At 27.9% G+C, this 115,343-nt stretch carries 93 protein-coding genes, 2 riboswitches and 1 other annotated feature (2 of these 96 only partly in view); of the genes, 79 read left to right on the forward strand and 14 right to left on the reverse strand.

Annotated features, from left to right (window positions below; genetic code table 11):
• On the reverse strand, positions 1-380 hold the 5' portion of the coding sequence (locus E5347_RS01210; RefSeq protein ID WP_136003760.1) for an acyl-CoA thioesterase. Its footprint begins 61 nt before the window's first position; the window shows 380 of its 441 coding nt (coding positions 1-380); it begins with the start codon at positions 378-380; its stop codon lies off the left edge, out of view.
• Between the two features lie 26 nt (positions 381-406).
• Complete coding sequence (locus E5347_RS01215) at positions 407-871, reverse strand: GreA/GreB family elongation factor (protein ID WP_136003762.1); 465 nt, start codon at positions 869-871, stop codon at positions 407-409.
• Between the two features lie 312 nt (positions 872-1,183).
• On the opposite strand from E5347_RS01215, the gene E5347_RS01220 reads away from it, so the two are divergent.
• The 5 genes from E5347_RS01220 (at position 1,184) to E5347_RS01240 (ending at position 4,939) form a co-directional block, all read left to right on the forward strand.
• On the forward strand, positions 1,184-1,726 hold the full coding sequence (locus E5347_RS01220) for a cysteine hydrolase family protein (RefSeq protein WP_136003764.1): 543 nt from the start codon (positions 1,184-1,186) through the stop codon (positions 1,724-1,726).
• Between the two features lie 342 nt (positions 1,727-2,068).
• Complete coding sequence (locus E5347_RS01225) at positions 2,069-3,043, forward strand: alpha/beta fold hydrolase (protein ID WP_136003766.1); 975 nt, start codon at positions 2,069-2,071, stop codon at positions 3,041-3,043.
• A gap of 95 nt (positions 3,044-3,138) precedes the next feature.
• Positions 3,139-3,366 carry a hypothetical protein gene (locus E5347_RS01230; RefSeq protein WP_136003768.1) on the forward strand — a complete coding sequence of 76 codons (228 nt, stop codon included), beginning with the start codon at positions 3,139-3,141 and terminating at the stop codon, positions 3,364-3,366.
• A 43-nt stretch (positions 3,367-3,409) separates the two neighbouring features.
• Positions 3,410-4,048 (forward strand): membrane protein insertase YidC, encoded by a 639-nt coding sequence (gene yidC / locus E5347_RS01235; protein ID WP_136003770.1) that lies wholly within the window; start codon positions 3,410-3,412, stop codon positions 4,046-4,048.
• Positions 4,049-4,162: 114 nt separating this feature from the next.
• Positions 4,163-4,939: a Tim44 domain-containing protein gene (locus E5347_RS01240; protein WP_136003772.1), complete on the forward strand. Its 777-nt coding sequence runs from the start codon at positions 4,163-4,165 to the stop codon at positions 4,937-4,939.
• 73 nt (positions 4,940-5,012) lie between these two features.
• Here the strand turns inward: E5347_RS01240 and E5347_RS01245 are convergent, their stop codons facing one another.
• Complete coding sequence (locus E5347_RS01245; RefSeq protein WP_136003774.1) at positions 5,013-5,663, reverse strand: glycosyltransferase; 651 nt, start codon at positions 5,661-5,663, stop codon at positions 5,013-5,015.
• Between the two features lie 216 nt (positions 5,664-5,879).
• Here E5347_RS01245 and E5347_RS01250 point away from each other — a divergent pair, with 216 nt between their 5' ends.
• The 4 genes from E5347_RS01250 (at position 5,880) to E5347_RS01265 (ending at position 9,573) form a co-directional block, all read left to right on the forward strand.
• Positions 5,880-6,221: a zinc ribbon domain-containing protein YjdM gene (locus E5347_RS01250; protein ID WP_136003776.1), complete on the forward strand. Its 342-nt coding sequence runs from the start codon at positions 5,880-5,882 to the stop codon at positions 6,219-6,221.
• 50 nt (positions 6,222-6,271) lie between these two features.
• Positions 6,272-6,523, forward strand: a binding site (T-box leader).
• A 100-nt stretch (positions 6,524-6,623) separates the two neighbouring features.
• Complete coding sequence (brnQ, locus tag E5347_RS01255; protein ID WP_136003779.1) at positions 6,624-7,970, forward strand: branched-chain amino acid transport system II carrier protein; 1,347 nt, start codon at positions 6,624-6,626, stop codon at positions 7,968-7,970.
• A gap of 590 nt (positions 7,971-8,560) precedes the next feature.
• A complete protein-coding gene (locus E5347_RS01260; protein ID WP_341472506.1) occupies positions 8,561-8,977 on the forward strand; it encodes a GNAT family N-acetyltransferase in 417 nt (138 codons plus the stop codon).
• A gap of 176 nt (positions 8,978-9,153) precedes the next feature.
• Positions 9,154-9,573 (forward strand): PPC domain-containing DNA-binding protein, encoded by a 420-nt coding sequence (locus E5347_RS01265; protein WP_136003783.1) that lies wholly within the window; start codon positions 9,154-9,156, stop codon positions 9,571-9,573.
• Positions 9,574-9,973: 400 nt separating this feature from the next.
• On the opposite strand, the gene E5347_RS01270 is transcribed toward E5347_RS01265, so the two are convergent.
• From E5347_RS01270 to E5347_RS01280, 3 genes are all read right to left on the reverse strand, one after another.
• Positions 9,974-10,552, reverse strand: a complete 579-nt coding sequence (locus E5347_RS01270; protein ID WP_136003785.1) for a 5' nucleotidase, NT5C type — start codon at positions 10,550-10,552, stop codon at positions 9,974-9,976.
• Between the two features lie 225 nt (positions 10,553-10,777).
• Positions 10,778-11,818 (reverse strand): tRNA dihydrouridine(20/20a) synthase DusA, encoded by a 1,041-nt coding sequence (gene dusA, locus E5347_RS01275; protein ID WP_136003786.1) that lies wholly within the window; start codon positions 11,816-11,818, stop codon positions 10,778-10,780.
• Positions 11,819-11,991: 173 nt separating this feature from the next.
• Positions 11,992-12,273: a hypothetical protein gene (locus E5347_RS01280; protein ID WP_136003788.1), complete on the reverse strand. Its 282-nt coding sequence runs from the start codon at positions 12,271-12,273 to the stop codon at positions 11,992-11,994.
• A gap of 385 nt (positions 12,274-12,658) precedes the next feature.
• Here E5347_RS01280 and licT point away from each other — a divergent pair, with 385 nt between their 5' ends.
• From licT to E5347_RS01370, 18 genes are all read left to right on the forward strand, one after another.
• Positions 12,659-13,507 carry a BglG family transcription antiterminator LicT gene (gene licT, locus E5347_RS01285; RefSeq protein ID WP_136003790.1) on the forward strand — a complete coding sequence of 283 codons (849 nt, stop codon included), beginning with the start codon at positions 12,659-12,661 and terminating at the stop codon, positions 13,505-13,507.
• Between the two features lie 104 nt (positions 13,508-13,611).
• Positions 13,612-15,513 (forward strand): beta-glucoside-specific PTS transporter subunit IIABC, encoded by a 1,902-nt coding sequence (locus tag E5347_RS01290; RefSeq protein WP_136003792.1) that lies wholly within the window; start codon positions 13,612-13,614, stop codon positions 15,511-15,513.
• Between the two features lie 21 nt (positions 15,514-15,534).
• Complete coding sequence (locus tag E5347_RS01295) at positions 15,535-16,959, forward strand: 6-phospho-beta-glucosidase (RefSeq protein ID WP_136003794.1); 1,425 nt, start codon at positions 15,535-15,537, stop codon at positions 16,957-16,959.
• 561 nt (positions 16,960-17,520) lie between these two features.
• Positions 17,521-18,891: an MATE family efflux transporter gene (locus E5347_RS01300; RefSeq protein WP_136003796.1), complete on the forward strand. Its 1,371-nt coding sequence runs from the start codon at positions 17,521-17,523 to the stop codon at positions 18,889-18,891.
• 33 nt (positions 18,892-18,924) lie between these two features.
• Positions 18,925-19,674, forward strand: coding sequence for a YoaK family protein (locus E5347_RS01305; protein WP_136003798.1), 750 nt, complete (start codon positions 18,925-18,927; stop codon positions 19,672-19,674).
• A 50-nt stretch (positions 19,675-19,724) separates the two neighbouring features.
• A riboswitch (purine riboswitch) is annotated at positions 19,725-19,826 on the forward strand.
• A 100-nt stretch (positions 19,827-19,926) separates the two neighbouring features.
• Positions 19,927-21,273: a nucleobase:cation symporter-2 family protein gene (locus tag E5347_RS01310; RefSeq protein ID WP_136003800.1), complete on the forward strand. Its 1,347-nt coding sequence runs from the start codon at positions 19,927-19,929 to the stop codon at positions 21,271-21,273.
• Positions 21,274-21,526: 253 nt separating this feature from the next.
• Positions 21,527-22,414 carry a hypothetical protein gene (locus tag E5347_RS01315; protein ID WP_136003802.1) on the forward strand — a complete coding sequence of 296 codons (888 nt, stop codon included), beginning with the start codon at positions 21,527-21,529 and terminating at the stop codon, positions 22,412-22,414.
• The gene (locus E5347_RS01320) at positions 22,414-22,956 is read left to right on the forward strand and encodes a hypothetical protein (protein ID WP_136003804.1); all 543 of its coding nucleotides are present in this window, start codon (positions 22,414-22,416) and stop codon (positions 22,954-22,956) included. Before E5347_RS01315 ends, E5347_RS01320 begins: the two co-directional genes overlap by 1 nt.
• A gap of 64 nt (positions 22,957-23,020) precedes the next feature.
• Positions 23,021-23,299 carry a hypothetical protein gene (locus E5347_RS01325; RefSeq protein ID WP_136003806.1) on the forward strand — a complete coding sequence of 93 codons (279 nt, stop codon included), beginning with the start codon at positions 23,021-23,023 and terminating at the stop codon, positions 23,297-23,299.
• 300 nt (positions 23,300-23,599) lie between these two features.
• Complete coding sequence (locus tag E5347_RS01330) at positions 23,600-27,547, forward strand: sialidase domain-containing protein (RefSeq protein ID WP_136003808.1); 3,948 nt, start codon at positions 23,600-23,602, stop codon at positions 27,545-27,547.
• A 178-nt stretch (positions 27,548-27,725) separates the two neighbouring features.
• Positions 27,726-29,600 (forward strand): carbohydrate-binding domain-containing protein, encoded by a 1,875-nt coding sequence (locus E5347_RS01335; protein ID WP_136003810.1) that lies wholly within the window; start codon positions 27,726-27,728, stop codon positions 29,598-29,600.
• Positions 29,601-29,846: 246 nt separating this feature from the next.
• Complete coding sequence (locus E5347_RS01340; protein WP_136003812.1) at positions 29,847-31,475, forward strand: glycoside hydrolase family 13 protein; 1,629 nt, start codon at positions 29,847-29,849, stop codon at positions 31,473-31,475.
• Positions 31,476-31,680: 205 nt separating this feature from the next.
• Complete coding sequence (treP, locus tag E5347_RS01345; protein WP_136003814.1) at positions 31,681-33,102, forward strand: PTS system trehalose-specific EIIBC component; 1,422 nt, start codon at positions 31,681-31,683, stop codon at positions 33,100-33,102.
• 24 nt (positions 33,103-33,126) lie between these two features.
• Positions 33,127-34,794: an alpha,alpha-phosphotrehalase gene (gene treC, locus E5347_RS01350; RefSeq protein WP_136003816.1), complete on the forward strand. Its 1,668-nt coding sequence runs from the start codon at positions 33,127-33,129 to the stop codon at positions 34,792-34,794.
• 202 nt (positions 34,795-34,996) lie between these two features.
• Positions 34,997-35,701, forward strand: coding sequence for a trehalose operon repressor (treR, locus tag E5347_RS01355; RefSeq protein ID WP_136003818.1), 705 nt, complete (start codon positions 34,997-34,999; stop codon positions 35,699-35,701).
• A 24-nt stretch (positions 35,702-35,725) separates the two neighbouring features.
• A complete protein-coding gene (locus E5347_RS01360; RefSeq protein WP_243109698.1) occupies positions 35,726-37,012 on the forward strand; it encodes a glycoside hydrolase family 125 protein in 1,287 nt (428 codons plus the stop codon).
• A gap of 139 nt (positions 37,013-37,151) precedes the next feature.
• Positions 37,152-37,478: a PadR family transcriptional regulator gene (locus tag E5347_RS01365; RefSeq protein WP_136005820.1), complete on the forward strand. Its 327-nt coding sequence runs from the start codon at positions 37,152-37,154 to the stop codon at positions 37,476-37,478.
• Positions 37,468-38,763, forward strand: a complete 1,296-nt coding sequence (locus tag E5347_RS01370; RefSeq protein ID WP_136003822.1) for a DUF2812 domain-containing protein — start codon at positions 37,468-37,470, stop codon at positions 38,761-38,763. The genes E5347_RS01365 and E5347_RS01370 overlap by 11 nt, the downstream gene beginning before the upstream one ends.
• 136 nt (positions 38,764-38,899) lie before the next feature.
• Here E5347_RS01370 and E5347_RS01375 read toward each other — a convergent pair whose 3' ends face one another.
• Together E5347_RS01375 and E5347_RS01380 are read right to left on the reverse strand one after the other, a co-directional pair.
• Complete coding sequence (locus E5347_RS01375) at positions 38,900-39,589, reverse strand: DUF4956 domain-containing protein (RefSeq protein ID WP_136003824.1); 690 nt, start codon at positions 39,587-39,589, stop codon at positions 38,900-38,902.
• Positions 39,583-40,329, reverse strand: coding sequence for a polyphosphate polymerase domain-containing protein (locus E5347_RS01380; RefSeq protein ID WP_136003826.1), 747 nt, complete (start codon positions 40,327-40,329; stop codon positions 39,583-39,585). The genes E5347_RS01375 and E5347_RS01380 overlap by 7 nt, the downstream gene beginning before the upstream one ends.
• A 241-nt stretch (positions 40,330-40,570) precedes the next feature.
• Between E5347_RS01380 and E5347_RS01385 the strand changes: the two genes are divergently transcribed.
• The 8 genes from E5347_RS01385 (at position 40,571) to E5347_RS01420 (ending at position 49,904) form a co-directional block, all read left to right on the forward strand.
• Positions 40,571-41,152, forward strand: a complete 582-nt coding sequence (locus E5347_RS01385; protein WP_136003828.1) for a hypothetical protein — start codon at positions 40,571-40,573, stop codon at positions 41,150-41,152.
• A gap of 238 nt (positions 41,153-41,390) precedes the next feature.
• Positions 41,391-41,999, forward strand: coding sequence for a C40 family peptidase (locus E5347_RS01390; protein ID WP_136003829.1), 609 nt, complete (start codon positions 41,391-41,393; stop codon positions 41,997-41,999).
• A gap of 81 nt (positions 42,000-42,080) precedes the next feature.
• Positions 42,081-42,599 (forward strand): RNA polymerase sigma factor, encoded by a 519-nt coding sequence (locus E5347_RS01395; RefSeq protein WP_136003831.1) that lies wholly within the window; start codon positions 42,081-42,083, stop codon positions 42,597-42,599.
• Positions 42,583-43,968 (forward strand): DUF4179 domain-containing protein, encoded by a 1,386-nt coding sequence (locus E5347_RS01400; protein WP_136003833.1) that lies wholly within the window; start codon positions 42,583-42,585, stop codon positions 43,966-43,968. Before E5347_RS01395 ends, E5347_RS01400 begins: the two co-directional genes overlap by 17 nt.
• Positions 43,969-44,486: 518 nt before the next feature.
• Positions 44,487-45,692 carry a tyrosine--tRNA ligase gene (tyrS, locus tag E5347_RS01405; RefSeq protein WP_136003835.1) on the forward strand — a complete coding sequence of 402 codons (1,206 nt, stop codon included), beginning with the start codon at positions 44,487-44,489 and terminating at the stop codon, positions 45,690-45,692.
• Positions 45,693-45,989: 297 nt separating this feature from the next.
• On the forward strand, positions 45,990-46,745 hold the full coding sequence (locus E5347_RS01410; protein ID WP_136003837.1) for a MurR/RpiR family transcriptional regulator: 756 nt from the start codon (positions 45,990-45,992) through the stop codon (positions 46,743-46,745).
• Positions 46,746-46,965: 220 nt separating this feature from the next.
• Positions 46,966-48,561 carry a PTS transporter subunit EIIC gene (locus E5347_RS01415; RefSeq protein ID WP_136003839.1) on the forward strand — a complete coding sequence of 532 codons (1,596 nt, stop codon included), beginning with the start codon at positions 46,966-46,968 and terminating at the stop codon, positions 48,559-48,561.
• Between the two features lie 14 nt (positions 48,562-48,575).
• Positions 48,576-49,904, forward strand: a complete 1,329-nt coding sequence (locus tag E5347_RS01420; protein WP_136003841.1) for a 6-phospho-alpha-glucosidase — start codon at positions 48,576-48,578, stop codon at positions 49,902-49,904.
• 256 nt (positions 49,905-50,160) lie between these two features.
• Here the strand turns inward: E5347_RS01420 and E5347_RS01425 are convergent, their stop codons facing one another.
• Positions 50,161-50,331 carry a hypothetical protein gene (locus E5347_RS01425; protein WP_136003844.1) on the reverse strand — a complete coding sequence of 57 codons (171 nt, stop codon included), beginning with the start codon at positions 50,329-50,331 and terminating at the stop codon, positions 50,161-50,163.
• A 169-nt stretch (positions 50,332-50,500) separates the two neighbouring features.
• A riboswitch (TPP riboswitch) is annotated at positions 50,501-50,605 on the forward strand.
• Positions 50,606-50,688: 83 nt separating this feature from the next.
• On the opposite strand from E5347_RS01425, the gene thiD reads away from it, so the two are divergent.
• From thiD to E5347_RS01505, 16 genes are all read left to right on the forward strand, one after another.
• Entirely contained in the window at positions 50,689-51,486 is a 798-nt protein-coding gene (gene thiD, locus E5347_RS01430; RefSeq protein ID WP_136003846.1) for a bifunctional hydroxymethylpyrimidine kinase/phosphomethylpyrimidine kinase, read from the forward strand.
• Between the two features lie 176 nt (positions 51,487-51,662).
• Positions 51,663-52,073 (forward strand): hypothetical protein, encoded by a 411-nt coding sequence (locus E5347_RS01435; RefSeq protein ID WP_136003848.1) that lies wholly within the window; start codon positions 51,663-51,665, stop codon positions 52,071-52,073.
• 420 nt (positions 52,074-52,493) lie between these two features.
• Positions 52,494-53,627 (forward strand): CdaR family transcriptional regulator, encoded by a 1,134-nt coding sequence (locus tag E5347_RS01440; RefSeq protein ID WP_168354878.1) that lies wholly within the window; start codon positions 52,494-52,496, stop codon positions 53,625-53,627.
• A gap of 247 nt (positions 53,628-53,874) precedes the next feature.
• Entirely contained in the window at positions 53,875-55,023 is a 1,149-nt protein-coding gene (locus E5347_RS01445) for a glycerate kinase (RefSeq protein WP_136003852.1), read from the forward strand.
• Between the two features lie 44 nt (positions 55,024-55,067).
• On the forward strand, positions 55,068-55,373 hold the full coding sequence (locus E5347_RS17215) for a DUF3307 domain-containing protein (RefSeq protein WP_136003854.1): 306 nt from the start codon (positions 55,068-55,070) through the stop codon (positions 55,371-55,373).
• Positions 55,374-55,439: 66 nt separating this feature from the next.
• Positions 55,440-56,363: a carbohydrate ABC transporter permease gene (locus tag E5347_RS01455; protein ID WP_136003856.1), complete on the forward strand. Its 924-nt coding sequence runs from the start codon at positions 55,440-55,442 to the stop codon at positions 56,361-56,363.
• 1 nt (position 56,364) lies between these two features.
• Positions 56,365-57,216 (forward strand): carbohydrate ABC transporter permease, encoded by an 852-nt coding sequence (locus tag E5347_RS01460; RefSeq protein WP_136003858.1) that lies wholly within the window; start codon positions 56,365-56,367, stop codon positions 57,214-57,216.
• A 74-nt stretch (positions 57,217-57,290) separates the two neighbouring features.
• Positions 57,291-58,571, forward strand: a complete 1,281-nt coding sequence (locus tag E5347_RS01465; protein ID WP_136003861.1) for an ABC transporter substrate-binding protein — start codon at positions 57,291-57,293, stop codon at positions 58,569-58,571.
• Positions 58,572-58,633: 62 nt separating this feature from the next.
• On the forward strand, positions 58,634-59,590 hold the full coding sequence (locus tag E5347_RS01470; protein ID WP_136003863.1) for a BadF/BadG/BcrA/BcrD ATPase family protein: 957 nt from the start codon (positions 58,634-58,636) through the stop codon (positions 59,588-59,590).
• A 4-nt stretch (positions 59,591-59,594) separates the two neighbouring features.
• Positions 59,595-60,335, forward strand: coding sequence for a sugar isomerase domain-containing protein (locus tag E5347_RS01475; protein WP_136003865.1), 741 nt, complete (start codon positions 59,595-59,597; stop codon positions 60,333-60,335).
• Between the two features lie 15 nt (positions 60,336-60,350).
• Positions 60,351-62,375, forward strand: coding sequence for a DUF6259 domain-containing protein (locus E5347_RS01480; protein ID WP_136003867.1), 2,025 nt, complete (start codon positions 60,351-60,353; stop codon positions 62,373-62,375).
• 125 nt (positions 62,376-62,500) lie between these two features.
• Complete coding sequence (locus tag E5347_RS01485; protein WP_168354879.1) at positions 62,501-67,717, forward strand: alkaline phosphatase family protein; 5,217 nt, start codon at positions 62,501-62,503, stop codon at positions 67,715-67,717.
• 109 nt (positions 67,718-67,826) lie between these two features.
• A complete protein-coding gene (locus E5347_RS01490) occupies positions 67,827-68,567 on the forward strand; it encodes an SIS domain-containing protein (protein WP_136003871.1) in 741 nt (246 codons plus the stop codon).
• Positions 68,568-68,892: 325 nt separating this feature from the next.
• Positions 68,893-70,026 carry an MFS transporter gene (locus tag E5347_RS01495; protein WP_136003873.1) on the forward strand — a complete coding sequence of 378 codons (1,134 nt, stop codon included), beginning with the start codon at positions 68,893-68,895 and terminating at the stop codon, positions 70,024-70,026.
• A gap of 218 nt (positions 70,027-70,244) precedes the next feature.
• Positions 70,245-70,694 carry a GNAT family N-acetyltransferase gene (locus E5347_RS01500; RefSeq protein ID WP_136003875.1) on the forward strand — a complete coding sequence of 150 codons (450 nt, stop codon included), beginning with the start codon at positions 70,245-70,247 and terminating at the stop codon, positions 70,692-70,694.
• Between the two features lies 1 nt (position 70,695).
• The gene (locus E5347_RS01505) at positions 70,696-71,223 is read left to right on the forward strand and encodes a GNAT family N-acetyltransferase (protein WP_136003877.1); all 528 of its coding nucleotides are present in this window, start codon (positions 70,696-70,698) and stop codon (positions 71,221-71,223) included.
• Between the two features lie 132 nt (positions 71,224-71,355).
• Here E5347_RS01505 and cplR read toward each other — a convergent pair whose 3' ends face one another.
• On the reverse strand, positions 71,356-72,999 hold the full coding sequence (cplR, locus tag E5347_RS01510) for an ABC-F type ribosomal protection protein CplR (RefSeq protein ID WP_136003879.1): 1,644 nt from the start codon (positions 72,997-72,999) through the stop codon (positions 71,356-71,358).
• A 540-nt stretch (positions 73,000-73,539) separates the two neighbouring features.
• On the opposite strand from cplR, the gene E5347_RS01515 reads away from it, so the two are divergent.
• Complete coding sequence (locus tag E5347_RS01515) at positions 73,540-74,325, forward strand: EcsC family protein (RefSeq protein WP_136003881.1); 786 nt, start codon at positions 73,540-73,542, stop codon at positions 74,323-74,325.
• 47 nt (positions 74,326-74,372) lie between these two features.
• Positions 74,373-76,331 carry an elongation factor G gene (locus tag E5347_RS01520; protein ID WP_136003883.1) on the forward strand — a complete coding sequence of 653 codons (1,959 nt, stop codon included), beginning with the start codon at positions 74,373-74,375 and terminating at the stop codon, positions 76,329-76,331.
• Positions 76,332-76,466: 135 nt separating this feature from the next.
• Here the strand turns inward: E5347_RS01520 and E5347_RS01525 are convergent, their stop codons facing one another.
• Positions 76,467-77,108 (reverse strand): hypothetical protein, encoded by a 642-nt coding sequence (locus tag E5347_RS01525; RefSeq protein WP_136003885.1) that lies wholly within the window; start codon positions 77,106-77,108, stop codon positions 76,467-76,469.
• A 220-nt stretch (positions 77,109-77,328) separates the two neighbouring features.
• On the opposite strand from E5347_RS01525, the gene gloA reads away from it, so the two are divergent.
• The 9 genes from gloA (at position 77,329) to E5347_RS01570 (ending at position 92,825) form a co-directional block, all read left to right on the forward strand.
• Positions 77,329-77,712, forward strand: a complete 384-nt coding sequence (gene gloA, locus E5347_RS01530) for a lactoylglutathione lyase (protein ID WP_136003887.1) — start codon at positions 77,329-77,331, stop codon at positions 77,710-77,712.
• 72 nt (positions 77,713-77,784) lie between these two features.
• A complete protein-coding gene (locus E5347_RS01535) occupies positions 77,785-78,723 on the forward strand; it encodes an L-lactate dehydrogenase (protein WP_136003889.1) in 939 nt (312 codons plus the stop codon).
• A 362-nt stretch (positions 78,724-79,085) separates the two neighbouring features.
• Positions 79,086-80,393 (forward strand): L,D-transpeptidase family protein, encoded by a 1,308-nt coding sequence (locus E5347_RS01540; protein ID WP_136003891.1) that lies wholly within the window; start codon positions 79,086-79,088, stop codon positions 80,391-80,393.
• Between the two features lie 242 nt (positions 80,394-80,635).
• Positions 80,636-85,303 (forward strand): S8 family serine peptidase, encoded by a 4,668-nt coding sequence (locus tag E5347_RS17150; RefSeq protein ID WP_136003894.1) that lies wholly within the window; start codon positions 80,636-80,638, stop codon positions 85,301-85,303.
• Between the two features lie 185 nt (positions 85,304-85,488).
• Positions 85,489-86,277, forward strand: a complete 789-nt coding sequence (gene hdhA, locus E5347_RS01550; protein WP_136003896.1) for a 7alpha-hydroxysteroid dehydrogenase — start codon at positions 85,489-85,491, stop codon at positions 86,275-86,277.
• 59 nt (positions 86,278-86,336) lie between these two features.
• Positions 86,337-86,708 (forward strand): hypothetical protein, encoded by a 372-nt coding sequence (locus E5347_RS01555; RefSeq protein ID WP_136003898.1) that lies wholly within the window; start codon positions 86,337-86,339, stop codon positions 86,706-86,708.
• Between the two features lie 364 nt (positions 86,709-87,072).
• A complete protein-coding gene (locus tag E5347_RS01560; protein WP_136003900.1) occupies positions 87,073-87,906 on the forward strand; it encodes a deoxyribonuclease IV in 834 nt (277 codons plus the stop codon).
• A 126-nt stretch (positions 87,907-88,032) separates the two neighbouring features.
• Entirely contained in the window at positions 88,033-89,199 is a 1,167-nt protein-coding gene (locus E5347_RS01565) for a class I SAM-dependent methyltransferase (RefSeq protein ID WP_136003903.1), read from the forward strand.
• Between the two features lie 245 nt (positions 89,200-89,444).
• Entirely contained in the window at positions 89,445-92,825 is a 3,381-nt protein-coding gene (locus tag E5347_RS01570; protein ID WP_136003905.1) for an AAA family ATPase, read from the forward strand.
• A gap of 204 nt (positions 92,826-93,029) precedes the next feature.
• On the opposite strand, the gene E5347_RS01575 is transcribed toward E5347_RS01570, so the two are convergent.
• Positions 93,030-94,109: a GerMN domain-containing protein gene (locus E5347_RS01575; RefSeq protein WP_136003907.1), complete on the reverse strand. Its 1,080-nt coding sequence runs from the start codon at positions 94,107-94,109 to the stop codon at positions 93,030-93,032.
• 114 nt (positions 94,110-94,223) lie between these two features.
• Between E5347_RS01575 and E5347_RS01580 the strand changes: the two genes are divergently transcribed.
• The 3 genes from E5347_RS01580 to E5347_RS01590 all read left to right on the forward strand — a co-directional run bounded on the left by E5347_RS01580 (position 94,224) and on the right by E5347_RS01590 (position 99,262).
• A complete protein-coding gene (locus E5347_RS01580; protein ID WP_136003909.1) occupies positions 94,224-95,207 on the forward strand; it encodes an alpha/beta hydrolase in 984 nt (327 codons plus the stop codon).
• An 80-nt stretch (positions 95,208-95,287) separates the two neighbouring features.
• On the forward strand, positions 95,288-96,625 hold the full coding sequence (locus E5347_RS01585) for an FAD-dependent oxidoreductase (protein ID WP_136003911.1): 1,338 nt from the start codon (positions 95,288-95,290) through the stop codon (positions 96,623-96,625).
• A gap of 288 nt (positions 96,626-96,913) precedes the next feature.
• A complete protein-coding gene (locus tag E5347_RS01590) occupies positions 96,914-99,262 on the forward strand; it encodes an ATP-binding cassette domain-containing protein (RefSeq protein WP_136003913.1) in 2,349 nt (782 codons plus the stop codon).
• Positions 99,263-99,397: 135 nt separating this feature from the next.
• Here the strand turns inward: E5347_RS01590 and ltaE are convergent, their stop codons facing one another.
• Entirely contained in the window at positions 99,398-100,432 is a 1,035-nt protein-coding gene (ltaE, locus tag E5347_RS01595; RefSeq protein ID WP_136003915.1) for a low-specificity L-threonine aldolase, read from the reverse strand.
• Between the two features lie 564 nt (positions 100,433-100,996).
• Here ltaE and E5347_RS01600 point away from each other — a divergent pair.
• From E5347_RS01600 to E5347_RS01640, 9 genes are all read left to right on the forward strand, one after another.
• Positions 100,997-101,770 carry a histidinol-phosphatase gene (locus E5347_RS01600; RefSeq protein ID WP_136005821.1) on the forward strand — a complete coding sequence of 258 codons (774 nt, stop codon included), beginning with the start codon at positions 100,997-100,999 and terminating at the stop codon, positions 101,768-101,770.
• Positions 101,771-101,857: 87 nt separating this feature from the next.
• Positions 101,858-102,499, forward strand: coding sequence for a hypothetical protein (locus E5347_RS01605; protein ID WP_136003917.1), 642 nt, complete (start codon positions 101,858-101,860; stop codon positions 102,497-102,499).
• A gap of 1 nt (position 102,500) precedes the next feature.
• Positions 102,501-103,049, forward strand: a complete 549-nt coding sequence (locus tag E5347_RS01610) for a hemerythrin domain-containing protein (RefSeq protein ID WP_136003919.1) — start codon at positions 102,501-102,503, stop codon at positions 103,047-103,049.
• A 37-nt stretch (positions 103,050-103,086) separates the two neighbouring features.
• Positions 103,087-103,269, forward strand: coding sequence for a DUF1858 domain-containing protein (locus E5347_RS01615; RefSeq protein ID WP_136003921.1), 183 nt, complete (start codon positions 103,087-103,089; stop codon positions 103,267-103,269).
• Between the two features lie 322 nt (positions 103,270-103,591).
• Positions 103,592-104,353 (forward strand): hypothetical protein, encoded by a 762-nt coding sequence (locus tag E5347_RS01620; RefSeq protein WP_136003924.1) that lies wholly within the window; start codon positions 103,592-103,594, stop codon positions 104,351-104,353.
• Between the two features lie 128 nt (positions 104,354-104,481).
• Positions 104,482-105,084: a DUF4489 domain-containing protein gene (locus E5347_RS01625; protein WP_136003927.1), complete on the forward strand. Its 603-nt coding sequence runs from the start codon at positions 104,482-104,484 to the stop codon at positions 105,082-105,084.
• Between the two features lie 309 nt (positions 105,085-105,393).
• Positions 105,394-105,957 (forward strand): DUF4489 domain-containing protein, encoded by a 564-nt coding sequence (locus tag E5347_RS01630; RefSeq protein WP_136003929.1) that lies wholly within the window; start codon positions 105,394-105,396, stop codon positions 105,955-105,957.
• Positions 105,958-106,117: 160 nt separating this feature from the next.
• Complete coding sequence (locus tag E5347_RS01635; RefSeq protein WP_136003932.1) at positions 106,118-107,266, forward strand: aminotransferase class V-fold PLP-dependent enzyme; 1,149 nt, start codon at positions 106,118-106,120, stop codon at positions 107,264-107,266.
• 59 nt (positions 107,267-107,325) lie between these two features.
• Complete coding sequence (locus E5347_RS01640; protein WP_136003934.1) at positions 107,326-108,987, forward strand: flavin monoamine oxidase family protein; 1,662 nt, start codon at positions 107,326-107,328, stop codon at positions 108,985-108,987.
• Positions 108,988-109,124: 137 nt separating this feature from the next.
• On the opposite strand, the gene E5347_RS01645 is transcribed toward E5347_RS01640, so the two are convergent.
• Positions 109,125-109,889: a hypothetical protein gene (locus E5347_RS01645; protein WP_136003936.1), complete on the reverse strand. Its 765-nt coding sequence runs from the start codon at positions 109,887-109,889 to the stop codon at positions 109,125-109,127.
• Between the two features lie 211 nt (positions 109,890-110,100).
• On the opposite strand from E5347_RS01645, the gene E5347_RS01650 reads away from it, so the two are divergent.
• From E5347_RS01650 to E5347_RS01670, 5 genes are all read left to right on the forward strand, one after another.
• On the forward strand, positions 110,101-111,804 hold the full coding sequence (locus tag E5347_RS01650) for a hypothetical protein (protein ID WP_136003938.1): 1,704 nt from the start codon (positions 110,101-110,103) through the stop codon (positions 111,802-111,804).
• 166 nt (positions 111,805-111,970) lie between these two features.
• Entirely contained in the window at positions 111,971-112,240 is a 270-nt protein-coding gene (locus tag E5347_RS01655; protein ID WP_136003940.1) for a DUF3343 domain-containing protein, read from the forward strand.
• A gap of 20 nt (positions 112,241-112,260) precedes the next feature.
• Complete coding sequence (locus tag E5347_RS01660) at positions 112,261-113,751, forward strand: YncE family protein (RefSeq protein WP_136003942.1); 1,491 nt, start codon at positions 112,261-112,263, stop codon at positions 113,749-113,751.
• Positions 113,741-114,772 carry a hypothetical protein gene (locus tag E5347_RS01665; RefSeq protein WP_136003944.1) on the forward strand — a complete coding sequence of 344 codons (1,032 nt, stop codon included), beginning with the start codon at positions 113,741-113,743 and terminating at the stop codon, positions 114,770-114,772. Before E5347_RS01660 ends, E5347_RS01665 begins: the two co-directional genes overlap by 11 nt.
• Positions 114,773-114,800: 28 nt before the next feature.
• Positions 114,801-115,343 carry the 5' end (the start) of a 2-oxoacid:acceptor oxidoreductase subunit alpha gene (locus tag E5347_RS01670; protein ID WP_136003946.1) on the forward strand. Its footprint extends 1,137 nt past the window's final position, so only the first 543 of its 1,680 coding nucleotides appear in the window; it begins with the start codon at positions 114,801-114,803; its stop codon lies beyond the right edge, outside the window.

Genomic DNA, 115,343 nt, shown 5'->3' on the forward strand with positions numbered 1-115,343 from the left:
GGAAAGGATCTTTTTAATGAAAGAATTTTATTATCCTTTGACATAAAACAATGCTTACTTGTACCTGTACATCTAATTTCTTTAGTTTTTTTATCTCTAATTACATAGTTAACAGTTAGTTTAATTCCTGTGTATTCGCCAACTGTAGCTATAATTTCTAAAACATCATTAAAGTGAGTCATTGATTTAAATTCACATTCAATACCTAATACTGGACTTATTATACCTTTTTCTTCAGTTACATCATACCCAACTCCCAATGCCTCCATTAGATATACACGAGCTTCTTCAAACCAACGAATATAGTTACTATGATGTATTATACCCATTTGATCAGTTTCATAATAATGTGCTTTATGTTCGTATGTTATTAATTCCATAATGTACCCCTCATAATTCTTATATCTTATAATATTTCAATAACCTCAACAGTATATTTATCTTCAGGAGCTATTACTTCAACAACATCTCCAACTTTCTTTCCTTTAAGTGCTAAGCCTAAATCAGATTCGATACTTATACACATATTTTCAGGATCAGAATCCATAACTGTTACTAAAGTAACGATATCTTCAAATTCATCTTCAATGAATTTAATTTTAGCCCTACTATTTATTCCTAGGGTAGAATTATCTATTTCATCATCAGCTATAACAGTAGCTGTAGAAATCATATTTAATAAATATTGTATTCTATTATCATTTTCTCTGTAGTTTGCACAAGCTTCCTTGTATTCTGCATTTTCAGATCTATCTCCATGAGCAGCAGCTATGGCTTTTTCTTTAGCAATTTCAGCTCTTTTAACAGTCATTCTATATTCTAATTCTTCTCTTAACTTTTTTATATTTTCTTCAGTTAGAGTATTATTCATAATAATTAATCACCTCTTAAAAAATATCATGATAACATTATATAATATATATAAGAAAAATAAAAATTATTTGTTTAGGTAAAATGGATATAATATCATTTGTTATGTAGAAGATAGGGGGAAGTGAGCACTTTATAAGTTATAAAGAATACATTTATTTTTCATAATATACACCTCTTTAATAAATTGGTATAATTTATAATAGGTAAAACTAAAAGAGATGTATATGGTTTAAACAGTATATCAAAGATAAGGTATAATCTTATAAAAAGAGTATATTGATTATAGTATAAATGAGAAGGAGAATATGATATGGGGAAATTATTAGTAGTTGTTGATTTTCAAAAGGATTTTGTAGATGGTGCTTTAGGATTTGAAAAGGCTGTAACTTTAGAAGATGGTATTTATAATAAAATTGAAAGTTATTTAAGTGAAGGACATAAGGTACTATTTACTTATGATACTCATGAAGAAAACTATTTAGAAACAAGGGAAGGAAAGAATTTGCCAGTAGTTCATTGTATTAAAGGAAGCAAGGGACATGAGTTATATGGAAGACTCGTAGATTTTAAAAATAGAAATAACACATTATATTATGAAAAGTATGGTTTTGGTATATCTCCTAAAGATATGGTTAATATAGCTGAAGAAATTGGAAATGATATAAGAGAGATAGAAATAGTAGGGGTAGTAACTAATATCTGTGTAATAAGTAATTTTGTAATGTTCCAATCACAATTTAGAGAAGCTGAAATAACAGTAGATGCTACTTTATGCGCAAGTTTTGATGAGGCATTACATGATAAAACCTTAGATGTTATTTTAGGATTACAGGGAAAAGTTATAAATAAATAAACAAATAAATAAATGTTCCAAGGCAAGAGGATAACAATTTTAAAAGTGTTATCCTCATATTTTTATTAAATACAGTAATATAAATTTGGATTTATAAGAGTAAGAAAATTAAAGGTATTATTAGATGATTTTTATTTTCTTAATACACTCTATTGAAATTTATAACATATTAAAGGTTAGTTTACTCTTTCAATTAAAGTTCTTACTATAAAGTGAAACTAGCAAGGGCGCAGAGAAGGCTATAGAAGTATGAGGTTATAAAGGTTCTAATCACAAATATCTTGACAGTCAAATTATTTGTATTTAAAATTAGGTTAAAAAAGATAATAAGAGAGGGAACTTATGAAGAAGAAAAAAATAATAATTTCAATAATAGTTTGTGTATTACTAGTGATATTTGTTGGACTAGCTTATGTAGGTAATTACTTCTTTAATTATGCACTAGTAAGACAAGAAGGAATAGTTACTGAGGCTAATATAGATCCTAATGCACCTCAATCTGTAGAAACATATGCAGAAGTAGTTAATAAGGAAAAATCTAAAGAAGATGTTTCAAAGTGGTTAGAGGAAGTCAAAACTGAAGATACTACAATTTTATCAGAGGATGGATTGAATCTTTGGGGAAAACTTTATTTTCAAGAGGAAAAAACTGATAAGTGGGTTATAATAGCTCATGGTTATACATCAAGTCATGAAGATATACAGCCTATAGCCTTAAATTTTTATAATAAAGGTTACAATGTATTAACTCCAGATATGAGAGCTCATGGAAATAGTGAAGGAAAGTACATTGGAATGGGATGGTTAGATAGAAAAGATATGTTACTTTGGATAGATTATGTTCTATCTTTAGATAGTAATTCACAAATAGTTCTTTATGGTGAATCTATGGGAGGAGCTACAGTTATGATGACTTCTGGAGAAGATTTACCTAGTAATGTTAAAGCAATTATAGAAGATTGTGGATATACATCAGTTCAGGAAATGTTTGAGGCTCAATTATATGAAAGATTTGGATTACCTCCATTTCCTATTTTAAATGCAGCAGAAGTTGTTACATCTATAAGAGCTAAATATAATTTTGATGAAGCTTCAGTATTAGAACAAGTAAAAAAATCAAAAACTCCAATGTTATTTACCCATGGAGGAAATGATAATTATGTACCTACAGAGATGGTATATAGATTATATGAAGCAGCTCAATGTGAAAAAGATATATTAGTAATTGATGGGGCAGACCATGGTTCAGCACCTGACGTAGATCCAGATAAATATTATGAGAAGGTATTTAGCTTCTTAGGTAAATATATTAATTAAAGAAATAAACATATGAAAACAAAGCTATCCATATATTGACATAAAATAAAATATATCTTATAATGAGTTAAACAATAACTTTTAAGGAGATATATATGAAGTTTGATGCAATATATTTAATTAATTTAATATTTATATTTAGTATTACAACATTTTTGTTTATATACTTTAAAGGTTATTTTTCTAATGGTAGAAAAAGTTTTAATAAAGTTATTTTAAGCTACATAAATAAAGAAATATTTAATTACTTTATAAACTTAACATTAGATGAGTTTAATACTTATGAAAAGATAGATATTTGGCGATATTGTACCTTGTTTTAAAATGATGATGTTTATGAAAATTTTTATAAAATAAGGAGGACTTATGGACATCATTATTAATATTTTTGAAACTATGATTGAATTCTTTTATAGCTTTACTGGAGACTTTGGTATAGCTATTGTACTATTGACTTTAGGGGTTAAGCTCATTATGCTACCTTTTTCGATAAAACAAAGAATAGCTATGAAAAAGCAACTAGCTTTTAGTAAGAAGATAGAATTTGTTAAAGATAAATATAAAAATAATAAAAAGAAACAAGAGGATGAATTAAATAAGTTATATCTAGAAAGCTCTAAGGGTATGTTAGGTTGTTTAATTCCTATACTACAATTGCCAATTATTTCAGGATTATATATGTCAATTAATAGCTTGAAAGTTGAAGCTATGACAATTTTAATACCTTGGGCTATGAATATTGGGAATGCTGATGATAAGTTTATAGTACCGATAATTTATACACTTATAACTATAGCTCCAAGTATTATTTCATATTTTAGAGTATTCGGAAGTAATGAGGAACCTGCTAGTATAAAGACAGTTTTACCTATGATGATCTTAGGGGTAGTAATTACTATTAAAGCACCTATAGCACTAGGAATATATTTCATAACTTCAAGCGTATTTACTTTGATTGAAGATATTGGATTTAGGTTATATAGTAAAAATAAAGTATTTTCATAAACAGGAGGTATTTAAAGGGAGAATTCCTTTAAATACCTTTTTCAGATTGAAGAATTATTATAAAATGTATATAAGTACTATGTAAGACTAAGGTAAAAGGAAGAGAGTGAGAAAGTGAGTAGAATAAAGCATTTTGTTAAAAGAGCAGTACCTATTATTTTATTGATTTTAGCAATTAATATACCATCAAATGCCTTTGCACGGGCAGGTGGTGGCGGAGGCAGCGGAGGTGGTGGAGGTGGCGGAGGCGGTGGTGGAAGCACCTCACACCATAGTGGAAGTGCAGGCGGATATAGAAGAAGCAACCCTATTGCTTCAATAATAAATTTAGGAATGTTTTTTTGTATTTCATCAGCTGGTGTTATAGTTTTTAAAGTACAGCTTAGCAAAAAGAAAATGAAAAGTATTTCAGCAATAAAAGGCTTAAGTAAGAGTGATTATAACTGGGATTATAAAAAAATGAAAAGTGATATAGAAGAAGCTTTTTATAAAATTCAAGATGCATGGATGGAAAGAGATCAAGACATAGCAAAAGAATATATGAGCGAAAAATTATATGCTAGGCATAGTTCAAAAACTGGGTGGATGAAGGTAAGAAAAGAAAAAAATATTCTTAAAAATATGAAGTTATTAAAAGCAACTCCAATTGCAATTAAAGATAAAGATGGAACTGAAAATGATGTTGTATGGATTCATATAAGAGCTAAGGCTATAGATTATTTAATAAATGAAGAAACTGGAGATTTAATAGAAGGAAATAAATTCAAATCAGTTCCTTTTGAAGAATATTGGAAGTTTATACGAAATGAAAGAGGTTGGATACTAGACGAGATAAGGCAGTTAGATGAAATAGATGATTTAGATTTCTTTGATATTAATATAGAAAAATAAAGTATTTGTATAAATAAATATATAAATAAGAAAAGGTATTTAAAGGAAATATCCTCTAATACCTTTTCTTATTTTATTTAAATTTATCAGGAAATTGTTTTATTATTCCTTCTGATAGAATATCAGCAAAATGTATCATATGTTCCTGGCCTTTATCATAGGAGTCAATATCCTTTTTCCACTCACCATTAAGTCTATGAGTAACTTGATCTGTAACAAATTGTAGATGTTTGTGCAGCATATCCTTTAAAACTTTATTTGAGTAATTAGGATTTGCAGCACTTAAAAAATCAGCTATTTCATCTGCATTTTCATACCAAAGTTTATTATATTTATCAAAGGAAGTAGAGTCTTTACTTTTAGCAGAATCAAGAACGTTACCTGCTAGCTCTATATGTTCTCTTAATAACTTAGATAGTTTATTTCCAGCTTCTTCACCATAATAAGGTTTTATAGAATTACCAATATCATCTTGATTTTTAAGTAGTCTTTCCAATACAGGAGCCTTATCATCGAGAGAAGCAATATCACTTACAATAAAGCTTCTAGTCCATAAAACATGTTCAATCCAAAGCTGACGCTCTTTAAATTTTAAATTGCATTTTGATTTAGTTTCAACTACATCACCAAAATTGTTATTTTCTAAGGCATGAGCTTTTAATGGAATAAAGACTAAATTTAATAAAAATAAAGTCAAAAGTGATTTCTTTAAAAATTTTTTCATTTTAATTCTCCTTTAAGATTTATGTGTTACTTAATTAAAAGTACATTTATATATTCTACAAAATACTGATTTATTATTAATTTAAATTAATAAAGATATCATAAAAATATCAGTAAAGATTTTTATGATATTTGTAAAATTATTATCTCTATGGTAGTATAAATCAATGTGAGTTAATTCATACTTTTAATATTAAGATAATGGAGGAATAAACAGATGATAAATTTACCTAATTGTCCAAAATGTAATTCAGAATATACTTATGAGGATGGAAGTCTTTTAATATGTCCAGAATGTGGATATGAATGGACTTTATCTTCTGAAGATAATGTTGAAGAAGAAGGACTAGTTGTAAAAGATTCAAATGGGAATATATTAAAGGATGGAGATTCTGTAACTATAATTAAGAATCTAAAAGTTAAAGGGGCCACTTCAGATTTAAAGCAAGGAACTAAAGTTAAGAATATACGTTTAGTAGAAGGCGATCATAATATTGATTGCAAAATAGACGGATTTGGTGCTATGAAATTAAAATCCGAGTTCGTTAAAAAATTATAGTATTTGACAAAATTCTTTTTTGGTTGTAATATATAAGTAAATAATGGAAATAAAATTCTATGAAGAGAAAAAGTAAATTATTATTTTGTTCAAAAGAGAGTTGGTATTTGCTGAAAGCCAATGTTCAAAAATTAATTGAAAATCATCTCTGAGAATCAATGCTGAAATTTTAGTAAGTATTGACGGAGTCTTTCACCGTTAAAAGATAAGCATATTGATAGATATGTAACTAAGTGCTATAAATTAGTTTTATACTAAGTTTATAGAATTAGGGTGGTAACGCGGATATTTCCGTCCCTTGTTTTAAGGGACGGTTTTTTTGTGCTTAAAAATAGACTAGATATTTAAGTTGAGTTTATTTCTGTTTTTTATTATTAATAAAATACAATAGGGGGAATTAATATGAAAAACTTATCAAAAAAAGATTTATTATTTATTGGACTTATGCTTTTTTCACTATTTTTTGGAGCAGGAAACTTAATATTTCCACCTTTTATGGGAGAAGCAGCTGGAGAGAAAACTTGGATAGTATTACTTGGATTCTCTGTTACAGCAGTAGGTTTTCCAGTATTAGGTGTTATAGCGGTAGCTAAATCAGGGGGGCTTACTAATTTAGCTAAAAGAGTTAATCCAATATTTGCAACAATATTTACTATTTTAATATATTTATCTATCGGTCCAGGATTAGGGATTCCAAGGGCTGGAAGTTTACCTTTTGAAATGGCAGTAGCACCATACTTACCTGAAAGCTTTTCATTAAAACTAGCATTATTTATATATACACTTATTTTCTTTGCTATAGCATATTGGTTATCAATGTCACCTGGCAAGCTTGTAGATCGTATGGGGAAAATCTTAACTCCAGCCTTACTTTTTTTAATTTTAATTATGCTAATTGGATCATTTATTAAGCCATTAGGGGGATATGGAGTAGCTGTTAATGGATATGAAGTATCATCATTTTTTAAAGGATTTATAGATGGTTACTTAACAATGGATACTATAGCAGCTTTAAACTTTGGTATAGTTATTGCACTAGCCATAAGATCAAAAGGAGTAAGTGATGATAAAGCGGTAGTTTCATTATCTATAAAAGCAGGTTTAATTGCTGGAGTTTTACTTGCTATTATATATGGAATGTTAGCACATTTAGGCGCTACTAGCGGTGGTAGATTCGGATTAATGGAAAATGGCGCTCAAACATTAACGAATATAACTATGTACATATTTGGTAAACCTGGGGCAGTATTATTGGCTTCAATATTTACCTTAGCATGCTTAACTACTTCAGTTGGACTTATAACTTCATGTAGTCAGTATTTTTCAACATTTACTAGTAAAATATCTTATGAGAATTGGGTAAGAATACTAACTGTTTTTAGTATGTTAGTTGCAAATATGGGACTAACTAAAATACTTAGTATATCAGTTCCTATATTAAATGCTATTTATCCAATTGCAATAATGTTAATTGTACTTTCAATGTTTGACTTTGTATTTAAAAGTAATAAATACATCTATGGACTAACAATATTATTTACTGGAGTAGTAAGTATAATTGATGCTATGGGACAAGCGGGATTAGCTAAAGATAGTTTACTAAAGATAATTTCATACTTCCCACTTTACAATGAAGGACTAGCTTGGATAGTTCCAGCTATATTAGGAATAGTTATAGGATTAGCAATTAAATTATTCAAAGAAGATTTTAGGGCTAAAAGAAATATCCAAGAAGAATTAAGTAATTAAGACGTATTGATATATAAGTTGTAATATAGGTTCAACTTTTTAGTGGATTGTACTTGTTAGCAAAATATTTAATATATTTAGTTGTTTTAATAGTTTATATAAATTTAAATATTATGCTTTTAATTTAGATAATTTATGTAAAAGTATCTTTAATATATAATTTTACAAGACTCTACATGTAGATTATTTATTGAAATATATATAATAATATAAAAAAGTCATATATAATAATGAAAATTATTTATATATGGCTTTTTTAGTATTCTTGTAATGTTTTTGAAATTATTAATAATACCCTTATAGCATAATAATACTTATAAGAGGGTACAAATATCAATGAAAAAGTATATAAATTCGCCTATAATTAGTACATACAGATAGCAAATTCTGTATGGGAGGTTGAAATTATGAATAATAAAAATGTTAATATTAGAAAAGGTAACTATAGTGATATAGATGCAATAGCAAATTTAATTTATTTCACAGAAGTAAACCCTGGAGATGTATGAGGGGGAGAATCTAAAGAAGAAACTTTAGAGAATTTAAAAACCCTAATAAAAACGAAAGAATCAAGATATAGTACAGACTATATAACTGTTGCTGAATTAGACGGTAAAGTAGTTGGTGCAATTATATTAATTCCTTATGATAAGTTAGATAAATTAAGTATTGAAACTTATTTAAAGCAGTTTAATAAAATTGAAGGAGTTTCAGAAAAGTTATATTACGTAGTAAATTCCTTAAAATACTTAATTTTTAGAGAGTGTAGAAGAGGAAACTTATATATTGCTAATATTGCTACAAGTGAAAGTGCAAGAGGACTTGGAATAGGTAAGTTACTTATGATGCATGCAGAGAAAGTGGCTAAGAGAGAAGACTTTGAAGGTATATCTTTACTTGCAAAGAATGAAAAAGTATCAAAATTCTATGAAAAACTGAATTATAATACGATTTTTGATAGAGTCCTTTTAGGTGAAAGAGTAATAAAAATGGCGAAAGCTTTTTAATATAAATATAAGCTTCTTAGATTAGCTAGGAGGTTTTTTTTTCTTTTGTTAAAGGAAGGAATTATGAGGGATAGAGATAATATATTAGTAACAACCATTTTACTCAAAGTATTATTTTTATGGTAAAATTGATAATATAATTAAAATAAATGTAATTTTAAAATGGAGTTGATAATATGGAATATAAGGTATTTGATGAAACAATTGTATTAAGGCTAGAAAAAGGCGAGGAAGTTATAGAGACAATTAAGAAGCTTTGTGAAAAAGAAGATATTAAAGCAGGTTCAATTTCAGGTCTTGGGGCAACTAATCACGTAGTTGTAGGGCTTTTTAAAGTATATGAAAAGAAATACTATTCTAATACTTTTGAAGAAGATTTTGAAATAACAAATTTAACTGGAAATATATCTAGAATGAATGGTGAAGTATATTTACATATACATGGTACTTTTGCAAATATTGAAGGCAAATGTATTGGTGGACATTTAAATAAGGCTGTTATAAGTGCGACTTCAGAAATAATAATTAATAAAATAAATGGTGAAGTAGAAAGAAAGTTTAGTGAAGAAATAGGACTTAACTTGATTGAATTTTAATTGTTGGGTTGGTGCATAGAAAATAGGTGATATTAAATTAATCAAGGCTATGAAGTAGTATATAAAATATGTAAATAGTTTATAGAAGTTAATAAATTTATAGAAGTAATAAAAGCCGCTAATCTTTTAGAGATTGGTGGCAATTTTTATTAAGAAAACTAAAGTGTAAAAAGAAGTGTGAAAGTTTAGAAAATTTATTTAGAAAACTTATTGACATAAATAAAATAAGCATGTATTATAAATATAAAGAATTGATAACAATTATCAATTGATTAATTAGAATGTGTTTACTTTTAAATCATTTTTCTCATTAATTTTTAATATTTACCCCTATATAAGAATCCTAGAATAGATTAGGATTCTTTTTTATGTTTTTACAGCAGAGTATAAATAATTGAAATTATATTGCTTCCATTTCTAAAAATAAAGTTTTAATATTTTTATAAACTTCTATCCAGTTATAAACTCTTTTAATATTACTATTTAGTGGTTCTCTATTATAATTTGTATCTAATAGAAGAACGTAAAAACCAGCTTCTGAAAGTTCAATAGCATTTTTATAGTTGTCTTCTATAAATATATCACAAGATAATTCTTTCGCTTTATTAACTTTGTAATGACTTCCAAGTAAAAATAAGTTGTCGTAATGAATAAAATTTTTTCTTAAATATTCATGGGTAATAAGTGTTAAGTCTTTTTCTCTAGCAGTTATAAAGTGCAAGTTTGAAAATAGCATTAATTTATCTATAATTAGTTTTACATCATCTCGTAACTTTTGAGTTGAATGAATTTCATACTTATACTTTTCATAAAATTCTAAATAACTTTCCTCACTTACTCCCATTACTTCAGAAATAGAATATTTAGTTATATCTTTTTCAGTAATGTTAGTTTTAAAATGTTTATTACAACAATCCAACCAATAGTATGGCTCTGTTATTGTTCCATCAATATCAATACCTATATTAAGTTTTTTCATTTTTTACCTCCTTAAGTTATAGATTAATGTTATAGTAAAATTTAATAGTTAAATTTTTATTAAAGATAAGTTAAAGTTGAATGTTTTAAAGTTATATAATAAAACATATAAATATAAGGAAATCTAAATCCATTAAAAATTAGATTTCCTTATACTATTAAGAATTGTTATATTTTATATAATTTAATAATAAACTATTAAGTTATTAAATTATAGATAATAAAATTATCTCCATAAGATATTTTCAGGCATATCTTCTAAAACAGTATTTAAAATATCTACTATAGTATCTTTTTTTACATTTGAAGAAGATAAAAGTTGTTTATACTTCTTGCTACCTTTTACTCCTTGGAATAAGCTATGTAAAGGTGAAACTAATGCATGAACACTACTTCCTTTTTCAAGTTCTTCAATTATGTAAGGAATATATGATTTTATAGCTTCTCCCCTAGAAATAGGTTTCTTATCTTTAGAGTAATCATAAAGTTTGAAAAAGTTTGCTAAAAGATAGCAGTCTTCATAAGCAGATCTTCCAATCATTACTCCATCGACTTTAGTTAATGCTGATTTTATATCTTCAATAGTTTTAAAACCACCATTAATTTCTATGTTTAAATAATCAAACTCATCTTTGAGTCTATAAACCATATTATAGTCCAAAGGTGGAATTTCTCTATTATCCTTAGGACTTAATCCTTTAAGAATTGCAGAACGAGCATGAATTGTGTATCTGTCTGGTTTAGCCCTCGATATAGTATCTAAAAAGTCTAAAAGGTCATTATAGCTTTTCATAATTATTTTATCGCTTGTATCCTCTAAAATACCTGTGCCATCAATTCCAATTCTATGCTTTATTGTAACTGGTTTATTTGTTGCTTCCTTCATAGCTGATAAAATTTCATAAACTAAGTTTTTAGAAGACATCAAGGCTGCCCCCATTAAATTACCTGAAACTCTATCAGAGGGACAACCGCAGTTTAAATTTATTTCGCTATAATTAAATTCTTCAGCTAACTTTACAGCTTTATATGCATCTTCTGGATTTGAAGTAGCAATTTGAAGAGCAACTGGACCTTCTTCTTCCCTAAAATATAGAATTTTATTTATATCTCCATGTATTATAGACTGAGCAGTTACCATTTCTGTATATAAAAGAGCTTCTTCAGTTAGAATTCTTGCAAAATATCTAAAGTGCCTATGAGTTTTATCAACCATAGGGGCAATACTAACTTTAGGAGTCACAATATTTGATATATATTTTTCCATTAGATTTCCTTTCTATGTATACTTAAGTATTTAAATATCACTTTATTATATAATAAGATATGAATATATAATAGGTAAATTTTTTTGTAAATTATAATAAAATAAAAAGGGTTGTCCTAAAGACAACCCAAATAAAATTCTTTGTTTTTTATTCTGCAAAAGCACATTGGAATTTATTTCTTTTTATAAGTACTTATCATTAATAGTGAAATTAATATAGCAAGTAGGAATCCTCTAGCTATATTAAAGCCAACAATTCCAAGACCTAAGAAATCAATTAAGACATAACCTATTATGTAAATTGTACAACAAATTACAACCCATATAACTTTTCCTTTTGTCTCCTTAGGGATTTTAAACTTAAGCTTGTCTTTAGAAATTAAATATCTTATTATTCCGTTAAAAATTAAACTGAAAATTATAAATGATGCTATAAGAATAAGTGTATTTTTCAAATTAATTGCTCCTTTCAGTGTTATAACAATATTATAACATCTTTTAACTGATAAATTGTAACTATATTATGAATATAAATATTATTATAGAATATTTAAAAAATTAAATTGAAATCGTTGACAATGGATTGGTGAATTGGTATAATTTTATTATAGCAATGGATGGTGATTGTTTAAGTACAAGCTATACCTATTTATATGTAAAATATCTAACCGATGGTTGGGTCTATTTTATATATAAATAGGTTTTTTTATTTAATTATATAAGTTGTAATAAAGTTTTTACATGTTATTAAGTTAGTTCATGTGTAAAATATTTTGGACATAAAATTGCATAATCAACTTATATATTAACTTCTAATTGTAGTTTTAGTAAGGAGGGCTTATGAGGATAGATAAAATTCTAAATAATAATGCTATTGTTGTAAAAGAAGGCAATAAAGAAAAAATTGTTATGGGTTGTGGTCTAGCTTTTAAGAAGAAAGTTGGAGATGAAGTACCAGAAGATAAGGTTGATAAAACATTTTTACTATCTAATAAAGACATAAGTAATAAGTTCCAAGAGTTAGTTTCAGATATTCCTATGGAGTATATTGAATTAGCTGAAAGGATAATTGTACTTGCAAAGACACAATTAGGAAAAAAACTTAATGAAAGTATATATTTATCTCTAGTAGATCATATTTATACAGCAGTAAAAAGATATCTTGAAGGAGTAGAAGTTAAAAATGCTTTGCTTTGGGAGATAAAAAGGTTTTATAAAGAAGAATATCCTATAGGCCTTAAGGCTTTAGATATGATTGAAGAAGAATTTAAGGTAAGATTACCAGATGATGAAGCAGGATTCATTGCATTACACATAGTAAATTCGCAAATGGATGGTAATGATAAAGAAATAAAGAGGACATATAAGATAACAAAAGTAATTCAAGAAATTTCAAATATAGTTAAATATAATTTTAAGATTACCTTTAATGAGGATTCAGTATATTATTATAGATTTATATCTCATTTAAAGTTTTTTGCAGATAGATTATTTACTGAAAAAACCTTTAATGACGAAAATAATGATGACTTATTTGAAATTATTAAAAATAAATATAAGAGTTCTTATGAATGTGTAGAAAAAATTTCTAAGTTTATTAATGAAAAATATGATTACACAGTATCCGATGAAGAAAAACTATATCTTACTATTCACATAGAAAGAGTTGTTTATAAAACCACAAAGTAAAGGGGGGTAGTTTATTTCAAGTATTATTTATTAACTTATGGATGGTGACATTAAGTTGGCTATACCTTCATATTTCAAAATTAAGAAAATGGAGGATTATTAAAATGAGTAAGTATGAAAACTTAGCAAAAGAAATTATTAAAAATGTTGGTGGAAAAGAAAATATCAATGGCTTAACTCACTGTATAACACGTTTAAGATTTAAGCTAAAGGATGAAAGTAAGGCAAATGATGATATCTTAAAAAATATGGATGGTGTTGTTACAGTTATGCATAGTGCAGGACAATATCAAGTAGTTATAGGAAATCATGTTCCTTATGTTTATGAGGATGTATGTCAATTAGCTAATATATCTTCTGATAAAGAGGAAGAAGGATCAACTAGTGGAGTATTTAATAAAGTGATAGATATTATAAGTGGTTGTTTCCAACCATTCCTAGGTGCTTTATGTGCAGCTGGTATGATAAAGGGCTTAAATGCATTATTAGTTTTTCTTGGATTATACACTCAAGCAGATGGAGGATATATATTACTTAATGCTATTGGAGATGCAATATTCTACTTTATGCCAATGATTATTGGATATACAGCATCTAAAAAGTTCAAGCTTAATCCTTTTGTAGGAATGGTTATTGGAGCGGCTTTATGCTATCCAGCTATTCAAAAGTCAGCTTTAGCAGTAGGTGAACCTATAATGACATTGTTTAAGGGTACCTTTGCAGAAAGTCCAGTATATACAACTTTCTTTGGGATACCTCTTTTAGCACAAGATTATACAAGTAGTGTAGTACCTGTAATAGTTATTGTATGGTTTGCAAGTAAGCTTCAAAAGTTAGGTAAGAAGTTTATTCCTGAAGTTATTCAAAACTTCTTTGTACCAGTATTTGTTTTAATAATTGCACTTCCAATAGGATTCTTAGCAATTGGACCTGTAGTTTCTATTGCAACTAACTTAGTAGGTGTTGGATTTAGCACACTATATAATTTCTCACCAATAGTATGTGGTATCTTAGTTGGATTCTTCTGGCAGCTATTAGTAATCTTTGGATTACATTGGGGATTAATACCTCTAGCTATGGTGAATTTAGGAACTCTTGGATATGATACTATCTTAACAGGTATGTTTGGTGCTTCATTTGCACAAACAGCTGTAGTATTTGCTATGTTCTTTAAGTTAAAAAATAAGAAAGAAAAAGAATTATGTATGCCTGCAGTAATTTCAGGTATTTGTGGTGTTACAGAACCAGCTATTTATGGTATTACTTTACCTAAGAAGACACCTTTTATTTATTCAATGATAGGTGGAGCAGCGGGTGGAGCTGTTATGGGAGCTATGCAAGCTAAAGGTTATACTATGGGTGGACTTGGAATCTTCGGAGTAGTAAATTATATAAACCCTACCAATAATGATGCTAGTGGAATGTTTGCTTCATTTATATGTATTGCAGTTTCAGCAGTAGTTGGTTTTGTATTAACTTATTTCTTCTGGAAGGATAAGTCAGTATTAGTTGAAGAAAATATATCTAATTCTAAAAAGAATATTAAAGTAGGTAAAGAAACAGTAAAATCACCTATAACAGGAACAGTTAAGCTTTTATCAAAAGTTAAAGATGATGCTTTTGCAAAAGAAGCTTTAGGTAAAGGAATTGCAATAGATCCAAAGGAAGGCAAAGTAGTAGCACCTTTTAATGGAACAGTAATGACAATATTCCCAACCAAACATGCTATAGGATTAATATCAGATAATGGAATGGAAATACTAATTCATATAGGATTAGATACAGTTCAGCTTGATGGAAAATATTTTGAAAGCTATGTAAAACAAGGAGATAAAGTTAAAGCAGGCGATACGTTAGTTACTTTCGATATAGAAGCTATTAAAAAAGAAGGATATAGTTTAGAGACTCCAGTAATAGTAACTAATTCATCAGATTATATAGATTTTATAGAAACTGAAAAGAAATCAATTAGAATAAATGAAGATTTATTAACTGTATTAATTTAGTTTTAATGAGGAGGAAAAGATATGGGATTTAGAGAAGATTTTTTATGGGGAGGAGCAACAGCTGCTAATCAATGCGAAGGTGGTTATAATGAAGGGGGAAGAGGACTTGCCAATGTAGATGTAGTTCCTATTGGTAAAGATAGATTCCCTATTATTGCCGGGGAAATGAAGATGTTTGATTTTGATGACGAACATTTCTATCCAGCAAAAGAAGCCATAAATATGTATCATACTTTTAAAGAAGATATTAAGCTATTTGCAGAAATGGGATTTAAAACTTATAGATGTTCAATTGCTTGGAGTAGAATTTTCCCAAAAGGAGATGAAGATACTCCAAATGAAGAAGGATTAAAATACTATGAAGAGTTATTTAAGGAATGTAAGAAGTATGGAATTGAACCATTAGTTACAATAACTCACTTTGATTGTCCAATGCACTTAATTAAAACTTATGGTGCTTGGAGAAGTAGAAAAATGATAGGTTTCTATGAAAACTTATGTAATGCTATATTCAATAGATATAAAGGTTTAGTTAAGTATTGGCTAACATTTAATGAAATTAATATGATACTTCATGCACCTTTTATGGGAGCAGGTATATGCTTTGAAGATGGTGAAAACAAAGAACAAGTTAAGTACCAAGCAGCTCACCATGAGTTAGTAGCAAGTGCCTTAGCTACTAAGATTGCTCATGAAGTTGACCCGGATATGATGGTTGGATGTATGCTTGCAGCTGGAGACACTTATCCATATACTTGTAAACCAGAAGATGTTTTAGAAGCTATGAATAAAAATAGAGAAAACTATTTCTTTATAGATGTTCAATCAAGAGGCAAATACCCAGCTTATGCATTAAAGGAAATGGAAAGAAAGGGTATAAAAATAGATATAACTGAAGATGATAAGGAACTATTAAAAAATAATACAGTAGACTTTATTTCCTTCTCATATTATTCTTCAAGATGTGCAAGTGCTGATCCAGAAGTAAATAAATTAACAGAAGGTAATGTATTTGCATCTTTAAAAAATCCACATTTAAAGGCTAGTGAATGGGGATGGCAAATAGATCCATTAGGATTAAGAATTACATTAAATACTATATATGATAGATATCAAAAACCACTATTTATAGTAGAAAATGGTTTAGGAGCTGTTGATGTTCCAGATGAAAATGGTTATGTAGAAGATGACTATAGAATTCAGTATTTAAAAGAGCACATATTAGCTATGAAGGATGCAGTTGATTTAGATGGAGTAGATTTACTTGGATATACTACATGGGGCTGTATAGACTTAGTTAGTGCTGGAACTGGTGAAATGAAAAAGCGTTATGGATTTATCTATGTAGATAGAGATAACGAAGGGAAGGGAACTTTAAAGAGAACTAAGAAAAAGAGCTTTGACTGGTATAAGAAAGTTATAGCTTCAAATGGTGAAGATCTTTAATTAAAAGAAACCTAAATTATTTTTTGTTTATAGTAGAAGATAGTTTATTTTAGTTCTAGAAGTTATATGATAAGTAAATATATATTAAAAAAAGAGTAGGTTAACCATGGGTTAATCTGCTCTTTTTTCATTAATATTTATAATGTAATATTTTTAAGGCTTACAGGATATTTCTTATATATGCTTGAAATTAATATATGACCAAGAATTATACTTGAAACTATATATAGTATTAGAGTATTTCATTGTGTAAGGAATGATTATAGGAGTTAAAAGAGATATTGAAAAGATTAATAAGGGTAAATATTCATTTGAGAAAAATAAATCATATAAAAATCTATTATAGACTATTGTATAAAAAAGTATTATTCTTATATATTGGGAGTCTAGTTAGTAGGATCACAAATGGTGATGACGAACAATGAGTAATGAAAAATATAACCCAAATATTATAGGAACTAATCCAGGCGCGTAGCAGTGCTTAGATTCCACTTATAGAAGGTGGGAGTGTTAGCAATGGTAGCCATCGGATAAATAATACAGATGATGCAGGAGGTTTACATGCAGACTACATATTTAAAGAGTATTTTTGAAGATAAGAAGTTTATAAAAAAGACAATTGCCATTGGAATTCCTATTGCTGTGCAAGCACTTTTGAATACAACTCTAAATCTTGTTGATACTATGATGATAGGAACTTTAGGGGAAAGCACTATAGCAGCAGTTGGACTTGCTAATAAGGTGTTTTTTGTTTTTACATTATTACTATTTGGAATTGTAAGTGGTTCATCTATTTTAACAGCCCAATATTGGGGGAAAAGAGATGTTAAAAATATTAGAAGAGTTCTTGGAATATCATTAATTATTGGACTATCTGGGGCATTTATTTTTATGCTTGCAGGATTATTTATTCCAAAGACTGTTATGAGTATTTTCACTCCAAGCGAAGGAACTATTTCAATAGGGGCATCTTATTTAGCAATTGTTGCTTTAAGCTATCCATTAACTGCAATTACAAATTGTTATATTTCTCTTTTAAGAGCTACTAACAAAGTTAAAGCACCTGTTTTTATTAGTGTAGTTTCTATTTTAGTTAATGTGGTATTAAATTATACCCTTATTTATGGTAATTTTGGAGCTCCAAAACTTGGGGTTCAAGGGGCAGCTATTGCTACAGTAATTGCAAGATTAGTTGAATGTATTTCTATTTTAGCAGTTGTATATATTAGTAGAGGTCCTGCTGCAGCTAAGATTAAAGAATTAGTTACTTTTGACAAGGAGTTTGTAAAGAAATACTTTGTAACAGTATCTCCTGTTATAGCTAATGAGTTTATGTGGGGACTTGGAGTAACTATGTATTCATTAGTTTATGGAAGAATGGGAGATGAGGCTGTAGCAGCTATTACAATAACTCAAAACGTTGAGCAGATTTGCGTTGTTATATTCCAAGGGTTAAGTGCAGCAACAGCTGTTATATTAGGAAATGAGCTTGGAGCTAATAAAATAAAAGATGCAGAAAGACACTCAAAAAGCTTTTTTGTACTTCAATTTATGTTAACTATTGTAATGGGAATGGTATGTTTATTAATAAGGACGCCATTAATTAACTTATTCTCAGTACCAGAAAATATAGCAGTTGATATTACTAGATGTTTAACAGTATTTGTTTGCTACCTTCCTTTTAGAATGTTTAACTTAATCAACATAGTAGGCGTTCTAAGAAGTGGTGGAGATACAAAAGCATCCCTTTTACTAGATATAACAGGAGTATGGTGTGTTGGAATACCATTTGCATTTTTAGGCGGAATAGTACTTGGATTGCCAATATATTATGTTTATGCAATGATAACAATTGAAGAAGTATATAAATTTATTTTAGGATTAAGAAGATATAAGCAAAAGAAATGGCTTAGAAATATAATTGAGGCTTAAATATAAGCATATTTAGAGTAAGGGGGCATTTAAATGAATGAAACTGTAACTAAGGAAGAAGAGGCGTATAGGCAAGGAATAATTAAATCTTTTAGGAATAAGGTACCAAGTCATAAGATAACTTCTGAATCTTTAAGACTTGGAATAATCCTTGCAATAATTGGAGGATTCTTAGATGCATACACATTTATAAGTAGAGGTGGAGTATTTGCTAATGCTGAAACTGGGAATATGGTTTTACTAGCATTAGGAATTACTAATGGAAATTATAAAAATGCATTAATGGCAGCTATACAAATATTGTTTTTTATAATAGGAGTATTAGTTACTGAAGGAATTAGGGACTTTTCTAGTAGAAGATATAATGGGTATGATAAAGCAGAAAAGTTAATATTAATTATTGAAGCTACTGTTTTATTTATAATTGGATTTATACCAGAATCCGTTCCAGATATTTTTGTTACAAGCACTATAGCATTTGTGTCTTCAGTTCAAATTTCCTCTTTTAGGAGATTAGTAGATTCACCTTATAGTACTACTATGTGTACTGGGAACTTAAGAACTGCATCACAGTCAGCATATTTAGCTATAGTAAAAAAAGATACAGAAGCATTTACTAGAGCAATAAGATATTCACTTATAATTTTAGCCTTTTTAATTGGAGCAGCAGTTGGTGGAGGATTAACATTTTTTATAGGTGTAAAATCAATATGGCTATGCTCTTTACTATTGGTATTATCTAAAATAATTTATACTATTGATGAGCATAGATTTAAAAAATAGAATTATATTTTATGCAAATAAATTTTGTTGAAATAATTTTAACGTTCGTGTATAATACTTTTAAAACGGCTCGTATATCATCGATAATATGGATCGAAAGTTTCTACCTGCTAACCGTAAATTTGCAGACTACGAGGGATTTGACTTAATTGCGTAACAGATTTATGGAATTTTAATTACTGTTTCTTTTTTGATTAAGACAAGCACCTCGATGGCGGGGTGTTTTTTATTTTACATAAATGGAGGAAAAAGATGAGTAATTTAAAATCAAATGATGGAATTAGACTTACTTATGGTGTAGATGATAATCCATCCTTATCTGAGAAAATTTTATTTGGAATTCAGCATATATTTGCTGCTTTTGGAGGGATTATAGTAGTACCACTAGTTTTATCTAGTGCTTTAGGTTTTGATGCTAAGACAAGTACTGCATTAATAAGTGCTTCAATTTTAGCAGCTGGACTTGCAACAATTATCCAAGCTAGGGGAATTGGTAAAATTGGTTCAAAAGTTGCTTGTATAATGGGCACAGACTTTACATTTGTTTCACCTTCTATTACAGTTGGTTCTACTTTGGGATTACCTGGAATAATCGGTGCAACTATATTAGGAGCAGTTTTTGAAGTGGTTTTAAGCTTTTTTATTAAACCATTAATGAAGTTATTTCCACCATTAGTTACTGGAACAGTTGTATGTTTAATAGGATTAACATTACTTCCAGTTTCAATAGATTGGGCTGCAGGTGGTGCTGGCTCAGCAGATTATGGTAGTATTAAAAATATTTCTATTGCAATGCTAGTTTTAATTGGAACTTTACTATTAAATAGATATGGTAAAGGAATGCTTAGCAGTGCTTCAATCCTAATTGGAATGGTAGTAGGATATATTGCATGTATTCCATTAGGGTTAGTGGATTTTTCATCAGTAAGAGAAGCTAGTTGGATATCATTCCCTAAGATATTTGAATACGGAGTTACTTTTGATTTAAAGGCACTTTTAGCATTTATTCCAGCTTATTTTGTAACTGCTATTGAAACTGTTGGATGCTTAAAAGCTGTTGGAGAAGTTTCAGAAGTAGAAATGGATGATAAACGTATTGGAGCAGGAGTTTTAGCTGATGGTGTAGGTTCTATGTTAGGAGGAGTTGTTGGTACATTACCAAATACTACTTTTAGCCAAAATGTTGGATTAATTCCATTAACTAAGGTTGCTAGTAAGCATGTTGCTGTAATGGCTGGTATAATATTAGTTTTATTAGGATTCTTACCTAAACTTGCTGCTATAGTAAATATTATTCCTCAACCAGTATTAGGTGGGGTTGGAATAGTTATGTTTGGTACAGTTGCAGCAGCAGGAATTAAAACATTAAGTAAGGTTAAAATAAATGAACGTAATTTATTAATAATTGCAACAGCTATTGGATTAGGACTTGGAGTAACTTTCAGACCAGAATTTATTTCACAATTACCTGAAGGATTAAAAATGATATTTACATCAGGTATATCAACAGGTACTATTACTGCATTAGTTTTAAACCTCGTTCTTAAAGAAGAGAAAGAAGATTTAGTGCAAGAAGAAAATCTTGAAAAAACAGCATAATATTACTGTTATAAATAGAAAAATTGAAGATTTAATAATGAAAAAAATAAATAAGAAAGTAATTTGATCTAAATTACAGAATTAAGTTTGTTTTAGGCTTTATCAAAAGAGTTTTTGATAAAGCCTATTTCTTTTGGGAGTAAAAGCAAATTTTTTTCGGAGTATGGTATCATAGTAGAATAATAAAAAACATTATGGTAAATTAATTCCAGTTACTTTATAATTTAATTATCAATGTTTTGGGGGTGATAAAGTGAGGGATATAAAAAAGTCTCTAAAAACTTCAATATTATTAATTATAATTTCACTTATTATTTCAATAGGGATAAAGTTTTCACTAAAGATAGATAATCCAGTATTTTTAAAAAGTTATCTTGATATGAATTATTATGAAAATGAAGATATGTATTCTTTTTCAGGGCATAATTTAGAATTGAAATATATTACTAATAAGGGGGATAAAAGACAAGTAACATCAGTAATATTTGATAATGCTCCTTATTTAGATTTAATTGTAAGTGAGAATAATATTAGTGGATTTATGACTTTTTATAATGGAGTTAATAGTAATATCGAATCTTATGGACCTTATGATATTCATACAGTTTTTGTAGATTTAGATATGTCAAGAAGGAATAAAAAGTTAGAAGAGGTTATTGAGCTAGATAAAGCAAAGGTGTACTTTAATAATGGAGAAAGTATGGATGTTGACTTAGGAAAAATAATTCTTAGTAAGTATAAGGAGAACCAAAGTCCTTTGGATTCTATTGGTATGAATGGTTCTAGCGATGGAAGCTCGCAAAGTATTTTTTATGTTACAGATAATATTTTTGTATCAAAGGTATATTCTCAATTATTTGAATATAGTAGAGATCTATTAGAGTTTAATATTGATAAATTAGGATATTTAGAAGAGCAAGATGTTGTTTACAATAAATATGAGCATTTATATTTTACATCTCAGTTTCACAATATAGAAGATCCTTCAAGAAAATTAAGTAGGTATGATATTAAACCTAATATATATTTTGAAGATAAAGATGGAAATGAGTATATGAAGGAAGTACAGAATATATCTTATACTCCTAACTTCAATTTTAAAGATATTTATAATTATTTAAAAAGCCAAGGAGAACTGTAATGAGTAGAGGATATAATAAAATATTTTTGGGAATCTTATTTACTTTGTTTAATATTAATCTATTTGGTATTAAGATATTACCAACATTTGTTGCAATATTAATAATAGCATCAGGTATTAAAATATTAATAGAAGAAAGTAATGAAGAGTATTTTAAGAAAGCACTGATTTTTAATAATATTAGAGTTGTAATTACAATTTTGTTATTTGTTTTAGATTTTACTCCTATAAATGAAGTTATAAATAGCAAAAATATTATTAGTCAAATTATTATTAATATTAATTTGGTACTTGATTTAATTACTATGACATTATTATTAAAAGGAAGTTCTGAAGTCTTTAATAAGAATGAAGAAATATCATTATACTGCAATAAGAGGACTAGCTTATATATATGTATATTTTCATCTCTAATTATTATATTTAATTTAACATATATATTTTTAAATCAAGGAATGGACGTAATTATTGCATTGCCTATGCTAGTGATTTGGTTGTGGGTGGCATTCATCTTTAGGAGACTTCGTAGTGAGTCTTTATAGAATAAAATAATAAAAATCTTAAAATTGCAGATAATACTTCTATTAAGTATATGGAGGTGTTATTTTGAAAAAAGATATATTAGATGAATTAGAACTTAAAAACTCTAGAAATTTGTCAGAAGAAAAATTTAATGATAATACTGTATTAGGGATGAATAAAGATTTAGAAAAGCTTAGAATAAATGATGATGTTAGTAATGAAGATATAATAAGTGATGAATACTCATCTGTTATTAATAATTCGTATGTAGAATTAAATGAAGTGCTAAAAGAAAAAGATAATAGTATTATTAAGGATAAGAATAAGGTTTATGTACATCCTATAATTCCTAATAAACAATGATGAGGAAGTTTTTGATTAAGTATAATATTAAATAAGAGAAATAGATTAAAAATGTGTTTATATGCAAATAAATGTAGCAACTCATAATTAAATGAGTTGCTATATTTATTTGCAAATTGATTTAGGAAAATAAAAAATATTATAGTCCTAGCCTCAAGGTAACTTTAAATAGTAAAAGTTTCTTATATAGAATAAATATTCGGAAAAATTATGGGAAATATTTGAAAATAGTTTTCGCTATGATATAATTAAAGAGAATTATTACCAATATATGTAAATATTATTAAGGAGGATAGAACTATGAACAAAAAAAAGATTTCAGCTTTATTAATAGCAACTTTGGTAGCTATTAATTCAGTAGCTTCACTTACTGTTGTAAATGTTTTTGCTGAAGGAAATACTATTGAAGAAAGAGCCGCATTAATGGAGGAAGAGATTCCACAGTCTAAAATGAGAGCCAGTGCATCTTCTTATGAACCATCTGACTCACCACAAAATGCAATAGATGGAAATGCTGCAACTATGTGGCATACCCCTTGGGATGGAAGTGCAAAACTTCCACAAAGTCTAACATTAGATTTAGGAGGTACAAATAGTGTAAGTAGCATAAAGATTTCACCAAGAACAAGTGGTTCTAATGGAATAATCACCAAATATGAAATTTATGCAATAAAAAATGATAGTGAGGTTAAAATTGCTAGTGGAAAATGGGAAGAGAATAATAATTCTAAAAGTATCATTTTAGATGAAGTAGTTTCGGCAGATAAGATTAAGATAGTAGCCTTAGAAGCAGTAGGAAATTATGCTTCAATAGGTGAAGTTAAAGTATATAAATCCACTGGTGAAGTAGAGAAACTGTCTAGTTATGATAATAAAAGTATTACCTCAAATGCTACAACAGTTGATATAACAAAGGATATAGAATCATTAAAAAATCTAAATGAAGGAACTATAGTTACAAGGTTTGATACTAATTCATCAGACTTACAAGCCTTGTTTGGTGCAAGTAATAATAAGACAAACAATGGATATTTTTCATTATATGTAAGTGGGAATAGAGTTGGATTTGAGCTTAGGAATCAAACACAAGAAGGAAATACGTCAGGTGGGACAACCAATATAGCACATAAATATGTAGATGTAGCTTTAAATAATGGTATTAATACAGTAGCTTTAAAAATATCAAATGGAATTGGATATAAGATTTTTGTAAACGGTATCCTAGCTTTAGATGTAGCTGATAGTAATGCAAGTTTTTTATCATCAGTACAAGGTATTAATAGTGCGTATATAGGAAAAGCTGATAGATTTACAGGTAATGAATATATATTTAATGGAGATATAGATTTTATAGATATTTACGGAAAGCCAGTATCAGATAATTATTTAATTAAGAGAACTGGTGAAACAGCATTACCTAAAGAGGAAGATATAATGCCAGATCATATTTATAAAACTGAACCAGAGGATATATTTTACTCAGGGTATTTGGGATCAAATAATTATAGAATACCAGCGATGATGACTACTAAAGAAGGGACTATTTTATCATCTATAGATGCTAGGATACCTCATGGGGGAGATTCGCCTAATAATATAGATACAGCTATTAGAAGAAGAGTACTAAATGAAAATGGTGAGTATGGAGAATGGGAAGAGGGAAAGATAATAATAAATCTTCCAGAGAATGCATCCACAATAGATACATCATTGGTTCAAGACGAAGTAACAGGTAGGATATTCTTACTTGTAACAAGTTTTGCCTCTGGATATGGATTCCCTAACGCTAAAACAGGATCTGGATATACTGAAGTAGAAAAAGATGGTGTTGTATATAGATATAGATCCTTATATGATAGTTCAAATAATCTATATACAATAAGAGAAAATGGTATAGTATATGATTCTAATGGAAATCCAACTGAATATAAAGTAACAGAAAATAATATGGATCTTTATAAAGGTGAAAATAAGGTAGATAATGTTATGACATCAACTTCGCCATTAAAGGTTTTAGGAACAAGTTTCTTAAGTTTAATTTATAGTGATGATGATGGAGTTACTTGGAGTGATCCTGTTGATTTAAATAAGGATGTTAAAGTTGATTGGATGAGATTCCTAGGAACAGGTCCTGGTGTTGGTATGCAGGTTAAGAATGGTGATCATGCTGGAAGGTTAGTATTCCCAGTATATTTAACAAATTCATCAGGTTTTCAATCAAGTGCTGTAATATATAGTGATGATAACGGTGAAAACTGGGATATTGGAGAAACAGCCAATGATGGAAGAGATTTAGGAAATGGTGAATTTGGTGATGCAGAACACATGACTTCAGGCCTTCAACTTACAGAATCTCAAGTTGTTGAAATGCCTAATGGACAATTAAAAATGTTTATGAGAAATACTGGAGCATATGTTAGAATAGCAACTAGCTTTGATGGTGGTGATACTTGGGATTCTGATGTTTATGAGGACTTAAATTTAAGAGAACCATATTGCCAATTAAGCGTTATAAATTATAGTAGAAAAATTGATGGAAAAGATGCTATAATTTTTGCGAATCCTGATTCAGGTAGTAGATCTAATGGGACAGTTAAGGTAGGACTTATAAATCAAAATGGAACTCATGAAAACGGTGAGCCTAAATATACATTTGATTGGAAATATAAAAAGGTTGTTAAACCAGGTTATTATGCATATTCATGTTTAACTGAGCTTCCAGATGGAAATATAGGATTATTCTATGAAGGTACACCTACTACATCTATGTCATATATGGAAATGGGAATAGATTATCTTAAATATAATGTAGCAGATTCTATTGAGCCAGCAGCAATTAAATCTGTAAATATACTTGATGAGGATAATAAATATCTTCCTGGAGAAAATATTAAACTTAAAATAGCATTTAATCAAACTGTAAGTTTAGTTGGCGACAATAACTTAACTGTAAATATTGGTGGTAAAGATGTTACATTAACTTTAGTTCCAGAAGAGAATTCAACTGAATTCACTTTTATAGGAACACTTCCAGAGGATATTGAAGCCGGAGAACATGGGGTAGTATTAAATGCTAATCCAAATACTAAAATATTAAATACCCTAGGGCATGAGCTGATTCTTAATGAAAATAAAAATTTAGACATAGTAGTTAATATTGAAAGAAATGAAGAGAATGAAGAAGTTAATAAAGATGCATTAAGAATCTCAATAGATTATGCAGAAAAATTAAAAGTCAGTGGTGAATTGGAAGATGTAATTCCAATTGTTGTGAAGGAATTCAATGAAGCTCTAGAGCTTGCTAAAGGTGTTTATGAAGATAAGAATGCTAGTGAGGCTGAGGTAAATACAGCCTTTATGAGATTAGCCAATGTTATTCATATGCTTGAGTTTAAAAAAGGCGATAAAGAAGCATTAGAACAATTTATTATCATGGCAGAAGCATTAAATCCGAAGGTATATACTTCATCATCTTGGGAAGCAATGCAATTAGAACTTGAAAATGCTAAAAGTGTATTTAATGATGAAAATGCAATGGAAAATGAAGTTATGGAAGCGACTAACAAACTTAAATTAGCTATAGATAATTTAGAAGCTATTAAGATTAATAAGTCAGCTCTACAAAAACTTGTAGATATTATTCTTGCATTAGATGAAACTCAATATATACCATCAACATGGGCACCAATGGATGCTCAATTAGAAAATGCAAATAATATTTTAGCTAATGCAGAATCAACTCAAGAACAAGTAGACGAGGTATACAATACCTTACTAAGATCGTATTTAGAATTAAGATTGAAAGCAGATAAATCTAAGCTAGATGACTTAATAAATAAAGTAAAAAATATGGATTTATCTAAATACTCTTCAAAGGATGTTGCTAGAATTAATGCTGAATTAGAGAATGCAATTAAGGTATCTAATAACGAAGAATCAACACAAAAAGAAGTAAATGAAGCTACTGAAAGATTAAGAACTGTTGTAAATGAAGTTGCTTCAAATAATGATAATGGAACCAAACCTGATGATGGCTCAGGATCAGGAACTTCCTCTGGAGATGGAAGTAGTGGTAGTGGTTCAGATGCTTCTGGAAGTGAAAGCAGTAGTTCAGGCACAACAGGAAAGGGAAGTAATGGTTCAAAACTACCAAATACAGGTGGAGTTCAAACAGGAATATTGGGAGTTATTTCTGCTTTAGCTGGGGTTAGTCTTTTCAGAAAAAGAAAGAATAAGAAGGACTTATAAAGTATAATAAAAGAATATAAATTAAACTTTTAAATTAGTGGTATTGCAAAGTGATTTTTTGAACTTGCAATACCATTTTTTACTTCTACTTAAATAATATTTAATGTATTTTTTCTTTAAGATTCATTTAAGGTAATAATGCTATTATTTACTCAAAGAAAATATAGGAGGATTTAATATGAGCAAAAGAATTATAGCGATTTTATCTATAGCTTCTGTACTTTTATTTGGAGTAGGATGTAGTAAAAATGTGAATGAAAATACTGCAATAAGTGGAGAAACTATAGAAGTAGATACGAATATTACATTAGGCGATACTATATCTATTGATGGAAATGGAGCTACTGTTGATGGAAGTAAAGTAGTTATAAACTCAGCTGGAACCTATGGGTTTACTGGAACTTTAAAGGATGGTCAAATAGTTGTTAATGCTGGTAAAGAGGATAATGTAAGAATTGTTTTAAATGGTGTTGATATAACTTCATCTAATAGTGCACCAATTTGTAGTATGAGCTCAAAAAACACTTATTTAGTACTTCAAGAGGGAAGTGAAAATATAGTAACTGATGGAGCAAATTACGTTTATGAAGATGAAACTACTGATGAGCCTAATGCTACTATATTTAGTAAGGATGACTTATTGATAAGTGGAACAGGAAAATTAACTGTTAATTCTAACTTTAATAATGCTATAACTAGTAAAGATGACTTAAAAATATCAGAAGCAGATATTAATATTACTTCAATAGCAGATGGGCTTAGAGGAAAAGATTCAGTTACAATTTCTAGTGGGAATATTAATATTAATGCATCAGGAGATGGAATAAAATCTAATAATGCTGAAGATACAGAAAAAGGATATGTATTAATTGAAGGTGGAACTATAAATATAACTTCATTAGAAGATGGGATACAAGCTGAAACTAATGCTACTGTAACAGGAGGAGATATAACTATAAATTCTGGCGGAGGAAGTGAAAATAGTAGTAAGGAAAGTGAAACCTTAGGAAACTTTGGAAGACCAATGGATAATAAGAATAATTCTACTACTACTGAAGAAGATACTCCAAGTGCAAAAGGAATAAAAGGAAGTAATTTAGTTAAAATAGACGGTGGAAATATAAACATAGACTCTGCAGATGATTCAATACATTCAAATAGTAATGTTGAAATTAATGGAGGAGTAATAAATATTTCTTCAGGAGATGATGGTGTTCATGGAGATTCTACTGTTGATATTAATTCAGGTGAAATTTATATTACTAAGTCTTATGAAGGAATCGAGGCTGAAATAATAAATATTAATGATGGAAATATAAAGCTTGTAGCTAGTGATGATGGAATAAATGCAGCTGGTGGTAACGATGGATCTTCAATTAATGGTAGACCAGGGCAAAATAACTTTGCTTCTTCTGGAAATGCTTCAATAAATATTAATGGTGGTAGAGTTATTGTAGATGCTAGTGGTGATGGTTTAGATGCAAATGGATCTATTTATATGAAAGATGGAGTAGTTATAGTAAACGGGCCTGAAAACAGTGGGAATGGAGCTCTAGATTACGACGGTAAGTTTGATGTAACTGGTGGATTATTAATTGCAGGAGGAGCATCAGGAATGGCTCAAGCACCAAGCGAGTCATCTACTCAAAATATATTTAATATAAATAAATCTTTTGAAGCAAATAGTATTATTCATATTGAAGATGAGAGTGGAAATGAAGTAATAACTTTTGTACCTAGTAAATCTATAGGTTCTCTGATTGTATCATCACCTACCATTAAAACAGGAAGTAGTTATAAAATTTATACAGGTGGAGAATCAACAGGAACTTTAGAAGATGGATTATATAGTGAAGGAAATTATTCAGGAGGAACTGAAGGGGAGAGTTTTACTGTTTCTAGTATATTAACTACTGTAGGCCAAAGCGCTGGTGGATTTGGCAATCCAGGTGGAGGAAGAATGGAAGGGCCAGGAAGAATGGAAGGTCAAGGGGAAATACAAGGAACTCCGCCATCACCTATGGAAGGTGGAGAGCCACCAGCTAGACCTTAGATTATTAGTAAATAATCATATTTTCAATCTTTAATTAGTTACTAATTATTAAGCTGCCTTTTTAAGGTAGCTTAATTAAAAATAATTTGATTCTAAAAGCGCTGAAGGGCGTTTTTTATTATTTTATAAATTATTCAATATTAATTGTTAAACAACCTTATACTACTTTAGTGTTGACAATGATTATGTAAAGGTTTATTATGTAATCAAACAACATATACGTACAAGTATGAAGGAGAGTATTTTATGGAAAGAAAATGGTGGCATAGTTCAGTAGTTTATCAAATTTATCCAAGAAGCTTTAAAGATAGTAATGGTGATGGAATAGGCGATATTCAAGGTATAATTGAAAAACTTGATTATTTAAAGGATCTTGGAATAGATGTTATTTGGTTAAGTCCTGTTTATAAATCTCCAAATGATGATAATGGTTATGATATTAGCGATTATTATGATATTATGGATGAGTTTGGAACTATGGAGGATATGGATATACTTCTAAGTGAAAGTAAGAAAAGAGGAATAAAAATTCTTATGGACTTAGTTGTAAATCACACTTCAGATGAACATAAGTGGTTTATAGAAGCTAAGAAGTCTAAAGATAATGAATATAGAGATTATTATATATGGAGAAAGCCTGTTAATGGAAAGGAACCTAATGAATTAATATCTACTTTTAGTGGTAGTGCTTGGGAGTATGATGAGGCTTCAGGTGAGTATTATCTACATTTGTTTAGTAAGAAGCAACCTGACCTTAACTGGGAAAATGAAAAGGTACGAGAAGAAGTTTGGAAGATGATGAATTTCTGGATAGATAAAGGAATTGGTGGTTTCAGAATGGATGTTATCGACTTAGTAGGTAAAGTTCCAGATGAAATGATAAAGGAAAATGGGCCAATGCTTCATAATTATCTTCAAGAAATGAATAAAAATTCTTTTGGAAAACATGACTTGTTAACTGTAGGTGAAACTTGGGGAGCAACTCCAGAAGTAGCTAAGCTTTATTCAAATCCTAATAGAAATGAGTTAAGTATGGTTTTCCAATTTGAACATATTAGTTTAGATAAGATTCCAGGAAAAAATAAGTGGGATTTAAAACCTCTAGATCTTAGAGATTTAAAGAGAGTATTTTCTAAATGGCAAACAGAACTTGAAGGGGAAGGGTGGAATAGTTTATTTTGGAACAACCATGACCTTCCGAGAATAGTTTCAAGATGGGGAAATGATAAAGAATATAGAGTTGAAAGTGCAAAGATGCTTGCTACTCTTTTACATGGATTAAAAGGAACACCTTATATCTATCAAGGTGAAGAAATTGGTATGACAAATATTAAATTCGATACAATAGAAGAATATAATGATATTGAAATAAGAAATATGTATAAAGATAGGATAGCTAGAGGTTTTAAGCATGAAGAAATAATGGAATCTATATATGCAAAAGGAAGAGATAATGCTAGAACTCCAATGCAATGGTCAGAAGAAGAAAATGCAGGATTTACAACAGGAAAGCCATGGCTTACTATAAATGAAAATTATAAAGATATAAATGTAGAAAGAGCTTTAAAGGATAAAAACTCAATATTCTATCATTATAAAAAGCTTATAGAATTAAGAAAAGAAAATGAAGTTATAATTTATGGTGACTATACTCTTATAGATCCTGACGATAAAGACATCTATGCTTATACTAGAGAATTAAACGGTGATAAGATTTTAGTTGTATGTAACTTCTATAGTGAAAATATAGAGTTCAACTATAAAGATATAGTTAATAAAGAACCAAATATTTTATTAAGCAACTATAGCAATTCAAGTACAAATATTAATAAGTTAAAGTTAAGACCTTATGAAGCTATTATGTTTAGACTTTAATGGTCTATAGTGAAATAAATAAATAAATAAATAAATAAATAAGAGAAGTATATCAAAAAGCTAAAAATGATATACTTCTTATTTTTTATATTATTTTTAGAAAATATTTGTGAAAACGTTTGACAAAACATATACGTATATGTTAAATTTAATATATAAGATGTAAGTACAAGTTGTTATAAATATTATGGAGGGAAAAATAAAAATGGGAAAATTTAATAAAGATGTTAAGTTACTAATTGAATATTTAGGAGGTGTAGAGAATATTTCAGCTGTAACTCATTGTGTTACAAGAATGAGATTTGTTTTGAAAAATCCCCAAAATACTGATGTCAAAAGTATAGAAGCCTTACCAGCTGTAAAGGAGACTTTTACACAAGCTGGACAATTCCAAGTTATTATAGGACCACAAGTTTCAACTTTTTATAATGAATTTATTGCAGAAAGTGGACTAACAGGTGAAAGTAAAGATTCAGTAAAAGAAGCTGCTAAACAAAATATGACGGTAGTACAAAGGGTTGTTGCTAATCTTTCAGAAATATTCTCACCATTAATACCAGCAATTATTGTTGGGGGATTATTACTAGGATTCAGAAATATAATTGGAGATATGAAGCTTTTTGAAGAAGGAACTAAGGCTTTAGTAGAAATATCAGTTTTCTGGAATGGTGTTAACAGTTTCCTATGGTTAATATGTGAAGCTATATTCCACTTCTTACCTGTAGGTGTTGTTTGGTCAGTTGCTAAGAAAATGGGTGCTAATCAAATGATTGGTATAGTTATTGGTATTACTCTTGTTTCTCCTCAATTATTAAATGCATATGCAGTTACAGGTGCAGAAAGCATTCCATACTGGGATTTTGGATTTGCTAAGGTTGAGATGATTGGTTATCAAGCTCAAATTATCCCAGCTATCTTAGTAGGCTTTACTTTTGTATATTTAGAAAGATTTGCAAAGAAAATTTCACCTGATGCAATTCAGATGATTATTGTACCATTTCTTTCTTTAGTTCCAACTGTACTTTTAGCTCATACAGTACTTGGACCTATTGGTTGGAAGATTGGAGATGTAATTGCAACTGTAGTTCAAACAGGATTTAATTCATCTTTTGGATGGTTATTTGCAGGGGTTTATGGATTTGCTTACCCAATCTTAGTTATTACTGGATTACATCATACTTTATTACCAATAGATTTACAATTAATTGCTACAACTGGTGGTACATATGTATGGCCAATAGTTGCCCTAGCTAATATAGCTCAAGGATCAGCGGTTTTAGGATATATATTTTTAAAGAGAAAGAGTGTAGAAGAAAAGCAAATTGCTGTACCAGCATGTATTTCAGCTTACTTAGGCGTTACTGAGCCTTCAATTTTCGGTGTTAACTTAAAGAACTTCTATCCATTCTTAGCAGCATTAATTGGATCAGGTATAGCAGGTATAGTTTCAATGTTATTTGTTGCAACAGCTAATTCTGTAGGTATTGGAGGTTTACCAGCAATACTTTCAATGCAAGGAAATAGTATGCTACCTTATCTATTATGTATGGCTATTGCAGTAGTAGTTCCATTTGTACTAACAATAATATTTTCAAAGACTAAATTAAATAAAATTGCAGCAAAGTAATAAAAAATATGGAGTGTATAAATAATGAAAGATTTTAAGAAAAGTGTAGTTTATCAAATATATCCTAAGTCTTTTAGTGATAGTAATAATGATGGTATTGGAGATATAAAGGGGATAATAGGCAAACTAGACTACCTTAAATCATTAGGGGTTGATTATATTTGGTTAACCCCAGTGTATATCTCCCCACAAAGAGATAATGGTTATGATGTAGCAGATTATTGTAGCATAGATCCACGCTATGGAACCATGGAGGAGTTTGATGAACTAGTCAAGGAGGCAAAGGATAGAGATATATATCTTATGCTAGATATGGTATTCAATCATACATCTACTGAGCATGAGTGGTTTAAAAAAGCTATGAGTGGTGATGAAAAATATAAAAATTATTATATTTTCAAAAAAGGAAAAAATGGAGAAGCTCCAACTAATTGGATTTCTAAATTTGGTGGTAGTGCTTGGGAGTATGTAGAAAAGTTTGATGAATACTACCTTCATTTATTTGATGTTACTCAAGCGGATTTAAATTGGGATAATGAAGATCTAAGAAAAGAAATTTATAATGTAGTTAACTTTTGGATAGAAAAAGGAGTTAAGGGATTTAGGTTAGATGTAATAAATCTTATTTCTAAGCCAGAAGTATATGAAGATGATAATGAGGGTGATGGAAGAAGGTTTTATACTGATGGACCTAATATTCATAAGTATTTAAAAGAATTAAATGAAAATACTTTTGGTAAATATGAAGATATTATCACTGTTGGAGAAATGTCATCAACTTCAATTGATAATTGTATTAAGTACTCTAATAGTGAAGAAAAAGAGTTATCAATGGTATTTAATTTTCATCACTTAAAGGTCGATTATAGAGATGGAGAAAAGTGGTCCTTAATGGATTTTGATTTTAAGGCTTTAAAAGATTTATTTAACTCATGGCAAAGAGGATTAATAGAAGGTGATGGCTGGAATGCACTATTTTGGTGTAATCATGATCAGCCAAGAATAAATTCAAGATTTGGCGAGGTTAATGAATATCTTAAAGAATCATCAAAGATGTTTGCAACAACAGTTCACTTGATGAAAGGAACTCCTTATATTTATCAAGGTGAAGAAATAGGAATGACTAATCCTGAATTTGAAGATATAGAAGAGTATAGAGACGTAGAATCAATTAATTATTATAATATCTTAAAAGAAGAAGGAAAAGAAGAAGAAGAAATTCTAGAAATTCTTAAAAGTAAATCTAGAGATAATTCTAGAACTCCAATGCAGTGGGATGACAGTATAAATTCTGGTTTTACTAAGGGAACACCTTGGATAAATGTATCAAAAAGATATAAAGAAATTAATGCTGAAAATAATCTAAAAGATAAGGATTCAATTTTTTATCATTATAAAAAACTAATTGATATTAGAAAAGAAGAAGATGTAATAGCTTATGGAGATTATAGAATATTAGATAAGGATAATAAAAAAGTTTATGCTTATGAAAGAAGCCTAAATAATGAATCAGTAGTTGTTGTAAATAACTTCTATAAAGAAGGTGCAGAAATTAACTTATCTAAAGAAATAGATTTAGATAATAAAAAGGTAGAGATACTATTATCTAATTATAAAGATAGTTATCTAGATATAAATAGTCTTAAATTAAGACCTTATGAATCTGTAGTGTATAAAGTAATTAATAGTTAAAAATTTAAAAAGTAATTTGAAGAAGGTTACTAAAAATAATTTAAGGGAAAACTCCTAATGGAGTTTTTTCTTAAATTTAAAATTTTAAATATAAATTAGATAACTTTATTATAAAAACCTACTTAAAACCTTAAAATGAAACAATATATGTAATATAATATATTTATATAATGAAATTTATAGGAAAGAAGTAGGAGAGAAGATGAGTAAGTATATTGAAATATATAATGAGATAGTTAGTAATATTGAAAATGGAAATCTAGAAGTAGATTCTAAGCTTCCTTCAGAAGCACAACTTATGGATAAGTATAGTGTTTCAAGGGATACTATAAGGAAATCTTTAAATTTATTAGAACAAAATGGATATATACAAAAGTCAAAAGGTAAAGGCTCATTTGTACTAGACATAAATAAATTCAACTTTCCTGTTTCTGGAATAAGGAGTTTTAAAGAGTTAATTGAGAGTATGGGAAAAGAAGTTATTACATCAGTGGAGGAACTAAGTCTTAGGGCTCCAAGTAAGAAAACTATGGCTAAGTTAGAATTAAGTAATGAAGATCATGTATGGAAAATAGTTAGAGTAAGAAAAATTGATGGAGAAAGAATTATATTAGATAAAGATTACTTTAATGCAAGGTTTGTTCCTACACTAACTTTAGAAGTATGCAAAGACTCAATATATAAGTATATTGAAGGAGAACTAGGTCTTAAAATATCTTATGCTAAGAAGGAAATAACTGTACAACAAGCAACAGAAGAAGATAAGAAGTATTTAGATTTAGGAAGAGATAATATGGTAGTTGTAGTTAAGAGTTACACATATCTAGAAGATAGAAGCCTTTTTCAATATACAGAATCTAGACATAGGACAGATAAATTTAAATTTGTAGATTTCGCAAGACGTTAATTAGAGATAATAGGGGGGGAAGTTTTGGAAATTAATAGAGAATTTATTTCAAAAGCTAGAGAAATAATTATAGATAAGATAAAAGATGAAAAGGTAGCTGATATATTTGAAAAATGTATGAACAATACATTAGATACTACAGTGAAATTCCATGAAGATGAAACCGTCTTTATAATTACAGGGGATATACCTGCAATGTGGCTTAGAGACTCTGTATGTCAAATAAGACCATATCTTTTATTTGCAAGAGATAATAAAGATATCGCTAATATGATAAAAGGATTAATTAGAAAACATTATAAGCTTATTAAGATAGATCCTTATGCAAATGCCTTTAATGAAAGTGCAAATGGAATGGGGCATCAAGAAGATATTACTGAAATGCTACCAGAGGTATGGGAGCGTAAATATGAGCTAGATTCACTATGTTTTACTATTCAATTAGTGTACTTATACTGGAAGATTACAGGGGATAGCAGTCATATAGATAATGAATTTTTAGAAGTTATAAATATTATACTAGACTTATGGGAATTAGAACAAAATCATGAGGAAAATTCTAAGTATAGATTTAATAGATTAAATTCTAGAGCAAGAAATAATTTGGAAAGAGAAGGTATAGGCACTAAGACAAAGTATACTGGTATGACTTGGTCAGGATTTAGACCTAGTGATGATGCTTGTGCTTATGGATATTTAGTTCCATCAAATATGTTTGCGGTAGCAGTTTTAAGATACGTATCAGAAATTTCTACTGAAGTATTAAAAGATAAAGATTTAGAAAAGAGAGCTCTAAAGTTAAAAGAAGAAATAGAAAAGGGAATTGAAACTTACGGTATTGTACATAATGAAAAGTATGGAGATATGTATGCATATGAAGTTGATGGCTTTGGTAATAGTTTCTTAGTAGATGATGCTAATGTTCCAAGTCTATTATCTATTCCTTTAATAGGTTATAAAGATAACAAAGATGTTACATATATTAATACAAGAAATTATATATTAAGTAAGGACAATCAATATTACTATGAAGGTAAATATGCTAAGGGAATAGGAAGTCCACATACTCCAGATGGGTATATATGGCATATAGCATTAGCTATAGAAGCTTTAACATCAGATAGTAAAGAGGAAAAATTAGAGAAAATTATGATGATGAAGAATACTGATGGAGATACTCATTTTATGCATGAGTCCTTTGATCCTAATGACCCAACTATTTTTACAAGAGAGTGGTTTTCATGGGCTAATTCAATGTATTGTGAATTAGTAATGGATTATTGTGGAGTAAGATTAAAAGATATATTATAAAATTTGATAAAAAATGGAGAAATTCTAAATTTCTCCATTTTTTATATTGACAACATTGATACTCGATATTAAAGTTAATATATAGTCTTTATTTTTTATTTAGATAATATCGATATTCGATATTTGGAGGTGAATGATTTTGCCAAGGGAGCAATTTCAAAATTTAACTGAGCCAATGTATTACATATTAATTTCATTAATAAAAGAAAGATGTGGAGTAGATATTATGGCTGAAGTTGAAGTAATATCTAAAGGAAGGGTTAAGGTAGGTCCTGGAACATTGTATGCCTTACTTGGAAGGTTTGAAAAAGAAAATATGATTAGAGAAACAGAAGTAGTAGGTAGAAAACGAAGTTATATAATTACTGAGAAAGGCTTCGAAATACTTCAAGATGAATACAAAAGGTTAAATACTTTAGTTGAGGATGGTAAGTCTTTTTTAGGAGGGGATATGGATGATATTTAGAGATAGCAAGTGGGTAATATTCGATTTTTTACCCTACGAATATAAAAGTTTAGAAGAATATTTAGAGAAGATGGCATCTAAAGGATGGCTGCTACAATACATGAAAGGATATATCCTGAAATTTAGAAAAGCTAACCCTAAGAAAGTAAAATATGCAGTTGATATAATGGATAGCATTTCATTTTTGGATGGAAAAAATAGTGAGAAAGCTTTAGAATATAGAGAATATTGCAAAGAAGCAGGATGGAACTTTGTATGTGAAAGTGATAAAATACAAATTTATTCTAGTGAAGAAAATATGGAAAGAATAGAAATTCATACTGATGAAAGAGAAAAGTTCAAGATTATTAGAAAGGCATCATTTAAATATATATTATTGAAAATTCTTACTGTAATTACACTGTTATACGGTCAATATATTATTACTATAGGAAGTATAGATGGACATTTTTTAGCAAGTCAATTAAGTTTAGGAAGTTTATTGTTTATAATTATATTTGCAATTCACGAAATAATCGGATTAATAACATTTATTATTTTTGCAGTTAATGGCAAAAAAAGCTTGGGTATAGGTAGGAAAATTAATTATAATTTTAAAAGAAGTGTAAAAATAAAGCAGATAATAAGTATTATTGGATTTTTAATTCTTGCTTTAATGATAATAGTATATGGATTTAAGTCTGATATAGATTTATTAAAGATACTTATAATATTTTTGATATTTGCAATAATATTAGAGTATGTTATTAGCTTTGTCAAAAATAGAAACTATAAAAATAGAAAAATAATTATTCCATTAATTTATTTAATATTGCCAGTAATAATAGCTATAGTTATGATGACTACTATTTTTTCAAATGCAATTTTAGATTCTAATAATAAGAAAGAAATATCGAAAAAAGATTTTTATTTAACACTTGAAGATTTCAATGATTCTAGTAAAGATGATAATTTATATTATATAGAAGATAAATCACCAATAGCATCATATTTATTTTATAGTGTTGCAGGTAAAAAGAACTATTTAAGTTATGATATTTTTGAAAGTGATTATAAATGGGTAGTTAAATATAATTTCAATAAAAGAATAAATTTCGTAAGAGAAATAGGGATAGATTATATAGAGAAAGAAACTAACTTACCTAAGGATATAAAAGTATTTATGAATGAAAGAGGAGATAAATATATATTTATATCAGATTATAAAATGGTTGAAATATCAACCCTTGAAGAAATAAGTGAGGATGAATTAATTAGCGTTGTATATGAAAAGTTATTTAAATAAGTAATAATAAAAAGGAGATAATTTACATCAAAAGTGTATATCTCCTTTTTACTAGTTATAAGATTCTTTTATAACATTTCGAATATTCTTAATAAAATTTAGAGTTCTTGTATATCTATTTGAAATAGACTTATTTTTAGCTATAAACTTTTTCTTCAAATCCTGCAAAGTTTAATGAAATATTTAAATTTCCATTTTTGACTCTTAGTTCATCTATAAATTTCTTTTGATTTACATCAAGTTTCATTTGAACTATATAATGAATTTCAAAAAGTGATCCAAAGTCTCTAGTTTTAATAGTTTCAATATACCAAGAGTCAGTGTATTTATTTAAAATATCATCAAATATTCCATCATAGTTTAAGTCTTCTGGAATTGTTATTTTAAGCTTAGATGTCTTTGTTTTAGGCATAGAAAACTTAGTTATATCTAAAATTAATGTTAATGCACAAAGAACTATAGTAAATATAAAGGCATATCCAATATAGCCCATACCGCAAGTTAATCCTACAGCTAAAGTGAAAAATACGTATGTTATATCTTTAGGATCTCCAGGAGCACTTCTAAAACGAATTATTGAAAAAGCTCCAGCTAAACTAAAGGCTCTTGCAACATTATTACCTACTAATAGTATTATTATTGATATAATTACAGGCAGCATAATTAATGTCACAGTAAAGCTTGGGGCATAGCCCTCCCTTTTATGAGTTTTTATATAGGCAAGGCTTATAATTAAGCCAAGAACTATTGAAGATAGAATAATTAGTAAAGCATTAAATAAAGTAAATGATTCCCCGTTAGTTGATGATATTATTGTCTCTAGCATATGTTTTTCCTCCTTGAGTTATAATTATTATTTAAACAATATTTTACATATTCACTTCCGTACTTTGAAAAGTGAGTATTATATATTTCTAATTCAGACATTGTTTTGCTTAACCATATTGGAATTGCACCTAATATTTTTACTTCCATAAGATAAGAATCTCTAGGAAGAATATTTTCACCATATAATCCAAGTTGAAGAGAGAGATTATCCCTTCTACCTAAAATATTAGAATCAAAGGTTATTCTAAAATCTTTATCATTTTTTCCAAAGAAAGCCTTTCTACTATAGCTTATATAAACCCTTGGAGAAACCTTATTATTATTTAAATAGTATTCTATTTCATCTAAGACTTGATTATTTAGAAAGTCTAATGATTTAGGTCTGATTCTATCCTCTAAAAACTTATAAGCTTCTTTTAAAGTTAGAGTTGCTCTTCTTTTATTAACTATTCCATTAATTTTTTTCTTAAGCTCTAGGAAGACTTTATCATTTTCTCCTATAGGAGCTTTATAGCTTCTTAATCTAAGTTTTTCCTTGTAATAAGGTTTATTAATTGAATGTCTTATTACTTGATTATCTAAAGTATCATAATAAATACTATAAATATTGTAGTTCTCTCCATTCTTACAGAATTTATCTTCGTTCATATATTCATAAAGAATAGGAAGAAGTTTTTTATATTGAGTTTCATTTAAAATAAACTTCTTTTCATATCTTTGAAAGGACTTTATAGCCATGAAATACCTCCTATTAATTTAGTTTCTGAGGTAATTATATAAACTTAACCTTAAATAAATCTTAAATTCTAATTTTTATCAATAGAGATATACAAGTTAGTAAGAAATATTAATATAAATATGATTATTTGAAAGATAATTAATATAGAAGTAGTAGATGGAAATTATAAGAATTCAATAAATTGTAAATAAAATATTGAAATGGTAATATATTAATATAACCAAAATAGGGGGGATACTTATGAAAAAGCTATTAATTTTCTTAGTACTTTCTACATTGGCCTTAACTTCATGTTCATTAAATGATTCAGATAATCAAAAGAAAGAATTAGATAATAAAACAAGTGAGATTACTGAAAATAATATTAATAACTCTTCAGAAGAAGATAAAATTGATAACTCAAATAATGGTGAACAAGAAAATATTGAAGAGCCATCTGACATTGATAATATAGAAAATATAAGCTATGAAGTTAAAAATTATATAATAAAGGGACAAGATAATAAATCAGAGGCGGAAAAATTAAAATGGAGCAAAACATTCTTAGATAACCTTGATATTAATTCAATATATAGTGAGTATTTATCAAGTGGAGGTACTGCTGATGATATAGAAGAATTAGCTTACTATATTACTGAGAATGCTCCAATACCAAGTGATTGGGAAGAGATGTTTAAGAAAGATTTATATGAGAAGTATGGTGAGAATTTACTTAAAGTAGAGCCTTTGGGAAATGACCAGTATCAAGCTTATATTGAAAAAGAAGGTAAAGAAGTACCTTATGTTGTAGTATCAAGTAGAACAGGATATTTTCATGGATAGATATTAGTAAAAAGCTGTGTTAAATTGGGTTTCTAATTCAATTTAGCATAGCTTTTTTATATGAGAGTAAGATAGTCCTTAATTTAAGATAAATAAGCAACAATTAAATATTAGAGATGTAGGGAAGTGATGAAATAAATATTATAGACTTTTAATAATTTCTTAATCAAAAAGTAATTAGGAAAGTGAGTATGTAATGTAAAATTATAGTAAGGTATGATGTAAGGGAGAGATTTATATGAAAATTAAAAGGTTTAAAAATAGTAAAATAACTTTTATTATATTAGCGTGTATAGTCATTGTAATATTAATATTTAGCACTTTGATTAAAAGAGATAAGTATAAAAATGAAGAAATTAATATGACTGAGGAAGAAAAGAAAATAGTAAGTGAGGTTATTGAATTAGCAGAATCAAAGATAGGACTTCAATATGTTTGGGGTGGTAAAGGAGAAATAATGACAGAGGAAAGACTTAATGAGCTCATTAGTTATTATGGAGATAGTTACTATCCTTTAAGTCAAGAAACTTATGTTGGAGAACAAGCTTTTGATTGTTCAGGATTAACATATTGGGTTTATAGAGAAGTTACTGGTGTGGAAATAGGATATTCTACTTATGATCAAGAAGATGAATTACAAGGGTATGAAGTTAGTGAAGAAGAATTACAGCCAGGGGATTTAATTTATACTCCAGGCCACGTAGTTTTATATAAAGGAAAAGGAAAAATAATTAATGCTTATAACAAATATATATATCCAATTGGAGGAGTAAAAGAAGGTAATCTTAATATAAGCAATGATAGTGTAATTTATAGACCACTAGATTATATAAATTCTTTAAAATAAATTTAAAGAATAGGGAACTTTTTCTTATATATGCTACTCTTACATATGTAAGGATAGGGATAAGGTTAAGGGGGGACGGATTTGGAGCTAGAAGTTAAGAGAGCTAAAAATGGTGATAAAGAGGCATTATTATCATTAATTATGAAGGAAAAAGATAATTATTATAAGCTTGCCTACTTTTATATGAAGAATGAGCATGATGCGTTAGATATTCTTCAAGAAATGATAATAGTCTTATACAAGGAAATTCCAAAACTAAGAAAATTAAATTCATTTTACAGCTGGAGCAAGAAAATATTAGTGAATATATGTAAAAAGGAATTATCAAAGAAGACAAATGAAGAATTAGATTTATTCTATCCTATAGAAGAAAAAGGCTTTAAAGAATCAGAAAATAAAATTTATTTGAAATCACTTATTGAAAGCTTAAATGAAGATCAAAAAGAAGTAATAAAGCTTAGATACTACTTAGATTATTCTTATGATGAAATATCTCAAATAATGGATATTCCACTTGGAACAGTTAAGTCTAGAATTAATAAAGGCCTTAATAAAATAAGAAAAGATATAGGTGGTGATATAAATGATGGACTTAGATAAGGAGTTAAAGAATCTGAAGGAAGAGGAAATAAAGGCACCTGATAATTTTGAAGAATTAATGAGGGGGGCTTTAAATAAAAATAATATCGAAAATGAAAGAATAGAAATAAAAAAGAGGTTAAATTTTAATAATAAATATTTAAAAGTAGCTTTAATATTAATGGTATTTATATTAGTCTTTAATTTCAATTCAGTATCAGCAATGATAAAGAAGCTTATCGGTTATGAGAGTTATTTTAGTTACTATAGTTATGTTGAAAAACTTAATGAAAGTGGAGAACTTCAAGAAGTTAATGAGAAAGTTAAATTTAATAATGGTAAAGAAGTAACAATTGAAGCTGTAGTTTATGATAATAAATATGTTTCTGTTTTTATGAAAGGAAATATTAATTATATAGAAAGATTTTTACCCAATGATTATCCTCCAGAATTAGATGAAGATATAAGCTCAAAGTCAAATATAGAGGTTTTAGATGGAGATGTTGCATCAGGAACAGGTATATATAGCGAAAAAGACGATAATGGAGATATCTTATGTGTTGAAATGTATAAAATAGGAGCAAACAGAGATAATTTCACTTTAAGAATAATTGAAGAAGGTGAAAGCAAGGATGTTATTATTAATATAGATAATTCTAAAACTGTAGAAGTAAAAAATATTATACCTGATAATAATAAAATAGAAATAGATGGTGTTAAGTTTATAGTAAATAATGTAAGAGTTAGTCCTCTTGCAATAAACTTAGACTATTCCGTGATTTCAGAGGATGAAGAAAAAGTTGAAGCTATTCAAATTAATAAAGGAAATTTCTTTAATGAAGGAATTTACTTGTCTCCTAATATAGAAGGGAGAAATATAGATAGGTTAGGATTAGTAGCTTATGATGAGAAGGAAGTCTTAGAGAATGGAATTAGAATAGTTGAAAATTTTGCATTTAAGGATTTAGCTATAGATAAATTTAATAAAGCAAATATAGTGATTGAAAGTGCAAGATTTAGTGAAGATTTAGATATTGATATTAATAGTACTATAAAGGATACCTGGATAAATGATTATATATTTATAGAAGAATTAAATTATAATAAAGAAAAAGAAATAGTAGATATAGCTTATTGGAGTAAATATGAGAAAAAATGGTTTGATAAATATTTACCTTACGAAATACTACCTTATAATGGATACTTTTCTCATGAGGTTTCAAATCATCAAAGTAATATAAAAGATTATTTAGGAGATGATTATAAAAAGTTTACTTTTTTAAGAACTCAAGTAAATATGAATGAAAATAATAAGATATTTATTTCTAACAATAAGGCTGTAGACATTAGCAAAAAAGATAGAACTATCAAAGTAAAAATAGATTATTAGTTTAAGAATATTATAAAAATATTGACAATAATAAAAATAAGCCTTATAATCCATATTAATAAATAAGCATAACTAAGAGTTAGCAATAATTCGGAGTATAAGATAATACAAGCTATGATAAGAACAAGTAGTAATTAGTAAGCTTACAGAAAGTTACCGGGTGATGAGAGGTGCAAGATAAGCTAATTATGAATACATCTTTGAGCTTCACACCAAATGGAGTTGTTAAATTTTCATTATTTAATAGCGACTAGTAGGCTGTGACGATTTCCTTGCACACGTTATAGTGCTAGAGTATTACCTAGTTTTAACTAGAGTACTTGAAAAGGTAGGCAATGTGAGTTGTCTATGAACTTAAGGTGGTAACACGAAGAATTTATCTCTCGTCCTTTAGAAATAAGGGGCGGGAGTTTTTTTATTTTCAAAAACCAATTAAGTTCTAAATTATCAAAAAAGCTTTTGTACATTATTCTTATAGAGCTTGCTTATATTTTTAAATATAAGAGGAGTGTTAAAAAATGAAAAAATCAGTAGAAGAACAATTAAAAATTATTAAGAAGGGAGCTAGTTTAATAGTTAATGAAGAAGAGCTTAAGTTAAAACTTGAGAAGTCTTTAAGAGAGGATAAGCCATTAATTATTAAGTTAGGACTTGATCCAAGTGCACCAGATATACATTTAGGTCATGCTGTAGTTTTAAGAAAGATAAAACAAATGCAAGACTTAGGTCATAAGGCAGTAATAGTTATAGGAGATTTTACTGGAAAAATTGGAGATCCAACAGGGAAAGCTAAGGGGAGAAAAGCATTAACAGATGAAGAAGTATTAAAAAATGCTGAGACATACAAAAATCAAATATTTAAAGTGTTAGATAAAGATAAAACAGAAGTTAAATTTAATAGTGAATGGCTTTCAAAATTGAATTTTGATGATGTTTTAAAGTTAGCTGCAACTACTACAGTAGCGAGAATGATGGAAAGAGATGATTTTCAAAAAAGATATAAGAATAATGTACCAATAGGGATTCATGAATTTTTTTACCCACTAATGCAAGCTTATGATTCCATTGCATTAGAAGCTGATATAGAGCTTGGAGGAACAGATCAAACCTTTAATATATTAATGGGAAGAACTCTTCAAAAGGCAGTAGGTCAAGAACAGCAAATTGCCATGTTTATGCCTATATTAGAAGGATTAGATGGAATAGAAAAAATGAGTAAGAGCTTAGGAAATTACATTGGAGTAAATGAGCCAGCAAATATAATGTTTAAAAAGGTTATGGAGGTTCCAGATAGCTTAATTATTAAATACTTTGAATTAGCAACGGATGAACATCCTGATGAAATAGATAAAATAAAAGAAAGACTAAAATTAGGAGAAAATCCTAGAGATATAAAATTAGATTTAGCTAAGATAATAACATCTTTATACAATTTAGAGGATAAAGTTAAGGAAGCTATAGAGTTTTATAATACAGCCTTCTCTAAAAAAGAAATACCAGATAATATACCAGAACTAATATGTAATGGAGAAGTATTGAGAGATATACAAGATTTATTGATAAAAGAAAAATTCATACCAAGTAAAAAAGAATTTTCTAGATTATTAGCTCAAGGTGGAGTTCAATTAAATGGTAATAAAATAAACTCATTAGATATTGAAATTAAAAATGAAGATGTACTAAAAATAGGAAAGAAAAAATTTCTTAAGTTGATTATTGATTAGATAAAGCTAATATATAAACTAGACTATCGTATTTATTAAGTATTTTTAATAGTATATTATCAAAAAGGTTCTTTGAATTATTTGTTTATTGTTAGATATACATTAAGAAATTTTATGATAGTAATAAGATGCCGTATTTTAAAATTATAATACGGCATTTTTCTATAACTTAAAGAATATAAAAATTTTCAAAAGAAAAATTTTATAACTACTTTAGTAATAATGGTTCTTAAAGAAATTGTGAATTATATAAAAAAACATTATACTATATTTAGTAGTTATTACTGGAGGTATCTTATGAAGTTTGACATTTATAAAATTGCGGATAATTATAATCTAACAGAAACTGAAAGACAAGTACTTGAATATATATTAAAAAATATTGATGATGTTTTAGATAAAGGAGTAAGAGAAATTGCTCATATTAATTATACATCTGCAACAACGATAATAAGATTATCAAAGAAGTTGGGGTATACTGGATATGTAGACATGCTATATAGATTGAACTTTATAATGAAGAATAATGAGAAAAATCAGAATCGTACTTCTGACATAACAAACTTTATTAATGAAATAGATAAAGATGTTATAGAAAACTTTATAAAGACTTTAATAAAGCATAGACAAGATATAATTTACATTACAGGTACGGGGTTTTCATCACCAATTGTAGACTTTTTCTGTAGAAAAATGCTTGTGTTAGGGTTTAAGTGTATAAAAACTAATTCTTATGGTGTATATGATAATAATGAAATAGGAGGTACTTTAGTAATAGGAATATCTAAAAGTGGAGAAACGGACAGTGTAACGAAAGTAATAGATTATGCTAAAAAAAATAATTTAGATATTATTACTTTTACTGGAAAGCAAAATAGTCATATGGCTGAAGTAGCTAGTATAAATTTTAATATATTAGATGATAAAGAACTAGACGATAGAAATATTACATCAAATTATTTTTATGCTAGAGTAATGATTGTAATGGAGTATTTATTAGATAAAGTTATGAATAGATTACAAAAAGTTAAGCAAGAAAATCATTATATATAAAATAAACAGATAAAAAAATAATATTAAATAGTAAATAAATCGCTGGTATAACAATGCTTTCAGCGATTTATTTATTTTTATGTAAAGGTAAACATGTTTACTTTTTAGGTAACATGTTACTGAAAGGGTTAAAACTATTAACAAGATTTATCAAAAATGTTATTCTATCTTCAAGGTAATTACCAATTAGAAAATTTAGGGAGATAAGGGGTACGATAGAATGAAAGATAAAATTCTAGATAGTATGCAGAAATTTGCTAAAGCAATGATAGGACCAGTATTATTTTTACCAATTGTAGGTATGTCAATAGCATTGACAGCTGTACTAACGAACACAACTTTTGTTAGTGAGGGTGGAGTAATATGGACAATAGGGAAATTCTTCAATGGTATGTTGTCACCAATAATGGGGAACTTAAGTATTTTATTTTGTGTTGGAATTGCAATAGGCATGGCTAAAAAGAAAAAAGCAGAGGCTGCTTTTGTTTCAATTATGTCTTATATATTATTCTTAGGAGCTAATAGTAAGTGGTTAGAGTTGTCAGGGAAATTAATAGCGGGTGATACTGCTGGAGATTTATATGGAACAGGTCAAACAATTCAATTAGGTTTTCATGTAACAGATATGGGAGTTTTTCTTGGAATGATCTTAGGAGTTGCAGTAGCTGTAATTCATAATAAGTATATAAATAAAGAATTTAAAGGAGCTATGGCACCTTACGGTAATAGTAAGCTTGTATTTATGATTATGATTCCAATAGTTGCCATTTTAAGCGTTGGAGCAACATATATTTGGCCAAGCATAGCAAATGGAATTACAGGACTTACAGGGTTTATGAGCACTGCAGGGGCATTAGGAGTATTTGTTTATGGATTCTTAAATAGATTTTTAGTACCCACAGGATTACATCATCTAATTTGGTCACCATTCTTATATTCAGCTGTCGGAGATCAAATGATAATAAATGGAGAAAATGTTATTGGTGCAAAACCAGTATTCTTAGCATTACTTAATGATCCTACAATAGCAATGATGCCAGACTCAGCGAGATTTTTGAATTATGGATTAGTAAAAACCTTTGGAGTTATTGGTGTAGCATTAGCTTTTTATTACACAGCTAAGAAAATAAAACGTAGTAAATTAAAAGCACAATTAATTCCATCAACTTTAACAGCAGTAATAGCGGGTATTACAGAACCATTAGAGTTTACATTTATATTTGCAGCACCTTTATTATGGTTTGTATATTCAGTTATAGATGGATTTTTCCAAATGATAGTTTATGTTCTTAATGTAAGAGTATGTGCTACCAATGGAATTTTAGATTTTCTTGTGATAAATTTACCAGCTGGAATAGGGAAAACACATTGGCCAATTTATATTTTAGTAGGATTAGTTGAAATAGTAGTAATTTTTGTAGTGTTTAAATTTATGATAGAGAAAATGAATTTAAAGACACCAGGAAGAGAAGATGATGATAGTGATAATGCAATCGATTTAAATGAAAATGCTGCAAAAGTTAAAAAAGAAATGAAGAATTCAAATAAAGAAGTTGAAGATGCTGTAAATGATAGAGAAAAGGCTCTAACAATTATCAAAGCATTAGGGGGAAAAGAAAATATAGTTACAGTGGAGAATTGTTTCTCAAGACTTAGAGTTGACGTTATAGATGACACTATAATTGATGAAAAATCATTAAAAACAACAGGAGCATCAGGAGTAGTAAGGAAAGGAAAGAACATACAAGTAGTATATGGTCTTTCAATAAATAAAATAAGAACTATAGTAGATGAAGCATTAGAAATAGCAGAATAGGGAGGAAGATAGTTATGAAAAAATTTAAATTAGTCATTGTAGGTGGAGGAAGTACTTATACACCTGGAATTGTAAAAAGTTTATTATCTAAAAAGGAAGAATTTAAAATTGATGAACTAAGGTTATATGATATAAACGAAGAACGTCAAAATAAAGTTGGAGTAATAGTAAAAAAGGTTGTTGAAAAATTTGATCCAGAAGTTAATTTAGTTTTCACAACTAATCCAGAAGAGGCATTTAAAGACGCAGATTTTATTTTTGCTCAAATGCGTGTTGGGTTATATAAGATGAGAGAATTAGATGAAAAAATACCTCTAAAATATAATGTTGTTGGGCAAGAAACTTGTGGTCCAGGAGGATTAGCATATGGCTTAAGAACTATATATCCAATGGTTGAAATGATTGATTACTGTGAAAAATATGCAAATAAAAATTATTGGATAGTAAACTATTCTAATCCAGCAGCTATAGTAGCTAAAGCTATGTACAAGTTAAGACCAAATGCAAGAATTTTAAATATATGTGATATGCCAGTCGCAATCATGAGAAATATGGCAAATATATTAGACTGTGATAGACATGAAATAGAAGCAGATTATTTTGGATTAAATCATTTTGGATGGTTCACAAATATTAGAGTGAATGGAGTAGATAAAACAGAAGAACTTAAAAATTATGTTTTTGAACATGGATATTTACCACCAGATTCAAGAAGTGAAGTAAGACATAATGATGCATCATGGCTTCATACTTTCACTAATGCAAAACATATGTTACAAATGTTTCCTAAATATCTTCCTAACACATATATGCAATACTATCTTCTAGGAGATGAAGTTGTTGGACATTCAGACAAAAATCATACTAGAGCAAATGAAGTAATGGAAGGAAGAGAAAAGAAAATATTTGAAACAGTGGACAAGTATAATTCTACTGGAGAAATTGATCTTACACCATTCTTCACTGGAGTACATGGTGAATTTATAGTAGAAGTTGCTATGAGCTTAGCTTTTGACCTAAGAAAAAGACATTTAGTAATGGTTGAAAATAATGGAGCAATTAATAACTTACCAGATGATGCTATGGTGGAAATTCCAGCATATATAACAAAGGATGGTCCAGAAGCCGTTCGTGTTGGAGAAATTCCTACTTTCTATAAGGGGCTAATAGAACAACAAGAAGCTTGTGAAAAGTTAGTAGTTGAAGCTGCAATTGAAAAATCTTATGAAAAGGCTTTAATGGCATTTACTATGAGCAAAACAGTTCCATCTGCTTTTGTAGCTAAGCAAATATTAGATGAGATGATAGAAGCTAATAAGGAATATTGGCCAGAGTTAAATTAATAGATTAAAAAGGTTGTTGTTTTTGCAACAACCTTTTTATATATAAATAATATCATTAATATTAAGAATTATCCTTTAGTATTATGGAAGTTAAATAACAAATGTGCGTTTTAATGAGATGTTAAAGTAATAAAAGGATGTATTCTATAATTCCGAAGTATGAGGAATTATTACCTTTGGTTGAGGAGGATATATATTATATTGTGATGACTTAAAGCCAGCGATGGAACAAGCAATATAATATATATCCGAAATTTTATTTATTATGAGATAGCTTTGATCTCTTAGTAAATTTTTTACCATTTGAATGTGAGCCTTTTTTAACTCCATTTTCTATTCCAATTTCAGCTCCTGATTCTGAATACATTTTTCTAAGTTCTGCATTAGATTTTGGTCTATCTTTTTGTCTGTTTTTATTATTATCCATTTTAGTTACCTCCAAGATATTTATCTTTAGTAGTTTGTCCGATTATAAAGAAAAAATATTATAAAATAAGATGATATTAATCCATTTAAAATTGAAATTACAAACTACTTTTAGAATGTGTGATTATATACATTTATAGATTATTATGGTAAAATTAAATATAAATTAAATATTTAGCTAGGGGTGCCATAAGGCTGAGAAATAAGCTTAAGATTATTAACCCTAATTACCTGAACTGGATAATGCCAGCGTAGGAAAGCTTTAAATAGTGTATAAATTAAAACACCATTTAGTAACTACTAGCTATATCAAATTTAGGATATAGCTTTTTTTATTATAATTTTAGGAGGATTTCAAATGGAAAAATATAAAATACCAACATTAACTATTGCAGGTTCAGACTCTTCAGGAGGAGCTGGAGTTCAAGCAGATTTAAAGACGTTTAGTGCTATTGGTACATACGGAATGAGTGTGATTACAGCAATAACAGCTCAAAACACTGAAGGTGTATTTATGGTAGAAGACTTAAGTAAGGAGATTATTAGAAAACAAATAAAAGTTGTTATAGAAGATATAAAACCTAAGGCTATTAAGATAGGTATGGTTTCTAATCCAGAAATAATTAATGAGATTGTTGAGACTTTAGGGCAATACGATATTGAATACTTAGTTGTAGATCCAGTAATGATATCAAAAAGTGGATTTTACTTATTAAAGCCAGAAGCAAAGGATGCTTTAATTAAAAATCTTATTCCAAAGGCATATATTTTAACGCCAAATACTTTAGAAGCAGAAGAAATAAGTGGTATTAAAATAAATACTTTAGAAGATATGAAAGAGGCTGGAGAAAAGATTTTAGAACTTGGACCTAAGTATGTATTAATGAAAGGTGGACATTTAGAAGGTGAAGCAATTGATATACTAATTGGTAAAGATGTCTATAAGGAATTAAAGTCAGAAAGGCTTAATAATAAAAATACTCATGGAACTGGATGTACATTATCATCTGCTATAACTTCCTACTTAGCTCTAGGCAATAATATAGAAAAGGCAGTGGAGTTAGCTAAGGAATATATCACTAATGCTATTAAAAATAGCTTTGATATAGGTAAGGGAGTAGGCCCAGTTAATCATTTTTATAAATTTATGGAATAAGAAAGAGAATATTTTATTGAAACCAATAGAGATATAAATTGAATATAGATAAAAGTTACAAATAAGTATTGAGTGTACAAGTTATAACTAAAAGTAAAAATCTGCTTAATTTAAATTGCTTTTAATTTATGGAAATGATACCATTAAATAAAATTAATTTGAAAAGGGAGATTGATATGGAAAAGATTGAGAATGAACAAAGAGTAGGGAGTGGTATTACAATCCTGTCAATAGTCTACTTAGTATTTCAAGGCTTTGGATTATTTGCATTAGTATCTAGTATTGTTATGAAGGAGCAAATTATTGCAAAGTTAGCTGAGTCCGGAGCTGTCTTAGCATTTAACTCAGCTGAAATAATTATATCAATAATATTATCAATAATTTTTATAGCATCATTAATATTAATATTAATGAAGAAATCAATAGGAGCCTATTTATTTATTGCAGTACAAGCACTGTCTATTATTTATAATATAATAACTGGAGCATTTACTTTTGCGTCAATATTTGGATTAATATTACCAGGATTAATGATATACCTATTATATAGGAAGAAAGAAATATATTTTGAAAGATTAAAATTTTAGAATTAAAATAGAGTTATCAAATAGATAGCTCTATTTTTATAACAACCTTTTATAAAATAATATATTATTTTATTATAATCTAATATAGAAGAAATTATTTATATAGAAATAATAATAAAAAATTAGTTGAGTGCAATGGTAAAATATATAAAATTTCACGGTGTTGAAAACGTTTTTTAATTTTGTTAATATAAAATTAAGATGTTATTCAAATTAAATTGATAAAATAAAGTTTAAATATATGATTTTATAGATTAATTTTTATTTAGTTAAGATATATTATTAATAATAAAACTAAGAACATAAGTAATAATGTATAGAATAGATATAATTTATTAGAGAGTTTATGTATATTTTGAAATAATATTAATTTATATTATTAATTATTTATATTTTACTATTATTATGGGGGAAAATATTGTGCTAAATTATGAGTTATGTAAAAGAATATTAAATAGATTAACACCTATATTTAATAAGGATGTAAATATTATAGGAACGGATGGGGTAATAATTACATCAAGCAATAAGAAAAGAGAAGGTACCTATCATGAAGGAGCAAGAATTTGTGCTAGTAGTAATAGAAATATAGTTATTACAAAAAAAAATCAGCATATGTATCGAGGTAGTAAAAGTGGGGTGAATATGCCAATTACTTATAATAATAGAGTGATTGGGGTAATTGGAATTACAGGTACAGCTGAGGAAGTTATTCCATATGGACCATTAGTAAAAGAGTTAGTAGAAATGATTATTAATGAAATGGATAGTAGAATAGCTAAGGCATCTAAGACTAATAGTAGAAAAGAATTTTTTAAAGATATAATTCAGGATACTGATGTTAAAGATATGGATTATTACATTTCAAGGGCAAAATTATTAGAAATAGATTTGGAAATTCCGAGAAGAATGATATTTTTAAAAATCTTGGATTCTAATCAGTTGGATTATCAAAAGATTGAGATTTTATTTAGAGATATATTTAATAATGAAATATTAAATATAAATAATGAGAAACTAGTATTATTGAATAGTTGTAATAATGTTGATGAAATGATAAAAAAATTACTTTTTGAATTAGAATCTAATTTAGATGAAAAAATAAAGTATTATTTCATAATAGGTGAAGAATGTAAGAGTTTAGTTGATTATCATAATGTATACTCTAGTATGAGTGTAATAGACTCTATTATTCCGAAGGATACAACTGAAAAAGTGATATATATGAGAGATTACGAGATTAGATTACTTATAAATGGATTATCTACCGAAAGTAAAAAGGTGTACCTAAGTAAATATATTAATGTGTTTAGTGAAAAAAACAAAGCAACTAAGGAACTTTTAAGAACCATAAAAGTATACTTTACAAATAATATGAAAATAAGTGATACTGCTAAATCTATGTATATGCATAGAAACACAGTAATGTATAGGCTAAATAAATTTAAAGATTTATATGGATTAGATTTATCACAACCCTATGAATGTGCTAAATTATATTTAGGTATACTTATTTATGAAGACGATTTAATAAAAATGAATAAAGATAATTAGTTTTAAACTCATTATGTAGTATAGGTTTTAAATTAAAGAGATATTAGCGATGATTTATAAATAATTCATTAACTAATATCTCTTTTTTATTTAATATAGCAAGAATAAGACCAATTTTTTTGTGCATTGGAAACAAAAAACACAGTAAAAATCATTAAAATATTATAATCTAAATACATTGATTAGAATGTTGTAAACATTTACTATTTTAAGTGTAGATAATATTAGCATAAAAGGTGGTGAGCATATGAAAGTAGTGATTGCCCCGGATTCTTATAAGGGAAGTTTAACGGCAATGGAAGTAGCCAGTTGTATTGAAGAGGGAATAAAAAGATACAATAAAAATATAGAAGTGGTAAAAGTTCCTATGGCAGATGGTGGAGAAGGTACTGTTCAAGCATTAGTAGACGCAACAGGAGGTAGAATAATAAATCTAAAGGTATGTGACCCATTATTAAGAGAAGTAGATTCTTTCTACGGAATACTTGGTGATGGCAATACAGCTATTATAGAAATGGCAGCAGCTTCTGGAATAAACTTGTTGGACCGTAATGAACTTAATCCATTAATTACTTCAACTTATGGAACAGGGCAGATAATTAATGATGCAATTGAAAGAGGATGTAAAAACATAATAGTCGGTATTGGTGGAAGTGGAACAAATGATGGCGGAGCAGGAATGTTAAGAGCCTTGGGGATAAGATTTCTAAATGAAGAAGGTAGAGATATTCAAGAAGGGGGGGCAGCTTTAAAGGAATTACATAGTATTGATAAAAAAAATTTTAATAAGAGAATTTCAAAATGTAATATAAAAGTTGCCTGTGATGTAGATAATCCATTATGTGGTTTAAATGGAGCTTCCCATGTTTTTGGACCACAAAAAGGTGCGAGTAAAGAAGATATAGAATTATTAGATGAGGCATTAAATCAATATGCAAAAATAATAAAAAATGAATTCAATATAGATGTTTTAAATATTCCAGGATCAGGAGCAGCTGGTGGTAGTGGAGCGGCATTTTTAGCAATAGGTTCAAAGCTTGAAAGAGGCATTGATATAGTAATTAACGAAACAAACCTACAAACAATGATTGAAAGTGCAGATATAGTATTTACTGGAGAAGGAAGAATTGATTTTCAGACAAAGTTTGGTAAAGCTCCATATGGAGTTGCAAAAGAAGCCAAAAAAAATGGACTTCCTGTAATAGCTATTTGCGGGGAGATTGGAGAAGGATACGATGAACTTTATAATCATGGCTTTACAAGCATTTTTAGTATAGTAAATAAGCCTATGACATTGGAAGAGAGCATTAAGGATTCAAAGAAATTAATAAGGGATGTTTCAGAAAGAATAGTAAGGGTTATATGTGAAGGAGATAAATATCTAGATGGAAATTAATTAATAGAGGTGAGATTATTATAAAAGATATTATATTTATTTTAATGGCTCATGCAACTGGTGATTACTTATTTCAAACTCCACACTTAGCGGAATGTAAGGGCAAAGATAATTATGTTTTATTTATACATTCAATTCTATATTCTTGTGGTATTATGTTTGTTTCATATTTATTAAGTTATAGTGTTAATTTAACACAATTAGCAGTAATTTCAATAATACATTTTCCTATTGATTATGTTAAGGCAAGAGGAATAACACCTAAATATTTTGGCGAAAAATATGCCTTATATATAGATCAGATTATTCATTACATTATTTTAATATTAGTATTTAAAATAAATTTATAAATAAAAAATATACGATATGTTAACTTTTATAGTTTTCTATCTAAGAGAGGTGTTGAGAAGGTGAAGATGGAGCTAGATTCGAAATATAATTTGAAAAATAAAAAAAGAATGTCTTTAAAAACTAAGGAAGCCTTAACAGGATGGTTATTTATATCACCAGCTTTAATAGGATTTTCAATATTTACTTTTGGTTCAATAATATATTCATTATATTTATCATTAACTGATTATGACCTTATGACTAAGCCTAAATTTATAGGGTTAGAGAATTTTATACGAGCTTTTACAAAGGATGAATATTTTTATAAATTTTTTGGGAATACATTATATTTTGTAGTTTTTTTGGTGCCAATAGTATTAGTTATATCATTGTTATTAGCTTTACTTATAAATAAAAAAGTGGGAAGGATGACTAAAGCTTATAGAGTAGCATTATTTCTACCAAGTATAACTTCTACAATAGCAGTTAGCATGGTTTGGCTATGGATATTTAATCCTGATATGGGATTAATAAATAACTTGCTAACAGCAATAGGATTTAATAATCCACCTATGTGGCTAAATAGTCCAGAGACAAGTAAGATGGCGTTAATAATCATGCGTGTATGGCAGATGAGTGGTTATTATATGATAATGTTTTTAGCAGGACTGCAAACGATTCCTGAAAGTTTGTATGAATCTGCACAAGTAGATGGGGCTAATAAGATTCAAAGCTTTTTTAAAATAACATTACCAATGCTATCTAATACAACATTTGTAGTTATTATTTTACTAGTTATTGAAGCATTTAATATGTTTGAGTCAATTTTTATAATGACAAATGGTGGGCCTTTAGGTTCAACTAGTACAATTATGTACTATATCTATGAGCAAGGCTTTGGAAATTATAATATGGGATATGCATCAGCTATAGCTTGGATATTCTTTGTAATTATTATGATAATAACATTAATTCAATATAAATTTAGAAATGAACAGGGGGGAGAATAAGGTGATTATATCTAAAAGAAAAAGCAAAATAATTGGAAATACATCATATCACATTTTTATGATTATATTAAGTTTAATAATGATTTATCCATTTATATGGGCTGTTATGTCTTCTTTTAAGCCTGTTGAACAGCTATATTCAGGAAATCCTTTAAATATTATACCAACTGAATTTACTTTAGAAAATTATAAAAGATTAATGGAAGTTTTACCTTTTGATAAGATGCTTTTTAATTCTATTTTCTTATCTATAACTATACCAATAGCCATGATTATAGTAGCATCTTTAGCTGCTTACGCAGTAACAAGAATTGAATTTAAAGGTAGAAATATATTATTCTTTGCTTTTATAGCTACAATGATGATACCAAGCCATGTAACTCTTATACCTAATTATAAAATAATTGTAGATATGAATTTATACAATAGCTTTACAGCAATTTTCTTATCCAGTATGTTTACAGCATCAAATGCATTTAATATATTTTTCTTTAGGCAATATTTTTTAAGTATTCCAAAAGATTTAGAAAATGCAGCAATAGTAGATGGATGCTCTAAAATAGGTATATTTTTCAAGATAGTATTACCAAATGCTAAACCAGCAATAGCAACAACAGCAATTTTATCCTTTAGAAATGTATGGAATTCATTTCTATGGCCAATGTTAGTTATAAATGATTACGATAAACTTCCTCTTACTGTAGGGTTAAACTACCTTAAAGGAAGTGAACCTAACTGGGCAGTATTATTAGCTGGTGCAACTCTTAGTATAATTCCTATTGTAATTATATTCTTAGTATTCCAAAAATACTTTATGGCATCAACAATGAACTCAGGTTTTGGAGGAAAATAAATATATTAATCTGTAAAACGAGGAGAAATTATTATTTCTCTTTGATATATAAATTATAAAACGGAGGGATTTTAATGAAAAAATTATTAAAAAAATCAATTGTTGTATTACTATCATTAGTAATGACTATTGGTCTCGTAAGTTGTGGTAGCTCTGATAAAGGAAAGGATAGCGCTAGTGCAGATAATCCAAAGACATTAAAAGTTTATACTTGGTGGGATATAACTAAATTTGAACATCTTCAAAAGATGAAGGAAGATTTTGAAAGTAAAAATCCTGATATTAAGCTTGAATTTATAACTGTTTCTGGCGATAGTTATGCTGATACAATGATTACTAAACTAGCTGGAGGAGAAACACCAGATGTAATGATGCTTGCAATGGATCAAGTACCACGTTATGCAAAAAAGGACATGATTATGCCATTAGATGATTTAGCAAATCAAGAATATAAGGATTCATTATATCAAGTTGTTAAAGATGCTTTAACTGTTGATGGAAAAATGTATGCAGCAGGACGTGATGTTACTCCTAAAGTAATGTATATAAATACGAAAATGTTTAAAGATGCAGGAGTTGAAATTCCAAGTGATACATGGACAATGGATGAATTTGTAGAAAAAGCAAAACAACTTACTAAAGGTTCAGGAGCAGATGCTCAATGGGGATATTTTTGGAAAAACTTCACAGATCAAACATATGCTCATATAGCTGCTTTTGGAGGAAAATTATATTCAGAAGATGGAAAATCAAGTGTATTATCAACTGATGAAAATACAAAGAAGGCTGTGCAATTTATGTATGATTTAACAAATACTTATAAGGTTTGTCCAACTAATGCACAAGCAACTCAATTTGGTGATAATGAATATTCAGCATTTATGGCTAATAAAGTAGCAATGCAAATAGGTTCACTTTCAACAGTATCAACTTTGGATACTAATAAAACTGAATATACTGTATTACCAATACCATCTGTTAATGGTGTTAGTAAATCTTCTTCATTTGTAAATACATGGGTTATTCCAAAAGGTGCAGAAAATCCAGAATTATCTTGGCGTGTAGTTGAGTTCTTATCAGGAAAAGATGGACAACAAATCGCTTTAGATATGAAGTTCGGTTTACCAGCTTCAAATAAAGTTGATACAACAAACTTTGTGAGCGAAAATGATTACAATAAATATTTTGTAGATGCTCTAGAAACAGCTGTTCCATATCAAGTTAATATAAATGGTTCAGAGTTTCAAAATATGTTTGTAAAGGAATGTGAATCTCTTTGGGCAGGAGCTATTACTCCTGATGAATTTGAACAAAGAGTAGATGAACAAGGAAAAGAAATTTTAAGTAAAGAATAAAAATTAGAATTTGGGAGGCCGAAAGGCATCCCAAATTTACTATTTAAAATTGGGAGAATAATATGAGGAATTTTTTAGTTTGTGATGGTGGTGGAACAAAAACAGATTTTCTTATATTCAATGAAAAAGCAGAAATATTAAGCTGTTATAAATGCACAGGTACTAATGCCTTATTTATAGATGAGGAAAAAGCTATTAATAATGTTATTGGAGGAATAAATAAATGCGTGGCTAAAGCAGGATTAAGAATTAATGATTTAGATTTAATATGTTTATTTATACCAGGGTTTGAAAAATGTATAGATATAATAAAAAGAAAAATTAATATAAAAAATATTAAATGTCTATCAGATGTAGAGAATGCTTTTTTTGGAGCTATGGGAAAATCGTACGGAATTGTAGTTTTAAGTGGAACAGGATCTTTTTCAATTGGAATATCAAAGAGTAATAGAAAAGTAGTAAGTGGTGGATGGGGTCCTTTAATTGGAGATAAAGGCAGTGGATATCATATTGGAATTATGTGTCTTGAAAAGCTTGCATATTATTATGATAACAATATAAAAGACAGTAGGTTACGAGAACTATGCCTAGAAAAATTTGGAATAGATAATGAATTTGAAATTAGAAACATAATATACTCAAAAGAATTTGGAAGAGAAGATGTAGCAGAAATATCAAAAATTATTGCGCAAGCAGCAAAAGAACAAGATAATGATGCAATTAATATTTTAAAGAAAGCTGCATCAGAATTAGTAGAATTAGTTTCTATATTAAATAGACGATTAAATAATGAAATATTACCAGTTTCATTAATAGGAGGAGTTGCTAATATTGGAGATTTATTTATAAATTTTTTTAAAGATGAACTATCGTTAAAATGCCCAAATTTATATTATGAAGATCCCAAATATGATCCTTTAATAGGAGCAATGCTATATGTTTTATTAAAAGAAGCCAATATAGATATTGAATGTGATAAAGATGTATTAAGTAATTTATCTAAATATAGGAGGATATAGAATTATGTTAATGGATAAGTATTTTGAAGAAATGAAAAAAGTATTAGTAAAAATAGAAGATACACAAAAAGAAAAAATACTAAAAATATCTGAGGAAATTGCAGATAGACTAGAGAAGGGTGCAGCATGGCACATAATGGATACAGGACATATGCTTATGTTTGAAGGGGTTGGACGTACAGGTGGTATGATGGCTCTTCAACCAATAAAAATAACATGTGAAATAGAAAATCCAGTAAGATATAGAGCTTCAGCATCAAAGGGTGCAGTAGGTTATGATAGTATTCCTGGATTTGCAGATTTCGTAATAGGAAGATCTAATATATTAGCAGGTGATATTATTATGATAGGCTCAGTTTCGGGATATAAATATTTCCCTGTAGACTTAGCAATTAAGGGAAATGAATTAGATTGTTTAACTATAGCTATAACAACAGTTGAGTATTCTAGTAAGCTTAAATCAGATCATCCAAGTGGATTAAGACTTTTTGAAGCTTGTAAATATTATTTGGATAATTGTAGTAATTATGGTGATACATTAGTAGAAGTTGAAGGGTTTGGTCAAAAAATTTGTCCAGCAAGTGGAATTTCTGCAAGTTATATAATGTGGGCTATACAAAGTACTGTTGTAGAAAAACTTCTAGCTAAAGGACTTAAGCCTAGTGTATATATATCTAATCATATGGATAATGCAGCAAAAATTAATGGTGAAGCAATTGATAATTATACAAAGTATGGATATTAATATTAGAGGTGTGTTATGAGATTAATAGGAAAGACATTTATTTGCCAGTATTCAAGTGATACTAATAACTTTAGTAGTATTAAAAATTCTATTACTGGTGATGAATATATAAAAAAAGATATAAATCAATCTATTATAGAGCTATATGGGATAAGTGGTAAAAATAAGTTTAAACTAGTTCCAGAAGAAGCTGAGGTATTAGGGAATGAAAAGAAATTAGAAATAAAAATTAAAAAGTTTTCTAATAAAAATATTCTTTGCAATTTATATATAGAAGCTATTGAAGATAGAATTGTTATTAATGCGGATATTGAAAATTTGGATGATAGCATAGATATAACTGAAGTTCTAATGCCACATATATCAGGAATATTTCTTGGAGAAAGTTATAAAGACGATATCATAATCTACCCTCATCATGCAGGTGAAAAAACTATAAATCCTGTAATAGGCTACGGAAAAAATAAAAAAGATTTTTGGAGAGCCAGTAGCGTAAAGTTTGAAGATATTTATAGAAGAGAAATCAACTATTGTGGGTTAGCTTCAATGAGTTGGATGTACTATTATGATGATAATAATGGACTATATATAGGAAGTCATGATGAAAGATTCCCTGTAACAGGAATAATTGCTGAAACAAGTGGACTTGAAAATAATCCATGGATGGGTTTTGGATTTAGAAAATATAAAAGAATAACTAAGGGAGAAAAGTATAGTACTGGAGATTATGTTATTGCAATTACAGATAAAGACTGGCATTATGGCTCAAAAATATATAGAAACTACATTGGAAAATATTTAGATTTTGATCATAATCCAGATTATTTAAATGAACAGTATGCTTTAAATCAATGTTATAACTTCAAAAGAAACGGAAAAATAGAAAATACATTCGACAAAATTCCATATTTATATGAAAAAGGGAAAGAGCTTGGAGTTAATCATATGTTTTTAGCAAGCTGGAATAGAACAGGATTTGATTCTTATTACCCAGAATATTATCCTGATATGGAGCTTGGATCAGCAATGGAGTTTAGAAGAGGTCTTGAATATGTAAGAAATAATGGTGGACAATCTACATTATATATAAATGCTAGAATTTTTGATGTTGAATCAAATTTCCATAAAACTCTTGGTGAAAAAATGGCTATTTTAAATGAAAATGAAGAGATGATTTATGAAACATATGGTCCAGCTAAGTTTACGGTAAATTGCCCGTCAGATAAGTTATGGAGAGATTTTTTGTTAGATACTGCAGAATTTACAGTAAAGGCTTATGGATGTGATGGAATTTATCTTGATCAACTTGCTTCAGCTGAACCTTTGCCTTGCTATAACAAAGAGCATAGTCATGAAGACATTGGTGATTTTAATAATGGAAATATTTATGTATTAAAAGAATTATTAGGAAGACTAAGAAAACATAATCCAAATTCATATATAATGACAGAAAACTGTGGGGATATTTATGGTAGCTATACATGGGGGAATTTAACATGGAATGGTGCAGAGTATGATGAATTTTATAATGTATTTAAATATACATTCCCTGAATTTGTTCAAGTTAATATGGTTAATCCTAGAGGTTGGGAGCCAGATGAAGATAAGAGATATAAATATTTCTTTAAAGATATGCAAAGAGCTATAGTTTTAGGAAATATATTATGGATGGGATTAACAACTAGATTAACAGAAGAGGCAGGAGAAATTCATAACTATGCTAAAAAAGCTTTAAACTTTAGAAAAAATATACAAGGATATATAAAAGATACAACCTTTATTGATAATAAGTATATAGAATATGTATCATCTGAATGTGAGGCTGCTTCTTATAGAATATCTGATGATAAATATGTAGTTATTGCTGGAAACTATAGTAATATAGATGAAGCTAAAATTACCATCTCTTTTAATAAGACAATAAAAAATATAGAGGTTTACGATATAGAATGGAATAAAGAAATTATAAATGTTGAAAAAAATGAAATAGATTTATCAATTGAAAATAGTAGATTATATTGTTTTGTAATAAATAGTTAAAATATAGAATTAAACACTATAACAATCGTAGCTAAAACCTCCTAATTTATATAAATGTATTAGGGGGTTAATATTCTAAATATAAAGTTATATGTATAAATTTAATTATGTTTAGGAGGATAATTATGAGATTGTTTAGGAAAATAAAAAGAAGTTTAGCATTGGTAATATCAATATGTTTAATATTATCAATAGTTCCATTTAAATCTACGTTTGCAGAAGGAAAAAATGATAAGAAAGTAATTAATATAGTAGTTGATGGATTATCAGATAAAATGTATGAAGAAATAAAAGGGAGAGGTGTAGAAACCCCAAATATTGATTCATTAATTAGTAATGGTTCAAGACTTAGAGAAGTTAAAACAGTAATTCCAGCATATGGAGGTTCACAAGCTGCTGCATTAACTGGTGCGGGTACGGATACTAATAAATTTTTATATAGGTATTATGATAGAAACACTAATACATGTATAAATGACACAAACATAGCATTTAAAATGGAAGCTCAAACTATATTTGAAAAGTTTATTGAAGATAATAATGGAGTAAATGTACTGGCAACTGGATGGCAGGTAGCTGATAAATCCATAGATGGTAGAGGGGTATTTAAGACTGGGAATGAGAATTATGTATTAAAAGAATATGCAAGAGGAGATAAACTTGTATCAGTTGAAACTGTAACCAAGGATATTACTGATGCTATTAATAGTGATAATACACCAAGATTAATTACTGCATATTCAAATGATATAAAGATGGTAGGATGGGGTGGAACAGACTCATCTATAAATAATAAAATTGATGATACAGTAAGACTTATAGATACAAAGATAGGAGAAATAATTCAAGCTTTAAAAGATAATGGTAAATTTGAAGATACAACTATAATATTAAACTCTCTGTCAACAGTTTATACTATAGGCTCTAAGATTGCTACTGGAACATTAGCTAGTAAAATAACATCAGCCACAGGGGTAAAAGCCATTGAAAGTGGCGGCGGTGCAATTGCAGAAGATGCTAAAGTCGTAATAATTAAGCAATATGTAATGTCATATGCTCAATTATATTTTACTAATGAAGCAACAGAAGAGGATAAAGAGAAAGTATTAGCATATCTAAATGATAAAACAAATGAGATGGGAGAAAATATTGAAAATGTTTACTCGAATGAAGAACTAGGGCTATCTAGAGATTACTGTGATTACTTAATAAATCCGATAGAGGGTAAAAGTTTTTCAGCGGCAGGCTCTGGGGTATTTAGAACTGATAACTTAAATTATAGAGATGTGTTTTGTGTAGTATCTGGAAATGATATTGAAAATGGTAGTGGTGTAAAAGGTGATTTAAGCATTATAGATATAGCAGCAACTATTTGTAGCATACTAGGGGGAAATCCACCTAAAAATAATGAAGGTAGAGCATGGGTGTTTGAACAAGTATCAGCTGCACCAATAGTTACAATTACTTATCCAAAGAATAATTCCACTGTATATAAAAATGTTATTAATCTAACAGGAACTGTTGATATGGAAGCTACGGTTAAAGTAAATGGAATAGATGTTAGTGTAATAGATAATAAATTTTCAGCTGAAGTTACTTTAAATGAAGGTAATAATTATATATTAATAGAAGCTACTAATAAAGATGGTAAGACATCAAGAGTAAATACTGCTGTTAAATATGTAGTAAAACCTGAAATTCCAGAAGGTAATACAGTTGTATATATAAACTGGGATGGGTTTGCAAATCATTATGTAGACATAGCAGAAGAACAAGGTAAAATTCAAACTTTAAGTAATATAAAAAATAACGAGGGAGTTTATTTCTCTAATGCTACAACAGGAATTCCTTCAATAACAAATCCAATGCAAGCAGCAATAGTATCAGGTACAACATCAAAATATACAGATAATAGTTATAGGTATTTTGATAAAGAACAAAATAGAGTTGTTCAAGATGATCCAGGAAGAAAAAATGAAAGTGAAACTATAGCGGAAAGCGTAATAAGGCAGGGATTAAATGCAGTTTCAATAAATCAATTTGCACTTGAAGATAGGGGAACTGTAATTGGTGATGAAGTAAATCCATATGTTAATGCAGATCCAAGCAACAATGGTTATGCAGATTCAGTTGCTCGCTTTGATGCAGCAATAGATCTTGTAAAAAATTTAAATGCTGGAGATATAAAGTTAGATTCACTTCCAAGGTTAATTGCTTTATACATGGATGATTTAGATGGTGTGGGTCATAATGAAGCAGAAACTTATGGAGTAAAACTAGCAAAAAATGAAGCAGAAAGAATAGAAAATGTAATAAATAGATTAGAATTAATGGATAAAAAGCTAGGTGAATTTATTCAAGCTTGTAAAGATGCTGGAGTTTATGACGAGATGACTTTTGTGCTAACAGCAGATCACGGTATGGCAAATTTCGGAATGCAAGAAGAGATTAATGACGAAAGTACTAAAAGTAAATTACCAGATTTAATGGAATCAATCGAGAGCTTAGGAGATGGATATAAGTGTGAGTTTTTACATCCAACTCAAATACAAGTACCATCAGAAGAAACTGATATAGCAATTGTAACTGTTGGATTACAAGCTCAAATTTCATATGTAGGTGAATTTAATAAAGAAGTAATAGCAGAAAAAAATCAGAAGATATTAGAAGTGTTAAAAGATAAAGATTATATTGGACAAGTAATGCTACCAGAAGAAATTGCAGAAAGAGGGGTAAAAGAAAGCTTTGCAGATTTAATTATCTCACCCAAAACACCATATCATTTCCACGGTCCAAAAGTTACAGGGTTAACAGCAAGGGGGCAACATGATAGCTTAGAAGAGGAAGCTCAAAATATAGCTTCATTTATGTGGGGAAATGGAGTTAAAAAAGGTGAAATCTATAATGATAAAATATATAATAGAGATTTCATACCAACATTATCAAAGATTTTAGGTTTAAATGCACCACTGGATTCTACTGGGAATATTCTTTATGGAGCTTTAGAAACTCCAAAGATAGATGAAGAATATATTGAAAAAGTTGAAGCAGAAGATACAACTTTAAATGGTTCAGCAAATAAATATTTTGATGAAAATGCATCAAATGGAATGGCTGTTACTGGACTTAGTAGTGAAGGTTCTTATGTAGAATTTATAAACGTACCAAGAGCCAATAAAATGGTTGTTAATTATTCAGCTGAAAATGATGGCAAGCTAGTTATGTATGTTAACAATAAATTAGTAAGGAGCATATATTTTCCAGAGACTAATTCTAATAATAAATATGAAGGTAAAGTTATAAATTTAGATTTAAATAAGGGTGATACAGTTAAATTTGTATTTGAAACTGGAAAAGCTTCAGCAAAATTAAATTTAGATAAAATAGATTTTTATAGTAATGAAGCACCAGAAGTAGAACCTATTAAAACAGGTAACCCATTTACACTTGTAATGACACCAAATGGAGATACAGAGACATCAATGGGATTTTCATGGTACACAGATGAAAATGTAAAGGGTACAAAGGTAGAAGTAGTTAAAGATAATGGCGGTGAAGCAGAATTTGATAAAGCTACATCTTTCAATGGAATATGCCAAACAGTAGGGACTAAATTAAATGGTGATAATGCTGTTTATGAAAGTCACAAAGTAGTTGCTACTGGATTAGAAGCTGGCACTAAATATTTCTATAGAGTTGGAGATGGAAGAACATGGAGTGAAATTGGAAGTTTTACAACATCAAATAAAGGTGAATTTTCATTTTTATATTTAACAGATTCTCAAGGAAAAAATGAAGGGGATTATGAAGTATGGGCAAAGACATTAGATAAAGCTTTTAACAAATTCCCAGAATCAAGATTCCTTTTAATGGGTGGAGATATGGTTGATGCTGGATTAAATGTACCAAATAATGAGCAAGAATGGATACATTTCTTTGAAAAAGCAAAAGATAATCTATTAAATTTACCTATGGCGCCAGTAATAGGGAACCATGAAGGAAGGAATAATACAGGATTTAATAATCATTTTAACTTACAAAATACAAAGGGTGTTATGGCTACACCATTAAATTCAGTTTATTCTTTTGATTATAATGATGTTCACTTTGCAATGTTGAATACAGAAATGGCAGAAAGTAAAGAGATGTTTGCACCACAAATAGAGTGGTTAAAGAGAGATATGATAGCAACAGATAAAAAGTGGAAGATTGTTATGCTTCATAAACCTCTATATAGTACATCATCACATATAAAGGATAAGGATATCGTAGAGGTAATAAAGCCAATGTTAGGACCAGTTGTTGATGAACTTGGTATAGATTTAGTACTTCAAGGTCATGACCATATATATGCAAGGACAAGTCAACTTTATAATGGTGAAAAAACTGGTGATGTAGTTACAGATGGTAAGGTAACTAATCCTAAAGGAACAATGTATCTTATAAGCAATACATCAGGATTTAAATATTATGAGCAACATCCAGATGCTCAATTAGACCTATTTGAAAAAACTGAGCAACCAAAGGATCAAGTTTATACAGGAATTAAAGTTAATGATTCAGAACTAAAAATAGAATCATATCTATTAAATAGCGATGAATTATACGATAGTTATGCAATAGAGAGAACAGATGTGGCACCTGATAGGGTAGAAGATTTTATAGTAAGTAAAACAGATGAAGGTAAAGTTAAATTAACATGGTCAGTAGTGGATAATGCTAAAGAATATGTAATATATGATTTAGATAATAAGGTTGGAAATAATTGGTCTATGAGAGTAGATGCAAAAGCTAAAAGTAATGATTATGAAACAATACTAGACTTTGATTACTCAAATGATTATAGATTTGCGATTAAAGCTGTTGGAGAACGTTCATATTCAGAATATACAGAGGCAATTACAGAAACAGCAAAAGAATTAATAGAAGATATTGATAAATTACCAGAAGAAATTAAACTAGAGCATAAAGAACTAGTTAATTCTTTGATGGAAAGATTTAATGCACTTTCAGATAAAGATAAAGCATTAGTAACAAATATTGAAAAATTAGAAGCTGCTATAGAAAAAATTAAAGAATTAGAAGCTGAAAATGGTGGAAATCCAGGTGATGGAGATAATAATGGCGGTAATGAAAATGGCGGTGGAACCGGAGATGGTGGAAGTACTGGAAATGGCAATGGAACAAATCCAGGGGATATAGGTAATAATGGAAATGGTGGAGAAACTACATTGCCAATGACAGGAGCTACTGTAAGTTACAGTATAATAATATTGCTAGGATTTATATCAATAGTAGTAGGTTATTATATGGTAGAAAAAAATAAGAAAAAAGTAAGTTAATTATATAAAGTGCTGTTGTATAATTAAGAATCTATAAAAAGGTAAGCGCTAAACTTTTTAGGTACTTTGCAATGGCACTTTATAAATTGTTTTTTTGGAGGTTGAAATTGTGGAATTTAAATATTTTAATAGAATAAGAGAGATACTTAATGAAGTAGAGCACAAAGAAGATAATTCTATGGGTAAAGCTGTTGATATATTAGTAAATACAATATTAAATAAAAAATCTATATTTGTATTTGGAGCCTCACATGCAGGAATAATTACTGAAGAGTTATATTATAGAGCTGGAGGATTAGTATTAATAAATCCTATTTTTGCAAAATCTCTTATGCTTGATACATCACCAATTACAATGACAAGCAATATGGAAAGATTAGTAGGTTATGGAGAAACTATATGTAAAAATGTACCTATGAAAGAGGGGGACATACTAATAGTTCATTCAGTTTCAGGTAGAAATCCAGTTTCTATTGAAATTGCATTAGAGGCAAAGAGACGAAAAGTATCTGTTATTTGTATAACAAACTTAGAATATTCTAAAACTGTTACATCTAGACATCCGTGCGGTAAGAATTTATATGAGGTGTGTGATATAGTTATAGATAACCATGGAGATATAGGTGATGCTTGTGTAGAATTAGATGGGTTAAATCAAAAGGTTAGTCCGTCATCTACTGTTATTGCAGCTACAATAATGAATTCAATAATTGCTGAAGTAACGCAAAAGTTAATTGATAAAGGAATAAGTAAGCCACCAATATTTTATAGTGCTAATATTGATGGTGGTGATGAGCTAAATAGAAATATTTATAACGAGTATAAGGATGCTATACATTATAAATATTAAAATTAACTAATGTAACTTTAATATTGTTGATATACTAAAATAGAAAGTGAACTTATTCACTTTCTATTTTTATTTTTTAATAATATAATAGAATTATAATTATTGGAGGTAATATATATGTTTAGACCGATTTAACAAAATCCTAAAATTATAAAGAACTTGTTGCACAATAAAAATGGAGAATTTAAGGTGGAAAATTAATAAAGTAATTCTATTAGGAGTTTAAAATATAAATTATTTTAGCAATTCCAAAGGGATTAGATCAAAAATTAGTCACTATTAATTGTTCATTATTAATTGAGCTGTTTTTAGGAGGTTTGTTAAATTGAATAAAAGAATAAATATATATTTATTAAATATTATAGTCTTTTTACAAGGATTAGTATTTTATGCTCCAGTAGCAACTATATATAGGGAAAATAGAGGAATATCTATTTCTCAAATATTTTTAATCGAGTCTATATATATGATATTAATAATACTATTAGAGATACCTTGGGGAATATTTGCAGATAAGTATGGTTATAAGAAAACATTAGTATTATCTAATTTAATTTTCTTTATATCTAAGATTGTATTTTTTAAGGCAGATTCCTTTTCTATGTTTTTATTAGAAAGATTTTTACTAGCAGCTGCTATATCAGGACTATCGGGCTGTGATTCTACAGTATTGTACTTATCATTAGATGAAAATGATAATAGTGAAAAAGCTTTTGCAAGGTATGGATTTTTTTCAAATGTTGGATTTTTATTAGGTTCAGTTATATCAACATTTATTATTAATATTTCAATAAATCTTTCAGCTTATTACACTATAATACCCTATGGTTTAGCATTTATTATTTCTCTTTTTCTTTTAGATGTTAAGGGAGAAAGTAAGAAAAGTAAAGGAATACTCTTTAATATTAAGGAGGCAATTAGCAATAAGGAAATTATAATTTTAATTCTAGGTATTGCTTTAGTTGCAGAGGTTGTCCAAAGTATAACAGTATTTTTGAATCAAGGAATATATATAAGAAGTGGTATATATATTAGATATTTTGGAATTATGTTAGCTGGAATTCAAATTATAGGGCTAATATCTGTAAAATCTTATAAAATAACAAGACAGATAGGACAAAGAAAATCAATACTATTATTTATGATATGTATACTAATTAGTTCATTATCTTTAGTATTAATAAAAAATCCAATTTTAGCCTTTATTTCAATAGCTGTAATATCAACAAGTATGGGCTTTATAGAACCTATTTTTATGGATATACAAAATAAATCTATAAAGATTGCAGATAGGGCTACTATATTATCAATTTACTCTATAATTGGAAGTATAGTTTCTGCTATTGTAAGTCCAATAATAGGTATTGCTTCAAATGCTTCATTAGATATTGGGATATTTACATGTTTTATAATAACCTTAATAGCTATTACTTTAATTAATATAAATTATAAAAACTAATATAGTTATAAAGAGATTTAGATAGATAAGAAAAGTTTTTTAGAAGATAGCTTTTAAAGCTATAGTAAAATTGGATTAAAATATATTTGAAATCAGCATGTAGTTTGCAAGTTAAGAGTAAGTTTACTTTTAGCAAACTACATGCTGTTTATAAATTTAATATACTATTTAAATTTATTTGATATACTAGTGTTATAGTTAAAGAAAAGAGGGGAAGAATGAATTTAAAATTTAAAAATATTGATAGCTACAATTATAATGAAGCTATAAACTTAAAAGTGAAAGAAAGCCAGGAAGGTTTTATTGAAACAGTCAGTGAGTGTTTAGGTGAAGCTAAGGAATTATCTTTATGGAGGCCAGTAGGCATATACGATAATAATGAGATTATAGGATTTGCTATGTATGGTTTGTGGAAGAATGAAGACAGCTTGGGTAGGGTCTGGCTTGATAGATTTATGATAGGAGAAAATTTTCAGGGAAATGGATATGGAAAGGTGTCTCTTAAATCTATAATTAATAAGATTGCTAAAGAATATAAGTGTAGTGAAATATATTTAAGTATTTATGAAAATAATACTGTTGCAATAGATTTATATAAAAAGTTTGGATTTGAATTTAATGGTGAGCTTGATAGAAATGGTGAACTAGTTATGAAATTAGAGGTGTAAAATGTTAACTATAAGAGAAGAAGAAATAAAAGACTATAATGAAGTTGAAAAAGTAGTAGAAGAAAGCTTTAAAAATGCTGAATTCTCAGATAAGGATGAACATAATTTAGTTAGAAGATTAAGAAATAGTAATGAATTTATAAAAGAGCTATCTTTGATAGCAGAAGAGGAAAATAAAATATTAGGACATGTGCTTTTAACAAAAGCATTAATTAAAGGAGAAAGTACATCTTATGAAACTTTAGCATTAGCTCCTTTAGCTGTATTACCTGAATATCAAAAGTCTGGTATAGGTAAAAACCTTATGAATAAGGCAATAGAAAGAGCTAGAGAATTAGGATATAAATCAATAGTTATACTAGGACATGAAAATTATTATCCTAAGTTTGGATTTGAAAAGGCTAGTAAATATGGAGTTAAAGCACCTTTTGAAGTTCCAGATGAAGCATATATGATTTTAGAATTATTACCAGGTGGTTTAAATGGGGTTAGTGGAATAGTTGAATATTCTAAGGCGTTTTTTGAGTAGATGCTTAGTAATAAGTCTAAGTAAATGAGTAATTAAGGATATAATTTATCCACCAATATTTAAGAATAAATTAGAAAAAAAGAGCTGTTGCGGGGGAGATTTAAACTCCACTAGCAAGAGCTCTTTTTTACTTTATTTTAATGATTTAAGTTTATTTAATATTTCAAGATACTCTTTTTCTAATAACTCTTTTTTATCAGCATTACTTTCAAAAGATAATAATGAGATTAATTCTGAAAGTTTAGTTTCGAGGATTAGCTTATTTTCCTGAAGTAATTTTTCCTCTTTATTAATCTTAGGTTTATTTTTAAAGTTAATATATCCATCATAACTTCCATCAAATTGAGTTATTTTATTATTATCAATTTCTATTATATTATCACATATGTTAGAAATGAACTTTCTATCATGAGAGACAATTAATAGTGTTTTATCAGTGTTTTTAATGGCATTTTCAAGGGCTTCCATACACTTAATATCTAGATAATTTGTAGGTTCATCAAGGATAATAAGATTATTATCTGATAAAAGAAGCTTACAAATTGCAACTTTAACTTTTTCACCACCACTTAAAGTAGATACCTTTTTAAAAACAGAATCTCCTTTAAATCCAAAGCCATCTAAGTTTATTCTGATAAAGCTTTCTAAATATGAAGAATCAATTTGTATATTTTCTAGGATGCTTTTGTTGGGGTCTAATATATTTTGTTCTTGGTCTAGAAATCCTAAAACAACATTATTAGCTATTTTAATGCTATCATTTTGATTTTTTACTAATTCTTTTAGCAGCGTACTTTTTCCTGAACCATTTTTACCTAATAAAGCTATTTTCTTACCTTTCTTTATTTTAAAGCTTATATCTGATAATAAAACTTTATCATCAATAATAAGGTCAAGATGTTTTACTTCTATAGGATTTTTAGAAGTAAGCTCTAAGCTATCTATTACACTTATCTTTATTAATTTATCTGTCTTGGGCTTTTCTTTTATTTCTAGATGGTCAATCCTACTTTTAATAGCCTTTATATTGTTATCTATATGCTGCTTGGATTTTTGATCTCCCATTTTATGAAGCCTAGCTTCAGAGTTACCCATTCTTTTAGGAGTTTTTCTAATATTATCTCTTTGCTTCTCCTTATTAAATACTGCATTTTCAAGTCGCTTCTTTTCAGTTTTATAGTTAATATATTCAGTGGTTTGTCTTTCTTTTTCTAATTTCTTAAGCTCTAAATATTTTGAATAATTACCTTTATATATATTAACTTTTCCATCTTCAATTTCAAAAATTGTATTACATAAAGTATCTAAGAAATTTCTATCATGGGAGACTAGTAGTAAGGAACCAGGGTGGCTTTTAAACATTTCTTCTAAAGTTTCAATACTAGTACTATCTAGATTAGAAGTTGGTTCATCAGCAATTATTAATTCAGTATTTTTACTTAAAGCATTAGAGATTTTAAGTTTTACTTTTTCTCCACCAGATAGGTGGTTTTTATATTCATCTGGAGCATTAAATATGCTTTTAATCTTACTTGAAGTAGATTCTTCATCTAAATGGTCAAGCTGACTTATATAAGAAAAACTTTTAGTTAAAGATATACTTCCTGAATCCACAGATTCTTTTCCAATTAAAATTTTTAATAAGGTACTTTTACCAACTCCATTAGGACCAACTAATCCTATTTTATCACCAGATAGTATTTCAAGTTTCTTTATATCTAATAATAATCTATCACCATAATATTTTTTTACATTGTTTAATAATGCTAATTGCATAAAAAAATCCCTCCTTATTTTGGGAGAGAGTTATAGACTTATAAAAAGGCAACACAAATAAACCTCTAGTCATAATCTACTCTCCATAAATTTGTGCATAATAAATAAGCCTAAGACCTTCTATGCACTAAAATTAATTAAAGTAGATTACATTCTCATTGTTGAAATTACCTTTTCCTTTCCAAATTTGATATTTACATAAGATATTTTATCTCATACATATAGTATATACAATATTATAATTTTTAGATAGAAAAAATTATAGAAAGTTTAATAGAATATTTTTAGACCTTTAGTATATAAGTTGTAATAAAGTTTTCCATTTTATTAAATTAGTTCAGATAAAAAATATTGCAATTAAGTAAAATACAGAATCAACTTATATAAAAATTAAAAGATTGCAGCTTTCAATTAATGTAATTTACACTTTAAAATTATTTTTAATTCAAAATAATATAGGCACTTAAAATGTAGATTGTTTATTGAAACTTATATATAATGATATAATTAATAGTAATCACTTAAAAGGAAGTAGGGATTATGAGTAAGATTATTAAAAAAGAAATCAATAAATTAATGAAGAAAGAAAATAAGATAATTAATAAAAAAAGAAGCAAGATAATTAAAGATAAATTAGATCCAGTATCAGAAAAAATAGAAGAGAAGATTCCAGAAAAATTGAAGGGAACTTTAGAAAGTGCTTTTTATAATGCCTTTAAGATAGTTTTTCAAAAGGGTAGCAAGTATATAGAAAAGTTATATGATAAGGAAAAATTAAAATTAGATCATGATATAAATAATTATTCATTAAATAAAAGAATGACAAGAAAAAGCTTAAAATTACTCGATTCTCAAGGAAAGAAAAGTAATTTAATTAATTCAGCTATTTCAACTATTGAAGGTGTAGGACTTGGAGTTTTAGGAATAGGAATACCTGATATTCCATTATTTATTTCAATGATACTTAAAACTGTATATGAAATTGCATTAAGTTATGGATTTAGTTATGAAGAAGATAATGAAAAAATATATATTTTAAATTTAATTAATGTGGCATTAACTAGTGAAGATGAGAAATTAATATATAGTGAAAAGTTAAATGATATAGAAAGAAAAATAACTTTAGGATTAGAACTAGAAAATCTTCTAGATGAGGAAATTAAAGAGACCTCTAGAGTATTATCAAATAATTTATTAATAGCTAAGTTTATTCAAGGACTTCCTATTGTTGGGGTACTAGGAGGAATAACTAACTATCAATATCTAACTAAGGTAAGTAAGTATGCACGAATTAAGTATAAGAAAAGATATTTGACTAAATATTAATTAGTAATTTCTTAGGAAAATACTAATTATTTAAGAAAGGTGAATAAATGAAAAAAACAATAGGAATACTTGCTCACGTAGATGCTGGTAAAACAACATTTTCTGAGCAAGTACTTTATCATACAAATACTATTAGGAATAGGGGGAGGGTGGATCATAAAACTTCTTTTTTAGATACTAATAATATAGAAAAAGAAAGAGGAATTACTATATTTTCTGACCAAGCAATATTTGAAATAAATGATTCAACCTATTATTTACTTGATACCCCTGGACATATTGATTTTAGCTCAGAGATGGAGAGGACATTAAGTATTTTAGATTATGCAATATTGATAGTTAGTGCAGTTGAAGGAATACAAGGCCATACTGAAACTATTTGGAATTTATTAAGAAAATATAATGTACCAACCTTCTTTTTTATAAATAAAATTGATAGAACAGGTGCAGATTTAGAGAAGATAATTGAAGAAATAAAAGGAGACTTAACTGAGGATATATGCTACATAAATAAGTTGAGGGATATAGATGAAGAAATAATAGAGTTCATATCTGAAAGAGACGATATCCTATTAGAGAAATATTTAAATGGTGATTATGAAGAAGAAGAAGAATGGATATTAGCTTTAAAGACTCTTATTAAAGAAAATAAAATCTTTCCGTGTCTTTCAGGTAGTGCTCTTCAAGATGAAGGTATAGAAAATTTCTTAAATATTTTTAATGAGTTAACTATTACTAATTATAATGAAGTAAGTGATTTTTCAGGTAGGGTTTACAAAATAAAATATGATGATAATGGTACTAGGCTTACTTTTATAAAAGCCTTAAGTGGAAGTTTAAAGGTTAGGGATGAGGTATCTTATGGAAAAGATGATGAGATAATAGAGAAAGTAAGTAGCATAAGAATTTATAATGGTAATAGATTTTCTACAGTTGATAAGGTTGTAGCTGGCGATGTTTTTGCAGTTACTGGATTAACTATGGCAGAAGCAGGTAGTGGAATTGGAGAGCTAAAGGATTGTATAGATTTCAATATGGTACCAACATTAATGTCAAAAGTTATCTGTGATTCTTCTTATAATGTAAAAGATATATTAAGGTATTTTAGGATTTTAGAAAGTGAAGATCCAGCATTAAATGTAAATTGGAATGAAGCTCTTCAAGAAATTCAAGTATCTATAATGGGGAAAATTCAATTAGAAGTATTAAAAGAAGTGGTAGAGGAAAGATTTAATTTAAAGGTAGACTTTGGGCCTTGTGAGATTATGTATAAGGAAACTATAGGGAATATATCCTATGGATATGGTCACTTTGAGCCATTAAAGCATTATGCAGAAGTTCATTTAAAACTAGAAGCTAATAATAGAGGAGAAGGTATAACCTTTGAAAATAAATGCCATGCAGATGATTTAACTACAGGACATCAGAATTTAATTAAGACTCATATTTTCGAAAGAGATCATCATGGGCTATTAACAGGATCACCTATTACAGATATAAAATTTACATTACTAACGGGAAGGGCCCACAATAAACATACTGAAGGTGGTGACTTTAGAGAGGCTACCTTTAGAGCAATTAGGCAAGGATTAGAAAAAATAGAAAATATGCTTTTAGAGCCATATTATAAATTTAAGATAGATGTTGATTTAGAATATATGGGAAGAGTAATTTCTGATATTCAAAGGTTAAAGGGTAGTTTTAATCCTCCAGATAATAAGTTAAACAAGGTTACTATAACAGGAAGAGGTCCAGTATCTACTTTCATGGATTATAGTGCAGAAATACTTACTTTTACTAAGGGAAAAGGGAGTATAAATTTAATTTTTGATGGATATGATGTATGTCATAACAGTGAAGAAGTAATAGAAAGATTAGAATATAATAAAAATGCAGATATAGAATATTCATCTAGCTCAGTATTCTGCTCAAAAGGACAAGGTTTTATAGTACCTTGGGACAAAGTCGAAGAATATATGCACTGTGATAAAATGCGAATTATTTAATCAATTAAAGAATGAAAAAATTAAAAAATGTTAATAACAATCTTTACAGATTTTTATTAAGGCATCTATAAATAAAAGAGGTTTTGCATAGCAAAACCTCTTCCTTCATTCTTTCATTATTTTAATTTTTTCATTTTAAAACAAGTGTGCATAAAGTTTATTACCCTCTTCAAATACAGTAACAGTGAAGTAGTTCCATGGAACTACAGTTGCTCCAACTCTTGAAACGGCAGCTCTTATTTTAAAACTTGAGCCAGTGTTTGTTTTAGAGTTTGGACCTTCATAGGTAACTTTATCTAGTCTTACAACCATTTCTTCACCAGGGCTTAATTCCATTTGTTCTCTTAGTGAATTTAAATCTTTAATTAGCTTTTCTTTATCTTCATTAGTAATTGAAGTATACCCTTTTTCAGTATTAGTATCTATAGAAACTAAGTAATCAAAAACAGATTGGTCTTCATTTAAATATAAATATAATAAATCTTTTACAAAATCCATTTCTTTATATTCCCCTGTTACATGACTAATTCCTTGTCGATCATCATAAATATCATCTCCAACATTAATTAGAGATATGTCCTTAGTGGAAGTATAAACTTTGTTTAAAGCTTCAAAATCAGTGATTTTAATAGGCTCATCTTCTTTTGAGACTTCATCTTCTGTAGTTGTACCCTCAACAACATTTTTATCCATAGGTGTCTCTTTAAATAATGAGCAAGAAGTCAAGTTAAAAGATAAAGATAAAACAATAATTCCTAATAATATTTTTTTGTTCATAAATTCTCCTTTAAATGCGTAGTTTAAAATGATTGCAAGATAGTTAATTTGTAAAATTAAAATTAAATCTATACGATTACTATCCTTTAAAGTAATTGTAAGATAAAATAGTTCAAAAGTAAATTAACAAAAAGTTAATTAATAATTTCTGTAAAAGTTGATTAATTTACAGTTTATTAATATAATTAAGTATATAAAATATACATTAGGAGGAAAAATTATGTCAGTTAAAATGTTGCATACTTGCATAAGGGTAATGGATTTAGAAAAATCTTTAAAATTTTATCAGGAGGCTTTAGGACTTATAGTAACTAGAAGAAAAGATTTTCCAGAGCATAAATTTAGTTTAGTATATTTATCAAATGAAGTAGGTGGATATGAAATAGAACTTACTTATAATTATGATGTTGAAAAACCTTATGAGCTAGGAAATGGATATAGTCATATGGCAGTAGAAGCAGAAGATTTAGAAGCTATGAGAGAAAAACATGTAGCTTTAGGTTACGAAGTAACACCATTTAAGGGATTACCAGGAACAAAGCCATCTTATTATTTTGTTACAGATCCAGATGGATATAAAATTGAAGTAATTAGGGCAAAATAATAGGGTCAATTAGATAATGCAATAAAAATGGTATATAATTGAAATATAATTTAAAGGATGAAGGTGAATATTATGAGCAAAATATCAATAATTGGAGCAGGAGCAATTGGAGCAACCACAGCCTTTGCCTTACAACAAAAACAAGTTGCAAGGGAAATAGTTATTAATGATGTCAATCAAGAAAAAGCCCTTGGAGAAGTTTTAGACTTAATCCATGGAAGCGCTTTAAATAGTCCTTGTACTGTTACCTTAGGAGCTTTAGAAGATACTAAGGATTCAGATATAATCATTATTACTGCAGGTGTAGCTCAAAAGCCAGGAGAAACTAGATTAGATTTAGTTGATAGGAATTATAAAATATTTAAAAGCTTTGTGCCAACAATAGCAAAGTTAAGTCCAGATGCTATTTTATTAGTTGTATCTAATCCAGTGGATATACTAGCGTATATGACTTACAAACTATCAGGGTTCCCTAAGGAAAGAGTAATAGGTTCTGGAACAGTATTAGATACAACAAGATTAAGAAGTTTACTTGGGAAATATCTTGGAATAGATGGTAGAGTAGTTCAAGGCTATGTTTTAGGTGAACATGGTGATAGCGAATTTGTTCCATGGTCATCATTAACTATAGGAAATATTCCAATAAAAGATTTTTCAAATCAACTTTCAATTGAGTGGGATGAAGCAACAGAAAAAATTATTGCTGATGATGTAAAGAATGCAGCTTATGAAGTTATTAATAGAAAAGGTGCAACAACATTTTCTGTAGCAGCAGTACTAACTAGAATAGTTGAAGCATTATTAAAGGATGAAAAGACAATTCTATCAGTTTCAACATTATTAAATGATTATTGTGGAGTTAATGAAACATATTTAAGTGTTCCAACAATAGTAGGTAAAAATGGTGTTGAAAGAGCATTATCAATAGAGTTTTCTGAAGAAGAAGAAGGAAAGTTTGTTAATTCAGCTAAGCTAATGAAACAATATATTGATAGAATAAATGAAAACTAAATAAAAAATAGTTAAAAGGAACAGTAGATAATGAATCCAAAAGCCATTATATACTGTTCCTTTTTAATTAACAATCTTTTAATAGCATTTATAGAAAATAAGTTTAATTTAAGTAAGGGAAAATAAACCACAAATGTTTCTTAAATGTTAAATTTTACTTGTTAATTAATTCATTAAGGAATAGCCCCTTCATTTTAGGTATATTTTAAAATGCTAAACATATTATTATATAGTTATTTTATCAATTTTATATAGGGGATGATCTGTTGAAGAATTTTTATAATACTATTTTTAAAAATAAATTAATACGTAATTTAATTATAGTTATATTCTCTTTTTTTATTATATACATAGGCATATCCATGTATTTTTCAAAGCACTTTTTCTTTAATACTATAGTAAATGGAGTTGATTTATCATTTAAAGATAAAAATTCTGTAACTACTAGCTTTAGTAATTTTTTAGAGGAGTATAGTATTGAGATTGTAGATAGAAATGGTGAAAGCCAAATTATAAAAGACAATATTTTAGAAAAGGGAAAGATGTTAGACTCTGAAGAAGCAATATTTAAAGATATAAAAAGTAAACAAAATTCATTGATATGGATAACTTCTTTATTTAAAAAGAATCAATATAATATTGATAATATTTATAGTATTGATGAAAAAGAACTATTAGATATAGTAAATGAGTTAAATGTCTTTAAAGGAGAAATTGTTTCCCCTAAAAATGTAAGCTTTGTATATAAGGATGGCAAATATGAAATAGTAGAAGAAGTATATGGTAATGAAGCTAATAAAGAAAGAGTTTATGAAGGAATAAAAACAGCTTTATTAAATGGAAAAACATATATTAACTTAGATGAAGAAGGATGCTATGAAAGTCCTAAATATACTATTAATTCTGATAAAACAAAGGAAGTAGAAAAGGAACTAAGTAAGTATATTTCTACTAATATAACATATGTATTTGGAGAGGAAAAAGAGGTTTTATCTGGGGAGAGAATTAATAAATTTATTACAGTAAATGATGATTTAGAAATTGAATTAAGTAAGGAAGAAATAAGACTTTATATTAAAGAGTTAAGTGATAAGTATAATACTGTTGGAATTACTAGAGAATTTAAAACATCTATAGGTAGTACAGTTGAAGTTGAAGGAGGTTATTATGGATATAAGATAAATTCTGTTGCTGAAACTAGTTTGCTGACAGAAAATATTAAGAATGGAGCAGTATTAGAAAAGGAACCTTCCTATAGCCAAAAAGCCTTACTTAGAGGTGAAAATGATATTGGGGATACTTATGTTGAAATAAATTTAACTAGGCAGTATATGTGGTTTTATAAAGAAGGAAAAATCATAGCTCAAGGTGGTATTGTTACAGGAGATCCTAGAAAGGGAAATTCAACTGAAACAGGAACTTATATGCTTAACTATAAGCAAAAAGAAGCTACACTTAGAGGAGCTAATTATGAGGCAAAGGTTAATTATTGGATGCCCTTTAATGGTAATGTTGGAATTCATGACGCTAGCTGGAGATATAACTTTGGGGGACAAGTATATTTAAGCAATGGAACGCATGGATGTGTTAATGCCTCTTTATCATTAGCCAAAAAAATATATGAAAATATAGAAGAAGGTACACCAGTAATTTGCTATGAAGATAAATAATAAAATCAAAATAACAATTTATTAATAAAATGTTCTAAAAGAAAAGCAATATAAATAATATATTATATGTAAATAAGCCAGTTATAATTGATAATGCATAATTGATAATTAATGATAAAACTCCTTCGGGAGTTTTTTATAAATAATTTGTTTTAGCAAAGACCTAGGAATTACATCAAAAATTATCAATTACTAATTATCAATTTGGTTTAAGAATTATAATTTCATAAGGGGGCTTAATAATGACTAATTTTAAGAGAAGGGTGATATCAACTGCTATCAGTATAATAATGTTATTTACATTACTAGTAGGGATAGGACCTTCTGTAGTACTTGCTAACAATACAGGTAGTGAAGATGTAAGGGAAGCATTGCTTCAAAAACTTCAGGGAAAAGTAGATTCTAGTGATATCTATAATAATATAGATAAGCTAGAAAAGGATAAAGAAAACTTAGGATTAGAAAAGGAAGGAAACCCAGAGGAAAGGATAAGAGTTATTGTAGAACTTCAGGAAAGACCTGCTACTTTAAAATTAGAAGATGGCATTCAGCCAGACGAAAAATTAATTGATGAAGTTAAGGAAGCACAAAAGCCTATTCAAGAAGAAGCAGAAAATAAAACAGGTGAAGAAGTAAGACATACTTATGGAAACTTAATAAATGGTTTCTCTATGGATTTAAAACGAAAAGATATAGAAAAATTAGAAGAGATTGAAGGCGTAAAATCTGTAAGTGAAGCTAGAATCTATTATCCAGATATGTCAACTGCAAAAGAGTTTACTCAAGCTACTACTGTATGGAAGGATTATGGATATAAGGGAGAAGGACTTGTTGTTTCAGTAATCGACACAGGTATAGATTATACACATAAAGATATGAAATTAACAGATGCATCTAAAACTAAAATAAAGGAATCAGATGTAAATGAGGAAATTGGAAATTTCTTCACTGATAAAATTCCTTATGGATACAACTTTGCTGATGGTGATAATAAGGTAATAGATGCTTCGGGAAGTATGCATGGAATGCACGTAGCAGGGATTGTTGGTGCTAATGCAAGTGACGAAGAGGTAAATGGAAATGTAGGAATACAAGGGGTTGCACCTGAGTCACAACTTCTAGCTATGAAGGTATTTAGCAATAATAGTAAAGTAAAAGGGGCTTATTCAGATGATATTATAGCAGCTATTGAAAAATCTGTTGAACTTAATGCAGATATTATTAATATGTCATTAGGGTCTTCAGCTGGTTATAGAAATGAAGTTGCACCAGAGCAAGTAGCTATAAAGAATGCTACAGATGATGGAGTAATATGTGTTGTATCAGCTGGTAACTCTACAACATCAACAGCTCCATATATTATAGATGGAATTAGCGATGTTGGAGTAGTTGGTTCTCCAGGACTTGCTAAAGATGCACTTCAAGTTGCAAGCTCTGAAAATTCAAGTATTACTTTACCGGCATTAACAGCTAATATAGATGGAAAAGAATCTATAATTGGATACACACAAGCTGATGTAGAGCCTTTAAATATTTTTAAAGATGATGAAAAGTTGTCTTTAGTTTTTGTTAATAAGGGTGCTGTTAGTGATTATTCAGGAAAAGATTTAAAGGGTAAGGTAGCGCTAATAGAAAGAGGAGATATAAGTTTTGTTGAAAAACAACTTTTTGCTCAAGATTCTGGTGCTGTTGCAGCAGTAATATTTAATACAACTCCAGATGAATATATAAATATGGCTACTGATCCTTCAGTAACTATACCTTCAATATTTATTAATGGAACTGATGGTAATTTATTAAAGGATAATGTAGATAAAGCTTATATTAACTTTAATGATAAGGTTGCAGTTAAAGAAAATAGTGCAGCTGAAGAAATGTCTGAATTTACTTCTTTTGGACCGGCTCCAAATTTAGAATTTGCACCACAAATAACAGGACCAGGTGGAAATATATATTCTACATTAAATGATGATAGATATGGTAGTATGAGTGGAACATCTATGGCTGCTCCGCATGTAGCAGGTGCTACAGCCCTAATAATAGAAGGGTTAAAGGACAAAGGGATAACTTTAGAAGGAAGAGAGTTAGTTGAATTTGTTAAGAAGTCTATAATAAATACAGCAAAACCTCTATATGAATTTACACCTGTGAGAGAAGAGATTCCTTATTCTCCAAGAAGACAGGGAGCAGGAATTCTTCAAGCAAAATCAGCTATAGATAATAGAGTACTTGCTGTAGGAAAAGATAATGAGGCAACTATTTCATTAAAAGAGATAGGTGAAAAAACTGAATTTGAAATAAATCTAAAGAATTATTCAAATAGAGATGAGAAATATAAAGTTAAATCTCTAGGAGAGGTATTAACTGCTTTTGAGCCAAGCATGATAGGAGGTCCAGTTTTAGGTGGATATACAGATTTTGATGTTATTTTAGATGGAGCTAGTCTTGATTTTAGCGCTGATAATATAACTGTACCAGCTAATGGAGAAGCTAAAGTAAAAGTAACTTTAAATATTCCAAGTGGTAGTGTTTCAAATAATTTTGTAGAAGGATTTATAAACTTTGAAGCGATAAATGAAGCTACACCATCTTTAGTAGTTCCATATATGGGTTACTATGGAGATTGGGCAGAGGAGCAAATAATAGATGGAGCAGCATGGGATAGTGATAATGTATATATGGTACCTAGCTTTGCAGCTACTAAAGTATTAGGAGAATATAACTATTTAGGTTTTGATGGAAAGTCATCTTCAGGAATTATAATAAATCCTGATAAGATAGCAATATCTCCAAATGATGATGAAGTATTTGATTCTTTAACACCTGCACTATATCTATTAAGAAATGCAAAAGAGGTTAATGTAGACTTATTAGATGAAAATAAGAATCTTATTCAAGAGAAAATAAATGGAGATATAGAGTTAAGAAAGAAGATTTTCTCTAGTGAGAATGGAGATATTCCATCATTACTTGAAGGCTTATCCTGGGATGGAAAAGTCTATAATAAATCAACTGGAAATAAGGAAGTTGCTAAGGAAGGACAATATTATTTAAATTATAAAACTAAGGTAGATGGAACAGATACCTTCCAAGATTTCATTATACCTGTTAAAGTGGATATTACTCCAATTAAGACTACACTAGAGTCTAGTGCAAATCCAGATCCGGGGAATTATGAACTTAAAATTGGTTTTAATGGAGAGCTTAAAGCTAATAAAGTTGAGGCTTTAGTATTATTTATTAACGGCAAGGAAGTTAGCAAATATAGTTTAAATGAGGATTTATTAAGTTCTAATTTAACTTTAAATAATGGTTCAGTAAATATAGTAGAAGTTGCAACTTTAGATAGTGCTGGAAATGAATCTTATGATAAGTATGAGATAGTTACATCAGATATTAAGCCAGAAGTAACAGTGGTAGATTTCCCTATAGGAGAAGCTCTTAATAATAATGAATTATTAGTTAAGGGTGAATATAAAGGTAATGTTAAAGAAATACTTGTAAATGGCGAATTAGTAGACAAAATGGAAGATGGTATTTTTGAGAAGAATATTATCTTAAATGAAGGATATAACGATGTTAGAGTACAAGCTAGAAGTAGTACTGGAGAACTATTATTTGATAAGGTATATAAGACATTCTGTGATACAGTAGCACCTGAAATTAATATATTTGAACCAATAGTTAATGATAAGGGTGAAGCAATAACTTCTAAAGATATTATTAAGCTTAAGGGTGAAGTAAGTGATAATACTGAAGGATATAAATTATTTGTTAATGGTGAATATAAATTTAGTGTTTCATTAGATGGAGCTAAAGGAAAAGAAGATACTCTTAGAGACTTTGAATATGATGTTAAAGTTAAAAATGGCGATATTATTACAGTAAAGGCAATTGACTTACTTGGAAATGAAAGTTCTAAGAAGATAAAAGTAATAGTTGATAAGAGCATACCAGAAATTGAAATAGCTGGAGTTTCAAATGCTAAGGTTTATAATAAAAATGTTAAACCAAGTGTAGTAGTAACTCCTGACAATGCAAAGGTTACTGTAACTTTAAATGGAAGTCCATATAGCTTTGAAGAAATTACTGCTGAAGGAAATTATCTTTTAGAAGTTGTAGCAGTAGGAGAAAATGGGGTTGAAGCTAAGAAATCTATAAGCTTTGCTATTGATAAAACGGCACCTATAATACAAGTAGTTGGAGTAGAAAATGGAAAGCATTATAATTCTAATATCTCTCCAAAAGTTACAGCAAATGAGGAAGCAAATATTAATCTTTGGATAAGTTATGAAGGAAGTGAATTGGCAGCTTATAATAGTGAAACATTAATTGATGAAGGAAATTATATTATTAAAGCTAGAGCATTAGATAAAGCAGGGAATGAATCTATATTAGAATATAAATTTACTATAGATAAGACTGCACCTGTAATAACAATAGATGGAATAGCAAATGGAATGAAGTACGATAAGGAAGTAAAGGCAGTAATTAAGAGTAGTGAAGATGGAGAAATAAAAGCTACAATTAATGATAATCCTTATAACGGAGAAGTTATAATAGAAGATGGTGAATATATTATTAAAGTAGTAGCAAAGGATTTAGCTGGAAACACTTCTGAAAAATCAGTTAAGTTTAGTATTAAATTACCTGACTCAGTTATTATTAAACCAAATCCAACCCCTAAGCCAACTCCTAAACCAGATCCAAAGCCTGGTATAGGTGGTGATAAAGTAACTGATGAAAATGGTGGAGAAGATACAAATAATACCTTAGAACTAGGAAAAGGTAATTTACCTAAGACAGGAAGTGAAAATTACTATTACCTTATAGTTATAGCTATAGGAACTTTAGTAGTAGGCACAGTATTTATTCTTAAGAAAAAGAAAGTAGAAGAAAATAAAAACTAAGATTAAGTTAGACTATATTAATATAGATAAATAGATATAATAGGAAATAAAAGCAAAACAGAGATAATGGTAAATATAGGGATAGGGTTTGAGTTAAAAGACTTAAATCCTATTTTTTATAGATTTTAAAATAAATATTCATGGGCAAAATAACTAAGATTATATATTAATTTTGGAGGTGCCTAATGAAGAAGTTAGAGAATAAAATAGCACTAGTAACATCCTCAACAAGAGGAATTGGATTAGCCATTGCAGAAAGGATTGGAGATAATGGAGCCAAGGTTTATCTAGCAGTACGAAGACCAGAAGCAGGAAGAGAAATAGCCAATAAAATTATAGCAAAGGGTGGCAATGCAGATGTAGTATATTTTGATGCAAAGAAGCCAGAAACATATAAGACTATGATAAGGGAAGTTATAGAAAAGGATAAAAGGTTAGATATATTAGTTAATAATTATGGTGGGACAGATGTAAAGGTGGATTTAGACGTAGTTAATGGAAATGAGGATGAATTTTTTAGAATAGTTAAAGATAATCTTCAAAGTGTTTATTTACCATCTAAAGAGGCTATTCCATATATGATAAAAAATGGTGGTGGAAGTATTATAAATATATCGACTATAGGATCTGTAATACCAGATTTATCAAGAGTCGCTTATGTTGTTTCAAAAGCTGCTATTAACTCATTAACACAAAATATAGCTATTCAATATGCTAGAGATAAAATTAGATGTAATGCTGTTTTGCCAGGATTTATTGCAACTGACTCAGCAAAAGATAATATGTCAGAAGAGTTTTTAAATGCTTTTCTAAAACATGTACCATTAAATAGAGCAGGAGAAGCTGAGGATATTGCAAATGCTGTAGTATTTTATGCAAGTGATGATTCATCTTATATAACAGGGAATTTATTAGAAGTAGCTGGAGGCTTTGGAATACCAACACCACTTTTTGGTGATTCAATAAGAAAATAATATGGGAAAATATACAATTTGGTAAAAATATGTTATAATGTATAAAAGGGGGAGTAATTATGAAAGATGAAAGAGTATCATTACTTATTAAGTCAATAATTTGGGGTGTAGTTTGGCTTGGATTAGCTGCATTAATAGGTTTAATAATAACTAAGGTAACATCTTATAAAGATTACGAAAGTGTATTATTTATTGAAGGATTAATACTAATTTTTGTTGGGATTTTTGCTTCAATTTCAGGAGACCCCATGGGACTTTCATTGCAAGGCTTAGGTCAAAGTAATGCTCAATATATAGCAAATGCAAATTTAGAAGTGTCAAAGATGAGTAGGGAAAAGGTTAGTGGAAAAATCAATATAGGGTTTGCACTTAGCACATTCTCACTTGTAATAGGTGGAGTACTTTCAGCTGCCATAACCTTTATAATATAATTAGAAATTTAAATTATGATAAAATAAGGAACTTAATTATATATATTAGGTTCCTTAATTATATAAAAATAATTTTAAATTATTTTTATTGGCCTTTTTTCTTCTATTTCAGCAGATTCAATAGCACTTTTTTTAGTGGTGGTATGAGAACATATAGAAATGAAATAAATATATAATTTGCATTAAGTTATTTTTCATTATTCAATATTCATTTTACATTGTGAGATAACATTAGTTATGTTATTTTATTATTAAATAATAACTTTTATTAATTAGCTCTTGCCATAATACTAAGTCTTATAGTATCATTGAGTTAATTAAAATAAGAAAAACAAGTAGGAATGAAGTAATTACGGAGGAAATAATGTTAAATATAGGATGTCATTTATCAACAACAAAAGGTTTTGAAAATATGGGAAAAGAAGCATTAGAAATTGGAGCTAATACTTTTCAATTCTTTACTAGAAACCCTAGAGGTGGAAAAGCTAAAGATATAGATATGAAGGATATGGAGGGGCTTTTAAAAATAGCTAAAGAAAATAACTTTGCAACTATTTTAGCTCATGCACCATATACATTAAATGCATGTTCTGCTGATGAAAGAACTAGAGAATTTGCAAGAGAAATGATGGAAGATGATTTGAATAGAATGGAGCTTATGCCAAATAATTTATATAATTTCCATCCAGGAAGTCATGTTAAACAAGGGGTAGAGGTTGGAATAAACTACATAGTAGATTTATTAAATAATGTTTTAAGAGAAGATCAAACTACAACAGTTTTATTAGAAACTATGGCTGGAAAAGGTTCAGAGGTAGGTAGAACTTTTGAAGAAATAGCTGAGATTATCTCTAGAGTTGAGTTAAAAGATAAAATGGGAGTATGTTTAGATACTTGCCATATATATGATGCAGGATATGATATTGTTAATAACTTAGATGGAGTTTTAGAAGAATTTGATAGAGTAATTGGATTAGATAGATTAAAAGCAATTCATTTAAATGATAGCAAAAACCCATTTAAAAGTCATAAGGATAGACATGAAAAAATTGGAGAAGGATTTGTTGGATTAGATGCAATAACTAATATAATTAATCATCCAAAACTTAAGCATTTACCATTTTTCTTAGAAACACCTAATGAGTTAGATGGTTATGCAAAGGAAATAGAATTATTAAGAAGTAGATACCAAGGATAATTTTATAACTTTATTTTATAGTGGCTATGTAGGCTGATTTTAGCTTATATGGCTACTACTTTTTTATTTTCTTGATAGATTACATATCTTTAGATTATAATTGATATTTAGAAAGGTGTGTTTTTAGTGGAAGATTTAATAAAAGCAATTAGAGAAATTATTAATGAAGAAGTAATAAAGGTTGTTGTTAGTAACAAATTAAATAAAGATGTTAAATATAATAAGATAAATATTGAATTAAAGAGCAATAAAAAAGGAAAGAAGTATTATCAAGTTGAAAGCTTTACTGATAAGCAAGTTTTTCATGAAAATATTGAATCTAATGAATTAGAAAAAAAACTAATTGATTTAGTACATAATAATTATAAGCAACTTGGTGCTTGGACTAATACTACTACCTTTGATTTAAAGATATCAAAAAAGGGAAAAGTGTTTTTAGGTAAAAAGAAGACTGATAACAAGAGCTTAGCTAATAAAAGTCATAATAAAGAAAAGAATTACATTTTAAAAGAAGGTATGATAATTGAGCCTTTAATAGATTTAGGTGTTTTTACTAAGGAAGGTAAGGTTATTAATTCAAAGTACGATAAGTATAAGCAAATTAATAGATTTATAGAAATAATTGATGATGAAATAAGAAAAAATAATTATAAAGAACTTACTATATTAGATTTTGGTTGTGGAAAATCATATTTAACCTTTGTTCTATATTATTATTTTGTAGAAATTAAAAATATTAAGGTTAAAATGATAGGACTAGATTTAAAAGAAGATGTTATAAAGAAATGTAATGAAATTGCAAAAAGATATAAGTACGATAATTTACATTTTGAACTTGGAGATATAAATGGATATAAGTATGAGAATAATGTTGATATGGTAATAACATTACATGCTTGTGATACTGCTACAGATTATGCTTTATACAATGCTATTAAGTGGAAAGCTAAAATGATTTTTTCAGTTCCATGTTGTCAGCATGAATTTAATTCTCAGATAAAGCCAGAATCCTTATCAATTATTTCAAAATATGGTATAATTCAAGAAAGAGTTTCTGCTTTAATGACAGATGCTGTACGTGGAAATTTACTTGAAGCAGCAGGATATAAGACTCAACTTTTAGAGTTTATAGATATAGCTCACTCACCTAAAAATATTTTAATAAGAGCATCGAAATCTAATATATCTTTAGATAAGAAAGAAAAAGCTTTAAGTGAAGTTGATAATTTAACAAAGGAATTTAACTTTAATCCAACATTATTAAATTTGTTAAAAAGCGATAAATTAATATAATCTACAGTGCTGTACTTTAATTAAGGTGCAGCATTTTTTATATTACAAGAAATAATAAATAATTTATTCTGTAGATAAGTATTTATAATCTAATCCTTTAGAATTCAAGAATATAAATATAAGTTTGTTATGGGTTAGATCAAGGCTAGATAATAATCAAGATTATATATTTACTTAGTTAGTGATTAAGTTACTAAAAGTAAGATTAGAATAATATAAAATAGAAGATAAGAGGAGGAATTACTATGGAAAAAGACTCAATAAAATATAAGATAAAAAATAAGCTAAATAGAGAGTTTATAGGACAAAAAGATTTTTTTGATGAAATAACAAATTATTTTATCTCAAAGATTGATAAAAATGAAAAAGGAATTTTATTAATATCAGGTCAAAGAAATACATTTAAAAAAGTATCTATTAGGTATGTATTTGAAGAATTATATAAAGAAAAATTAATTACTAAGAAAAGACTTGAAGAAATAGATCTAGCTTCATATAACTTTAATTTAGGATATAATGCTTTTTTAAGTGATTTATATGAAATGCTTAATAGTGATAAATCAGAAGGGATAATGTTTAAGAATGTAGAGAAGGCATCAGATGAAATAATAAAAGTTTTATCAAAGATACAACCTGATTCATGTATTAACCTAAAAAATAACTATACAATAAAGAATAAATTTTTAGTTGAAGCAGAAAAAGACGAAAAAAATACAATAAATCAATTTATTTGCCATAGTAAATTCTTTATATTTGTTTATAATTATGAAGATAAAAATGAAATAGATGAGGTAATTGAAAATACCTTTACTAATATAGATAAAGTATTGACTACAAAAGAGCTTACAGAAGGAGAAAAAAACTCTATTATAAGAAAAAGACTAAATAATGAAATAGAAAAGATAAAAAGTAATTTTGGAATACAAATAGTTTTAGGATTTAAGGATGCCACTTTAGATAAAGATAGGTATGGAGTTTGTGAGTACCTACAAAATTCTTTTAGTAAAAAAGGAAGCTTTGATATTAGTGAATACATTAATTATACTTTTAGTCATCCAATTATAAATTTAATAAATAAAGAAGGCTTAAGGCAAGGAGATAAAGCTTTAGTTTATGTAGAAAATAATGATTTAAGATGTAGAGTTAATAGTACAGTTTATAGATTATTAAAGTATTCAGTACCTACATTAGAAGAGGTTAAATATAAGCTTGAATCCATGATTGGAGTTAAGGAATTAAAGGAATTTTTATTAAATATAGAAAACAATCATAAAGTGCAAAAAATTAGAGAAAAGCTTGGACTTAGAACTTCATATATATCATTAAATATGATTTTTGCAGGAAATGCAGGGACAGGAAAAACCAATGCAGCTAGAATAACGTATGATTATTTGAATGCTTTAGGATTATTGTCTAAAGGAACATTAGTTGAAGTTAGTAAGGCAGATTTCATTTCTGATAATGTAAGTGAAACAGCAAAAAGAACTAATGATATTATAAAGTCAGCCTTAGGAGGCGTTTTATTTATTGATGAAGCTTATTCTTTATATGAAGGTGAAGAGGATAGGGTTGGAAAAGAAATTGTAGATGCTTTAATTAAGGGAATTGAAGATAATCGAAACAATTTAATTGTTATACTAGCAGGATATGAAAAAGATATGGAAGAGTTTTTAGGGGTAAATCAAGGTCTTAAATCTAGATTCCCTAATATTATTCATTTTGAAGACTATACTCCTACTGAAATGTATGAAATAGCTCTTCAAATAGCTAAATCTAAGGGCTATAGGATTTCTAAAAATGTTAAGAATGATTTGATAGATTTATTTACTAGAAATCAGCTTACTGGAAAAAATGATTTAGGTAATGCAAGATTTGCAAGAAATATAATTGAAAATGCTATTATTTATTCCTCTAGAAAATACTTAAATAATAATAAAAGTGAAATAGATCTTTTAGAGAGAGAAGATTTTAACTTTAAAGCTAATGCCAAGTTTGATTTAGAAGAAAAGCTAAATAATATTATAGGGCTTGAAGATGTTAAAAATCTTTTAAGAAGTCAATATAAGTTATTAATAGCTCAAGAAAAAAGAAAATCTGTTGGAGTAAATACAGAAATAGAGCAAAACTTAAATATGGTTTTTGCAGGCAATCCAGGTACTGGTAAAACCAGTATAGCAAGATTAGTTGCAGAGATGCTAAATAGTATGGGATTATTAAAGATTGGTCAATTAGTTGAATGTGATAGATCAAGCTTTGTTTCCAATATTCCAGGAGAAACCGCTAAGAAAACAGAAGAAAAATTTAGAGAAGCATTAGGTGGAGTTTTATTTATAGATGAGGCATATACTTTAGCTAATGATAGCTTAGGTAGGGAAGCAATAGAAACTTTATTAAAGCTTATTGAAGATAATTCAAGAGAGGTAATAGTGATATTAGCTGGTTATGAAGAAGAAATGGAGAATTTCTTCGATGTAAATATAGGGCTTAGATCAAGATTTCCTTTATGGACTAACTTTAAGGACTATAATCCAAATGAACTTCTGGAAATGTCTATTAGGTTAATTGAAGGTAAGGGATTTAAGTTATCTAAAAATGGATACAGTTCATTAAAGAAAAGTTTTGTTGATATTTATGAAAATTCAGATTCACAATCTGGAAATGGGAGAATGGTTAGAAACTATGTTGAAAACCTAATAAGAGAACAAAGTATTAGAATAGTTGAAGAGGATACCAGTGCATATGAAATAAATTTAATTACTGCAAAGGATATAGAGAAATTAAATACTTCTCAATATGATAATGAGTTTGATTTAGAAAAACATTTGAAAAGTTTAGTTGGTAATGAAGAAGCTAAGGAGTTTTTAAGAAATCAGTATAAGCTTATTAGAGTAAAGGAAAAGAGAAAAAAGCTAGGATTATCTACTGATATTAATAGATATATGAATATTATATTTACAGGAAAAGTTGGTACAGGAAAGAAGACTGTATTGAATATTTTTTCAGAAATATTATATAGTATGGGAATAATAAAAGCTAAAAATATAGTTGAAATAAATAAAGATGAAGCAATAGATTGTATAAATAATAATAAATCTTTTGAAGAAGTTCTAAATAAACAAATAGGAAAAGTAATATATATTGATGGAGCTGAATTCTTACTAAAACCTTATACTAATAAAATAATAAAAGACTTAATTAAATTTATGGATAAGAACAGCAATAATTCAGTATTAACCCTATCAGGTAAAGAAGAAGATATTAGAAAACTAATGAATATAAATCCAGAACTTAATTATAGATTTTCTTCAATGCTAAACTTTAAAGATTATAGTAAAGAAGAATTGGTATATATGGCAATGGGAATATTAGAAAGTAAAGGATATGTATTAGATATTAATTCAGATAATGATTTATCTAGCACAATACATGAATTATACGAAAATGAAAAATTAACTTTAAGGAATGCTCTAATGGTAAAGCAGTATCTAGATATATTAATTAGAGAGCAAAGTATAAGAATATGTGATACGAAAATTAATAATAAAGAAATAAACTTAATTATGACTCAAGATATAATTAAGAGTAAGGAAAAATTCTTACAAAAAAATGTTTTTATTAATAAATAAAATAGCAAATATCCTATTGATATAATCTAAATTTTGCGAAGCAAAATAATGAAAAATTAATAATGAAGAATGAAGAATGAAGGAAAAAACTCCTTTAGAGTTTTGAAAAAAGGTGCTTTGCCCCAAGATGAAATTTAAGTTTTGATGTGCAAAACATCCTTAATTCTTCATTTTTAATTCTTAGTTAATAAAATGCTCCGCATTTTACGACTGTTTGTATTCCTTTATATTACTAACATTTATATCTATATATTCATTTTCATTGAACATTAAGTGACTTCCAGAGTAAGGCTTTCCATCAATTACAATTATTACTTTATTAATTCCATAATTATAGCTATAAGTTAAGGCTAAGGTTTTTAAAGCAGAGGCTTCTGGACCAGAACCGAGACTTCTTAGCATATTATAATAAGATGGTGATAAATCAACAGTTAAGATATCATTATTTAACTTTGCAGACCTTACTGCTAAGTTATCTCCATAGTTTAAAAAATTATTGTTAGGTATATTTTTTAATTCTTTAGTTAAGGATGTTACTAAAGCACTGTCAACAACTTCAATTGATTTATCTTGATAGTAATACATATCATCACTAGCGTTATAATAGTATATTCTACAGTTCATATTTTTTACGTTTGTAGATGTAGAAGTATCATCAGCATTATAGCTTTCTTTTGAATATTTAGTAGCTGAGTTATAATTAACATCAAAATATCCTTTTGGTAAATCACCCCGCAAAGAAGTATATAACTCATCACCAAAATAAATCGCTATTTTATCTACATTTAAGTTATAGCCATAAGTTGAAAGTAATGAGGATAACAGTCCACCTTCTGTTGAAGAGCCTAAAAGCATTTTATCAGTATAAGATGATGAAAATACTACTTTTAAAACTCCAGTAGACTCATCTAAGGCTGATGATGTTATTTCAACCTTATCAGTTAAATTTAAAAAGTTATCATTTGGGGTATAATTTTGAAGTTCGTTAGTTAAAGATTTTATAATTGCATTGTCAGTAACTTCAATTTCTTTATCTACATAATAAAGGCCATATTTTACTGTATCAAAGTAGAATAGTCTAACAGTTTTTTTAGATACATTATTGTTATTATTATTATTATTATTATTATTTGATTCATTTTCATTAGTGTTATTTTCTTCTTCAATATTTTCCTTTGGAGGGTTTGTTGAGTTTGAAGGAGGATTATCTTTAGGTTTATTGCAGCTAACTAATATAAAAGAGAAAATTAATGAGAAAAGTAATAAAAATATTTTTCTTTTCATAATACACTTCCTAAATACATATTCTATATATTCTATTTACCTATTTAGTTATTATTGACAAAAATAATATAAAATAGTGGTAAACTATTATTAATAAAAAGTAAGGAGAAGATTATGAAAAAGTTTTTTAAGACATTAGGAATAATATTACTTCTAATAGTTATAAGTTTAGGAGTTTTTGCATTTTTAATTAGAGATAAAATAAGTTTAACAATAAATATAGTAAAGAAGTATTCTAATATAGTAGAAAATCCTAGTAGCATCATTGAAGATAATTTATCTTTAGAAGCTAGTACTGATATTGATTATAAAGATGTAGAATATAAAAATACTAATGGTATTTCTCAAACCTTAGATATATATGGACCTAAAAAAGAGGTAAAAGGTGGATCAAAAGTTTTACTTTATGTTCATGGTGGAAGCTGGGTTTATGGTAGTAAAGATATACCAGAGGCTATATCACCTTTATTAGATGCCTTTAGGGAAGAAGGTTTTACTATAATAAGCACAAGCTATCAGTTAATGAGGGGAGAAGAAAACTTCTATAAGCAAATTTCTGATGTAAAAGATACTATTAGATGGATTTATAAAAATAAAGAAAAATATAATTTTGATACTGATAATATAGGTATTCTTGGAGCTTCTTCAGGTGCTCACTTATCATTAATGGCAGCATATAGTGATAATAATGAATTTATTGGTGAAGATGATATTAAAGATTATCCCTCTGATGTAAAATATTTAATTAACTTTTTTGGACCAACAGATTTAACTACATTAAATATGGATAATGTTAATTGGGATCTAGAGCAAATAATTAATTCTGTAGGAAGTAGCAAAGATGAAATCTTAGCTAAATATAGTCCAATAAATTATGTGGATGAAAATGAACCAAAGACGTTAATAATCCATAGTAGGAAGGATACTATAGTTCCATATGAAAATGCGGAAAAACTATATAATGAATTAGAAAGCAAAAATAATAAAGCTAATATAATAACCTTAGAAGGTGCAACTCATGATTTCTCAGAATTTGATATGGAAGAAATTATGCAAGTTGGCTTAAAGATGCTTCTATTTGTAATTCAAAATGTATAAGAAACAGAATAATATTAACTTTTTAGCAAAATATATTACTAGTACTAGTTTTAATTAATTATTTTTAAAGGAGGATACAAATGAAAGTTGTAGTTGTAGGATGTACTCATGCAGGTACCTCATCTGTAGTAAATTTAAAAGCATTGCATCCAGATGCAGAAGTAACAGTATACGAAAAAAATGATAATATATCCTTTTTATCCTGTGGAATTGCTTTAAGTGTCGGTGACGTAGTAAAGGAACCAGAAAAGCTTTTTTATAACTCACCAGAAAACTTAGCTGAAAGCGGAATTATAACTAGAATGAAGCATGAAGTTTTAAATATAGATTTTGATAATAAAAAATTGAATGTAAAAAATTTAGTTAGTAATGAAGAGTTTGAAGATAATTATGATAAGTTAATTTTAACCTTGGGATCTTGGCCTATTATTCCTAATATAGAAGGTATAAACTTAGAAAATATATTACTTTGTAAAAACTATCATCATGCAAAAATTATTGATGAGAAGAAAGATTCATCAAATAATGTAATTATTATAGGTGCAGGTTATATAGGAGTTGAACTAGCAGAAGCTTTTCAAGTTTTAGGTAAGAAGGTAACGTTAATAGATGCAGAAGATAGAATTATGTCTAAGTATTTAGATAAAGAATTTTCTGATATAGCTGAAAAGGAATTTACTAATAGAGGGATAAAGTTAGTCCTTGGTGAAAAGGTAGTAAAGTTTGAAGGGGATAATAATAAAGTTTCTAAAGTAATAACTGATAAGTCTCAATATGAAGGAGATTTAGTAGTATTATGTATTGGCTTTAGACCAAATACTAAGTTAATTGAAGGAAAATTAGATACTTTAAAAAATGGAGCAATTATCATAGATGATTATATGAGAACAAGTAGGAAAGATGTCTTTGCAGCAGGTGATTGCTGTATGGTAAGATATAACCCGGCTAATGATAAAAGATATATTCCACTTGCAACAAATGCTGTAAGAATGGGAATGTTAATTGGAAGTAATATAGAAAAGCCAACATTGAAATATATGGGAACCCAAGGTACTTCAGGAATTAAGATTTATGATGTATGTATTGCATCAACAGGGCTTACAGTAGATGCAGCTCACAGTACTTCTGACTTAAAGGTAGAAAGTGTTACTATTCACGAAAATAATAGACCGGAATTTATGCCTACCTTTGAAGACGTACAATTAAAGATTGTTTATGAAGTAGAAAGTAGGAGAATAGTTGGAGGGCAAATTGCATCTAAAGTAGATATGACTGAATTTATGAATACCCTTTCAGTAGTAATTCAAAATAAGATGACTGTTGAAGAATTAGCTATGACAGACTTCTTCTTCCAACCTCACTTTAATAAGCCTTGGGGAATATTAAATTCAGCTGCATTAAAAAGAATAAAGCAATAGTTTAATTTAGACTGTTACAAAAATAGCTTTAATAGTTATTTTTATAACAGTCTTTTTATGTTTTCCGTAGAAAAATAGAAAATAATTCTTATATTAGTTATAATAGTATGTATAACCTCAGAATATAAGTTAAGAATTACTATAGTATATATGTTTCAACAAGTAGTTCATATCTTGTAGTCTTATAGAATTTTAAGTAGAAAAATATTTTAAAGTAAACTATATAAATTGAGAGAATAGATATTTTAATTTTTATATAAGTAAATAAAGGATAAAGGGAGTAGGTATATGTTATCATTAAGAAATATCAAAAAGTCGTATGTAACTGGGGACTATACTCAGGTTGCATTAAATGAAGTGAATTTGAGTTTTAGAAAAGGTGAATTTGTAGCTATTTTAGGGCCTAGTGGTTCTGGTAAAACTACATGTTTAAATATTATAGGTGGATTAGATAAATATGATAGTGGAGACTTAATTATTAATGGTAAGTCAACTAAAGAATTTAAAGATTCTGATTGGGATGCTTATCGTAATAATAGTATAGGATTTATATTTCAAAGTTATAATTTAATTGGACATCTTAATATATTAGATAATGTTGAAATGGGTATGACATTAAGTGGAGTATCAGCTTCTGAAAAACATAATAAGGCAAAAGAAGTTTTAGAAATAGTTGGATTAAAGGAACATATGCATAAGAAACCTAATCAGTTATCAGGTGGACAAATGCAAAGAGTTGCTATAGCAAGAGCTCTAGCTAATGATCCAGATATAATTTTAGCTGATGAACCAACAGGTGCTTTAGATACTAAAACTAGTGTTCAAATAATGGAAATTATTAAAGATATAGCTAAGGATAAACTAGTTATAATGGTTACGCATAATCCAGAGCTTGCAGAAGAATATGCTGATAGGATTATAGAATTTAGGGATGGAAGTGTGATTTCAGATTCTAAGCCTATTAATGAGTTAGATAAAAGTGATAATTATGAGATTAAAAAAACTAGTATGAGTTTCTTTACTGCATTAAAGTTATCAGCTATGAATATAAGAACTAAGAAGTGGAGAACTTTTTTAACAGCCTTTGCATCTAGCATAGGTATTATAGGTATTGCTCTAATATTATCTTTATCAAATGGTTTCGATAAGCAAATAGATATATTTGAAAGTGATACATTATCAGGATTTCCTATTATGATATCTCAGCAAGCTGCTGAAGTAGATATGAATGAAATGATGGAACATAGTAAGGAAATGAGAAAAGAAATGCTTGGTAAGGAAGAAGAGGATAATACTAAATATCCAGAAGATAAATTTATTTATCCATATAATAGTAAGGAAAATACTTTTATTCATAATAATAAAATAACACAAGAGTATTTAGATTATATTGAAAAGATAGATTCAAATAGCTTATCAGGTGTTTCATATACTCGTCTAGTTAATATGAATCTTTTAAAGACTGATGGTAGTGTGGCTACACCAATTAATTCGTCTGACTTGAGATTATCATCTTATCCTATTTCATTAGAAAGTGATAAAGCAGGATATTTAGAAAGTTCATATGATGTACTGGCAGGAAGTTATCCAGAAACAATGAATGATTTAGTTCTAGTAGTTGATGAATATAATAATGTAGATACTGAAATTTTAAAGGTATTAGGAATAGATTCAAGTAAAGAAGAAATATCATTTGATGATATTATCGGATATGAAATTAAAGCTATCCAAAATGATGATTATTATAAAAAGGTAGGAAGCTTCTATACATTAGCTGGAAATCCAAAATATATGAGTGAACTTTATAATAGTGAAAAAGCTATTTCTCTAAAAATAAAAGGAATATTAAGATTAAAAGAAGATGTGAAAATTCCAGTATTATCAGAAGGTATTGCTTACTCAGATGAATTAAGCAAATTCTTTATTGATAATGCTAAGAACTCCGAAGTAGTAAAAGATCAAGAAGCTGCTGATTATAATGTATTTACAGGAGAAGGTTTTACATCCGAAACTCAAGGTAGAAGTTCTGAAAATACTAAGGAGAATATTTTAGCTTCAATTGGAGGAACTGAAATACCTTATATGATAACTTTATATCCTAAGGATTTTGAAAGTAAGGAAGCAGTTGTAAGTTATCTTGATAAATGGAATGAAGATAAATCTAAAGAAGATGTAATATTATATAATGATATGGCTAAAACTTTTGCAACCTTATCAGGTAGTATAATGGATGCAATAACTATGGTACTTATAGCCTTTGCTGCAATATCTTTAGTTGTTTCATTAATAATGGTTGGAATTATAACTTATATTTCTGTTCTAGAAAGAACAAAAGAAATTGGTGTCTTAAGGTCTTTAGGAGCAAGAAAGAAGGATATCACAAGAGTATTTAATGCTGAAACCTTTATAGTTGGTAGTTGCTCTGGAATTTTAGGTATAATAATTGCATACCTATTAACCTTCCCAACAAATGCTATATTATATAAAGTAACAGATTTAGAAGGAGTAGCTGTATTAAATCCAGTACATGCTATAATTCTAATAATTATAAGTGTTTTACTTACAATGTTAGGTGGTTCTATACCAGCCAAGATGGCATCTAAGAAAGATCCAGTTGAAGCATTAAGAACAGAGTAATGAAAAAATGAAGAAATGAAAAAATTAAAGAATTAAAGAAGAAACCCAAGGCGTGCCTTGAGTTTCTTTTTTCTTGTTTTTAGTAGTTCGTAGCAAATTACTTTGCTATTTTTTCATTATTAATTAGTTAATTTTCTAAGCATTCAAAAATTCTTTTAATTTATTCACTACCGTTAATACATCTTCTTTTTTAACCCAGTAATGAGTTACAAATCTCATTACTCCATTTTCCATATCATTTATTTTAATATTATTTTCTAAGAAATATTTCACTAAAGCCTTAGTGTCAATATTAGTAGAAGTGAATTTAAAGAATACCATATTTATCTTTAGATTTTCAAAATCAACTTTTATATCAGGAATTTTATTTAATTCCTCTGCAAGTAATTTAGCATTATCGTGATCTTCATGTAATCTAGTTGACATTTTTTCTAAAGCAACTATTCCAGCAGCAGCTAAATAACCAGATTGCCTTAAGCCACCACCTAAAAGCTTTCTTTTCTTTCTAGCCTTATCTATAAATTCTTTACTTCCAGCAACTATTGATCCAACTGGGGCACATAGACCTTTTGATAAACAAAACATTACTGAGTCACAGTATTTAGTTAGTTCTTTAATATCTACATCTAATGATGCAGCTGCATTAAATATTCTAGCACCATCTAAATGAACAGGTAAGTTATATTTCCTGGCTACATTATATACTTCTTCCATTTCAGAAAGAGTAAGAACATTACCACTTGAATGAGCATTTTCTATACAAATCAATGATGTTGAAGGAAAGTGAATATCTTCATCTTCAAAACGAATTCTTTTTTCTATATCTTTAGCTTTTATAACTCCATTAGGAGAATCTATAGCTCTAAGCTGAACTCCAGCTATTACAGAGCTTGCCCCTACCTCATGAGCAATAATATGGTTGGAATCAGCAATTATTACTTCACTTCCTCTTTTGCAATGAGTAAATAATGATAATTGATTACCAAAGGCACCACTAGGTACAAATAATGCTGCTTCTTTTCCTACAATACTTGCAGCTAAAACTTCTAATTTATGTACTGTTGGATCATCGCCATAAACATCATCACCAACTTCTGCATTAAACATAGCTTCTTTCATAAAATCTGGTTGCTCTGTTACAGTATCACTTCTTAAATCGATATATTTCATAAAATAACCTCCTAATAACTATATATACAATTAATTCAATTATAATATAAATAGTACAAGTTTATGAAGAAATTTGAAATATTATTTTATTGAGGAGTTATGGGGTAAGATAGAAGAAGTTTAGAACAACTAAGAGCATTTTTTATAATTCCACTTACTATGGCTATAGTTAGCAATATATCAATTATTTTTACTAAATTTGGCATATATAATGAATTTCTAAGATTAATGAATATGTACAGGTATAGTTAAAACTACTCATGGGGAAAATAGCAGTAGACCATTATTTAAGGTATATGTAACTAATTATGAAAGAAAAGAAGAAATTAGTTTTAAGGTATTAGATTACTGTTATTTAAGTGAAATGGAGAATGTAGTTATACTTCAAAGTGCAATTATAAAGAGAGTAATAAAGGTCCAAGGAAGAATAGAGAATTTTATATAAAAATTTTATTGGTAACATTTTCATGCTGTTTTTAGATTAGAATATAGCTTTTATATGTGATATGATGTATATTAGTAGAAATTTTGTTTTAAATTAGATAATAAGGATAGGTGAAAATGATGAAGACTAATTATCATACACATAATTACAGATGTAATCATGCAGATGGTACAATTGAAGATTATATTAAGGTAGCAATTGAAGAAGGATATGATGAAATTGGAATTTCTGATCATATGCCACATCCAGGGAAAAATATAGATAACTTTAACAGGATGAGATATGAAAATTTAGAAGAATATTTTTATGAAATAGAAGAAGCAAAAAGAAAATATGGTAATGAAATTTCTATAAAATCAGCAATAGAATGTGAATATTTTGAAGAATATCGTTGGTTATATGAAGAATTATTCAATAAGCATAAGGCAGATTACTTAATAGCTGGTGTTCATTTTTTCCCTTATAAAGGTAAATATGAATATATAGGTAATATTGAAATTACAGAAGAAATTTTAGAAAAATATATTGATTTTGTTATAAAAACAATGGAAAGTGGATATTTTTCATATATAGCTCATCCAGATTTATTTGGAGTAAAGTATAGAAATTGGGATGATGCTGCAATAAAAGCATCTAGAAGAATATTTGAAGCAGCTGAAAGGCTAAATATGCCTTTAGAAATAAACATAAATGGTTTTAATAGAGGAAAAGTTGAATATAACTTAGGTGAAAGATATTTCTATCCAATAAAAGATTTTTGGGAATTATCTAAAGAATATAATATTAAAAGAATTCTAGGTGTAGATGCACATACCCCTGAAAACCTAAGAAATAGACATTTAGGTGAAGAGTTTGCAAAATCTTTAGGACTAGAACTAATAGATAAAATTTAAAATTTAAATCACCTGTAACTAATGTTACAGATGTTTGTACATACATATGATAAACTACCATTAGAGATTAGTTATGGAGGTAGAGAAATGAGTTTATTTTTAGGAAAGATACATTACTGGCTATTTAATAAAATTACTTGGTTTGAAAATCTTGAAGAAGATATAATTTCATTAGCTAAAGAAGAAGGGTTAGATATAGAAGCTATTAATAATCAAATTATTAGTAAGTTTGGAGAGAAAACTCCTAATTTACCACTTGAAGATATAATAGATACTTCTAATATTCATGGATGGCTTCAAGACAGAATAACTTCAGCTGAAAGTAGAGTTGCTAGTTGGATTACTATAATATTAGAAAAAAATAGTGATATATTAAAACTAGAAAGTTTATTTATTGCTCAAGGTGAAAATGCAGCTAAAGAAGTATTAAGTAAGGGAATAAAAGAATTTAATGCTATAGATATTTTTAATTCAATGAATGATTATATTTTAGATGGAATGCCTTGTGATAGAGTAAATGAAGTAATATCTCAAGATGAAAATAAAGTAGTTTGGAAAAGAAGAATTTGTGTTCATAGTGAAATATGGGAAAGTCTTGGTGGAAAGGTTAAAGTCTTTTATGATTTAAGAGATAAGTGGATTACTAGCTTCGTTAGTATATTAAATAAGGAATATAAATATAATTTCCTAGGAAATAACGAATTTTCTATTGAAAGGGTAGTGAGATAGTATGAATGCAATTGAATTAATGATGGAAGAACATAAAAATATAAAAGAAATGCTTAAGGTAGTTAGAAGAGCTTCTTTAATTATATTAGAAGAAAATAAAGTTAATGTAGAAGATTTTTATAAAGTAATAAAATTTATAAGAAATTATGCAGATTCTCATCATCATAAAAAAGAAGAAATCATGCTTTTTAATAGAATGGTAGAAGAAATTGGTGAAACTGCTGAAAAGGTAGTTAAGTATGGAATGTTAGTTGAACATGATCTTGGAAGATTATATGTGTCTAATTTAGAGGAAGCATTAAAATCTTATAAAGAAGGTAATAATGAAGTAAAATTAGATATTATAGCAAATGCAATTTCATATTGTAACCTTTTAGATAGACATATTCATAAAGAAGATAATGTTATTTATAAATTTGCTGAAAGAGAACTTAAAGCAGAAACTATAAAAAATATAGATAGTGAATGTGTTATTTTTGAAGATGAAAATAGTAATGTAAAAGATGAAAGCTTAGATATATTAAATGAGCTTAAATCAAAGTATTTATAATAAATTTAATTTTACAATGTAAGGATAGGTGAGATATATGATTACTAAGGATATGACAATTGGAGAAGTAGTTAAGATGAAGGAAAATGCTGCTGAAGTTTTAATGAGTTTTGGAATGGGTTGCATAGGATGCCCATCAGCTCAAGCCGAAACTATTGCTGATGCGGCAATGGTTCATGGATTAAATCTTCAAGATTTATTAGATGCTTTAAATAAATAGAAAGCATTAAAAGGTGCTGTCGCACAATGAAAAACTAATAATTAGAAATGAAAATTAACGAAAGAACTCTATTAGGAGTTTTGAAAAAGAAGTACTTATATAATTTTAGATGAATTATATAAGTGCTTTTTCATTTTTATTTTTAATTACACCTTTAAGCAGTTAATTAAATAAAAAATATCTCGTCTTTTTATACTAAAAAAGCTTAAAAAAACTTATAATGTAAGCAAGTTTTATAGCACCTCTTTTATATTCCGACATAATATGTACTATGATTAAAAAATTAATTTAGAGTATTATAGTTTTAAAGAAAGGAGATTATATGTCCATTAACTTTAAGAAGTTTGTGCCACGCCCAGGCCTTGTAAATAAACAAGGGCGTTTACCGGATCCTTCTGAGTTAGTTTGTGTTGAAGTCCCTAAGGTATTCGACCAATGTTTAATTAAACGATGCCTAGTTTATGCTGAAGGACCAGATACTGCTACTACAGATGCTGAATTAAGAAGTGATCCACTTGTTAATCCAAAAAGATATCTTAGTAGTAGAGATTTTGCAGTTTGTTTAACAGCAGTAGATAAGATACCACTTAAAGGAGACCCTAACTTTAAAAAAGTAATTCTTAATTATGTAATATCTTTCTATTCAGATTATATTGATGAAAGTGGAGTTACTCAAAGCGAATTCTTTGAAATCCATAGAACAGATGTTATTGGAAGATTCTACTGTCCTGAATCAATTGCACAAATTACTGCAAGTACTGAATCAGATGAATGCAGCGAAGAAGATACTAATATTATAAAGCTTGAAATGGTTGCTGAAGCATTAGACGGACAAATAGTTGAAGATGAAGCTGGAAATGAAGTATTAGATATAACTTTAGGGTACTTCATAGTTGTTAAATGTCAGCTTATAGTTCAATTATTAATTCCAGCATATGATTATTGCCCAGTTCCAAGAGAAGCTTGTGAAGAAGAACCAGAAGAAGATCCATGTGAAAGATTTGAAAGGGCACCTGTGCCTAAATTCTATCCAGATCAAAACTTAGATCCTTTATTCCCAGAGTGCGAAGAAACTGATAGATAATTTAGCTTTAAATACGAAGGGTAAATTAGTTAATAATAAATAAAACTAAAAATAATGAAAACTATTAATACTAAATTAATATCAATGGTTTTATAAATAATTTTATAAATAAAAGGGAGGATTCACTTATGAATTCAATGTCAAGAAGATACTATGATCCTTGTAAAAAAGATTGCTCTGATAATTGTAAAAAACATTATTATGATAAAGATGATGATAAAAAAGAAGACGAATGTCCAACAATAATAAAATGTAGTGGCCCTAGTTCTACTCCGATACCAGTTCTAACATTAGGTGAAGGAATATCAAATGTAGAATTACCACTTGCGTCAATTACTTTAGATACTTCTTGTATTTGCGATCCAATAGTAAAATTAGATTTTTCAACAAATTATGTTGTTCCTATAAGTGTTAGTTTAGTTGGAGGTTCTATTGTTCTTAGAGTATATAAGCAATGTAGGGGCCAAGCAACTAGAGTACCAATTGGAACTGCATGGGCAATATCTGGTGGAATATTAGGTATCGAAGTTTTTGAAGCTGCTATAGCTTCATTTACAACATGTGATACTGATTCTTGTAGAGATGAATGTTGCACTTATACAGTAGTAGCAACTGTTAATGCTATAGCTGATGTGGCTCTAGGAGCAGCATTTAATAACTCAACATTATCTGCAGTTGTAACTTGTAAAAATAGTTGTCATAAATGTAAAAAAGACCACGATAGATACTAAAAGTGTAGAAAGTATGATTTTAGATATATAAAAATTAATATGGTATAAACCAAAAAAGAGAGTTTAAATTGAATTTACAACTCTCTTTTTTAGAAATTAAAAAGATTATTTAAGTGTATATTTCATATTTATCGTAGGTATTTAGTAAGATAAAAATTTCAACTTGAAAGTAGGTAAAAATATTACAAATATATTATGTTAAAAGAACATCTTTGAACTTTTTACATAATATATAATATATAAAAAATAATCTATGATAGTAATTTTGAAAAACAGTATATAACTTATGATAAAAGGAGAGATTCATTTATGAATTCTATGTCAAGGGCATATTCTAATCAATATAGAGAAAATTATTATAAAGAAGAAGACGAATGTCCAACAATAATAAAATGTAGTGGCCCTAGTTCTACTCCGATACCAGTTCTAACATTAGGTGAAGGAATATCAAATGTAGAATTACCACTTGCATCAATTACTTTAGATACTTCTTGTATTTGTGATCCAATAGTAAAATTAGATTTTTCAACAAATTATGTTGTTCCTGTAAGTGTTAGTTTAGTTGGAGGATCTATTGTTCTTAGAGTATATAAGCAATGTAGGGGTCAAGCAACTAGAGTACCAGTTGGAACTGCATGGGCAATATCTGGTGGAATATTAGGTATAGAAGTTTTTGAGGCGTCTATTGCTTCATTTACAACATGTGATACTGATTCTTGTGGGGATGAATGTTGCACTTATACAGTAGTAGCAACTGTTAATGCTATAGCTGATGTGGCTCTAGGAGCAGCATTTAATAACTCAACATTATCTGCAGTTGTAACTTGTAAGAATAGTTGTCATAAATGCAAAAAAAATCATGATAGATACTAGAATAATTAAGTAATAATATAAACTAAAACAAGTCTCGAGGTTTCTCCCAAGATGTATTATTCATCTTGGGATTTATATATGAAGTAAGTTTATATTTTAAAAGAACTAAAATTTTCTAATGATAATATAATATATTAAAGCATTTAAATAAGGTGGTAAAATGATATATTTAGATAATGCAGCAACATCTTTTCCAAAGCCTTCAAAGGTATATGATGAAGTAATAAATTGTATGAAAAACTATTGTGCTAATCCAGGTAGAGGATCACATGACATGGCAATTAAATCAGCACTTAAAATAATGGAGTGTAGGGATTTAATAGGTAGCCTATTCAATATAAAAAATTCATTAAATATTGCTTTCACTAGCAATGCAACTGAAGCTTTAAACATAGCTATTAAAGGAGTGCTAAAGAAGGGAGATCACGTAATTACTACTACAATTGAACATAATTCTGTATTAAGACCTTTAAGCTCTATGTCAAGGCAAGGAGTTGACGTAACAATAGTACAATGTGATAAAGGCGGGTTTATAAATCCTTTAGATATAAAGGAGGAAATTAAAGTAAATACTAAAGCGATAATAGTTAATCATGCATCAAATGTTCTTGGAAGTATTCAGGATATTAGAACTATAGGAGAAATTTCTAAAAAATATGGATTAATTTTCATTTTAGATGCATCTCAAAGTGCTGGGAGTATAAACATTGATGTTGAAAAAGATAATATAGATATTCTTGCATTTCCAGGGCATAAGGGATTGCTTGGACCACAAGGTACAGGCGGGTTATATATAAAAGAAGGAATAAATATTAAACCCTTTAAAGAAGGGGGAACAGGTAGCAGTTCTAATCTTATGGTTCAACCAAAGGAAATGCCAGATATAATTGAAAGTGGTACTAGTAACACACCAGGAATAGCTGGGCTTAGTGCAGGTGTTAAATTTATAAAAAAGATTGGAATTAGAAATATATATAATGAAGAAATTGAATTAACTAAACAATTATTAGAAGAATTAAGTAAGCTACCTTTTATAAAATTATATGGAAATAAGTCTATATATAATAGAGTGGCAGTAGTTTCATTTAATATTGAGGGGATAGATTCATCAGTAGTAGGAGAAATGTTAAATGAGGCAGAAATTGCTATTAGAACTGGTTATCATTGTGCAGCATTAATTCATAAATCTATTGGAACAGAGTATATGGGGACAGTTAGAATAAGTCCAGGATGTTTTAATACATCAAAAGATATTGAGGAGTTAATTAAGAATATAATTAAGATATATAAATTAAGATATATAAATTAAGATAAAGTAAGAAAGATACATATAAATAATATATGTAATAAACATTAGGATGTGAAGTTATGGAAAGTAAGAGTAATTCAAATAATATGCATATAGAAAGTAATCCTAGTGACAATGATAGATATTATATATTGAAAAAGGAACTAATGAATCAGGGTAGAATAGAGGATTTAGATAGTCTTATAGAACTTATGAATCCTCCAAAAAATATAAAAGAGATATGTAAGAATAAATTGAGTGGAAATATAAAAGTGGCAATTGTAGGTGCTGGAGAAGCAGGACTTGCAGCTGCAAGTGAACTAAAGAAAATAGGATGTAATATAACTATTTTTGAAGCAAGCAAAAGGGTGGGGGGACGAGTATATACTTACTATTTTGATAGATTAAATAAATCTTATTGTGAGTTTGGAGAGAAAGCCTTTCCTATATCCCATAACACAACTTGGCATTATATTAATTCTTTAAATCTTCAAACAAGTAAATGTAAAGAATATAGCAGTCTTTATTATTTAAGAGATGAAGGTCCTTATAAAAAAAGAAAAGACATAGTAAGTAATATTTATACTAAATATTTATTAAATAATAAAGATATAAATTTATTAAAGCATAAGGATTTAAATAAAGTTATTAGAAAATATCTTAATTCAATGACTAAAGAGGAAAGAAGAGAATTACTAGAGATAAAAGAAAGTTACTCAAATAAGTTTTTAACTATGGACGAATTATCTTATAAAGAAATCTATAAAAAGCAGGGTTTAAGTGAAGAGGGAATTTCTTTATTAAGTCTTCTAAATAATGATAGAGAATATTTAGGTTATGCATTAACAGAAAAATTAAATAAATATTATACATTAGATGAAATAAATCAATACGAAATAAATGGTGGGATGATAAATCTTCCATTGGCTTTATATGAGGCTTTATTAAATGATGATAATATATTTTATAAGAATTTAGAAAAAGATAACCTTGGAATTGTAAATGTTAGGTTTTCAGCCTTAGTTGAAGGTATATATAATAATAAAGATAAAGTAAGAGTAAAGTATAAGAACATTGAATCAAATAATGAAATGGAAGAACTATTTGATTTTGTTATTGTAGCCATCCCTCCTATTAGTATAAGAAAAATAGATTTTAACAAGTCTATTAGTTATGAAAAGATAAGGGCAATAAATGAAATTAATTTTGAAACTAAAGATGATATTTATTTATATTTTAAAGAAAATTTATGGGATTCATTATTTAAAGTTAGAAAAGATTATAAGGGTAATATAGTGACAGATTTACCACTAGACTTTATATCATATAAAGAAGAAAAAAATATAAACTATAAAGGAACTAGAGTTTTATTATCTGCCTCAAGTACAGCTAAGCTTTCTAGAAATATTGGGAGTATGAATGATGATTATAAAGTAATGGAGATCTTGAAGTATCTAGAAAGAATTTATAAGTTAGATAATGGATATTTAGATAATAAACTTTTAGATTATAAAACATTAAACTGGAGAGATATTCAATTTATTTATGGATATGAAACTATTAATAGACCTTGTGATAAAACATTATATTCATATATAATTTCCAAAGCAGAAATGAATAATAAGCTATTTCTAGCAGGGGAATATACATCATCTAAACATGGAACTCAGCAAGGTGAATTACAAAGTGGGATGATAGCTGCAAATAAGGTTGCAGAAGAAATAAATAAGAAAAATATATAAGCTTTAAATAATTAAAGGAGCTATTATAAAACTAAAATTTTAGATTTATAGTAGTTCCTTTTCTTCTTAGTTAAGTACTTTATTATTATTTAAAGATTATAATGTCGACACTACTTTATAAGTAGAAAAAAATAGGACTAATCTAATTCATCATCATCAGAGTGTTGATCATCTTGGAACAATGGTTCAAGATGTTGATCAGGATAGAACTTAGGAATCGGTGATTTTTCAAAGATTTCACAAGGATCTTCTTCAGGAATATCTTCACAAGGTTCTTTTGGTACTGGGCAATAATCATAAGCTGGAATTAGAAGTTGAACTATAAGCTCACATTTTACTACTATATAATATCCAAGTGTTATATCTAGAACTTCATTGCAATGCTCATCTTGTACTATTTCACCATTTAATGCTTCTGCAACCATTTCAAGTTTAATAATATTAGTATCTTTTGGATACTCGTCAGATGTATTAGTAGTTTCAACTATTGAGTCAGGACAATAGAATTTGCCTATAACATCAGTTCTGTTTATTTCAAAGAATTCAGTTTTAGTCTTTCCATCACAGTCAATATAATCAGAATAGAAAGATATTGTATAGGTAATTATAATTTTCTTATAACCTGGATGTTTTTTTAAAGGAATTTCTTCTAAACAAACTAATTTTATTTTAAAATCTTTACTTGAAATATACCTCTTTGGATTCTCAAGTGGATCACTTCTCAATTCACAATCAGTTGTTTCAGTATCTGGTCCTTCATCATAAACTAAACATCTTTTAATTAAACATTGATCGAATACCTTTGGAACTTCAATACACACGAGCTCTGCAGGATCAGGCAATCGGCCTTGCTTATTTACTAGTCCAGGGCGTGGAACGAATTTCTTAAAGTTAATGGACATAAATATCCTCCTTTATAAAATAATAGAATAAGCATTCTACAGCTTACAATATATGATATGAAATAATGAAAAAGTGGTGATATGAAAGATAGAATAATTTGGAATTTTTTATCATCTATTATCTGCATAATAATCATCTGGAATTAATATAATTTTATAAGGAAATTATGCATTTATTTTATGCAATAGTACTTTTAAAGGAGAGGATACCATGAAGGGGGTATATTCATGGGTTTATGTTGATTATAAGAGTAACTTATGGAAGTTTTCAATAAAAGATAATGGTGAGTTAAGTTATGCTGTTATGTATAGTGAAGGAAAATGGACTAAAAGCAGTATTATAGATTCTAAAGCTACATCTTATAGTATATTCATAGATGATGGTGGAGGTGTCCATTTAGTGTATGGAAATACTAAAGGAGAACTTAGATATTGCACAATGAAGGATAATAAGTGGCTTGGAAAAACCATATATAATTTAGAGAATAAAGAATATGAAATAGAAAATATAAAGATGGTTATTATTGGATCTAATATGCATATTTTCTATGCTGCTATAAGTAAAGATGGTAGTGATCACGGTATAATTCTTCACTGTTTATGGAATGGTTCTAAAACTAATGTAACTAAAGTAGAGGATATAATTTTAAAAGAGGATATTTATGATTATTATTCCATAAAAACAACATATAGAAATGATATATGCTTATTTTATTTATCAGATGATGGTGATGAGGTTTCATTTAATTATTCAATTTTTCAAAATAATAGGTGGAGAGAGTCAAAAAGGCTATATGGGATTCAAGGAGAGGAAATATACTTTGATGTTAAGATAGAAAATACAGGAATTCATATATTAAATAAATCTAAAGAAAATTCTATTTATCACTTGGATCATGTCATTGTAGATTCTAATCAAAACCTAAGTTATATTAATATTTCCTCAGGGAAAGAAGATATAAGAGATTCATTAATATTTAAAAAAGATGATAAAATTTTTGCAACATGGTTACAAAATGATAGTATATATTATTCATTATTTCTAGGAGATAAATGGGATGAACCTACCTCAGCAATAAATAATAGTGAAGAAGAAATCGGTAGATATAACATATTTTTAGATGATAGAGGCACAAATTATATTGCTTCAAGAAGTGTTTATGGAACTAAGGGGCTGGATTTATTTATATATGATCCAGTAGATTTTTTATATACAGTTAAGAGTGACTCTCATAAAGAGTGGACAGAAGTTATTTTAAATAATAAAGAAACCAAGGTTTTTAAAGAGGAACTAGGAAGAGTAAAGGAAGAAAATAAAGCTTTAGTAGAAAAAATTGATTATTTGACTTCATTAGATAGAAAAAATCAAGAAAGCATAGAAAGATATCAAATTCAGCTTTCAAGAGCATTAGAGCAGAAAAGAAAAGCAGAGGAAAATTCTAATATTTTCGTCGAATTACAAAAAAAGTTACAAGCTGATTATGAAGAAGTAAGTGAAATTTTAAAATTGAAAGAAGAGGAAAATAGCAGAGTTAAAGGTTCTTTAGATAAATATAATAGTGAAATAAGCCTATTAAAAGGAAGATTAAAGAAGTATGAACTTCAAGAAATCACTTTAAGGGAGGATATAATTTCTCTTAATAAAATAAATAATTCTTTAAAAGATGAAGTTAATATTTTTAAGGAAGAAAATGAGGAATTAACAAGGGAAATAATAGGGTATAAAAGGTTAGATGAAGAGAATAAGGAGTATATTTCTAATTTGAAACAAGTAATAAATGACTTAAAGGAAGAAGTTTTAGTTATAAAAAAGGAAATATCTTTACTACTAGAAGAAAATAGAAGATTAAATACTGAGCTTGAAATAGAAAGAAATCAGTCAGTAATGGAGAGAATTTTAAAAAGAAGATCATAGACTAGGATTTCAATTATGAGATTTGAATTTAGTAATACTATTGACTTTTATTTTTGTAAGACCACAAAGATGTAAATTAATAATTGAAACCTGTAGTATAGTAGAAACCTTTATAAATATCAACATAAAATAATAGTAAAATCTAAAGATGGATTGGAGAATAATTATGATAAAAGATGATTTTAGCTATATTATAGTCTTTACCTCTCATCATAGAGCTTTATATATTTATGATAGGTTAAGATTAAAAAGTATAAAAAGTAAACTAGTAACAGCTCCAAATAAGGTTAATATAAGCTGTACTCAAGCTTTGAAAATTAAAGAGGAAGATAAGGAAACGGTTAAATTAGAGTTAGATAGAAATAATATTTATCCAACGGCAGTATTTAAGATTATTAAAACTAGTAAAGGTGAAGATTATGAATTAGTAGAGTAATACAAGGGAGAGGAGAATCCATGATTAATTCAATAAGTAAAAATTTATATTATATATCTAGTATAGGGTTAGAAAAAGTCCTTGTAATTGATGGAGATAGTATGACTATTTTGAATGAAATTAATGTTGGATCAAGGCCCCATGAAATAGTGGTAGATGAAAAAAATAATATCTATATAGCAACTGATAGAAATAGTACAGTTACTATTATAGATTTTAAATCTAAGCAAAGTAAAAAATTCTATATGCCTAATAATGGAAATATTAAGGTGGATTTCTCCTCAAAGAAAATTTATGCTTGCAATACAGAAGCCATAGGTATTTATAATTTAATAACAGGTGATCTTATTGACAATATAAAAGGATTTATGGCTGTAGATAGTATAGATATAGATAAAAGAAGAAAGAAATTATATGCTTTAGATATTTTTCAAAATAAAATAAGCGTATATGATACAGAATCTCATAGGCTTATAAAGGTATTTAATGATATAGGAGATACACCCAACTATATTCTTTTAAGTGATTCAGGCAAGTATGTTTATATTGCAAATAAGGGGATAAAAAGAGAAGGAAATAAAGGGAGCATATCTATTTTAGATATCCAAGAGGAAAGTACATCATATATAACTTTTAAGGAAGGCTCAGTTATATCTTATTTAGAAGGTTATTCAAATATACTTTACGCAGTAAATAGTGGACTTAATACTATAGAATTTATTGATATAGTAAATAAAAAAATAGTAAATTCAATAAAACCATCATCTGAAATGCCACAAAGAATAAAATTATCTCAAGATAAGGAATTACTTTTAGTAACTAGTAAGGGAAGTAATGGACAAGGATCCTTAGATATAATTGATTTAAATAAGGAAGAAATAATTAATACCTTTAATATAAGTGAAAATAATTCTAATCCTTATGATGTAGGAATAACAACAGAGGGAATAGTAAATGAAGAAATTTTAATAGCTAGCATAGAAGATAAATGGAAAAGTGAAGAAGTATGTACAATATTAGCTAAGAAACTTCAATCTACTTATAATGAAAAAGTAATTTTTAATAAGGTGGAAGTAGAAGTAGATTTAAATAGGTATAGAGGATTAAAAATAGAAACAGTAACCTTCGAAGGTTGTAAGATAAATGATAATACTAAAATATATGAAAAAATAGAAAGTAGAGAAGATTATACTACATTTAGATTTGATTTTAATATTCCTTATTATATAAAAGCAATGACAGAAGATAGAGAGAGAGTAGTCTTTAAGGGGAATTTAAGCGGAAAGATGAAAGCTGTTTTATATATTTCTAACAAGTTTAGTAGTGAAGATATAGAAATAACAGTTAAATCATCTACTATTCTATTAAAAAATCCAGATATAATGGACAACTATATTAATTTAGATATAAGCACTTCAATATCTGTATATGCAACTATAGAAGAACTTATAAATCTTCCCATATATGAAGAATCAGTAAGATATAAAGGAGAGTATACTAATGGAAAATAGAAAAAATAGCTATTATTTAGTTAGATATAAACCTAATATTTTATTAAAATTTTCATATAAAGAAAGCATAGGTATTTATTATGAGCTTATAAAAGATGGTAAAAGGTTAGAAGGGAAAATTATTCATAAAAGTGCATTTAGGCATTTTAATATAGTTTATTCTAAAGATTCATCAATAAATTTAATATGTCAGGATATATGTGGAGATATAATTTTGTATAAATTCAGAAAAGGTAAGTGGTCATTTAAGGCATTACTTTATATGAAGTACAATAAGATATCTCCTATTAATTTTTATAGCTATGAAAATAATCAGGAGCTTAGGTTCTTATATAGTGATATAGATTATAGTAAGGGTGAAATAATTTCTGTAAATTTTAATAAGTACTTAGAGTATGAGTCTACCAATGTCATACTTAGGGAAAAGAATATAAACTCTTTAGATTATAGGATTTTCTCAAATGGTGAAAATAATTTTATACTTATTTCAACAAAGGATTTTTCAAGAGAAAACTTAATTGTAAGAAGATTAGATATTGAAGATGAAATGAAAGATTTTAAAGAAGAAATTATAGTGGAAAATTGTAAATATGAAGATATGAGCTTTTTACCTATAGAGCAAAAGTGTCATTTTTTATTCTTAAAGGAATATGATAAATTGAGGACAATTAATTATAAGGTTTTTTACTATAAAGATGAAAAATATTATAGTAATGAATTTGAATTATTTAAGGGGATAGATATAAAATCTTGTATCCTAATTGAAGAAAGAGGATTAATTTTTGCATTTTGGATCTGTAATAATAATTTATATGGTGCTTTTTTAATAGATGAAGAAAAAGGTTTTTCAAGACCAATAATCTATAGAAATATAAAGGGGAAAAATATAAAAAAGATATATTTATATAATGGGGATAAGACTATGGAAACATATGTTTTAGAAGATGCCTTAGAATTAAGATTAATTATTGAGGAGGTATTTGAAGAAAGGTTTTTTAATATTACCACAAATTATATTTAAAAAATTATTAGACAGGGAGGTAATATAAATGGAATTCAATATACTTATTGGAGGAAGTGCCGGTCAAGGCCTTGATACTGTAAGTACCTTTATAGAAAAATCAATAAAGAAAGCAGGATTATATACTTTCTCTAATAAAGACTATATGTCAAGGGTTAGAGGAGGTCATAACTTTATTCAAATTAGATTTGGAGAAAGTTTAGTATATTCTCATAAAAATAAACTAGATTTAATACTAGCTTTAGATGAAAATACAATAACTTATCATAAAGATAGGTTAAAGGATGATGGGATAATAATAGCAGATAAAAGTATAAAAAGTGATGAAAGTAAAGTATTAAAGCTAGGACTTTTAGATGTTGCAAAATCTTTAGGTTTATCAAAGGCATTTACTTCAGTTGCAGCTGGAGTAGTTTTAAAATACTTTTCAATAGATATAAAAGATACTTTTAATTATTTTAGCAATAAGCTTCCAGAAGATGTAAAAAATAAAAATATAGAAGCAGTTAAATTAGGATATCATTTAATTAGATCTAAATATAGTTTAAAAGGAAAGGATTTATCTAATCAC

This window comes from Clostridium sartagoforme (genome assembly GCF_004794105.1).
Lineage (GTDB): Bacteria > Bacillota > Clostridia > Clostridiales > Clostridiaceae > Clostridium > Clostridium sartagoforme_B.

What these genes read in the sequence shown, in the direction of transcription:
- E5347_RS01305 (WP_136003798.1), top strand. Translation starts at nt 18,925, where the DNA reads ATGAATGAAACTGTAACTAAGGAAGAAGAGGCGTATAGGCAAGGAATA.
- E5347_RS01650 (WP_136003938.1), top strand. Translation starts at nt 110,101, where the DNA reads ATGAAGGGGGTATATTCATGGGTTTATGTTGATTATAAGAGTAACTTA.
- E5347_RS01385 (WP_136003828.1), top strand. Translation starts at nt 40,571, where the DNA reads ATGAAAAAGCTATTAATTTTCTTAGTACTTTCTACATTGGCCTTAACT.
- E5347_RS01330 (WP_136003808.1), top strand. Translation starts at nt 23,600, where the DNA reads ATGAACAAAAAAAAGATTTCAGCTTTATTAATAGCAACTTTGGTAGCT.
- hdhA (WP_136003896.1), top strand. Translation starts at nt 85,489, where the DNA reads ATGAAGAAGTTAGAGAATAAAATAGCACTAGTAACATCCTCAACAAGA.
- E5347_RS01505 (WP_136003877.1), top strand. Translation starts at nt 70,696, where the DNA reads ATGTTAACTATAAGAGAAGAAGAAATAAAAGACTATAATGAAGTTGAA.
- E5347_RS01415 (WP_136003839.1), top strand. Translation starts at nt 46,966, where the DNA reads ATGAAAGATAAAATTCTAGATAGTATGCAGAAATTTGCTAAAGCAATG.
- E5347_RS01600 (WP_136005821.1), top strand. Translation starts at nt 100,997, where the DNA reads ATGAAGACTAATTATCATACACATAATTACAGATGTAATCATGCAGAT.
- E5347_RS01535 (WP_136003889.1), top strand. Translation starts at nt 77,785, where the DNA reads ATGAGCAAAATATCAATAATTGGAGCAGGAGCAATTGGAGCAACCACA.
- E5347_RS01525 (WP_136003885.1), bottom strand. Translation starts at nt 77,108, where the DNA reads ATGAACAAAAAAATATTATTAGGAATTATTGTTTTATCTTTATCTTTT.
- gloA (WP_136003887.1), top strand. Translation starts at nt 77,329, where the DNA reads ATGTCAGTTAAAATGTTGCATACTTGCATAAGGGTAATGGATTTAGAA.
- E5347_RS01655 (WP_136003940.1), top strand. Translation starts at nt 111,971, where the DNA reads ATGATAAAAGATGATTTTAGCTATATTATAGTCTTTACCTCTCATCAT.
- E5347_RS01380 (WP_136003826.1), bottom strand. Translation starts at nt 40,329, where the DNA reads ATGGCTATAAAGTCCTTTCAAAGATATGAAAAGAAGTTTATTTTAAAT.
- E5347_RS01425 (WP_136003844.1), bottom strand. Translation starts at nt 50,331, where the DNA reads ATGGATAATAATAAAAACAGACAAAAAGATAGACCAAAATCTAATGCA.
- E5347_RS01625 (WP_136003927.1), top strand. Translation starts at nt 104,482, where the DNA reads ATGAATTCAATGTCAAGAAGATACTATGATCCTTGTAAAAAAGATTGC.
- E5347_RS01375 (WP_136003824.1), bottom strand. Translation starts at nt 39,589, where the DNA reads ATGCTAGAGACAATAATATCATCAACTAACGGGGAATCATTTACTTTA.
- E5347_RS01560 (WP_136003900.1), top strand. Translation starts at nt 87,073, where the DNA reads ATGTTAAATATAGGATGTCATTTATCAACAACAAAAGGTTTTGAAAAT.
- brnQ (WP_136003779.1), top strand. Translation starts at nt 6,624, where the DNA reads ATGAAAAACTTATCAAAAAAAGATTTATTATTTATTGGACTTATGCTT.
- E5347_RS01635 (WP_136003932.1), top strand. Translation starts at nt 106,118, where the DNA reads ATGATATATTTAGATAATGCAGCAACATCTTTTCCAAAGCCTTCAAAG.
- E5347_RS17150 (WP_136003894.1), top strand. Translation starts at nt 80,636, where the DNA reads ATGACTAATTTTAAGAGAAGGGTGATATCAACTGCTATCAGTATAATA.
- thiD (WP_136003846.1), top strand. Translation starts at nt 50,689, where the DNA reads ATGGAAAAATATAAAATACCAACATTAACTATTGCAGGTTCAGACTCT.
- E5347_RS01390 (WP_136003829.1), top strand. Translation starts at nt 41,391, where the DNA reads ATGAAAATTAAAAGGTTTAAAAATAGTAAAATAACTTTTATTATATTA.
- cplR (WP_136003879.1), bottom strand. Translation starts at nt 72,999, where the DNA reads ATGCAATTAGCATTATTAAACAATGTAAAAAAATATTATGGTGATAGA.
- licT (WP_136003790.1), top strand. Translation starts at nt 12,659, where the DNA reads ATGAGGATAGATAAAATTCTAAATAATAATGCTATTGTTGTAAAAGAA.
- E5347_RS01250 (WP_136003776.1), top strand. Translation starts at nt 5,880, where the DNA reads ATGATAAATTTACCTAATTGTCCAAAATGTAATTCAGAATATACTTAT.
- E5347_RS01480 (WP_136003867.1), top strand. Translation starts at nt 60,351, where the DNA reads ATGAGATTAATAGGAAAGACATTTATTTGCCAGTATTCAAGTGATACT.
- E5347_RS01615 (WP_136003921.1), top strand. Translation starts at nt 103,087, where the DNA reads ATGATTACTAAGGATATGACAATTGGAGAAGTAGTTAAGATGAAGGAA.
- yidC (WP_136003770.1), top strand. Translation starts at nt 3,410, where the DNA reads ATGGACATCATTATTAATATTTTTGAAACTATGATTGAATTCTTTTAT.
- E5347_RS01660 (WP_136003942.1), top strand. Translation starts at nt 112,261, where the DNA reads ATGATTAATTCAATAAGTAAAAATTTATATTATATATCTAGTATAGGG.
- E5347_RS01290 (WP_136003792.1), top strand. Translation starts at nt 13,612, where the DNA reads ATGAGTAAGTATGAAAACTTAGCAAAAGAAATTATTAAAAATGTTGGT.
- E5347_RS01465 (WP_136003861.1), top strand. Translation starts at nt 57,291, where the DNA reads ATGAAAAAATTATTAAAAAAATCAATTGTTGTATTACTATCATTAGTA.
- E5347_RS01220 (WP_136003764.1), top strand. Translation starts at nt 1,184, where the DNA reads ATGGGGAAATTATTAGTAGTTGTTGATTTTCAAAAGGATTTTGTAGAT.
- E5347_RS01265 (WP_136003783.1), top strand. Translation starts at nt 9,154, where the DNA reads ATGGAATATAAGGTATTTGATGAAACAATTGTATTAAGGCTAGAAAAA.
- E5347_RS01575 (WP_136003907.1), bottom strand. Translation starts at nt 94,109, where the DNA reads ATGAAAAGAAAAATATTTTTATTACTTTTCTCATTAATTTTCTCTTTT.
- E5347_RS01520 (WP_136003883.1), top strand. Translation starts at nt 74,373, where the DNA reads ATGAAAAAAACAATAGGAATACTTGCTCACGTAGATGCTGGTAAAACA.
- E5347_RS01665 (WP_136003944.1), top strand. Translation starts at nt 113,741, where the DNA reads ATGGAAAATAGAAAAAATAGCTATTATTTAGTTAGATATAAACCTAAT.
- treR (WP_136003818.1), top strand. Translation starts at nt 34,997, where the DNA reads ATGAGTAAGTATATTGAAATATATAATGAGATAGTTAGTAATATTGAA.
- E5347_RS01640 (WP_136003934.1), top strand. Translation starts at nt 107,326, where the DNA reads ATGGAAAGTAAGAGTAATTCAAATAATATGCATATAGAAAGTAATCCT.
- E5347_RS01570 (WP_136003905.1), top strand. Translation starts at nt 89,445, where the DNA reads ATGGAAAAAGACTCAATAAAATATAAGATAAAAAATAAGCTAAATAGA.
- E5347_RS01590 (WP_136003913.1), top strand. Translation starts at nt 96,914, where the DNA reads ATGTTATCATTAAGAAATATCAAAAAGTCGTATGTAACTGGGGACTAT.
- E5347_RS01335 (WP_136003810.1), top strand. Translation starts at nt 27,726, where the DNA reads ATGAGCAAAAGAATTATAGCGATTTTATCTATAGCTTCTGTACTTTTA.
- E5347_RS01475 (WP_136003865.1), top strand. Translation starts at nt 59,595, where the DNA reads ATGTTAATGGATAAGTATTTTGAAGAAATGAAAAAAGTATTAGTAAAA.
- E5347_RS01225 (WP_136003766.1), top strand. Translation starts at nt 2,069, where the DNA reads ATGAAGAAGAAAAAAATAATAATTTCAATAATAGTTTGTGTATTACTA.
- E5347_RS01230 (WP_136003768.1), top strand. Translation starts at nt 3,139, where the DNA reads ATGAAGTTTGATGCAATATATTTAATTAATTTAATATTTATATTTAGT.
- E5347_RS01370 (WP_136003822.1), top strand. Translation starts at nt 37,468, where the DNA reads ATGATATTTAGAGATAGCAAGTGGGTAATATTCGATTTTTTACCCTAC.
- E5347_RS01270 (WP_136003785.1), bottom strand. Translation starts at nt 10,552, where the DNA reads ATGAAAAAACTTAATATAGGTATTGATATTGATGGAACAATAACAGAG.
- treP (WP_136003814.1), top strand. Translation starts at nt 31,681, where the DNA reads ATGGGAAAATTTAATAAAGATGTTAAGTTACTAATTGAATATTTAGGA.
- E5347_RS01555 (WP_136003898.1), top strand. Translation starts at nt 86,337, where the DNA reads ATGAAAGATGAAAGAGTATCATTACTTATTAAGTCAATAATTTGGGGT.
- E5347_RS01245 (WP_136003774.1), bottom strand. Translation starts at nt 5,663, where the DNA reads ATGAAAAAATTTTTAAAGAAATCACTTTTGACTTTATTTTTATTAAAT.
- dusA (WP_136003786.1), bottom strand. Translation starts at nt 11,818, where the DNA reads ATGGAAAAATATATATCAAATATTGTGACTCCTAAAGTTAGTATTGCC.
- E5347_RS01540 (WP_136003891.1), top strand. Translation starts at nt 79,086, where the DNA reads ATGTATTTTTCAAAGCACTTTTTCTTTAATACTATAGTAAATGGAGTT.
- tyrS (WP_136003835.1), top strand. Translation starts at nt 44,487, where the DNA reads ATGAAAAAATCAGTAGAAGAACAATTAAAAATTATTAAGAAGGGAGCT.
- E5347_RS01310 (WP_136003800.1), top strand. Translation starts at nt 19,927, where the DNA reads ATGAGTAATTTAAAATCAAATGATGGAATTAGACTTACTTATGGTGTA.
- ltaE (WP_136003915.1), bottom strand. Translation starts at nt 100,432, where the DNA reads ATGAAATATATCGATTTAAGAAGTGATACTGTAACAGAGCAACCAGAT.
- E5347_RS01585 (WP_136003911.1), top strand. Translation starts at nt 95,288, where the DNA reads ATGAAAGTTGTAGTTGTAGGATGTACTCATGCAGGTACCTCATCTGTA.
- E5347_RS01320 (WP_136003804.1), top strand. Translation starts at nt 22,414, where the DNA reads ATGAGTAGAGGATATAATAAAATATTTTTGGGAATCTTATTTACTTTG.
- E5347_RS01410 (WP_136003837.1), top strand. Translation starts at nt 45,990, where the DNA reads ATGAAGTTTGACATTTATAAAATTGCGGATAATTATAATCTAACAGAA.
- E5347_RS01300 (WP_136003796.1), top strand. Translation starts at nt 17,521, where the DNA reads ATGCAGACTACATATTTAAAGAGTATTTTTGAAGATAAGAAGTTTATA.
- E5347_RS01645 (WP_136003936.1), bottom strand. Translation starts at nt 109,889, where the DNA reads ATGTCCATTAACTTTAAGAAATTCGTTCCACGCCCTGGACTAGTAAAT.
- E5347_RS17215 (WP_136003854.1), top strand. Translation starts at nt 55,068, where the DNA reads ATGGCTCATGCAACTGGTGATTACTTATTTCAAACTCCACACTTAGCG.
- E5347_RS01620 (WP_136003924.1), top strand. Translation starts at nt 103,592, where the DNA reads ATGTCCATTAACTTTAAGAAGTTTGTGCCACGCCCAGGCCTTGTAAAT.
- E5347_RS01500 (WP_136003875.1), top strand. Translation starts at nt 70,245, where the DNA reads ATGAATTTAAAATTTAAAAATATTGATAGCTACAATTATAATGAAGCT.
- E5347_RS01610 (WP_136003919.1), top strand. Translation starts at nt 102,501, where the DNA reads ATGAATGCAATTGAATTAATGATGGAAGAACATAAAAATATAAAAGAA.
- E5347_RS01580 (WP_136003909.1), top strand. Translation starts at nt 94,224, where the DNA reads ATGAAAAAGTTTTTTAAGACATTAGGAATAATATTACTTCTAATAGTT.
- E5347_RS01470 (WP_136003863.1), top strand. Translation starts at nt 58,634, where the DNA reads ATGAGGAATTTTTTAGTTTGTGATGGTGGTGGAACAAAAACAGATTTT.
- E5347_RS01630 (WP_136003929.1), top strand. Translation starts at nt 105,394, where the DNA reads ATGAATTCTATGTCAAGGGCATATTCTAATCAATATAGAGAAAATTAT.
- E5347_RS01445 (WP_136003852.1), top strand. Translation starts at nt 53,875, where the DNA reads ATGAAAGTAGTGATTGCCCCGGATTCTTATAAGGGAAGTTTAACGGCA.
- E5347_RS01435 (WP_136003848.1), top strand. Translation starts at nt 51,663, where the DNA reads ATGGAAAAGATTGAGAATGAACAAAGAGTAGGGAGTGGTATTACAATC.
- E5347_RS01295 (WP_136003794.1), top strand. Translation starts at nt 15,535, where the DNA reads ATGGGATTTAGAGAAGATTTTTTATGGGGAGGAGCAACAGCTGCTAAT.
- E5347_RS01485 (WP_168354879.1), top strand. Translation starts at nt 62,501, where the DNA reads ATGAGATTGTTTAGGAAAATAAAAAGAAGTTTAGCATTGGTAATATCA.
- E5347_RS01515 (WP_136003881.1), top strand. Translation starts at nt 73,540, where the DNA reads ATGAGTAAGATTATTAAAAAAGAAATCAATAAATTAATGAAGAAAGAA.
- E5347_RS01340 (WP_136003812.1), top strand. Translation starts at nt 29,847, where the DNA reads ATGGAAAGAAAATGGTGGCATAGTTCAGTAGTTTATCAAATTTATCCA.
- E5347_RS01455 (WP_136003856.1), top strand. Translation starts at nt 55,440, where the DNA reads ATGGAGCTAGATTCGAAATATAATTTGAAAAATAAAAAAAGAATGTCT.
- E5347_RS01420 (WP_136003841.1), top strand. Translation starts at nt 48,576, where the DNA reads ATGAAAAAATTTAAATTAGTCATTGTAGGTGGAGGAAGTACTTATACA.
- E5347_RS01400 (WP_136003833.1), top strand. Translation starts at nt 42,583, where the DNA reads ATGATGGACTTAGATAAGGAGTTAAAGAATCTGAAGGAAGAGGAAATA.
- treC (WP_136003816.1), top strand. Translation starts at nt 33,127, where the DNA reads ATGAAAGATTTTAAGAAAAGTGTAGTTTATCAAATATATCCTAAGTCT.
- E5347_RS01215 (WP_136003762.1), bottom strand. Translation starts at nt 871, where the DNA reads ATGAATAATACTCTAACTGAAGAAAATATAAAAAAGTTAAGAGAAGAA.
- E5347_RS01605 (WP_136003917.1), top strand. Translation starts at nt 101,858, where the DNA reads ATGAGTTTATTTTTAGGAAAGATACATTACTGGCTATTTAATAAAATT.